Source organism: Nonomuraea sp. KM88, from assembly GCF_052245635.1.
Lineage (GTDB): Bacteria > Actinomycetota > Actinomycetes > Streptosporangiales > Streptosporangiaceae > Nonomuraea.
Genome location: NZ_JBQQCC010000001.1, coordinates 505,088 through 618,076 on the forward strand (window position 1 = coordinate 505,088; position 112,989 = coordinate 618,076).

General features: G+C 71.6%; 98 protein-coding genes, 1 tRNA gene and 2 pseudogenes (2 of these 101 only partly in view). 44 read left to right on the top strand and 57 right to left on the bottom strand.

What is annotated here, in order from left to right; all coding sequences use genetic code 11:
- A protein-coding gene (locus ACTWPV_RS02395; RefSeq protein ID WP_443150396.1) for a M48 family metalloprotease crosses the window boundary here: on the bottom strand, positions 1-653 show its 5' portion. 1,333 nt of this gene lie to the left of the window's left edge; only the first 653 of its 1,986 coding nucleotides appear in the window; its start codon is at positions 651-653; its stop codon lies beyond the left edge, outside the window.
- Positions 654-733: 80 nt separating this feature from the next.
- On the opposite strand from ACTWPV_RS02395, the gene ACTWPV_RS02400 reads away from it, so the two are divergent.
- Positions 734-1,954, top strand: coding sequence for a deoxyguanosinetriphosphate triphosphohydrolase (locus ACTWPV_RS02400; RefSeq protein WP_443150397.1), 1,221 nt, complete (start codon positions 734-736; stop codon positions 1,952-1,954).
- Between the two features lie 77 nt (positions 1,955-2,031).
- Positions 2,032-3,189 carry an NAD(P)/FAD-dependent oxidoreductase gene (locus ACTWPV_RS02405; protein ID WP_347641841.1) on the top strand — a complete coding sequence of 386 codons (1,158 nt, stop codon included), beginning with the start codon at positions 2,032-2,034 and terminating at the stop codon, positions 3,187-3,189.
- Here ACTWPV_RS02405 and ACTWPV_RS02410 read toward each other — a convergent pair.
- Positions 3,179-4,075 carry a M23 family metallopeptidase gene (locus ACTWPV_RS02410; RefSeq protein WP_443150886.1) on the bottom strand — a complete coding sequence of 299 codons (897 nt, stop codon included), beginning with the start codon at positions 4,073-4,075 and terminating at the stop codon, positions 3,179-3,181. The genes ACTWPV_RS02405 and ACTWPV_RS02410 overlap by 11 nt on opposite strands.
- 182 nt (positions 4,076-4,257) lie before the next feature.
- Between ACTWPV_RS02410 and dnaG the strand changes: the two genes are divergently transcribed.
- Together dnaG and rpoD are read left to right on the top strand one after the other, a co-directional pair.
- Complete coding sequence (gene dnaG / locus ACTWPV_RS02415) at positions 4,258-7,059, top strand: DNA primase (protein ID WP_443150398.1); 2,802 nt, start codon at positions 4,258-4,260, stop codon at positions 7,057-7,059.
- Between the two features lie 423 nt (positions 7,060-7,482).
- Positions 7,483-8,586: an RNA polymerase sigma factor RpoD gene (gene rpoD / locus ACTWPV_RS02420; RefSeq protein ID WP_425465103.1), complete on the top strand. Its 1,104-nt coding sequence runs from the start codon at positions 7,483-7,485 to the stop codon at positions 8,584-8,586.
- A gap of 64 nt (positions 8,587-8,650) precedes the next feature.
- On the opposite strand, the gene ACTWPV_RS02425 is transcribed toward rpoD, so the two are convergent.
- Genes ACTWPV_RS02425 through ACTWPV_RS02450 form a run of 6 tightly spaced genes read right to left on the bottom strand, consistent with a single transcriptional unit; the run spans position 8,651 to position 15,571 of the window.
- Positions 8,651-9,457, bottom strand: a complete 807-nt coding sequence (locus ACTWPV_RS02425; RefSeq protein WP_443150399.1) for a transporter substrate-binding domain-containing protein — start codon at positions 9,455-9,457, stop codon at positions 8,651-8,653.
- Positions 9,454-10,815 carry a hypothetical protein gene (locus ACTWPV_RS02430; protein WP_443150400.1) on the bottom strand — a complete coding sequence of 454 codons (1,362 nt, stop codon included), beginning with the start codon at positions 10,813-10,815 and terminating at the stop codon, positions 9,454-9,456. The genes ACTWPV_RS02425 and ACTWPV_RS02430 overlap by 4 nt, the downstream gene beginning before the upstream one ends.
- Entirely contained in the window at positions 10,812-11,495 is a 684-nt protein-coding gene (locus tag ACTWPV_RS02435) for an FHA domain-containing protein (RefSeq protein ID WP_443150401.1), read from the bottom strand. Before ACTWPV_RS02435 ends, ACTWPV_RS02430 begins: the two co-directional genes overlap by 4 nt.
- Positions 11,495-12,784, bottom strand: coding sequence for a vWA domain-containing protein (locus ACTWPV_RS02440; protein WP_347641847.1), 1,290 nt, complete (start codon positions 12,782-12,784; stop codon positions 11,495-11,497). Before ACTWPV_RS02440 ends, ACTWPV_RS02435 begins: the two co-directional genes overlap by 1 nt.
- On the bottom strand, positions 12,777-13,634 hold the full coding sequence (locus ACTWPV_RS02445) for a PP2C family serine/threonine-protein phosphatase (protein ID WP_443150402.1): 858 nt from the start codon (positions 13,632-13,634) through the stop codon (positions 12,777-12,779). Before ACTWPV_RS02445 ends, ACTWPV_RS02440 begins: the two co-directional genes overlap by 8 nt.
- Complete coding sequence (locus tag ACTWPV_RS02450; RefSeq protein ID WP_443150403.1) at positions 13,631-15,571, bottom strand: tetratricopeptide repeat protein; 1,941 nt, start codon at positions 15,569-15,571, stop codon at positions 13,631-13,633. Before ACTWPV_RS02450 ends, ACTWPV_RS02445 begins: the two co-directional genes overlap by 4 nt.
- On the opposite strand from ACTWPV_RS02450, the gene ACTWPV_RS02455 reads away from it, so the two are divergent.
- Complete coding sequence (locus tag ACTWPV_RS02455; RefSeq protein WP_347641850.1) at positions 15,558-15,755, top strand: hypothetical protein; 198 nt, start codon at positions 15,558-15,560, stop codon at positions 15,753-15,755. The two genes, ACTWPV_RS02450 and ACTWPV_RS02455, sit on opposite strands and share 14 nt — an antisense overlap.
- A 46-nt stretch (positions 15,756-15,801) precedes the next feature.
- On the opposite strand, the gene ACTWPV_RS02460 is transcribed toward ACTWPV_RS02455, so the two are convergent.
- Positions 15,802-16,965 carry a hypothetical protein gene (locus tag ACTWPV_RS02460; RefSeq protein WP_443150404.1) on the bottom strand — a complete coding sequence of 388 codons (1,164 nt, stop codon included), beginning with the start codon at positions 16,963-16,965 and terminating at the stop codon, positions 15,802-15,804.
- A gap of 180 nt (positions 16,966-17,145) precedes the next feature.
- On the opposite strand from ACTWPV_RS02460, the gene ACTWPV_RS02465 reads away from it, so the two are divergent.
- Genes ACTWPV_RS02465 through ACTWPV_RS02475 form a run of 3 tightly spaced genes read left to right on the top strand, consistent with a single transcriptional unit; the run spans position 17,146 to position 19,106 of the window.
- Positions 17,146-17,304, top strand: coding sequence for a hypothetical protein (locus ACTWPV_RS02465; protein WP_347620031.1), 159 nt, complete (start codon positions 17,146-17,148; stop codon positions 17,302-17,304).
- A gap of 57 nt (positions 17,305-17,361) precedes the next feature.
- A complete protein-coding gene (locus tag ACTWPV_RS02470) occupies positions 17,362-18,636 on the top strand; it encodes an amylo-alpha-1,6-glucosidase (RefSeq protein ID WP_443150405.1) in 1,275 nt (424 codons plus the stop codon).
- Positions 18,633-19,106, top strand: coding sequence for a hypothetical protein (locus ACTWPV_RS02475; protein ID WP_443150406.1), 474 nt, complete (start codon positions 18,633-18,635; stop codon positions 19,104-19,106). The genes ACTWPV_RS02470 and ACTWPV_RS02475 overlap by 4 nt, the downstream gene beginning before the upstream one ends.
- 27 nt (positions 19,107-19,133) lie before the next feature.
- On the opposite strand, the gene ACTWPV_RS02480 is transcribed toward ACTWPV_RS02475, so the two are convergent.
- A complete protein-coding gene (locus ACTWPV_RS02480) occupies positions 19,134-19,448 on the bottom strand; it encodes a YtxH domain-containing protein (protein WP_347641854.1) in 315 nt (104 codons plus the stop codon).
- Positions 19,449-19,574: 126 nt separating this feature from the next.
- Between ACTWPV_RS02480 and ACTWPV_RS02485 the strand changes: the two genes are divergently transcribed.
- Positions 19,575-19,646: transfer RNA gene (locus ACTWPV_RS02485), tRNA-Asn, on the top strand.
- A gap of 91 nt (positions 19,647-19,737) precedes the next feature.
- On the opposite strand, the gene ACTWPV_RS02490 is transcribed toward ACTWPV_RS02485, so the two are convergent.
- Positions 19,738-19,995 carry a tyrosine-type recombinase/integrase gene (locus ACTWPV_RS02490; protein WP_443150407.1) on the bottom strand — a complete coding sequence of 86 codons (258 nt, stop codon included), beginning with the start codon at positions 19,993-19,995 and terminating at the stop codon, positions 19,738-19,740.
- An 870-nt stretch (positions 19,996-20,865) separates the two neighbouring features.
- Here ACTWPV_RS02490 and ACTWPV_RS02495 point away from each other — a divergent pair.
- Positions 20,866-22,285: pseudogene (locus ACTWPV_RS02495) on the top strand (IS1380 family transposase).
- A 303-nt stretch (positions 22,286-22,588) separates the two neighbouring features.
- Here ACTWPV_RS02495 and ACTWPV_RS02500 read toward each other — a convergent pair.
- The 4 genes from ACTWPV_RS02500 to ACTWPV_RS02515 form a co-directional block, all read right to left on the bottom strand.
- Complete coding sequence (locus ACTWPV_RS02500) at positions 22,589-23,086, bottom strand: hypothetical protein (RefSeq protein WP_443150408.1); 498 nt, start codon at positions 23,084-23,086, stop codon at positions 22,589-22,591.
- A 461-nt stretch (positions 23,087-23,547) separates the two neighbouring features.
- Positions 23,548-23,898, bottom strand: a complete 351-nt coding sequence (locus ACTWPV_RS02505) for a toxin-antitoxin system YwqK family antitoxin (protein WP_443150409.1) — start codon at positions 23,896-23,898, stop codon at positions 23,548-23,550.
- Entirely contained in the window at positions 23,895-25,166 is a 1,272-nt protein-coding gene (locus ACTWPV_RS02510) for a hypothetical protein (RefSeq protein WP_443150410.1), read from the bottom strand. Before ACTWPV_RS02510 ends, ACTWPV_RS02505 begins: the two co-directional genes overlap by 4 nt.
- Positions 25,163-25,474 (bottom strand): hypothetical protein, encoded by a 312-nt coding sequence (locus ACTWPV_RS02515; protein ID WP_443150411.1) that lies wholly within the window; start codon positions 25,472-25,474, stop codon positions 25,163-25,165. Before ACTWPV_RS02515 ends, ACTWPV_RS02510 begins: the two co-directional genes overlap by 4 nt.
- A gap of 434 nt (positions 25,475-25,908) precedes the next feature.
- Here ACTWPV_RS02515 and ACTWPV_RS02520 point away from each other — a divergent pair, with 434 nt between their 5' ends.
- Positions 25,909-27,048, top strand: coding sequence for a nitric oxide synthase oxygenase (locus tag ACTWPV_RS02520; protein ID WP_347641859.1), 1,140 nt, complete (start codon positions 25,909-25,911; stop codon positions 27,046-27,048).
- A 39-nt stretch (positions 27,049-27,087) separates the two neighbouring features.
- Complete coding sequence (locus ACTWPV_RS02525) at positions 27,088-27,861, top strand: enoyl-CoA hydratase-related protein (protein WP_443150412.1); 774 nt, start codon at positions 27,088-27,090, stop codon at positions 27,859-27,861.
- A gap of 87 nt (positions 27,862-27,948) precedes the next feature.
- Here ACTWPV_RS02525 and galK read toward each other — a convergent pair whose 3' ends face one another.
- Complete coding sequence (gene galK / locus ACTWPV_RS02530; RefSeq protein ID WP_443150413.1) at positions 27,949-29,058, bottom strand: galactokinase; 1,110 nt, start codon at positions 29,056-29,058, stop codon at positions 27,949-27,951.
- A gap of 43 nt (positions 29,059-29,101) precedes the next feature.
- Here galK and ACTWPV_RS02535 point away from each other — a divergent pair, with 43 nt between their 5' ends.
- Positions 29,102-29,950: a 1-aminocyclopropane-1-carboxylate deaminase/D-cysteine desulfhydrase gene (locus ACTWPV_RS02535; protein WP_443150414.1), complete on the top strand. Its 849-nt coding sequence runs from the start codon at positions 29,102-29,104 to the stop codon at positions 29,948-29,950.
- On the opposite strand, the gene ACTWPV_RS02540 is transcribed toward ACTWPV_RS02535, so the two are convergent.
- The 3 genes from ACTWPV_RS02540 to ACTWPV_RS02550 all read right to left on the bottom strand — a co-directional run bounded on the left by ACTWPV_RS02540 (position 29,875) and on the right by ACTWPV_RS02550 (position 31,608).
- A complete protein-coding gene (locus ACTWPV_RS02540) occupies positions 29,875-30,546 on the bottom strand; it encodes a DUF6766 family protein (protein ID WP_443150415.1) in 672 nt (223 codons plus the stop codon). The genes ACTWPV_RS02535 and ACTWPV_RS02540 overlap by 76 nt on opposite strands.
- A 79-nt stretch (positions 30,547-30,625) precedes the next feature.
- Complete coding sequence (locus ACTWPV_RS02545) at positions 30,626-31,009, bottom strand: hypothetical protein (RefSeq protein WP_443150416.1); 384 nt, start codon at positions 31,007-31,009, stop codon at positions 30,626-30,628.
- Positions 31,010-31,062: 53 nt separating this feature from the next.
- On the bottom strand, positions 31,063-31,608 hold the full coding sequence (locus tag ACTWPV_RS02550) for a hypothetical protein (protein WP_443150417.1): 546 nt from the start codon (positions 31,606-31,608) through the stop codon (positions 31,063-31,065).
- Between the two features lie 122 nt (positions 31,609-31,730).
- On the opposite strand from ACTWPV_RS02550, the gene ACTWPV_RS02555 reads away from it, so the two are divergent.
- From ACTWPV_RS02555 to ACTWPV_RS02570, 4 genes are all read left to right on the top strand, one after another.
- Positions 31,731-36,665: a tetratricopeptide repeat protein gene (locus ACTWPV_RS02555; RefSeq protein WP_443150418.1), complete on the top strand. Its 4,935-nt coding sequence runs from the start codon at positions 31,731-31,733 to the stop codon at positions 36,663-36,665.
- A 71-nt stretch (positions 36,666-36,736) separates the two neighbouring features.
- Positions 36,737-37,465: a TetR/AcrR family transcriptional regulator gene (locus ACTWPV_RS02560; RefSeq protein WP_443150419.1), complete on the top strand. Its 729-nt coding sequence runs from the start codon at positions 36,737-36,739 to the stop codon at positions 37,463-37,465.
- Positions 37,462-39,993, top strand: coding sequence for a PEP/pyruvate-binding domain-containing protein (locus ACTWPV_RS02565; protein ID WP_443150420.1), 2,532 nt, complete (start codon positions 37,462-37,464; stop codon positions 39,991-39,993). The genes ACTWPV_RS02560 and ACTWPV_RS02565 overlap by 4 nt, the downstream gene beginning before the upstream one ends.
- 14 nt (positions 39,994-40,007) lie before the next feature.
- The gene (locus ACTWPV_RS02570) at positions 40,008-40,151 is read left to right on the top strand and encodes a hypothetical protein (RefSeq protein WP_347641869.1); all 144 of its coding nucleotides are present in this window, start codon (positions 40,008-40,010) and stop codon (positions 40,149-40,151) included.
- 63 nt (positions 40,152-40,214) lie between these two features.
- Here the strand turns inward: ACTWPV_RS02570 and ACTWPV_RS02575 are convergent, their stop codons facing one another.
- The 3 genes from ACTWPV_RS02575 to ACTWPV_RS02585 are packed head-to-tail and all read right to left on the bottom strand — an operon-like array spanning position 40,215 to position 41,670.
- Positions 40,215-40,931, bottom strand: a complete 717-nt coding sequence (locus tag ACTWPV_RS02575; RefSeq protein ID WP_443150421.1) for an FAD-dependent monooxygenase — start codon at positions 40,929-40,931, stop codon at positions 40,215-40,217.
- Between the two features lie 35 nt (positions 40,932-40,966).
- Positions 40,967-41,086 (bottom strand): FAD-dependent oxidoreductase, encoded by a 120-nt coding sequence (locus ACTWPV_RS02580; RefSeq protein WP_443150422.1) that lies wholly within the window; start codon positions 41,084-41,086, stop codon positions 40,967-40,969.
- Complete coding sequence (locus ACTWPV_RS02585) at positions 41,083-41,670, bottom strand: TetR/AcrR family transcriptional regulator (RefSeq protein ID WP_443150423.1); 588 nt, start codon at positions 41,668-41,670, stop codon at positions 41,083-41,085. The genes ACTWPV_RS02580 and ACTWPV_RS02585 overlap by 4 nt, the downstream gene beginning before the upstream one ends.
- Before the next feature lie 191 nt (positions 41,671-41,861).
- On the opposite strand from ACTWPV_RS02585, the gene ACTWPV_RS02590 reads away from it, so the two are divergent.
- A complete protein-coding gene (locus tag ACTWPV_RS02590; RefSeq protein ID WP_443150424.1) occupies positions 41,862-43,850 on the top strand; it encodes a GTP-binding protein in 1,989 nt (662 codons plus the stop codon).
- Here ACTWPV_RS02590 and ACTWPV_RS02595 read toward each other — a convergent pair.
- The 7 genes from ACTWPV_RS02595 to ACTWPV_RS02625 form a co-directional block, all read right to left on the bottom strand.
- Positions 43,847-44,599 (bottom strand): intradiol ring-cleavage dioxygenase, encoded by a 753-nt coding sequence (locus ACTWPV_RS02595; protein WP_443150425.1) that lies wholly within the window; start codon positions 44,597-44,599, stop codon positions 43,847-43,849. The genes ACTWPV_RS02590 and ACTWPV_RS02595 overlap by 4 nt on opposite strands.
- A gap of 217 nt (positions 44,600-44,816) precedes the next feature.
- Positions 44,817-45,113 carry a hypothetical protein gene (locus ACTWPV_RS02600; RefSeq protein WP_443150426.1) on the bottom strand — a complete coding sequence of 99 codons (297 nt, stop codon included), beginning with the start codon at positions 45,111-45,113 and terminating at the stop codon, positions 44,817-44,819.
- 406 nt (positions 45,114-45,519) lie between these two features.
- Positions 45,520-46,251: an SDR family oxidoreductase gene (locus ACTWPV_RS02605; RefSeq protein ID WP_443150427.1), complete on the bottom strand. Its 732-nt coding sequence runs from the start codon at positions 46,249-46,251 to the stop codon at positions 45,520-45,522.
- Between the two features lie 48 nt (positions 46,252-46,299).
- The gene (locus ACTWPV_RS02610; protein ID WP_347641876.1) at positions 46,300-47,145 is read right to left on the bottom strand and encodes an oxidoreductase; all 846 of its coding nucleotides are present in this window, start codon (positions 47,143-47,145) and stop codon (positions 46,300-46,302) included.
- A gap of 266 nt (positions 47,146-47,411) precedes the next feature.
- On the bottom strand, positions 47,412-48,287 hold the full coding sequence (locus tag ACTWPV_RS02615; RefSeq protein ID WP_443150428.1) for a helix-turn-helix domain-containing protein: 876 nt from the start codon (positions 48,285-48,287) through the stop codon (positions 47,412-47,414).
- Positions 48,288-48,379: 92 nt separating this feature from the next.
- Complete coding sequence (locus ACTWPV_RS02620; RefSeq protein ID WP_443150429.1) at positions 48,380-52,891, bottom strand: caspase, EACC1-associated type; 4,512 nt, start codon at positions 52,889-52,891, stop codon at positions 48,380-48,382.
- 178 nt (positions 52,892-53,069) lie between these two features.
- The gene (locus ACTWPV_RS02625; RefSeq protein ID WP_443150430.1) at positions 53,070-54,329 is read right to left on the bottom strand and encodes a C39 family peptidase; all 1,260 of its coding nucleotides are present in this window, start codon (positions 54,327-54,329) and stop codon (positions 53,070-53,072) included.
- Between the two features lie 185 nt (positions 54,330-54,514).
- On the opposite strand from ACTWPV_RS02625, the gene ACTWPV_RS02630 reads away from it, so the two are divergent.
- From ACTWPV_RS02630 to ACTWPV_RS02640, 3 genes are all read left to right on the top strand, one after another.
- Positions 54,515-55,183: an adenylate kinase family protein gene (locus tag ACTWPV_RS02630; RefSeq protein ID WP_443150431.1), complete on the top strand. Its 669-nt coding sequence runs from the start codon at positions 54,515-54,517 to the stop codon at positions 55,181-55,183.
- 82 nt (positions 55,184-55,265) lie between these two features.
- Positions 55,266-56,267 carry an ATP-binding cassette domain-containing protein gene (locus ACTWPV_RS02635; RefSeq protein WP_443150432.1) on the top strand — a complete coding sequence of 334 codons (1,002 nt, stop codon included), beginning with the start codon at positions 55,266-55,268 and terminating at the stop codon, positions 56,265-56,267.
- Positions 56,264-57,100, top strand: a complete 837-nt coding sequence (locus tag ACTWPV_RS02640; protein WP_347769720.1) for an ABC transporter permease — start codon at positions 56,264-56,266, stop codon at positions 57,098-57,100. Before ACTWPV_RS02635 ends, ACTWPV_RS02640 begins: the two co-directional genes overlap by 4 nt.
- Here the strand turns inward: ACTWPV_RS02640 and ACTWPV_RS02645 are convergent.
- Entirely contained in the window at positions 57,082-60,246 is a 3,165-nt protein-coding gene (locus ACTWPV_RS02645; RefSeq protein WP_443150433.1) for an ATP-binding protein, read from the bottom strand. The genes ACTWPV_RS02640 and ACTWPV_RS02645 overlap by 19 nt on opposite strands.
- A gap of 86 nt (positions 60,247-60,332) precedes the next feature.
- Here ACTWPV_RS02645 and asnB point away from each other — a divergent pair, with 86 nt between their 5' ends.
- Positions 60,333-61,865: an asparagine synthase (glutamine-hydrolyzing) gene (asnB, locus tag ACTWPV_RS02650; protein ID WP_443150434.1), complete on the top strand. Its 1,533-nt coding sequence runs from the start codon at positions 60,333-60,335 to the stop codon at positions 61,863-61,865.
- Between the two features lie 23 nt (positions 61,866-61,888).
- On the opposite strand, the gene ACTWPV_RS02655 is transcribed toward asnB, so the two are convergent.
- The 3 genes from ACTWPV_RS02655 to ACTWPV_RS02665 are packed head-to-tail and all read right to left on the bottom strand — an operon-like array spanning position 61,889 to position 64,678.
- Positions 61,889-62,239, bottom strand: coding sequence for a RidA family protein (locus tag ACTWPV_RS02655; protein WP_443150435.1), 351 nt, complete (start codon positions 62,237-62,239; stop codon positions 61,889-61,891).
- Positions 62,229-63,209 (bottom strand): threonine ammonia-lyase, encoded by a 981-nt coding sequence (locus ACTWPV_RS02660; protein ID WP_443150436.1) that lies wholly within the window; start codon positions 63,207-63,209, stop codon positions 62,229-62,231. Before ACTWPV_RS02660 ends, ACTWPV_RS02655 begins: the two co-directional genes overlap by 11 nt.
- Positions 63,206-64,678 carry an amidohydrolase family protein gene (locus tag ACTWPV_RS02665; RefSeq protein WP_443150437.1) on the bottom strand — a complete coding sequence of 491 codons (1,473 nt, stop codon included), beginning with the start codon at positions 64,676-64,678 and terminating at the stop codon, positions 63,206-63,208. The genes ACTWPV_RS02660 and ACTWPV_RS02665 overlap by 4 nt, the downstream gene beginning before the upstream one ends.
- A 73-nt stretch (positions 64,679-64,751) precedes the next feature.
- Here ACTWPV_RS02665 and ACTWPV_RS02670 point away from each other — a divergent pair, with 73 nt between their 5' ends.
- Together ACTWPV_RS02670 and ACTWPV_RS02675 are read left to right on the top strand one after the other, a co-directional pair.
- Positions 64,752-65,801 carry an Lrp/AsnC family transcriptional regulator gene (locus ACTWPV_RS02670; RefSeq protein WP_443150438.1) on the top strand — a complete coding sequence of 350 codons (1,050 nt, stop codon included), beginning with the start codon at positions 64,752-64,754 and terminating at the stop codon, positions 65,799-65,801.
- 131 nt (positions 65,802-65,932) lie between these two features.
- Positions 65,933-67,462 (top strand): AbgT family transporter, encoded by a 1,530-nt coding sequence (locus ACTWPV_RS02675; RefSeq protein ID WP_347641890.1) that lies wholly within the window; start codon positions 65,933-65,935, stop codon positions 67,460-67,462.
- A gap of 28 nt (positions 67,463-67,490) precedes the next feature.
- Here the strand turns inward: ACTWPV_RS02675 and ACTWPV_RS02680 are convergent, their stop codons facing one another.
- Complete coding sequence (locus ACTWPV_RS02680) at positions 67,491-68,228, bottom strand: aminoglycoside phosphotransferase family protein (protein ID WP_347641891.1); 738 nt, start codon at positions 68,226-68,228, stop codon at positions 67,491-67,493.
- Positions 68,229-68,314: 86 nt separating this feature from the next.
- Positions 68,315-69,457 carry an NADAR family protein gene (locus ACTWPV_RS02685; RefSeq protein WP_443150439.1) on the bottom strand — a complete coding sequence of 381 codons (1,143 nt, stop codon included), beginning with the start codon at positions 69,455-69,457 and terminating at the stop codon, positions 68,315-68,317.
- A 254-nt stretch (positions 69,458-69,711) separates the two neighbouring features.
- On the opposite strand from ACTWPV_RS02685, the gene ACTWPV_RS02690 reads away from it, so the two are divergent.
- Entirely contained in the window at positions 69,712-70,167 is a 456-nt protein-coding gene (locus tag ACTWPV_RS02690; protein WP_443150440.1) for a hypothetical protein, read from the top strand.
- 78 nt (positions 70,168-70,245) lie between these two features.
- Here ACTWPV_RS02690 and ACTWPV_RS02695 read toward each other — a convergent pair whose 3' ends face one another.
- The 5 genes from ACTWPV_RS02695 to ACTWPV_RS02715 all read right to left on the bottom strand — a co-directional run bounded on the left by ACTWPV_RS02695 (position 70,246) and on the right by ACTWPV_RS02715 (position 76,620).
- Positions 70,246-70,464, bottom strand: a complete 219-nt coding sequence (locus tag ACTWPV_RS02695) for a hypothetical protein (protein WP_443150441.1) — start codon at positions 70,462-70,464, stop codon at positions 70,246-70,248.
- Between the two features lie 99 nt (positions 70,465-70,563).
- Positions 70,564-71,055, bottom strand: coding sequence for a DUF6941 family protein (locus ACTWPV_RS02700; protein ID WP_443150442.1), 492 nt, complete (start codon positions 71,053-71,055; stop codon positions 70,564-70,566).
- The gene (locus ACTWPV_RS02705; protein ID WP_347641895.1) at positions 71,052-71,453 is read right to left on the bottom strand and encodes a helix-turn-helix domain-containing protein; all 402 of its coding nucleotides are present in this window, start codon (positions 71,451-71,453) and stop codon (positions 71,052-71,054) included. The genes ACTWPV_RS02700 and ACTWPV_RS02705 overlap by 4 nt, the downstream gene beginning before the upstream one ends.
- Positions 71,454-72,082: 629 nt before the next feature.
- Complete coding sequence (locus tag ACTWPV_RS02710) at positions 72,083-73,222, bottom strand: acyl-CoA dehydrogenase family protein (protein ID WP_347641896.1); 1,140 nt, start codon at positions 73,220-73,222, stop codon at positions 72,083-72,085.
- A gap of 2 nt (positions 73,223-73,224) precedes the next feature.
- Positions 73,225-76,620, bottom strand: coding sequence for an indolepyruvate ferredoxin oxidoreductase family protein (locus ACTWPV_RS02715; protein ID WP_443150443.1), 3,396 nt, complete (start codon positions 76,618-76,620; stop codon positions 73,225-73,227).
- 153 nt (positions 76,621-76,773) lie between these two features.
- On the opposite strand from ACTWPV_RS02715, the gene ACTWPV_RS02720 reads away from it, so the two are divergent.
- Positions 76,774-77,274, top strand: coding sequence for an Lrp/AsnC family transcriptional regulator (locus tag ACTWPV_RS02720; RefSeq protein ID WP_132508840.1), 501 nt, complete (start codon positions 76,774-76,776; stop codon positions 77,272-77,274).
- On the opposite strand, the gene ACTWPV_RS02725 is transcribed toward ACTWPV_RS02720, so the two are convergent.
- Positions 77,235-78,401 (bottom strand): hypothetical protein, encoded by a 1,167-nt coding sequence (locus ACTWPV_RS02725; RefSeq protein ID WP_443150444.1) that lies wholly within the window; start codon positions 78,399-78,401, stop codon positions 77,235-77,237. The genes ACTWPV_RS02720 and ACTWPV_RS02725 overlap by 40 nt on opposite strands.
- Before the next feature lie 193 nt (positions 78,402-78,594).
- On the opposite strand from ACTWPV_RS02725, the gene ACTWPV_RS02730 reads away from it, so the two are divergent.
- From ACTWPV_RS02730 to ACTWPV_RS02740, 3 genes are all read left to right on the top strand, one after another.
- Complete coding sequence (locus ACTWPV_RS02730; protein WP_443150445.1) at positions 78,595-79,347, top strand: class I SAM-dependent methyltransferase; 753 nt, start codon at positions 78,595-78,597, stop codon at positions 79,345-79,347.
- A gap of 135 nt (positions 79,348-79,482) precedes the next feature.
- Complete coding sequence (locus ACTWPV_RS02735; protein WP_443150446.1) at positions 79,483-79,656, top strand: hypothetical protein; 174 nt, start codon at positions 79,483-79,485, stop codon at positions 79,654-79,656.
- A 179-nt stretch (positions 79,657-79,835) separates the two neighbouring features.
- A complete protein-coding gene (locus ACTWPV_RS02740) occupies positions 79,836-80,732 on the top strand; it encodes a lysostaphin resistance A-like protein (RefSeq protein ID WP_443150447.1) in 897 nt (298 codons plus the stop codon).
- A 5-nt stretch (positions 80,733-80,737) separates the two neighbouring features.
- Here the strand turns inward: ACTWPV_RS02740 and ACTWPV_RS02745 are convergent, their stop codons facing one another.
- Positions 80,738-81,145: a hypothetical protein gene (locus ACTWPV_RS02745; RefSeq protein WP_443150448.1), complete on the bottom strand. Its 408-nt coding sequence runs from the start codon at positions 81,143-81,145 to the stop codon at positions 80,738-80,740.
- A gap of 160 nt (positions 81,146-81,305) precedes the next feature.
- Here ACTWPV_RS02745 and ACTWPV_RS02750 point away from each other — a divergent pair.
- A pseudogene (locus tag ACTWPV_RS02750) lies at positions 81,306-81,436 on the top strand (phosphorothioated DNA-binding restriction endonuclease); the annotation flags it as partial.
- 73 nt (positions 81,437-81,509) lie between these two features.
- Here ACTWPV_RS02750 and ACTWPV_RS02755 read toward each other — a convergent pair.
- The 8 genes from ACTWPV_RS02755 to ACTWPV_RS02790 all read right to left on the bottom strand — a co-directional run bounded on the left by ACTWPV_RS02755 (position 81,510) and on the right by ACTWPV_RS02790 (position 90,300).
- Positions 81,510-82,397: an alpha/beta hydrolase family protein gene (locus ACTWPV_RS02755; RefSeq protein ID WP_443150449.1), complete on the bottom strand. Its 888-nt coding sequence runs from the start codon at positions 82,395-82,397 to the stop codon at positions 81,510-81,512.
- Between the two features lie 98 nt (positions 82,398-82,495).
- Positions 82,496-85,255: an AAA family ATPase gene (locus ACTWPV_RS02760; protein WP_443150450.1), complete on the bottom strand. Its 2,760-nt coding sequence runs from the start codon at positions 85,253-85,255 to the stop codon at positions 82,496-82,498.
- 39 nt (positions 85,256-85,294) lie between these two features.
- Positions 85,295-85,735 carry a VOC family protein gene (locus ACTWPV_RS02765; RefSeq protein WP_443150451.1) on the bottom strand — a complete coding sequence of 147 codons (441 nt, stop codon included), beginning with the start codon at positions 85,733-85,735 and terminating at the stop codon, positions 85,295-85,297.
- Between the two features lie 58 nt (positions 85,736-85,793).
- Positions 85,794-86,783 carry a branched-chain amino acid ABC transporter permease gene (locus ACTWPV_RS02770; RefSeq protein WP_347641904.1) on the bottom strand — a complete coding sequence of 330 codons (990 nt, stop codon included), beginning with the start codon at positions 86,781-86,783 and terminating at the stop codon, positions 85,794-85,796.
- Complete coding sequence (locus tag ACTWPV_RS02775; RefSeq protein ID WP_347641905.1) at positions 86,780-87,640, bottom strand: branched-chain amino acid ABC transporter permease; 861 nt, start codon at positions 87,638-87,640, stop codon at positions 86,780-86,782. Before ACTWPV_RS02775 ends, ACTWPV_RS02770 begins: the two co-directional genes overlap by 4 nt.
- A 48-nt stretch (positions 87,641-87,688) precedes the next feature.
- Entirely contained in the window at positions 87,689-88,348 is a 660-nt protein-coding gene (locus ACTWPV_RS02780) for an ABC transporter ATP-binding protein (RefSeq protein WP_347641906.1), read from the bottom strand.
- Positions 88,345-89,100: an ABC transporter ATP-binding protein gene (locus ACTWPV_RS02785; protein WP_347641907.1), complete on the bottom strand. Its 756-nt coding sequence runs from the start codon at positions 89,098-89,100 to the stop codon at positions 88,345-88,347. Before ACTWPV_RS02785 ends, ACTWPV_RS02780 begins: the two co-directional genes overlap by 4 nt.
- A 3-nt stretch (positions 89,101-89,103) precedes the next feature.
- Positions 89,104-90,300, bottom strand: a complete 1,197-nt coding sequence (locus ACTWPV_RS02790; RefSeq protein ID WP_347641908.1) for an ABC transporter substrate-binding protein — start codon at positions 90,298-90,300, stop codon at positions 89,104-89,106.
- 122 nt (positions 90,301-90,422) lie between these two features.
- Here ACTWPV_RS02790 and ACTWPV_RS02795 point away from each other — a divergent pair, with 122 nt between their 5' ends.
- From ACTWPV_RS02795 to ACTWPV_RS02805, 3 genes are read left to right on the top strand one after another with little or no spacing between them, the layout of a single operon-like run.
- Positions 90,423-91,229: a PaaX family transcriptional regulator gene (locus ACTWPV_RS02795; RefSeq protein WP_347641909.1), complete on the top strand. Its 807-nt coding sequence runs from the start codon at positions 90,423-90,425 to the stop codon at positions 91,227-91,229.
- Positions 91,230-91,280: 51 nt separating this feature from the next.
- Positions 91,281-92,786, top strand: coding sequence for an acyl-CoA synthetase (locus tag ACTWPV_RS02800; RefSeq protein WP_443150452.1), 1,506 nt, complete (start codon positions 91,281-91,283; stop codon positions 92,784-92,786).
- Positions 92,787-92,792: 6 nt separating this feature from the next.
- Positions 92,793-93,905: a 5-methyltetrahydropteroyltriglutamate--homocysteine S-methyltransferase gene (locus ACTWPV_RS02805; protein ID WP_443150453.1), complete on the top strand. Its 1,113-nt coding sequence runs from the start codon at positions 92,793-92,795 to the stop codon at positions 93,903-93,905.
- A gap of 3 nt (positions 93,906-93,908) precedes the next feature.
- Here ACTWPV_RS02805 and ACTWPV_RS02810 read toward each other — a convergent pair whose 3' ends face one another.
- Complete coding sequence (locus ACTWPV_RS02810; protein WP_443150454.1) at positions 93,909-94,991, bottom strand: Gfo/Idh/MocA family protein; 1,083 nt, start codon at positions 94,989-94,991, stop codon at positions 93,909-93,911.
- A 70-nt stretch (positions 94,992-95,061) separates the two neighbouring features.
- Here ACTWPV_RS02810 and ACTWPV_RS02815 point away from each other — a divergent pair, with 70 nt between their 5' ends.
- Entirely contained in the window at positions 95,062-96,189 is a 1,128-nt protein-coding gene (locus ACTWPV_RS02815; protein WP_443150455.1) for an ROK family transcriptional regulator, read from the top strand.
- 32 nt (positions 96,190-96,221) lie between these two features.
- Here the strand turns inward: ACTWPV_RS02815 and ACTWPV_RS02820 are convergent, their stop codons facing one another.
- A complete protein-coding gene (locus tag ACTWPV_RS02820; protein WP_443150456.1) occupies positions 96,222-96,872 on the bottom strand; it encodes a hypothetical protein in 651 nt (216 codons plus the stop codon).
- A gap of 316 nt (positions 96,873-97,188) precedes the next feature.
- Here ACTWPV_RS02820 and ACTWPV_RS02825 point away from each other — a divergent pair, with 316 nt between their 5' ends.
- Positions 97,189-98,943, top strand: coding sequence for a hypothetical protein (locus ACTWPV_RS02825; protein ID WP_443150457.1), 1,755 nt, complete (start codon positions 97,189-97,191; stop codon positions 98,941-98,943).
- Positions 98,944-98,959: 16 nt separating this feature from the next.
- Entirely contained in the window at positions 98,960-99,304 is a 345-nt protein-coding gene (locus tag ACTWPV_RS02830; RefSeq protein WP_443150458.1) for a hypothetical protein, read from the top strand.
- A 6-nt stretch (positions 99,305-99,310) separates the two neighbouring features.
- Here ACTWPV_RS02830 and ACTWPV_RS02835 read toward each other — a convergent pair whose 3' ends face one another.
- The 3 genes from ACTWPV_RS02835 to ACTWPV_RS02845 all read right to left on the bottom strand — a co-directional run bounded on the left by ACTWPV_RS02835 (position 99,311) and on the right by ACTWPV_RS02845 (position 102,899).
- Entirely contained in the window at positions 99,311-99,949 is a 639-nt protein-coding gene (locus tag ACTWPV_RS02835) for a GOLPH3/VPS74 family protein (RefSeq protein ID WP_347641916.1), read from the bottom strand.
- The gene (locus ACTWPV_RS02840) at positions 99,946-101,352 is read right to left on the bottom strand and encodes an APC family permease (protein ID WP_443150459.1); all 1,407 of its coding nucleotides are present in this window, start codon (positions 101,350-101,352) and stop codon (positions 99,946-99,948) included. Before ACTWPV_RS02840 ends, ACTWPV_RS02835 begins: the two co-directional genes overlap by 4 nt.
- A 119-nt stretch (positions 101,353-101,471) precedes the next feature.
- Complete coding sequence (locus ACTWPV_RS02845) at positions 101,472-102,899, bottom strand: multicopper oxidase family protein (protein WP_443150460.1); 1,428 nt, start codon at positions 102,897-102,899, stop codon at positions 101,472-101,474.
- A gap of 328 nt (positions 102,900-103,227) precedes the next feature.
- On the opposite strand from ACTWPV_RS02845, the gene ACTWPV_RS02850 reads away from it, so the two are divergent.
- From ACTWPV_RS02850 to ACTWPV_RS02875, 6 genes are all read left to right on the top strand, one after another.
- Entirely contained in the window at positions 103,228-104,229 is a 1,002-nt protein-coding gene (locus ACTWPV_RS02850) for a LacI family DNA-binding transcriptional regulator (RefSeq protein ID WP_443150461.1), read from the top strand.
- A 13-nt stretch (positions 104,230-104,242) separates the two neighbouring features.
- Positions 104,243-105,517: a sugar ABC transporter substrate-binding protein gene (locus ACTWPV_RS02855; RefSeq protein ID WP_443150462.1), complete on the top strand. Its 1,275-nt coding sequence runs from the start codon at positions 104,243-104,245 to the stop codon at positions 105,515-105,517.
- A complete protein-coding gene (locus tag ACTWPV_RS02860) occupies positions 105,514-106,395 on the top strand; it encodes a carbohydrate ABC transporter permease (protein WP_347641921.1) in 882 nt (293 codons plus the stop codon). The genes ACTWPV_RS02855 and ACTWPV_RS02860 overlap by 4 nt, the downstream gene beginning before the upstream one ends.
- The gene (locus tag ACTWPV_RS02865; protein ID WP_443150463.1) at positions 106,395-107,201 is read left to right on the top strand and encodes a carbohydrate ABC transporter permease; all 807 of its coding nucleotides are present in this window, start codon (positions 106,395-106,397) and stop codon (positions 107,199-107,201) included. Before ACTWPV_RS02860 ends, ACTWPV_RS02865 begins: the two co-directional genes overlap by 1 nt.
- Before the next feature lie 23 nt (positions 107,202-107,224).
- Positions 107,225-108,610 (top strand): sulfatase-like hydrolase/transferase, encoded by a 1,386-nt coding sequence (locus tag ACTWPV_RS02870; protein ID WP_443150464.1) that lies wholly within the window; start codon positions 107,225-107,227, stop codon positions 108,608-108,610.
- A gap of 88 nt (positions 108,611-108,698) precedes the next feature.
- Entirely contained in the window at positions 108,699-109,535 is an 837-nt protein-coding gene (locus tag ACTWPV_RS02875; RefSeq protein WP_347641925.1) for an aldo/keto reductase, read from the top strand.
- Between the two features lie 46 nt (positions 109,536-109,581).
- Here the strand turns inward: ACTWPV_RS02875 and ACTWPV_RS02880 are convergent, their stop codons facing one another.
- A complete protein-coding gene (locus ACTWPV_RS02880; protein WP_443150465.1) occupies positions 109,582-111,285 on the bottom strand; it encodes a glycosyl hydrolase family 18 protein in 1,704 nt (567 codons plus the stop codon).
- Between the two features lie 268 nt (positions 111,286-111,553).
- Between ACTWPV_RS02880 and ACTWPV_RS02885 the strand changes: the two genes are divergently transcribed.
- Positions 111,554-111,901 (top strand): luciferase domain-containing protein, encoded by a 348-nt coding sequence (locus ACTWPV_RS02885; protein ID WP_347641927.1) that lies wholly within the window; start codon positions 111,554-111,556, stop codon positions 111,899-111,901.
- Positions 111,902-111,982: 81 nt separating this feature from the next.
- On the opposite strand, the gene ACTWPV_RS02890 is transcribed toward ACTWPV_RS02885, so the two are convergent.
- Positions 111,983-112,624, bottom strand: a complete 642-nt coding sequence (locus ACTWPV_RS02890) for a GntR family transcriptional regulator (protein ID WP_443150466.1) — start codon at positions 112,622-112,624, stop codon at positions 111,983-111,985.
- A 217-nt stretch (positions 112,625-112,841) separates the two neighbouring features.
- On the opposite strand from ACTWPV_RS02890, the gene ACTWPV_RS02895 reads away from it, so the two are divergent.
- Positions 112,842-112,989, top strand: the 5' end (the start) of a protein-coding gene (locus tag ACTWPV_RS02895) for a hypothetical protein (RefSeq protein WP_443150467.1). It continues 371 nt past the right edge of the window; 148 of the gene's 519 nt are visible here — the first part of the coding sequence; the start codon lies at positions 112,842-112,844; its stop codon lies beyond the right edge, outside the window.

Below are 112,989 nucleotides of genomic sequence, written 5' to 3' on the forward strand. Positions count from 1 at the left end.
ACGGCGAACTGGTCGGCCTCCAGCTCCTGCCTGCGCGAGACGGCCTGCGACACCCGCAGGTAGAGCTTGGCGTACCAGGTGAACAGGCGCTGGACGAACGGGTGGTTGCGCAGGCCCTGCACGGTGGCGATCAGCGAGACGCGCCCGCGGTAGACGGGCGCGCCCAGCCGCGTGTGGGCGCCGCTGTAGTGGCCGAGCTCGTGCCCGAGCACCGCGCGCAGCTCGTCCACGGTGAGCGTCTGCAGCAGCGGCAGCCCGACGAACATGCGCCGCCGCGTCGCCTTCATGCCCAGGAACCGCGTGTCCTCCGAGACTGCCGCGTTCACCTCGGCCACCAGCCGGATCTCGTCGGGGGGCGCGGTGCGTACGCGCTGGGCGAGCTCCTCGACCGTCTGCCACAACACCGGCTCGTCCTCGCGCGTGACCGGGACGCCGGGCTGCTCGCCGCTCCGGCGGCGGCTCACCATGATCAGGGCCCGGACCAGCGCGAGCGCGGCCAGGGTCAGCACGGCCGCGAACTTGATGAGGTTGACGTGGAAGTCGACCACTAAGAGGACGTCGAAGAAGACCGCCGCGGCGAGGATCAGACCGACCAGAACGTAGAAGCCGGCGAGCAGGGTGAAAGCCAGCACCGCTCGGAACGCTGTCGTCATGGGGGAGGGCTCCCGGGGAAGGGGTACTCGCGAGGCTCGACACTAGCGGAGACGGGAAACTGGATAAAATCGCTGCACCGATGTCGTACTACGACCAACTCGACCAGGACCGATGGGTTCCGGAACCTCCCGGCAATCCGGATCGCTCGGCGTTCGAGCGTGACAGGGCCCGCGTGCTGCACAGCGCGGCGCTGCGCAGGCTCGCCGCGAAGACGCAGGTCGTCGGGCCCGGCGAGACGTTCGGCGGCGGCCAGCACATCCCGCGCACCCGGCTGACCCACTCGCTCGAATGCGCCCAGGTGGGCAGGGAGATGGGCGCCACCCTCGGCGTCGACCCCGACCTCGTGGAGACCGCCTGCCTGGCGCACGACCTGGGGCATCCGCCGTTCGGGCACAACGGGGAGGTGGCGCTCAACGCGCTGGCGGAGTCGTGCGGCGGCTTCGAGGGCAACGCGCAGAGCCTGCGCCTGCTCACCAGGCTCGAGGCCAAGGTGCTCACCGAGGACGGCAGGAGCGCCGGTCTCAACCTGACCCGGGCGGCACTGGACGCCTCGATCAAGTACCCATGGACGTGTGACAAGTCTCCCAAATTCGGCGTCTACGACGACGACCTTCCCGTGTTCGAGTGGATCAGGGAGGGCGCGCCGGACGGGCGGGTGAGCTTCGAGGCGCAGATCATGGACTGGGCCGACGACGTCGCCTACTCCGTCCACGACCTCGAGGACGCCCTGCACCTCGGCCATGTCACGCCAGAAGCGCTCCTGTCCGCCGAGGAGCGCAGGCAGGTGTGCGAGATCACCCGCACCTGGTACGCCCCCGGCGCCGACCTGAACGAGCTGGAGGCCGTCTTCGCCAGGCTGATCACGGATCCGCTCTGGCCCCGCAGCTTCACGGGCACGCTCGCCGACCTGGCCGGCCTCAAAGCCCTCACCAGCGGTCTCATCGGCCGCTTCTGCCGCTCCGCGCAGGCCGCCACCAAGGAGGTGTACGGCAGCCGCCACCGCGCCGACCTCGTCGTGCCGCCCGCCACGCGGCTGGAGTGCGCGCTGCTCAAGGGCGTCGTCGCCCACTACGTCATGACCACGAAGGACCACCACGCCAACCAGGCCAGGCAGCGCGACCTCATCACCGAACTGGCCGCGCTGATCACCAGCGGCGCGCCCGGCACGCTGGAGCCCGCCTTCCGGCCCGCGTACCAGGAGGCCCCGGACGGCGCGGCCCGCGTCAGGGTCGTGATCGACCAGATCGCCTCGCTCACCGACACCTCGGCGGTGGCCTGGCACAGGAGGCTCGCCCGGTGACCGGGCTTCGCCGATGAGCCGGGCCACCTGACCCGACCCGCTTCCCCCGGCGACCCCGGCGGGCGGATACTGCGCTCATGGCCACATTTGTGATCGCCGGCGCCGGGCTGGCAGGAGCCAAGGCCGCGCAGGCCCTGCGCGAGGAGGGCTTCGACGGCGAGATCGTGCTGATCGGCGCGGAGGCCGAGCGGCCCTACGAGAGACCGCCCCTGTCCAAGGACTACCTGAGCGGCAGGAGCGAACGAGACCAGATCTACGTCCACCCGCCGGAGTGGTACGCCGACAACGACGTCGACCTGCGGCTGGGCCGGCGGGTCACCCGCATCGAGCCCGGCCACCACCTGGTCAGGCTCAGTGACGGGTCGCGGCAGCCGTACGACAAGCTGCTCCTCGCGACCGGCTCCGTGCCCAGGCGCCTGCCGGGACCCGGCTACTACCTGCGCACCGTCCAGGACAGCGACGCGCTCAGGGAACGTTTCGCCGCCGGCGCCAAGGTGCTCGTCGTCGGCGCGTCCTGGATCGGGCTCGAGACCGCGGCGGCGGCCCGCACGGCCGGCTGCGAGGTCACCGTCGTCGAGCCCGAGCCCACCGCTCTCAACCGGGCGCTCGGCCCCGAACTGGGTGACCTGTTCGCCCGCCTGCACGCCCGCAAGGGGGTGCACCTGCGCTTCGGCACCGCCGCCGCGGAGATCACCGACACCGGCGTGCGGCTCAGCTCGGGCGAGCGGCTCGCGGCCGACCTCGTCGTCGTCGGCATCGGCGCCGCCCCCGAGGTCTGGCTCGCCCGCGACGCCGGTCTCGAGGTCGGGCAGGGCATCCTCACGGACGCCGCCCTGCGCACCTCGCACCCGGACGTGTTCGCCGCCGGCGACGTGGCCGAGCACTTCCATCCCGTGTACGGCCGCCGCGTGCGCGTCGAACACTGGGCCAACGCCCTGCACGGCGGCCCCGCCGCCGCGCGGTCGATGCTCGGCCAGGACGTCACCTACGACCCGATCCCGTACTTCTACACCGACCAGTACGAGCTCGGCATGGAGTTCTCCGGCGACATCGAGGGCTACGACGAGATCGTCTACCGCGGCGACCCGGACAAGCTGGAGTTCATCGCCTACTGGTTGCGCGGCGGACGCGTGATCGCCGGGATGAACGTCAACGTCTGGGACGTCGTGGACGACATCCAGGCCCTCATCAGGTCGGGCGCCGTCGTCGACCAGAAGGAACTGCCTACGGGGTGACGCTGACCACGCCGCCGTCACCGTCGTCATCGGCGGACGGCGGCTCGCTCCTGGCCGCCTGCGGCGTCGTCTTCGGCTTCTTCGGCTGCTTCGACGCGCACAACACGGTGCAGCGCGGCGTCTCCCCGAGCTTCGCGCGCAGTTTCAGCGTCTCCTCCCTGGGGGAGAGCGTGCGGTTGCCCGTACGCCAGGCGTCGAGGTAGTCCCACGGCTTGACCATGCCCCTGCGCACCCACCAGAACGTCGAGCCGGTCTTCCACGAGATCGCGAAATAGAGGTTGGTGGCGGTGTCCCGGGCGTTGCCCGACCTGCCCACCCGGCCGAGCAGCCGGCCGGCCTTGACGCGGACGCCCGGCCTGATGCCGTCGGCCACCGTGTCGAGGTGCCCGCCGAGGTAGCGCACGCCGTCGTCGCCGATGATCGTGACGAACCTGCCCTCGCGGTCGGCGCCCGCGTCCGTGGACGGGCGCCACCGGTTCCTGGTGTTGACCTCGTCCACGACGCCGGCGACGGGCGCCACGAACGCGCACCCCTCCTGCGCCCAGATCGTCGTCTTGGGCAGCACGAGCAGCTTGCGCGAGTAGGTGACCTCGCAGCCCTTGACAGGGAACGTGTAGGTGTATTTCGACAACTTCGGCGGCGGCACCCTGACCGGGTCGTCGCCCTCGGGCGGCTCCACGCCGGCCTGCTTGCCGCCCTGCTTCCCGGCGGTCGGCGTCGGGTCCGCCGGTGAGGCGGCCGTGCCCGCTCCGGTCGCCGGGCCGGAGGGTACGGCGGAGCGCAGGGTGGCGCCGACGCCGGCCAGCCCGGTCGCCTGGCTGCAGGCGCCGGTCAGCAGCACGGCGCCCATGACGGCCGCCCATCGCGCGATATGACCCGATTGCATGGTCTCCACCCGTGTCACCGTTTCCCTACGACCTTTACCTTTGTAGCCGACCAGGGGTCCGCGTACAGCGGCTTTCCTGCTTTAGCAACCCACAGGTAATGCCCCTCTTCCCCCAGCCGCACGCGCCAGGGTGCGCACCGCGGGGGCGGGAACCGTCGGCGGGGCGGAATAGACTCACGGGCGTGGCTGGCCGGATCCGTGATGTCGACATCGCGCTCGTTCGCGAGCGCTCCCCCATCGCCGACGTGATCGGCGAGCACATCCAGTTGCGCAACGCCGGAGGCGGCAACCTCAAGGGGCTGTGCCCGTTCCACGACGAGAAGAGCCCGTCGTTCAACGTCACCCCCGAGCGCGGGATGTTCTACTGTCTGGCGGCGGAGACCAGGGTCATGACCTGGGAGGGTGTGCGTCCGATCGCTGAGCTCGCGGGCGGGACGCATCGGGTGCTCGCGTCCGACGGCACGTGGGTGGACGCGCCCTTCATGTCATTCGGCGTCCAGCCGCTCATGAAGATCGTCTTGAGCCGCAACGGGCAGCGAAAGGAGATCTTCGCCACCCCCGAGCACCGTTGGTTCGTACGATCTGGACGACATCAGGACAAACGCGCCGAGGTCATCACCAAAGACTTGAAGCGGCGTCATCGGCTGGTCTCGGTGTTCCCGGGCACCCGCATCAAGCGCACGACGCCGTCGCCCTTCGGCATAGCGCACGGGATCACCTTCGGTGACGGTACACGAGCGGCCACGGGGAGCAGAGCAACGCTCGACGCCGTCAAGGATGCCCAACTGCTCAAGTGGTTCCCGCTCAGCTACGTGACGGAAAGCGTGGGAGGGTTGTCGGGAAAGAGCAGGCAGCTCCTGGTCCATCACCTGCCGAAGTTCTTCAAGGAGCTTCCCTCGCTCGACGAGTCCGTGCCCTATCTGTACGGCTGGCTCGCGGGCTACGTGGCCGCTGACGGACATGTCGCCAAAGACGGCACGGTCATGTTGCACTGCGCGGACAAGGCGACCCTGGAGTTCGTCCGAGCTGCGTGCACCAAGCTCGGGATCGGCACGTACGGCGTCACCGAGCAGGTCAGAGAGGGCTTCCCGGGAAGGGAGCCCAGTTCGATCTTCCGTGTGCACTTCATCAATGATGATCTCACCGAAGACTTTTTCCTGGTCGACGAGCACCGGTTGCGGTTCACCGGCACAACGAAGGCGTTTGCGCGGCGCGGTTGGGTGGTGCAGTCCGTCGAGGAGACCGATCGGGTTGAGGAAGTCTTCTGCGCCACTGTCGACCATGGGCATGCGTTTGTCCTGGAAGACAATATTTTGACCGGGAACTGCTTCGGTTGCAGCGAGGGCGGCGACGTGATCACGTTCGTCGAGAAGATCGAGCACCTGCCCTTCAGCGAGGCGGTCGAGCGGCTGGCACAGCGGGCCGGCATCCAGCTGCAGTACGAGCAGGGCGGCTACGTCCCGAGGCGCGACCACGGCGAGCGGGCCAGGCTGGTCGAGGCGCACCGGGCGGCGGCCGAGTTCTACGCCGACAAGCTGCTGAGCCCCGACGCGGCGGCCGGGCGGCGGTTCCTGTCGGAGCGGGGGTTCGAGCGGGCCGACGCCGAGACCTTCGGGGTGGGATACGCGCCGGCCGAGTGGGAGGCGCTCGTCCGCCATCTCATGGGGCGCGGGTTCTCGGCCGACGAGCTGGTCAAGGGCGGGCTGGCCAAGGAGGGGCGGCGGGGGCCGATCGACCGGTTCCGCGGGCGGCTGATCTGGCCCATCAGGGACGCCACGGGCGACGTGATCGGTTTCGGCGCGCGGAAGCTGCTCGATTCCGACGATGGCCCGAAATATCTGAATACGCCTGACTCGCCGCTTTACAAGAAGAGCCAGGTGCTTTACGGCATCGATCTCGCGAAACGGGAGATCTCCAAGCGGTCCCAAGCGGTGATCGTCGAGGGCTACACCGACGTGATGGCCTGCCATCTGGCCGGCGTGCCGACCGCCGTGGCCACCTGCGGCACCTCGTTCGGCGAGGAGCACATCAAGATCCTGCGCCGGTTCCTGCTCGACCAGGCCGAGTTCCGGGGTGAGGTTATCTTCACCTTCGACGGTGACGCGGCGGGGCAGAAGGCGGCGCTGCGGGCGTTCGCCGACGAGCAGAAGTTCGTCACCCAGACCTACGTGGCGGTGCAGGCCGACGGGCTCGACCCGTGCGACCTGCGGGTCAAGCAGGGCGACGCGGCCGTGCGCGATCTGATCGCGAGCAGGGAGCCGCTGTTCCAGTTCGCGATCAGGAGCACGATCTCGCGCTATGACCTGCGCAGCAACGAGGGCAAGATCGCCGCTCTCGACGCGGCCGCCCCGATCGTGGCCGGCATCAAGGACGTGGGGCTGCGCAAGCGCTACGCCATCGACCTCGACCGGTGGCTGGGTTTCATGGACGAGCGGTTCGTCATGCAGCGCATCTCCGAGGTGTCGGGCGCGCAGCAGGGCCGCGGCCGGCGGATGCCCAGGGCGGCGCCCGCCGATCCCAGCGTGCGGGTCGAGGGCGAGCTGCTCAAGCTGGCCGTGCAGCGGCCGGCGTTGCTGGGGCCGCGCTTCGACGCGCTCGACGCGCGGGCGTTCACCACTCCCGACCACGCGATGGTGCACAAGGTGATCGCCGCCGCCGGAGGCGTCGCCGCGGCGGGGCACGGCGGGCGGGAGTGGGTCGACCTGCTGCTCGAGCACGCTCACGAGGAGGGCGCCAGGGCGCTCGTGACCCGGTTCGCGGTGGAGGCGATCCAGACGGACGCGCACACCGAGGAGCGCTATGCCGGCGACATCATGGCGGCGGTCGAGGCCATGCCGGTCGATCGGGCCATCGCGCAGGTGAAGTCCCGGATCCAGCGGCTCAACCCGGTGGAGGAGCAGCAGGAGTACAACAAGCTGTTCGGGGAGCTGGTGGCGCTGGAGCAGCAGCGCAGGGTCCTGCGCGACCGGCTCGCGGGCAGCTGACCAGGCCACCTGAACGGCGGCGGCCTGTTGAGCGCGCGGGAGAGCGGGGAACGCCTCGCTCCCGTCACGGGACGGCTGGGGTAGATAACGGTTCGGCTGCGATCGCCGGCTGGAATACCGGGCGGTTGACAGGGGAATGTGGCGCGGTCCAATCCGCGGCGGGGCGCGGCGGGCGGCGTTTCGGGGCAGCGGAAGAGGTGCGTCCGGCTGGCGGCGTCGCCGGGCGCGTGAATCCAGAGCGCGTAATTGACTTTACTTTCCTGATCAAACTCGGCCTAAACCTTTAGGCGATCTCAATTCGGTAAGGACGGCGGCCTTACCTTCGGTGACAAAAATGGGTCTGCCATTTGATGGAACCAATACTGCAGACTGTCTCCCGTGGGTGCATCGGTGCTGCCAAGCGGACCGCCATCGGTAGATCAGGTGGCGGACCTCGTCGCGAAAGGAAGGGAGCGCGGGAGCGTAACCGTCGATGACGTCGCAGCCGCGCTTGACCGATCCGAGTTGCCGTCCGACGCGCTGGAACGCGTCGTGCGGATGCTCGCCGAGAATGGCGTGGAGGTCCTCGAGCCCCAGGGCGACGAGGAGCCTGCCCGCGCCGATGAGGAAGACGTAGGCAAGCGGGCGCCGACCAGCGATCTCGTCCGTATCTATCTACGGGAGATCGGCCGCGTCCCGTTGCTGACCGCCGAGGAGGAGGTGGAGCTCGCCAAGTCGATCGAAGCCGGTCTGTTCGCCGAGGACAGGCTGGCCAACGGGGTCTCGCGTCTGGCCTTCCCGGAGCTCAGGGAGCTCGTCTGGCAGGGCACCCGGGCCAAACAGCGGCTCATCGAAGCCAACCTCAGGCTCGTGGTGTCGATCGCCAAGCGGTACGTGGGCCGCGGCATGTTGTTCCTGGACCTGATCCAGGAGGGCAACCTCGGGCTCATTCGAGCGGTCGAGAAGTTCGACTACACGAAGGGTTACAAGTTCTCCACCTACGCGACCTGGTGGATCCGGCAGGCGATCACGCGGGCCATCGCCGACCAGGCACGCACCATCCGCATTCCGGTGCACATGGTGGAGACGATCAACAAGCTCGTCCGCGTGCAGCGCCAGCTCCACCAGGACCTCGGCCGCGAGCCGATCCCCGAGGAGATCGCCAAGGAGATGGACCTCCCTGTCGATCGTGTGGTGGAGATCCAGCGCATCGCCCAGGAGCCCGTGTCGCTGCAGTCGCCGATCGGCGAGGAGGATTCCGACCTCGGTGACTTCATCGAGGACGCCGACGCGGTCGTGCCGATGGAGGCCGCGGCCTTCATCATGCTGCAGGACCAGCTCGACGACATCCTGGCCACGTTGTCCGACCGCGAGCAGCGCATCATCCAGCTCCGGTTCGGCCTGGCCGACGGGCATCCGCGCACGCTGGAGGAGGTGGGCAGGGAGTTCGGCGTCACGCGGGAGCGCATCCGGCAGATCGAGTCGAAGACCCTGGCCAAGCTCCGTCATCCGACGCGGGCCCAGATGTTGCGCGACTACCTGGACTGATCCAAGGGAACGGGCCCGGGCGAGCGCGCCCGGGCCCGGCCCATGTCCAGGAGCAGCCCTCTGGTCAGGAGCAGCCCTCGAACTGCGGCACGGCGATCGTGTCGAGGTCCAGCCCCGACGTGGCGAACCACTTCTTCAGCAGCTTCGCGGCGGTGCCGTCCTGGTACATGTCGGTGATCGCCCGGTTGACCGCCTCGCAGGCGGGCACGTCGCCCTTGGGCAGGCCGATGCCCGAGCGCTGCTCGTTGAACTGCGCGTTGGCCAGCCGCAGCCCCGAGCCGTCCTGTGCGGCCAGCCCCGCCAGGATGACGTCGTTGGTGGTGACCGCGTCCACCTGGTTGCTCTTCAGCGCCGCCAGGCACTGCCGGTAGTCGGGGAACGGCACGACCCGCGCCGCCACCTTCCGCTCCTCCACGACGCGCTGGGCCGCGTTCGCGCCCGTGACCTCGCAGATCCGGCGGCCCTCCAGGTCGCGCACGTTCTTGATCGTCTCGTCGGCCCGGGTCAGGATGTCCTGGTACGAGATGTGGTACGGCCCGGCGAACGACACCTTCGCCTTGCGGTCCTGGCTGATCGTGTACGTCGCCACCACCATGTCGGCCCGCCCGTCGACCAGCACGTCGTCGCGGGCGGCCGCCAGCGTGGGCAGGAAGGTGTACTCCTTGTCCAGCTTGCCGGCGACGTAGCGGGCCACGTCGACGTCGAAGCCGTCGAACCGGCCGTCGGGCCCGCGGAACCCGACCAGCGGCAAGTCGGGGCGTACCCCGATGACGATCTCGTCCTTGTCCAGGATCGACTCCTGGTCGCTCATGCCGCAGCCGGTCACGAGGACCGCGGCCACGGCGAGCACCACTGCCAGCGCCCGTTTCACCGGTACTCCTTGAGTCGGGGCCACACTCCGGCGATCACCAGCAGGCCGATCGCGCCGATGGCAAAGGGAAGCAGCAACCACAGGGTGTTCAGCGCGCCCTCGCCCCTGTCGATCGCGCGTTTGAAGACGCCCTGGTGCGTCTCGGCGAGTTCGAGCAGCGCCTCGTCGTAGGCGGTGAACGTGGTGGTGACCGGCCCGAGCCGTTCGGCGACCGCCTCGTTGGCCTGGCCGCCCAGCACCAGCCGGCGGAACTTCACGTCGGCGGCCTGGAAGTCGCGGTAGGCCTCCAGCGCGTCATTGCCCTGCTTGCCGACGAGTTCGGGGCCGAGCAGCCCGAGGAAGTCCTTCGCGCCGGTGGTCACCTTGCGGTGGTAGGTGTCCAGGTTGCCCGCCTCGAAGTAGATGACCGACATCGACTTGTCGAGGTAGGTGTGCTCGTAGGTGTCGGCCCGCTCCTCGTCGAGCAGGTAGCGGCTCTGGTCGCCCTGCATGCTGTTGCTGATCGCGCGCGCCTTGGCCAGGGTCAGCACCGAGTCGAAACCGTCCGACTTGGCGGTGCGCAGCGCCCGCAGGTCCTGGCCGAGCACGCTCACCCCGGACACCAGCACGACAGCCGTGATGACCGTGGCGGCCATCAGCGCGGGCCCGAAGATCCGGCGGAACCGCCGGGCCAGGAAGATCTGCAGCCAGATCAGGCAGCCGATCGCGATCACCCCCGCGACCACCACCGCGTCGCGCACCAGAGGCACCGTGAACGCCTTCTCGTCATAGGTGCGCCGGACGATCGTGCCGTTCTCCAGGGTCAGGTTGTACGCCTGCGGCAGCAGCACCTGGCGCATCAGGTCGGTGGCGTCGCGGTAGGCCCGCACCACCTCGCCCGGCGGCGGTCCTGGCGCGTGCCCGGACCGCTCGTCGAGCAGCAGCGCCTGCCCGGCGAGCCGCTCGTAGCGGCCGAGCGCGTCGAGCACCGACTGCACGGTCCGCCGCTCCGCCGGGTTGTCGCCGGACAGCTCGAACGCCTTCAGCAGCGCCTGGTTGGCGACGGAACGTTGCTGCTCGTAGCGGGTGACCGCGGCCTCGCGCTCCCGGGGATAGCCGTCGCCCATCACCAGGACGTTGGCCACCTGCGCGTCCATGTCGCTCAGCGCCAGGTAGAGCCCGGCGGTGGCGACGACCTGCGGGCCGGCGTCGCGGCCGATGACCTGCAGCCCGTCGCGGGCCGCCGAGCTGCCGACGGCGAGCGCCGCGAACAGCAGCGCCAGCGAGGCGACGGTGATGCCGGAGATGACCCGGATGCGGCCGGGTACGCCGCGCTCCACGGGTAACGGGGTGCCCGGCCGGGCCTGCGCCAGGGTCACGGCGTGCCCTCCCTGAGGGTGATCACGGTCCAGGCGCCCAGGTGGACGCGGTCGCCCGGGCCGATCCTGACCGGCACGTTGACCTGGAGCGGCCTGCCGTTCACCTGCGTGCCGTTGGACGAGCCCGGATCGACCAGCATCCAGGAGCCGTCCGGCTGGGCCAGCAGCACGGCGTGCAGGTGCGAGACGCCCGGGTCCTCCGGCGGGCCGGTGAGGTCGATCTCGGGCGCCAGGTTCCTGGCCTTGCTGCGCCGCCCGATGCGGACCTGCTCGCCGTGCAGCCCGAACGAGCGTTCAGGACAGTACGGCGGGAACGCCACCGCGTCGGCGTCGGGGCCGCCCTCGGCGATGACCTTCTCGTAGTAGGTGCGGTCGGCCGCGGTGACGGCCTCCCAGCGGGTCCCGGTCATGGGGAGCGGGAGGGCGCCGGAGGCGCCGCTGTAGTCGTGGCCGCACACCTCGCAGAACTGTCCGGCCCGCGGCGTCCGGCAGATCGGGCAGGTCTCGGCGCCTGCGCTCCCCTGGGCAGGCGGCTGTGCGGACGGCTGTGCGGACGGCTGTGCGGACGGCTGGGGCGCGGCGGGGGCGGGGGAAGCCGAGGAGGCTCCCGCCATCTGCGTGCCGCACACGTCGCAGTAGTCGTCGGCGCCCGACGGGTGCCCTTGCGGACAGGTCGCCATCAGCTTCCTTCCCTGCGCAGGCGGCTGGTGCGGACGGAGCCGGTGTCCAGCTCGATCGTGTCCTCCTTGTCCACGTTCTTACGCAGCCGGGCCGTACCGGTGGCCGGATCGACCTCGACCACCCGGTCGAGCAGCTTGGCGGTGTCCTCGCGTCCGGACGCGCCGGCCAGGTCTCTGGCCTTGGCCAGGCGGGCCGTCGCGGTTTCGATGTCGCCCATCGCACGGGCGCTGAGCCCGTCCTGGATGAGGTCGTGCAGCTCGGCCTGGCCGGTGTAGTGGGCGACGTTGCCGTTGATCTGGGTGGACAGGGCCAGGTCGTCGGTCCACTGGGCGAGCACGTTGCCGCTGGCCAGGACGTCCTGGGTGTCGGGGTGCACGAGCTTGACCCAGCCCGCCCTGATCTCCTGGCCGATCCGCCCGGGGGGCACCTCGACGCAGATATGGTATTTGCGCTCCTCAGCGCCCCAGGAGCCCGTCGGGTAGTCGCCGGTCAGGGGGTTGACGTCGGCGCGCTTGCCGGTGAGGTCGAGCAGCACCGGGTCGACCTGCTTGACGAACATCAGCCGGGCGGCCTGCGGCACCCACACGCGCAGCGACAGGTCGGCCACGGTCTTGCTCATCGACGCCTGCGTGAGCCGGCGGAAATACTCCGGCAGGTCCGCCTGGTCGCGCACGTAGTCGAACGTGCCGAGCATCGCCTCGGCCACCTTGCGCAGCTCGGCGGGCGCCCAGTCGGCGCCGATCCCGAGGCAGTCGCACACGAACGTGCCGCTCCACGCCGACAACACCGAGGCGAACACGTCGGCGCGCTCGTTGTTCTGGCCGTCGGTCATGAGCAGCGCGTGTTTGATCGCCTGGGGGCGGGTGGACAGCAGGTGCCCGGCCAGCTTCAGCCACTCGCCCATGGCGGTGCCGCCGTACGAGAGCAACCTGTCGACGGCCTTGGCCGCCTCGGCCCTGGTGGCCGGGTTCGCCTGGACCAGGCTCGGCGTTCCGCCACTCGGATAGACGACCTTGGCGCTCCCCGTGCCGGAGACCACCGCGAAGTGGACGCCGTCGCGCAGGGTCTGCACGGCCGTGGCGGCGGCCTGCCTGGCCTCGCGGATCTTGGAGCCGCTCATCGAGCCCGACGTGTCCACGATGATCACTTCGGCGGCCTCCGCGGGGACGGCCTGCGTGGTCAGGCCGCCGGTCGAGCTCACCGTGAGGATGGCGTGCACCTCGCGCCCGTCAAGCGGAAGGTACTTGTTCTGGTCGATGGTCAACGTGAAAGCGGCCTGATCACTCATGTGCTTCTCCTAAGGGGATCACGACAATGGTCACGTTGTCCTGGCCGCCGGAGTCCAGCGCGTGGCGCAACATCTCGCGTGCCAGGTCACGCGGGGTGCCCCCGCGAGGGAAGGCGTAGCCGTCCAGATAGCGCCAGAGGCCGTCGCTGCAGACGAGCAGGTGTCCTGGCCGGCGCGAGGCGAGCGTTCGCACGTTGAGCCGGACGCCGACGGCGTCGGCGCCCAGCCAGGCGGTGATCTCGCCGGTCGGCACGGCGTCGTCCGTGGTCAGCGGGGTCCCGTCGGGGATCCAGTACGCGCGGCTGTCGCCCGCCCAGCCGAGCGTCACGCGGCCCGGCTCGACCACGGCGGAGACGTACGTGCAGGCGGGGGCGTCGTGCACGGAGGTGGCGAGCTTGCTCACCGCCCGCCCGGCCAGGTCGAACGCCTCCTCCGACGACAAGCCCCTGGCCAGCGCGGCCGCCGCGGTCTCGACGGCGACCGCGGACGCCTCGTCGGCCCTGGGCGAGCTGCCCACGCCGTCGCAGACCACGGTCACGGTCGAGCGGCCGGCGGTCAGCAGGGCCATCGCGTCCTCGTTGCGGCTGCGGCGCAGTCCCCTGTCGGTGACGCCCGCGGCGCCGCCGACGAGCACGATCTCGGCGTGGTCCCGCTCGGTGGGCTGGCGAAGGCCGCACCGCTCGCAGTATCCGTCGGAGTCGACCGCCGCGGCGTCGCAGAACGCGCACACCGGGGAGCCGAGCGCGTGGCCGCACGCCTCGCAGTAGACGTCGCCTTCGACCACGGAGGCCTGGCACACCGGGCAGGCGGCGCCCGGCGTGTCGTGCTGGATGGCCTGGGGATCCGTCACACCCACGTCCTCGGTCGTACGGCGTTGGCCTGGTCGATGAGCGCGTGGCGCTCCTGGCGGGAGTCGGCGGCCGCGGCGAGCCTGCGGAAGATGGACTCGATGCGCCTGCGCAACCCCGGCCCGGTGAACGGCGCGCCCGCGAGCTGCCCGTTCGCCGGCGGCTTGTTCGTCTCCAGCCAGGTCAGCGCCGCGCCGAGCAGCTCGGCGGTGAGCAGGTCGCGGCGGCGCGGATCGAGGTCGGCCTGGGCGGCCACCCGCTCGACCGCGCCCGTCAGGTCGGCGGCCGTGAGCCCGCTCAGGTCGGCCCGCCGCACCACCGACGCGGCCAGCGCCACCTGCGCGGGGACCCGGTAGAACGACGTGGGGGGCACCTCGTCCAGCACGCTCATCCGGCCCGTCCTGGCCAGCCCGAACGCCGCGCTCACGTAGGCGTGGTCGGTCCGCCAGACGCACTCGTACCAGGTGGCGGCCGGCTTGCCCGCGTATTCCAGCGCGAAGGCCAGCGCCAGCTTCGGCGCCGGCTCTCCCGGGAGCGCCGACAGGCAGGCGTCGAACATGGACACGGCCACCTGCTCCTGGCGCAGGGCCAGCGCCAGCACTCCGCGGTACCAGATGGGCCGCCAGTCGCCTGGCAGCTCCGCGGCCAGCTCGTCGAGCACGTCGCGCGCCTCGTCCGCCCCGCGCTCGGCCAGCAGCCTGGCGCGCATCAGCTTCGTCTCGGGCGTCTGCGGCATCGCGGCGAGCTGGTCGATCAGCGTCCCGCCGTCGCGGCCGAGCAGCCCGGCCAGCGCTCCGGCGGCCGGGTCGGCCGGATCGACCAGCGGCACGGGTAAGGCCGTCGCGACCGCCGCGGGATCGAGCGGCTCGAACACCTCGTCGTACGTGTCCGACAGCGCCGTCCCCACCGCCGTACGCTCCGGCCCGAACAACGTCGAGAGCGCCGGGTACGGCGTCCCCTCCTCCATGGCGCTGATCTCCCGCAGCACCCCGACGAGCTGCTCCTCCATCTCCCACGCGCTCCGGAACCGGTCGGCGGGATCGGCGGCGGTCGCCTTGCGCAGCAGCCGGGTGAACGACGGATGCCCGCAGTCCACCGGCAGCGGGACCTCCATGTCGTCCCTGGCCGGGCTGAACCCGGGAATCGCCAGGACGGCCAGGGTCCTGGCCACGGTGTAGAGGTCGGAGGCGACCGACGTCGGCCGGGTCTCCAGCTCGGGGGCGTGGTAGCCGACCGTGGCCCACGACGAGCCGGGCGGCGAGCCGATGGGCTGCACCGCGCCCAGGTCGATGAGCTTGAGCCGCTTGCCGACCCTGATCACGTTGGCCGGCTTGAGATCGCAGTAGGCCAGGCCGTGCTCGTGCAGGTAGCCGAACGCGTGCAGGATCTCCCTGCCGTACATGAGGGTCTCGCGCAGCGGCAGGGGGCCCTGGCGGCGCAGCTCGTGCAGGGACTGGCCGCCCACGTACTCCATGACGATGTAGCCGAGGCCGGCCGAGCGCTGGAAGTTGAAGATCTTGACGATGTTGGGGTGGTCGACCGTGGTGAGGAACTTCCGCTCGGCCTCGGCCGCCGCCAGCGCCTCGGCGTCGTTGCTGTTGAGCAGGCCCTTGAGCACGACCCACCGGCCGTCGAGGTTCTCGTCGGAGGCGAGGTAGATCCAGCCGAGCCCGCCGTGCGCCAGGCAGCCGAGCACGCGGTACTGGCCGGCCACCAGGTCGTCCTTGCCCAGCTTGGGGGTGAACGAGAACGCCGTGCGGCAGTGCGGGCAGAACCCGTCCGTCAGGCCCGGCCGGCCGTTCCTGGAGCGGCCCACGGGTTTCCCGCACGCCGTGTTGGCGCAGCGCCTCTTGTTCTCCGGCACCTCGGGGTCGGCCATCACGGCCGTGGCCGGGTCGCGGTAGGGCACCGACGGCAGGTCCGCGATGGTGGCCAGCACGCCGGCCCGCGACCTGCCGCTGCTGCCCGTCGGCCCGCTCATCGACCTGCTCACCGGCTGGGTCACCACCGGAGCGGACGCGGGCCCGGAAGCCGATCCCGGCGCCGGCCCGGCAGGGGACGCCGAAGCCGGCGCCGGCGCGGCCCGCGGCGGGCTCTCGGCGGTGCCGCACAGGTCGCAGTAGCCCTCATCGATCGTTCCCGTGCAGCCGGGCTGCGCGCAGCGGGTCATCATTTGCCTCCGTGGATCGCGCGCTGGTAGTTCTCGACGGCCGCAGCCGCCTTCGTCAGGTCGCAGGGGGCGTTCCACAACAATCTGTGGGCGCGCGCGAACGACTCGAACACCGCCTGGTCCTCCGCCAGGCCCTTGCGGGCGGCCATCGCCTCGCAGGCGCCGAGGCGCCCGCGCAACTCGTCGCGCCTGCTGATCAGGCCGTAGAGCGCCTTCGCCGTGGTCCGCGCCTGCTCGGCGGCCTCACGGGTGTCGTCTTCGAGACGGGCGAGGCGCTTGGCCCTCACCACCCAGGGGTCGGCCGAGACGTCGAGCGCGTCGAGCTCGCCGGCCAGCGCGCCGACGCGGCTGCGCGGCTGGGCCTGCGGCGGCAGGGCGATCTTGACGACGACCGCGCCGTGGGCCAGCCGGGCCTCGCTCTCGGCCGCGCGTACCAGGTCGAGGGCGGCCACCAGGTTCTCGCGCCGCGCGGCGAACTCCCGTTTCACGGTGATCGCCAGGTCGAGCTCCGCGCGGGAGGAGGCGAGCAGGCGCGCCAGCCGGTCGAGGTGCGGCTCGACGGTCGCGCCGAGCGGGTCCTCCAGCACCGCGGTCCTCAACCGCGCCAGCTCGCCCGCCTCGACGGTCAGGCCGGCGCTCTCGCCCAGCTCGTTCTCGAGATCGTGGATCTCGCGCAGGTCCGCGTCGGCGCCGTCGAGCCGAGGCAGCACGCCGTTCCACACGGCGTCGACGTCGTTGAGCGCGGAGGTGACCTCGCGGAAGGCGGCGTCCATCCGGGTCACGGCCTCGTCGAGGGTGAGCCGCAGGTCCGCCTGGGGGATGAGGGAACGCTGCTCGACCGGCCTGGCGGCGGCCCGCAGCACGACGGAGGAGCCCGCGAGCAGCTCGGTGAGCGCGGCGAGCTGCTCGGCGCCGGGCCGGGCGCGCGAGGCCCTGATCTGCTCGGCGCGGCGCAGCACGGCGCGGTAGGCGTCGTTGAGCCGCCACAGGGTGGTCAGGGAGTCCTGCGTCGCCGTCCATCGTTGTTCGGTGGTCCCACGTAAGGAGGCGCCTCTGAGCACCTGGTAGGTGGTGTGGGATTCGAGATCGAGCAGGTCGCCGGAGATCCGGTCGCGTTCGTCCGCGCGGGCACGCAGCGCGTATTCCGCGGCTTCCCTGCTCATGGGCGGTCCCAGGCTCATCACGCTCCCCGTGAAGCGGGCCCCCGATGCCCCGGTGCTCCTTACCGACTCAACGCGAAGGTCGTGCCGGTTGGTTCCGGGGTGGGGGGAACCCCTGACTTGCCCCTGATTCAACCCTGTGTCGCCTGCAAACGACTTAAAAGATCTCGTACCGTTTCGAACATGGGACGTATTCTTCTGATCATCGCGGCGGTCGTCGCCGCGCTCGTGCTCCTCGGCCCCCTCGTGAGCTTCGCCCTCACGCTGCTCAAGTGGGGCCTGATCATCGGTGGCGTGGCGCTGGGCGTCATGTTCCTGGCGAAGTGGGCGAAGAGGGCCTGACGAGCGGCGGGTTCCCGCGCAGTAGCTTCCCGCGGGATCCCCAGGCATAGTTGGGTGATGGAGGCGCGGCCGGCGGTCGACGACGCCGCGCTCGGGCGCGAGGCAATGGCCGTGCTCGAGGCGAACTGGACAGGCACGGGCACCGTGCCCGCGCCTGGCCTCTACCCGCACCAATGGAGCTGGGACTCCGCGTTCGTCGTCATCGGCCTGGCCAGGCACCGGCCCGACCGGGCCCGCGAAGAGCTGCTCAGCCTGCTGCGCGGGCAGTGGGCGACCGGGATGGTGCCGCACATCGTCTTCCACACGCGGGAGGCGTACTTCCCAGGACCCTCCGTCTGGCGCTCCCAGGAGCACGACGCCGCGCCGCGCGTGCTCACCTCCGGGCTCACCTCGCCGCCGCTGCAGGGACTCGCCCTGTGGTGGCTCTACCGGCACACCGGCGACGTCGCCTTCGTCAGGAAGGCGTTTCCCGCGCTGGTGGCCCAGCACGACTACCTCGCCTCGGCCCGCGACCTGGGCGGGGCCGGGCTGGCCGCGATCGTGCATCCGTGGGAGTCGGGCATGGACGACAGCCCGGCCTGGGACGACGCGCTCGCCGCCCTCCCCGTGATCAGGTACGGCTACCGCAACGTCGACATGGAGGAGCGCCACCCCGACAGCGCCCACGACCGCTACGTCTGGCTGGCCATGCGCTACCGCGACGCCGGATACAGCGCCGGTTACCTGCGCGACGAGCATCCGTTCGCGATCGAGGACCCGATGTTCAACGGGATCTGGCTGGCCTCCTGCCAGGCGCTGGCGGAGCTGGCGCCGCTGGCCCGAGCCGATCCCGCGCCCCACGCCGAGCAGGCCGAGCGCATCCGGCGGGCCATGATCGAGCGCCTCTGGGACGGCTGCTTCTACGCCAGGGACCTGCGTACCGACCGGCTGATCAAGGTGTGCACGGTGGGCGGGTTCGGGCCGCTGCTCGACCCGTGGCTGCCCGGCGAGCACGTGCGCGCCACCGTCGAGGTGCTGGAGTCGGCCAGGTTCATGGGCGCCACCGGCTACCCGGTGCCGAGTTGCGAGATCCGCGCCGCCCAGTTCGACCGCACCCGCTACTGGCGCGGCCCTTCCTGGGTGAACACCAACTGGCTGCTGCGCAGGGCCGCCGCCGTGCACTCGCTCGACCCGCTCGCCCGGCAGCTCACCCACGGCACCCTGCGCCTGGTGCGGCAGGCCGGCTTCCGCGAGTGCTTCGACCCCTTCGACGGCAGCGGGCGCGGGTGCCGGGACTTCTCCTGGAGCGCGGCGCTCACCCTGGATCTGCTCGCCGATACCGTTATGGAATGAGCATTTTCCGCCGGTTGCCCGCCGACGTGCGCAGGTCCCTGACGATGGAGCCGGGAGAGCGGGTGCTGACCTTCACCCCCTCCGAGGACGGCCACGTGGTGGCCACGAACCTCGCCCTGCACCTGGCCGACGGCACGCGCCTGCCGTACGAGGAGATCGACAGGGCGTCGTGGGACGACGAAGGGGTGCGGGTGCTCACCACCGACGGCCGATGGCACGCCGGGCGGATCGCCGAGCCGCGCATGGTGCCCGAGACGCTGCGCGAGCGCGTCAACGCGACGATCGTGGTGAACAAGCACGTCAACCTGCCGGGCAGGGGCGGCGTGCGGCTCGTGGCCCGGCGCCGGCCGGGAGGCGAGGTGCTGGGCTGGACCTTCGTCTTCGACGACGGCCTCGACCCCGAGGACCCCGGCCTGCGCGCGCAGGCCGAGCAGGCCCTGGAGGGGGTGCGGCGCAGCATGGGCGTGTGAGCCGTGGCCCCCACGCCCACGCGCCGCTCAGTAGGGGATGCCGGTCTCCTTCGCGTTCCTGCCCTCGACGCCGTCGTCCGGCCAGCCGGTGCCCGTGTCGGGTCTGTGGTTGTCGTGCAGGAACGGGATCCGCTGCTGCAGCGTGTCACCCACCCTCGTCCTGGCCATCCCGGCGAACTTCGACGCCTGCGCGCCGACCACTCCGGCGGCCTCCTGGAACCTGGGGTTGTCCGCGACACGCTGCGCCGTCCGCTTGATCTGCTCGTACCGCTCGCGTCCTGCCCGGCTGCCCAGCACGTAGCCGACCGCCAGTCCAACAGCGAATGTCATTCGATAACGCATTTCGCACCTCCGCTGCCTCCGGGCCTACCCTGCTTATGATGCGACACGCACTCCCAGAGTGCGCTAATCTAGTCGTGCGCACGGCGGAGGGGCCCGAAAGCCCCGGTGACGTGGGCAGAAGCCCGATCCCGCGTAGCTCAACGGCAGAGCAGCCGGCTGTTAACCGGCAGGTTATTGGTTCGAGTCCAATCGCGGGAGCTTCGGTAGCGTCGAAGACGCAAAGCTCAGGCCCTCATCCTTGATCAAGGACTGGGGGCTTGAGTCGTTCCGAGAGCCTACAAGGGCGCCACTATCCAGGTTGGTCGCCGTTCCCGAAGACGGCATCCATGGCCTCGGCGCCATGGACGATGACCGGCCTGATCTGGTGCCGGCAGACGGTCTGCGCGGTGCTGGGTGTCGAGTGCCCGACGAGGTCGGCGATGCGCTCCACCGAGACATCCCCGTCGCTCAGGATCGAGACGGAGGAGTGCCGGAGCTCCCGTACCTTCCGGCGGTTCCCGACGCCCGCCTTTCTGGTGATCACTCGTAGGCCGCGCAGGACGCGCATGGGGGTCGAGCATGGTCCCGTCATCGCGGGTGAAGACGAGGCCGTGGTCGCATGCCTCGCGGCCGCCAGTCGTCGAGCGTGCTGCCGGGCTCGATGTCGCTTGAGTTCCTCAACCACGAGGGCCGGCAGAGCGAGCACTCGACGTGACTTCTTGGTTTGGTGTCCCCGCCGACTCGATCGGCGCGAAGGACCGAGATGGACGGCGGGTTTCCCTTCAGATCCACGGCTTCCCAGAGGAGCTTGCGTGCTTCCTCGGGCCGGATGCCGGTGAGGAGCGAGGTGATGACGTATGAGCCGAACGTCTCCCCCTCGCATGCCTTGAGGAGCGTGACGGCCTGGTCCAGCGTGAGGGACCTGCTTGGCCGCACGCGCCGCCGACGCGACGCGGGCCAGGCACTCCACTCGGGCTCCATGCCTGACCCGCAAAACGCCGGTCGGCTGGCGCGGACGAGGACAGGGCCGCTTTCGCAGGGCGCACGGTTCTGCTCACGGGTCGAGCTGGTCAGCGCACACAGAGGCAGTCACGGGGCTGCCTTACTGCGTGCCTCCGGCGGGGGCGCTTCGGCTCCGGGATGGCGTCGCATGTCCGTGCCAGTGGAGGTGGCTGGTATGGAAGGCCATCTTGTCTGGTTCGTGTCCTATCACGAAGCGAGTGACGAACATGGGCTCCACCAGGCAAACGCCCTCTGACAAAATCGGTATGTCTGCTTCACACCAAAGAGGTCATTACCCGACGCGACGCGCGCTGAGCCTGGATCCACGGTGTGAATCTTGAGGCGAGGCTCGGGAAATAGCGCGAGGTGCCCGTTGAGCTGGGAGGATGGGAGTTCTTCACGCTTCCAGCCGCCCGTTTCAAAGGACACCTCGTAAGTGCGATTCTCTCACGCCCCCGCCCGTACGCAGGCGATCTTCGATGATGAGCATGTGATCTCCTACGGCGGGCTGGCTCCGGCGATGCGACTGGCCGAGCGGTGCGGTCTGGAGCGGCTGGTCGACGCGCACGTGAGGCTGGGCGCCGCGGACGGCGTCAACGCGGAGGCGAAGGTGGGCTCGATCGTGGCCGGGATGGCCTGCGGCGCCGACAGCATCGACGACCTGGACCTGCTGCGGCACGGCGGCATGGACAAGATCTTCGACGGTATCCGCGCCCTGTCCACACTGGGCTCGTTCCTGCGCGCGTTCACCTGGGGCAACGTCCGTCAGCTCGACAGGGTCGCGCGCGAGTTACTGGTGAGGCTGGCCGCGCACGCCCGGCTGCTGCCGGGTGCCGACGTGCTGGCCTTCCTCGACATCGACTCGATGCAGCGCCGCACCTACGGCTACGCCAAGCAGGGTTCCGGGTTCGGCCACACGAAGATCCAGGGCAAGAGCGTGCTGGTTTGCGGGCTGAATGCGCTGACCGTCACCTTGTCCACCCCGCTGGCCGCGCCCGTGGTGGCCGCCACCCGGCTGCGCGGCGGCGCCACCGGCTCCGCACGCGGTGCGAAGTCGCTGGTGGCCGAGTCCATCCCCACCGCCCGGCAAGCAGGCTGCACCGGCACCCTGATCCTGCGCGGTGACTCGGCGTTCTACAGCGCGGAGGTCGTCGCCGCCTGCCGCGCCCAGGACACCCGGTTTTCGATCACGGCCAAGCTGGACCCCAAGGTCAAAGCAGCGATCGCCGCCATCGATCCTGGCGCCTGGACACCGATCAAATACCCGCGAGCCGTCTTTGATGAGCAGGCACGGCGGCTGGGTGTCCGACGCCGAGGTCGCCGAGACCTCCTACACCGCCTTCACCAGAAAGAAAGGCAAGCGGGTGACAGCCCGGCTCATCGTGCGGAGAGTCAAGAAGCTCCAGCAGCCCGCCGTCGACGGCCAGGGCGAACTGTTTCCCGCCCACCGCTATTATCCGATCTTCACCGACAGCCCCTATACCCTGCTCCAGGCCGAGGCGCAGCACCGTGATCACGCGGTGCAGGAGCAGATCAACGCCGACCTCACCGATGGTCCGCTCGCCCATCTGCCCTCGGGTGTCTTCGCCGCCAATGCCGCGTGGCTGACCTGCGCCGCGATCACTCACAATGTCCTGCGCGCGCTGGGCTGCCTGGCCTCGGCCTTCCACGCCCGAGCGCGGGGCGCCACCCTGCGCCGCCACCTCATCAGCGTGCCCGCCCGCATCGCCCGGCACGGACGAGCCGGCCACCAAGGCCATCTCACCCTCCACCTGCCCATCCGCTGGCGCTGGCAGACGGCCTGGACGAACGCCTTCACCGCGACCCACGACCCACCCGCCACACGCCCAGACTGACCCGCCGAAACCCCTGGCCACCGCCCCCCTGACGACCACGACGGTCACCCGGCGCTGCCGCCACATCCACCCAGCCCCCGGCCTCGGAAGGACACCGGACAAGCCGCGACCCGCGCGCGGCGGTCCCTTCACGCCCGAGAACTGGGATCTGACCTGCGGGATCCACCCTCGTCGAGGAATCGGACCGGAAAACAATCACACGGAATCACGCCGTGGATTCAGGCTGAGCGTGCGTTCTGAGCAAGCAACTCCGAGTGGCGCGGCCTATGCCTACCCATGCGCCACCCTGCGAATTCGGCCTGTTCACTCGTAAGCTGTCATAATCGCCGCTGCCGCCGTCACGACGCTCATCACAATGCCGTATAGCAGAGCCGCCCTCAACGGAACAAGGTCGTCGGCCGCCAAGGTGCCGTCAGGGTCAGTTCGGCGGTATGTGACCACGATCAATAAGGGATACAGGATGGAGAACGCCACGCCGCCGGCGATCAGGGCGATAGCCCGGCCACGGCTGTCCGATTCTTCCCGGATGGCAGAGTCGACCTCGGCCCTGACCTGGGCAGCCTGCATGGCGAGGTTCGCGGCCTCGACCGTATCGGTCTTACCCAGTTGACGGCTCTTGCCTTCAAGAGCGTCCGCATAGGCGATCTTCTTCTCATACAGCCGGGCCGCTAACGGCGGAGGGTTCAACTCGAACAACGCATGCTGATCCAGCGCGAAGCCGGTGATCAAGAAGTAGACGACAGTGCCCCAGCCGAGCACCCTCAGGACAAGTTCCTGCCTGGTTTTCCGATGCTCGTCCACATACCGTCCCTCAGCGTGATCGCCCGATGCGGTCGACTCGGGTAGCTGTCCGAGCAAGATTGTTCCTGCAGCCACCCGCGCGGTCAATGGATGCCGCACGCGCCCGCGACAACAAGTCCACAAGCCTTCAGTGACCGCTGGCGACAATCCGGGCAAGGTTGAGGAGGGGCGTTTCCAGGAGCGTGATTGGCTGGGCGTCTAAAGGGGAGCCAAGTCGGGAGCCACACGCGGTGGACCAGTATGAACGGGTCTGAACTCAGTTCACTGGCCGGACCCAGCATCCGAATCAGCGTGAACTGATCGACACCGGGAGTCTGGTTCGAGTCCAATCGCGGGAGCTTCGGCAGTCACGTCAGGCCCTCTTCCTGGATCAGGACAGAGGACTTGAGTCGTCCCTGGAGGCGGCACCACCCGCGGGCCACCGGTAGCCCGCATCCAGCGCGCGAGCTCATCGCCCGGCCCTACAGGGTGTCCGGGGTCCCGTCCGGGTGCCAGACCTGGCTCGAGATGAGCTTCCCATGATCGTAGTTCTGATCCTCGGCCAGCTGTCCGTTCGGGTGCCACCGCAGATGCGAGCCGTGCCGGCGGCCGTGGTCGAGCCGCCACTCCGACTCGATGCTGCCGTCCGGGTAGAAGGCGCGCGAGATGCCGTGCGGGATGCCCAGCTCGAAGGTCTGCTCGGTCATGACCGTGCCGTCGGCGTAGAACTCGCACGCGGTGCCGCTGTAGAGCGTGCCTTGATGGCGGACCCGCTGGTCCAGGTCGTATTCCAGATCGTTCATCGTGATGCGCATGGTGTTCCCGACCGTCATATTGCCCAGGGTGGTGTGAACTCGGCCAGCGGGCTGTCGCCCAGGGAGGGATATCGGGTGAAGTAACCGGCGGAGTTCGGCGTGTCGTACAAGAAGTTCGTGCAGTTGGCGCAGCACGGTATTCGTTGCCGGGCGGCGATGCCCTGATAATGGTCGGACAGTAACCGGTTGTCGAAATAGAGTTCGCGCAGCGTCTCGGGCGTCACCGTCTCGCCGTTGCGCGTGCGATCCCAGAGGGCCCGGCTGGTCGCGGTGACCTCCGAATGCGTGCCCGGCTCGCTCCAGTGCGGAAATCCGCCCGCCGGCCAGCCCTCGTCATGCTTGAAAGGGCCGTTGGCGCGGGCCCAGCGGGCGAAGTTCTCGTAACGCTCGCGAAGGAGAGGGTGCAGGTCGTCGGGCACGTGCCGCAACATGTCGTTCAGGCCTTCGTACAACTTGCCCGTGCGCCGATCCATGAGCAGCGTGTACACCGGACCGGCCTTGGCGCGGGAGTAGGCGAGGTCGGTCGCCTGCTCGCGACGGGCCAGATATTCCGATGACCTGACCGACGTCATCTCCTCCACGAATTCCCGTGCGGGTTTGCCGTTCACGGCGGTGATGAGGCCTTCGTCGTTGCGTTCGAAACGCAGGTCCGCGGGCCTGGGCAGCGGCATGTCACGTTCGAGCGGCCCGGACGGCTGCGGGCGGTGGACGGCCTGACGTTCTCGAGCGGAGATCGCGGTCGTACGCCCGGTTCCGGCGCCAACCACCCCGGGGTTGGCGCCGCTGGGGACCCGGCTCGTTCTCGACGCGATCCTGGCGAGGAGCTTGCGGTAGATCTCTCCGAACTTGGCCAGGATGCTGCGGAACTGTCGATACAGGCGCTGGGCTCTGGCTCTGACCCAGGCGCGGACTTGGGGGACGGCCAGGGCGAGCGCCGCGGCGGCGGCCGCGTATGCCGCGATCCTGGCCTTCCCGTGCTGGACGAACCGCGCGGCGCTGTTGTGGATGCCGGCGGCGAGGCTGAAGTGGCCGGCGAGGCTGCTGGTCTGGGGCAGGGTGCCACCGGGGCCGCTGATGTGCTGGTCCGCGGCGTTCGCGGCGGGGCCCTGGTTGTGGGCGGCGCGGCGGGAGGCCAGAGCGCCGTCGCCGGCGAGCCGGGTGTGGTGGTCCGCGAAGGCCCGCAGGGTGTCGGCTCGCCAGTAGGCCGGGGAGGGGTCGGGAATGGAAGGGAGGCCCAGGATGCCGAAGTCGGCGGCGACCGCGGGGTCGTCGGTGACGGTGGTCACAGCCTGGCCTGGACGTTGGCGGTGTTGAGCTGCTCGACGGCGAGATTCCGGTCGGCCATGACGACCTGTCCGTCCCCGGCGACGCGCAGGCCGTCGCCGGCCGCGACGTGGTGGTGCAGCAGGTGTTCGGCCAGCTGGTTGAACGGCCCCTCGATCTCCTCGAAGGGCAGGCCGCTGCCGGCCCGCAGGCTGCCGCGCAGTGCGGCCGTCAGTTGCTCGTGCTGATCGGCCAGTGCCTGGAACTCTCGTCCGGAGGTGCGCCGGCCGTCGGCGTCGATGGCCAGGACATCAGGGTCCGGTGCGGTCACGTCTGCTCCACTCGCCGCGGGATGGGCGTGAGCGGCAGAGCCGGCCGGCAACAGCGCTGACCGGCCCCGCTGCCGCTGCTCCGGGACCTCGCAGGGCGTCCGGGGCGCGTCGGGGAGTCACCCATCACCTCCCACATCAGGTGGACACTGTACTACCCGCAAGATCCAGTTCGTGAAGAGCTTGCCGCCGGGCACACCTCATGTGGCCCGAGCCGCTCGCTACGGTGTTGTTTCACGCCTTGTAGCGAGATCATTACGTATTTTCAGGTTGGCCGGACAAAGCGGGGCCCGGCGGGGAAAGATGGTGCATCCGGTCCGGTGGACCGGAGCCGCGGGACATCATGCCGGGGGCGAGGAGAGGGCGCCCGCCACCAGGACGTGCCGCCGACCCGGAATCGGCGGGGCGATCCGACGACGGAGGAACAGGTTGCCGCGTGCCCACCTGGATCAAGTCATTGCGCACCTTCGACACGCCCGCCGTGCAGGCCATGAACGCCGTGCTCGCGCGAACCGCCGACCTGCGCGCGGCGGAGCGTTTCCTCAGGCTCTTCCATGCTGAGAACCCCGCCGCGGGCGGACTCAACGCACGGCTGCGGGACGTCACCAGGGAGGTGGCCCGCACCGGGACCTACACGCACACGTACGAGGAGCTCGAGTTCGGCGCCCGGGTGGCCTGGCGCAACAGCAACCGGTGCATCGGCCGCCTCTACTGGCGGTCCTTGCGGGTACGCGACCGCAGGCAGGTGACCACGGCCGAGGGGGTGGCCCTCGAATGCGTCGCCCACCTGCGCGAGGCGACCGGCAACGGCAAGATCAGGCCCACGATCACCGTGCTGCCCCCCGACACCCCGGCGATGCGCGGGCCGCGCGTGCTCAACGACCAGCTCATCCGGTACGCCGGATACCGCACGCCCGGCGGCGTCGTCGGCGATCCGCGCAACGCCGGCCTGACCGAGCGGGCCCAGGCCATGGGGTGGCGTGGCGGCTCCGGCCGGTTCGACGTGCTCCCGCTGATCGTCCAGCCGGGCCTGGGCGAGGCGCTGCTGTGCCACCTGCCCGGGGACGCCGTTCTGGAGGTGCCGCTGACGCACCCCGAATATCCGTGGTTCGCCGACCTCGGCCTGCGCTGGCACGCCGTTCCGGCTATTTCGGATATGTGCCTGGAGATCGGCGGCATCTGCTACCCGTGCGCGCCCTTCAACGGCTGGTACATGGGCACCGAGATCGGCGCCCGAAACCTGGCCGACGAGGACAGGTACGACCTGCTCGGGATGACCGCCGAGCGACTCGGCCTGGACACCTCCACCGAGCGGACGCTGTGGCGCGACCACGCGCTGGTGGAGCTGAACGTGGCGGTGCTGCACTCGTTCGAGCGGGCCGGAGTCACGATGACCGACCACCACACGGAGTCGCGCCGCTTCCTGACGCACCTGTCGAAGGAGGAGAAGGCGGGGCGCGCCTGCCCGGCCGACTGGTCGTGGATCGTGCCACCGCTCTCGGGCGCCGCCACCCCCGTCTTCCACCGCTACTACGACACCCGTGTCCTCACCCCGGCCTTCGTCCACCACCGCTAGCCTTGCCACCCGGGGCTAGAACATGGTTCGGTTGGGGTCATGGCGGAACTCGTGCTCTCAACGGTCGACCAAGGCGTGCTCACCCTGACCTTCAACCGTCCCGACACCCTCAACGCGTGGACGGACGCCATGGGGCGGCGCTACTTCGACCTGCTGGCGGAGGCGGAGAAGGACCCCGCGGTCCGGGCCGTCGTGGTCACCGGCGCGGGCAAGGGGTTCTGCTCGGGCGCCGACTTCAAGACGCTCGACGCGCTCAGGACCGGCACCTACGACGAGCGGCCCGACCCCCGGCCCCACACCTTCCCCACGACCATCGGCAAGCCGATCATCGCCGCGGTCAACGGGGCGTGCGCGGGGCTGGGCATGGTCCACGCGCTCGTCTGCGACCTCGTCATGACGGCCGAGGAGGCCAAGTGGACGACGGCCTTCGCGCGGCGCGGGCTCATCGCCGAGTACGGGCTGTCCTGGGTGCTGCCGCGCCTCGTGGGACAGCAGCGGGCCATGGACCTGCTGCTGTCGGGCCGGGTGTTCACGGGGCGGGAGGCGTACGAGCTGGGGCTGGTCAACCGGGCGGTGCCGGGGGAGGAACTGGTGGCGCGGGCACGGGCGTACGCGCTCGAGCTGGCGGCGCACAGCTCGCCCGCGTCGATGGCGGTGATCAAACGGCAGGTCTGGCACGACTGGGAGGCGACGCTGGGGGAGTCCGCGCAAACGGCCGTCCGGGAGATGCTGGCCTCCTTCGAGCGGCCGGACTTCGCGGAGGGCGTCGCCAGTTTCCTCGAACGCCGCCCGCCGGACTTCCCCGCCCTCTGACCGCCGCCACCCGGCGCGGGCAGGTCAGCGGGCGGACCGCAGGGGCAGGTCCAGCGGGCGGAACGGCACGCGCGGGTCAGCGGCCCTTCAGATGCGGTGGGCGCCGCGGGCCGGGGTGGCGGGCAGGAACCGGGGGGCCTGGAAGCCGCGCTCGGCGTACGCGGCGGCCACCGACTCCTGGACGCGGTCGAGCCGATCGACCGGCACCAGGGCGATGGCCGAGCCGCCGAAGCCCCCGCCCGTCATGCGCGCGCCCCTGGCCCCGCCCCTGACCGCCGCCTCCACGGCGACGTCCAGCTCGGGTGACGACACTTCGTACTGGTCCCTGAGCGAGAGGTGCGAGGCGTTCAGCAGCGCGCCGATCTCCGTGACCGCGCCCGCGCGCAGCAGCCCGATCAGCGCCTCCACGCGGTGGTTCTCCGTGACGACGTGCATCGTGCGCCTGCGCTCGTCACCCTGGAGGAGCTCGAGCGCCGCGGGCAGGTCGGTGACGTCGCGCAGCGCGGGGACGCCGAGCTTGCGGGCCGCCGACTCGCACTCGGCGCGGCGCTTGGCGTATTCGCCGCCCGCGTGCTCGTGGTGCACCTGGGTGTCGATGATGAGCATGGCGAGGCCGTGGGAGGCCAGGTCGAGCGGGATGGTCCTGGAGGCGAGGGAGCGGCAGTCGAGGAACAGCGCGTGCCCCTCCTCGCACAGCGCCGAGGCCGCCTGGTCCATGATGCCGCACGGCATGCCGACGAAGTCGTTCTCGGCCTTCTGCCCGAGCAGGGCGATCTCCATGGGGGTCAGGCCGAGGCCGTGCAGGTCGTTGAGCGCGGAGGCGACGGCCACCTCGAGGGCGGCGCTGGAGCTCAGCCCCGCGCCCTGGGGGACGTCGCCGTCGATCGCGATGTCCGCGCCGGAGACGCGGTCGCCGAGCATGGCGAGGACGCCCACGACGTAGCGGGTCCAGCCCGTCGACTCCTCGTGGCCGACCAGGGTGAGGGGGCCGCCGTCGGCCTGGAGTGACAGCAGGCGGATGGTCGCGTCGGCGCGCGGTGTGATCGCCGCGGTGACGCCCCACGGCACCGCGAAGGGCAGGACGAAGCCGTCGTTGTAGTCGGTGTGCTCGCCGATCAGGTTGACCCGCCCGGGCGCGTGCCAGACGGTTTCGGGGGACGCGCCGTAGGCGGCACGAAAAGCTTCAACAACGCGCATTTTCGAACACTCCTCAACATAGGCCCGACCGTAGACTAGCGCCATGGAGGAACTCCTGGACCCAGGGCTCGGCCAGGTCCGGGTGTTCCTGGCGCACGACGACAACAAACCGCGCAAGCTGAAGTACAACCTGGGGCACTCCCGGCTGCTGACGTTCGGCGGCGCCTACTCCAACCACATCAGGGCCGTCGCCGAGGCCGGCCGGCGGCACGGGATCGAGACGATCGGCGTCATCAGGGGCGAGGAGCACCGGCCGCTCAACCCGGCACTCGCGCACGCCGCCGCCTGCGGCATGACGCTCGCCTACCTCGACCGGGCCTCCTACCGGCTCAAGCACACCGACGAGGTGCAGGCCCGGCTGCGGGAGCGGTGGGGTGACGACGTGGTGATCCTGCCGGAGGGCGGGAGCAACGCCGCGGCCGTGCGCGGGTGCGCGGAGCTGCCGGGGGAGATCGCCGGCGACTACGACGTCATCTGCTGCCCGGTCGGCACCGGGGGCACCCTGGCCGGGATCTCGGCGGGGCTGCCCGAGGGGAAGCGGGCGATCGGGTTCGCGGTGCTCAAGGGGGCGGGGTTCCTCGCCGGCGAGGTGGCCAGGTTGCAGCGGGAGGCGTACGGCCGTACGTGGCCGAACTGGGAGATCAACCTGGACTACCACTTCGGCGGATACGCCAAGTCGACCCCGGCCCTAGAGCGATTCATCACGAAATATCGTGTCGAACGGATCTACGTGGCGAAAATGCTCTACGGCATCTTCGACCTCGCCCGCCAGGGCGCCTTCGAGCCCCGCACCCGCGTCGTCGCCGTGGTCACCGGTCAGCCCTCCACCCCGGTCGAGGCGTGCGGCGCCCCGACCGGCTTCGACTCGGGCGAGCCGCGCTGCCGCAGATAGATCGAGAGCACCACCATCGACAGCACGGCGAGCAGTTCCGACTGCCAGTTCTGCAGGCTCCGGTTCCAGAACTCCGGCGAGCTGACGTACGCGCTCCACGAGACCGGATCGCGCAGGTCGGTCAGCCGGTCGGCGTTGTAGGCCGCCTGCCCGGCCACCGACTGGGCCAGCCACGACAGCAGGAAGACGGCGCCCATCACCAGCCCCAGCGAGTTGCTGAACAGCCACAACCGCAGCCCTCTGGCCCGCGCCCAGGCGGGCGAGTCGGCCTCGGCGTAGCGGCCGATCCGCTGCTGCTCGTCGGACTCCGCCCCCTCCTCGCCCGGCTCCTTCGACTCGGGCGAGCCGCGCTGGACGAGCCAGACGGTCACCACGATGAACAGGAAGAACTGCAGGTACTCCGACTGCCAGTTCTCGGCCACGTCGACCGCGAAGGACGACGAGGCCACGTAGTCCGGCAGCGAGACCGGCTCCGCGCCCGCGGCCATCTGCCGGTCGTTGTAGTCGAGCAGCCCCGCCACGGCCTGCCCGCACACCGCCAGCACGAACAGGACGAGGAACGTCACGGAGAGGGCGTTGTCCCTGAACCGCCTCACAGCCGCGACCATCCGATCGCGAAGAACCACGCCAGCCCCGCGACGATGACGAGCGTGGTGAGCGCGAACATCACTCGCATCAGTCCTCCACCTCGCACTCGTAGGGAAGGTCGCGAACCGGCTGGCAGCCCGCGGCCCTCACCCGCCAGCCGTCGCTGAACCGGTGCAGGAAGACCGTGTCGCCGGTCAGGCGCACCTGGGCCTCCTCGCCCCACACGCTCACCGCGGTGGGCCGGCCGCCGGGGCCCAGCCGCACCTCGCGCAGCGCGTCGGCGCAGGTCTGGCCGGGGCCGGGCAGCTTCTCGGCCGTCCTGCGGGCGAGCATGGAGCACGCGCTCGCCTCCTGCCGCCCGGCGATCGCGGCGTGGAAACGCTCCGCGGCACGCGCGGGGGAGGCGGTGTCCACGGAGCAGCCGGCGGCGGCGAAGAGGGCCAGCGCCGGCACGGCGAACGGGAACCTCATGCGCCTCCTGCTACCCGGCCGTACGCCGGGCATGCCGGACGGCTGGGCGCCCGTCAGCCCAGCTGGTCGAGCACCGGCGCCACCAGAGCGTTGAGCTCGCGGACCAGCACCACCACCGCCCGGTGGGCGCTCTGCTCGACCTCGTCGTGCGGGCCCTCGGGCTCCGGCGGCAGGTCGTCGAGCGGCACCGGCGCCTCGACCAGCAGCGTGGCCCGCAGGAACGGGATCCTGGCGAGATCCTGCTGGGTCGGCTCGACGTACTGGCCGAAGGTCTCCTGCCAGCCCAGCCATCCCCGGTCGCGCCACCAGGCCCGCGACCGGGTCAGCTCCTCCGGCAGCGGCGAGACGACCCTGACGCGGGCGTAGAGGGTGCCGTCCCAGGTGTTGCGGTGGCAGGTCGCCTCGAGGACGCGGCGGTCCCACCGTACGTAGCCGGGGGTCAGCGACGGCGGCGTGGCCAGCCGCCAGGCCGCGCACGCGAACCTGACGGGCGCGATGTCACCCCATTCGAACTCCTCGAGGTTCTTGCGCACGTGTACGGCATAGCGCCCGTCACGGTCCCTGTCGAACTCCTGGTCGATCCAGAACGCGTTGCCCATGGGCACCACGCTACGGTGCGGCTCCACATCTCGGTGCGTCGGCTCCGAGATCCCGGAATGGCTGTGACCAAGCGTGGCGTATGTGTAGCTTTTTCACATTATTGGATGACCTTGGAGAGACGATGGCGTCAGAACAGCTCGACGCGGCCATGAAGCACTGGGAGGCGGGAGATCTCGACGAGGCCGCCGCGCTGTTCAGGCAGGTCGCGGCCACGGGTGACCCGGAGGCGTCCCACCTGCTGGCGGGGGTGCTGCAGGAGCAGGGAGACCTGGACGGCGCCGAGGCGGCGCACCGATCGGTGATCCAGTCGGGGGATCCGGTGTTCGGGCAGCGCTCGGCCATGGCCATGGGCATGATGCTGGTCAACGCCAAGGAGTGGCCGGCGGCCCACCGCGTGCTGACGATCGCCTCCGACGGCGCCGACTTCGAGGTGGCCGCGCTCGCCGAGACGGCCATGGTCCTGGTGTGCACCCAGCTGGGCGACGCCCAGGGCGCCCAGGAGGCGCTCGAACGTGCCCGCAGGTGTGACAGCCCCGCCGTGGCCGAGCTGGCCGCGCGGCTCGAACTGCCGGAGTTCGAGCAGGATCCCGCCTCGGCCCACGACCTGTACGAGGCGGCCGACGGCGAGGACGACTACCAGGCGCTGCTGACCTGCGGCGACCCCGAGGTCGTGTCGCTGTCGGCGTTCCGGCTCTACCAGCTGTACGCCGAGGCGGAGGAGTTCGACGCGGCCCGCGAGGTGTGCGAGCACGCCATCGCCGTCGGCCACCCCGACCACCTGGCCATGGCGCACAAGCTGCTCGGAGCCGTCCTGGTGGACCTCGGCGAGTACGCCGACTCCGCGGCCGCCTACCGGGTGGCCGCCGAGGACCCCAGGCCCGACATCCGGTTGCCGTCGCTGATCGAGCTGGCCAAGGTGACCGCGCAGCTCGGCGACGAGGACGAGACCAAGGCGATCTTCCACAGGGTGATCGCCAGCGGGCAGCGCGAGCACGCCGTCGAGGCCCAGGCGTGCCTGGCCCAGATGCACACCGAGGCGGGCGAGGTGCCCGAGGCGCTGGCCGCGCTGCGGGCGGTGCTGGAGGCCGGCGAGAGCGAGTGGGCCTCGGTCAGCGTCACCCTGCTCGGCATCCTGCTCGAACAGCACCCCGGCGCCCACGACGAGATCATGGAGCTGACGGCGTTCGCGGCCGGGCACGCCGACGCCGACGCCGCGTACAAGGCCGGGCTGCTGCTCGACCACGACGCCATGCAGCAGCCGCTGCCCGACCCCGTCGAGGAGCAGGCGCTCCAGGACACCGACAACGGTCTCGCCCGGCTGCGCGACGGCGACCTGGCCGAGGCCAGACGGCTGCTGCGCAGGGCCGCCGACTCGGAGGCGCCGGCGCAGTCGCTGCGGGCCATGGTGGCGCTGGCCGAGCTGGAGCTGGGCGAGGGCGACCGGGAGCAGGCCGACGAGCTGCTGGCGTACGTGGCCGAGAGCTATGACCTGCTCCAGGGGTTCAGCGCGACGTTCCTGCTGCACCTGCTGAGGGAGCCGGGCGAGGAGCCGCACCCCGTGCTCGCGGCGATGCTCGACCACCAGCGGCTGGGCAGGGAGGAGGGGCTGGCCCGCTACCGCGCGACCATGGACCACCCGGACCCCGCCGTGGCCGCGATCGGGACCGCCGTGTTCGCCCAGGTGCTGGTCTCCATCGGGTTCGACCTGTCCCGCGCGGCCGAGCTGTTCGAGCGGGCGGTGGGCTTCGGCGACCCGCTGGCGTTGTCGTACACCGCCCTGATCAGCAAGGACGTGCTGCCGGACACGGACGAGGCGGCCGCGCTGCTGCGCCGGGCCTGGTCGGACGGCCATCCCGCGCTGGCGGCCTGGGTGGCGTACGCGCTGGGCGGGCTCGTCGCCGGGGACGACCCGCTCCTGGCGCGGGCCGCGTACGAGCGGGCCACGGCGGCGGAGCACCGGGGCCTGCGCCTGGAGGCCGCCGCCGACCTGGCGGGCCTGTACGAGAAGCAGGGCGACCTGCTGGCCGCCTGCCGCCTGCACGAGCGGTTGATCGCCCAGGGGGAGGGGGAGCGCAGCGCGCTGCTGCTGGGGTACACCAGGATCAGGCTCGACGACCTCGACGCCGCCCGCGCGGCCTTCGCGCTGGGCTCCGACGAGGTCAGCAGGTTCGGGCACGCGCTGCTCGGCCAGGACTTCGAGGCCGCCGCGGCGGCGTTCCCCTCGGGAGACGCGCAGGGGATGGCCGGCGCGCTCGCGATGGAGTGCGCGCACGCCTGGCAGCGCACCCGCCAGGCCGGCGCCGCCGACCGGGCGCTCTCCCTGCTGGTCGCGGCGGGGGATCCGGACCTGCGGCAGCGGGCCGGCTGCTACCTGGGCGCCCTGCGTGGCGACTCCGGTGACAAGCGCGGCGCCGTCGACGCGTGGCGGCAGGCCGCCGCCGGCGGCGACGACCACCTGACCGCGGTGGCGCTGCACTCCGCGGGACGGACGCTGATGGAGCTCGGCGAGCACGCCGAGGCCGCCGAGGCCTTCGCCGGGGTGCCGGAGACCGGCGACGAGGGCCTGCGGGCCCCGGTGGCCCTGGGGCTCGGCGAGGCGCTGGTGGCCTGCGGGCGCGTGGACGAGGCCGGCGAGCGGCTGGCCGCGGCGCTGGGCGGGGACGCGTCGCTGCGCCTCGCCCGGTTCCTGCTCGACCACGGCGACGCGGAGGGCGCGCTCGCGGCCATGACGGCCGCGCCGCCCGAGGTGACCGGGGAGTCGGAACGGCTGCGCGGCACGCTGCTGGCCAGGACCGGCGACCTGGAGTCCGCGCGGGCGGCGTTCGAGCGGGCGGCGGCCATGGACCCGGCCTCGGAGCCGCGGACCATGCTGGAGGCGGGCCGCTGCCTCATGGCGGCCGGTGACAGCGAGTCCGCGCGCTTCGCCCTGGAGCGGGCCGCCGCACAGGAGGACGACGCGTACGCCGCCGCCGTCTCCCGCCACCTCCTCGGCCGGGCCACCCCCGAGGAGCTGCCCTGGGTGCTGGCGGCGGAGGGCGACCGGCAGGGCGCGCTGGCGGCGCTGGCGGAGCAGACCGGCTCGGAGCCGGCGGCCGGGTTGCTGCTCGCGCTTGACGCCGAGGACCTGCCCGGCGTCCGCGACCTGCTGGCCGGCACGGACCCGGCCGGCCTGCAGGAGGCCCTGCGGGAGGTCATGTCCAGCGCGCGGGGCATGGACGACGGCGTGGCGGGCCCGTTCTACGAGCTGGTGGCCGAGCTGGGCGAGCCGGCGCTCGCGGCGGAGGCCAGGATCGACCTCGGCGCCGTCCTCGCGAACGAGGGCCATCACTGCCGGGCCGAGCTGAGCTTACTGCCGGCCACCGAGCGGGCGGAAACGGCCGCGACGGCCTGGCGCGACATCGCGGTCGTACGCCGGCGCCGCGGCGACCTCGATGGAGCCGTGGAGGCGGCCAGGGCCGCGCTGCCCGCCACCGCCCTGGTCCTGGCCGACCTGCTGGGCGAGCAGGGCGACGCCGGCGGCGTGCGCGCGGCGCTGGCCGAGGGGGCGGCGGCGGGCGATCTCGAATGCCGCCGCCACCTGCTCGTCCATCTGCTCCAGGAGCAGGACCACGACGCCCTGGAGCGGGAGGCCGAGCAGGCCGTGGCCACCGGCGACCCGGAGACCGTCGCCATGGCCTACTGGACGCGTGGAGACGCCTGCAAGGCCAGGGGCGACATGGAGGCCGCGGCGCGCGCCTACGGCATGGGCGTCGACGCCGGCTTCCCCGCCACCACGTCGAGCATGCGGGTGGACCTGGCCAGGGCGCTGCGCGAGCTGGGCGACGCGGAAGGGGCGGCCCGCGAGGTCCGGCTGGCCGTCGAGTCCGGCGACCCGGACGCGATGGCCAGGGGCGGCGTGCAGCTCGGCGTCTGGCTGCACGAGGAGGGCGACGATCTCGCCGCCGCGCGGGCGTTCGAGGTGGCCGCGGGCACCGGCACCGACCTGGCCGGGACCGCCATGAACAACCTCGAAACCCTCGCCCATCAGGCCTGCGGGAGCGGCGATCACCCGCTGGCCATGCAGGTGCTCGCGCTCATGGGGGAGAGCGCCGCCGAGGCGGCCCGCGGGCTGGGCGACCGCTGCGAGGACCCGGAGGCCGTACGCGGGTACTACGAGCTGGACGGCGCCGGGCCCTTCACCGACCTGCGGGTGGCCGAGCGGCTGGCCGAGCTCGGGTGTACGGACGAGGCCCGCGCGATCTACGAGCGGTTGCACGAGCACGACAACCCCGACGTGCGCTTCGTGGCCGGCGGCAGGCTGCTCGAGCTGCTCGACGCGGAGGGTGACTCCGAGGCCCTCTACGACCTGACCGAGCGCCAGGCGGGCGACGCCGACAGCCCGGCGAGAGGCGTGTTCGCCAGCCTGCTCGGCATGCTGCAGAGCGACCAGGGCGACACCGAGCAGTCGCTGCACACGCTGCGGGAGGCGGCGGAGGGCGGAGACCTGACCGTGCTCACCGCGTTCGCCCAGGCGCTGGTCGAGGCGGGCGAGGTCGACGAGGGCCGCGAGGTCTACCGCCGGGTGGTCGACGCCGGCGACGCCGACCGGGCCGTGCGAGCCATGATCGGGATCGGGCGGACCTACCACGACGAGGACGGGACGCGGGCGCGCGAGTGGTACCGCAGGGCCGTCGACGCCGGAGACGGGCACCACGGCGCCGTGGCGGCCATGTACCTGGGCGCGCTGGCCAAGCGCGAGCGGGACTTCGGCGAGGCGCTCACCTGGTACCAGCGGGTCATCGACGCGGGCGACTCCGAGTCGGGGCTGGCCGCCGCGCATCTCGGCGAGCTCTGCTACTGGCTGGGGGACCGCGACGGGGCGCTGCGGTACTACGAGCAGACCCTGGGCCTGACCGAGCAGCCGGACCTGGTGGCCGAGGCGGCCTGCCGGCTGGGCGAGATCCGGTACGAGCGGGGCGACCTGGAGCAGGCCAGGCGGATGTTGCGCAGGGCGGTGGACACCGGCGACGCGTCGTTCGCCACCGAGGCCGAGGCGCTGCTCGCGAAGATCGGCTGACTGCGGCACGAGCTTGCGCATAATTTAATGACCGTTTAATCTCATCTAGTCAAACAAACGGGGTGAGATGCATGGTCAAGCCAGGACGACCGCCACAGGATCCGGCGCGCCAGCGCGAGCGGGCGCACCGGATCCTCGACGCCGCAACTGAGCTGGTTTTGCGGTGGGGCTACGACAAGACCACGATCGACGACGTGGCCAAGCACGCCGGCGTCGCCAAGGGCACCATCTACCTGCACTGGAAGACCCGCGACGAGCTGTTCACGGCGCTGCTGCGCCGCGAGCGGGTGCTCATGCTGGACGGCGTGCGCCGCGGCGGGCCCGCCACGCTCAGCGCGCTCTACGGCGCGTTCGCCCGCGAGCTGCTGCGCCGGCCCCTGCTCCACGCGCTGCTGGGCGACGACTCCGAGATGCTCGGCAAGCTGACCCGCCAGAAGTTGCGCGGGACGAGCGCTCCGGAACTGCTCCCGGCCTTCGACTCCTACCTGGCCGAGCTGATCAAGCGCGGCGCCGTGCGAGAGGAGCCGGGAGACCACGCGATGGTGGCCGGCGCCATCCTTTACGGGTTCCTGTGCATGCCGGAAGGCATGCAAGGGATCACCCGGCCCTCCGACGACCAGGTCGCCGACCTCGCGGCCGACACCATCGAGCGCACGATGAGCACCGGCCGCCCGCTCTCCGGAGACGATGCGGACGCCGTGGCCCGGGCCACGCTCGGCTACCTCGACGCCGTCACGGAGATCGCGCAGGCGAAGCTGGCGGCCTCGATGAACGGCAGCACCGCGGGGAGCGCGCGATGAAGGCCGTGATCCCCCTCGACGACGCCGCCGCCGACCTGGCGACCGCGGGCGGCAAGGGCGCCTCACTCGCCCGGCTGGCCAGGGCGGGGCTGCCCGTCCCCGGCGGGTTCCACGTCACGACCGACGCCTACCGCGCGTTCGTGGCGGACTTCCGCGACGAGATCCTCAGGGCGTCCTCGGCCGACCCCGCCGTGATCGCCCGCATGTTCGCCGAGCACGACATGCCCGCCGGGATCGCCGAGGAGATCCGCCACGCGTACGCGGCGCTCGGCGGCGACGTGCCCGTCGCCGTACGCTCCTCGGCCACGGCCGAGGACCTGCCCGGCATGTCGTTCGCCGGGCAGCAGGACACCTACCTCAACATCAGGGGCGACGCCCTGCTCGACGCGGTCAAGCGCTGCTGGGCCTCGCTGTGGAACCCGCGAGCCATCGCCTACCGCGACCAGAACGGCGTCCCCCACGACGACGTGGCACTGGCCGTGGTGGTGCAGGAGCTGGTCGACGCGGAGGCGGCCGGCGTCATGTTCACCGCCAACCCGGTCACCGGCGCCCGCGACGAGATCGTGATCAACGCCTCGTGGGGGCTGGGCGAGGCGGTCGTCGGCGGGCAGGTCACCCCCGACACGGTCGTGGTGTCCGGCGGGGCGGTCGTCCAGTCGCGCACCGCCGACAAGACGGTGATGACCGTCCGCACCACCACGGGCACCGAGGAGCGGCCCGTGCCCGGCGACCTGCGCGGCGCTGCCGTGCTCGACGACGCGCGGGCCGTGGAGCTGGCCGGGATCGGCGCGCGGATCCAGGCGCTCTACGGCACGCCGATGGACGTCGAGTGGGCCTCGCGCGACGGCGCGTTCGCCATCGTGCAGGCCCGCCCGATCACCGGCATCGCCCCCGAGGTCGAGGAGTGGAACGACAGCCTCAAGGGCGACTACCTGTGGACCGGCGGCAACCTGGGCGAGGCCATCCCCGACGTGATGACGCCGCTGACGTGGTCGTTCGTGCGGCTGTTCATCGCCGAGGCGATGTCCGCCTCGACCCTGCCCGGCTTCGACCTGGTCGGCAACATCGGCGGCCGCTTCTACATGAACCTGAGCGTCGTCCACTCCATCGCCACGGCTCTCGGCATGAAGAGCCGGCTCAGCGCGGTCGAGCAGGTCTTCGGCAAGGTCCCGCCCGGCCTCGACGTGCCGCTGGTGGAGGTCTCCCGGTGGGAGATCCTCAAGCGCGTGCTGCCCATGGCCGTGCGCATCCGCCGCCGCGTGCGGAAGAACCTCAAGGGCATGCACGCGTTCCTGGCCACCTCCCAGCAGCGCTGCGAGGACCTGCGGGAGAGGATCGCCGCCACCGGCTCCGCCGCCGAGCTGGCCGCCCTGTGGGACGCGGAGATCCGCGAGCACACGGTCACCGCCTGCAGCATGCTGGAGGCGGCCGGCCGCCAGGGCGGCACGACCCTGGTCTTCACCCGCGACCGCTTGCGCCGGCTGATGGGCGAGCTCGACGCGGAAGCCATGCTGACCGGGGTCAACAGCGACGGCGAGCTGGCCAGCCTGGGCCCGGTGATGGGGTTGTCCAGACTGGCCAGAGGAGAGATCACCAGAGCCGAGTTCGCCCGCACGTACGGCCACCGCGGAGCCCACGAGTTCGAGGTGTCGATTCCGCGCCCCGGCGAGGACCCCGGCTGGATCGACGCCCAGCTCGCGGGACTGGGCGACCTGCGGGACGACACGGAGGCGCTGCTCACCCGGCAGGCCAGGGCCAGGGAGGAGGCGTGGGCGCGGTTCGCCGAGCGTTATCCCCGCAAGGAGGCCGGGATGCGCGCCCGGGTCCAGCGGTGGAGCGCCGTGGTGCGCGACCGCGAGTCGACCCGTTCCGAGAACATCAGGGCCTTCTGGGTGCTGCGGGCCTTCGCCGTACGCGCGGGGGAGTTGACCGGACACGGCGACGACGTGTTCTTCCTGTACCTGGAGGAGCTGCTCGCCCTCCTGCGCGGCGACCAGGCGGCGCTGGAGCGGGTGCCCGTGCGGCGGGCCACCTACGAGCGGTACGCCGCGCTGCCGCCCTACCCGGCGCTGATCGTCGGCCACTTCGACCCGGTGCGCTGGGCCGCGGACCCCGGCCGCCGGGCCGACCTCCACGACGCGCGCGGGTCCTCCGTCACGGTGAGCGACACCGTGACCGGCTTCCCCGGCGCGCCCGGCGTGGTCGAGGGCGTCGCCCGCGTGCTCTCGGGTCCCGAGGAGAGCGAGCGGCTCAAGCCGGGCGAGATCCTGGTCACGACGCTGACGAACGTCGGCTGGACGCCGATGTTCCCGCGGGCCGCCGCCGTGGTGACCGACCTGGGGGCGCCGCTGTCGCACGCCTCGATCGTCGCCCGCGAGCTCGGCATCCCGGCCGTGGTCGGCACCGGCAACGCCACCATGCGGCTGCGCGACGGCGACCGCATCAGGGTCGACGGCGAGCGGGGCACGGTCGAGTCGCTGGAGTCACAAGACTCCGCCAAGGCGGGCGCTTCCGCGGGTGAGGTGTGATCACGTCGTTCGACATGATCGACCAACCGAACGCAGACGACGAACGCGAGCTGGAAGCGCGCTGCGCCCGCTTCAGGATCGCCAAGCAGGAACTCGACCGGGCCGGGCGGCGGCACGGCGACAGGGGCGAGGAGGACGAGGCCGGCTCCGCGGCGTGAAGGTGTCCCGAGCGCGGCGGTCGGCGTCGCGTGCGGCAGAAGCACGTCGTGCGTGAGGACGGGTCAGTCCTCACGCACGCTTTCGAGGACGTGCGAGCGGCCGCTGATCAGGCGGTGGCCGCCCGGGCTGAGCGAGTTGACGAACAGGCGACCGGCTCCCGGCAGGGCGGCCAGCCGGAGCATCAGGTCGCGTACGGCGATCCGCCACCGGTGCGACGGGGCCATCCACGCGATGAACCGCCGCCCTAAGTCCTGGACCTCGGCGATGCCCGGCGCCATGCGCTCCTGGTAGCGGCCGAGCGCGCCGGGCAGGTCGCCGCCCGCGGTGAGCTCGTCGGCCAGGACCCACGCCCCGGCCATGGCCATCGACGCCCCCTGCCCGGCGAACAGCGACACCGCCTGGCAGGCGTCGCCCACGAGCACGACCCGCCCCTCGTGCCAGCGCTCCATCTCGACCTGCGTCACCAGGTCGTAGTAGAGCTCGGGCGGGCCGGGACAGCGGGCCAGCACGTCCGGCGGGATCCAGCCGCGTTCACCGAAACCGCGGCGCAGCGCCGCCGCGGGGTCCTCCGGCAGCGCCGGGTCGGGGTCGCGGCGCAGGAACAGCAGGGACAGCCGGTCGTCGCCCAGCGCGTACGCGCCGGCCATCACACCGGGCTCGGTGAGCATCTGGTAGCGCGTGCCGATCTGCGCGCTGAGCCGCGCGTCCCGGAGGGTGAAGGCGGCCACGTGGTGACCGAGGAAACGCGGCGCCACGTCGCCGAAGGCGAGCTCGCGCACCCGTGAACGGGCGCCGTCGGCCCCCACGAGCAGGTCTAGCCGCCGTCGCGGAACGCCGCCGCGCGCTCGACCAGCTCCACCTCCCAGCCGACGCGTTCGAGGTGCCAGGCCAGCGTCACCCCGGCGATGCCGGCCCCGCAGATGAGGGCTTTCACGTCGTCTCCTCCCCGGGCGGGATGCCCAGCATGGTCCGCAGCGGCACTGCCATCGCCGCCACGTCGAGGTCCGGGTCGAGCGAACGGTGGAGGACGACGCCGTCGAGCGCCGCGGCCAGCATCGCGGCCGCGGTCGTCGCGTCGCCCTGGTAGCCCGACTCCGCCAGCCACGCCGCGACGCGGGAGCGGAACACGGCCATCTGCCCGCCCAGCCGCCCGCGCAGCTCGGGCAGCCGTGTCGAGGCCAGGAACATCTCCACGACCAGCAGGGAGGCGGGATCCGTGCCGCCGTAGCGCGACAGCTCACCCAGCAGCCAGTCGACGCCCTCGCCGATGCGGGGGCGGGCGCAGAGCTCGTCGGCGAGGCTGTCGAGCAGCCCTCCGGTGAAGGCGATCCCGGCCTCGACGAGCAGGTCGGTCACGGAGGCGAAGTGGTAGTGGACGACGCCGGGCGCCACCCCGGCCCGCTCGGCGACCAGCCGGGTGGTGACGCCGCCCCACCCCACCTCGGGCACGAGGCTGACGGCCGCGTCGAGCAGCCGCTGCCGGGTGGCTCTGCCGCGTACCGCGGAGGTTGAGGGCATCTTCCGTGCTTTCTGGACGTTTGACTTGGGCATGTGCCCAAATCATAGCGTGCGAAAAATTCGTTTGCCCGGCCGGTCGCGGCTCTGGTGTGCTGACCTCAGCCCAACGATCAGAAGGAGCACCACCATGCGAGCACCTGTCATGTCCACCCAGGAAGGAAGCCCCATCTCAGTGAAGGACATGACGTTCGGTGCCCATCCTCAATCTCGGGATCCTCGCGCACGTAGACGCCGGTAAGACCAGCCTGACCGAGCGGCTGCTGCACGCCGCCGGCGTCATCGACGAGCCCGGCCGCGTCGATGACGGAAACACCCAGACCGACTCCCTGGCCCTGGAGCGGCAGCGCGGCATCACGATCAAGTCCGCGGTGGTCTCGTTCGTCGTCGGAGACACCACGGTCAACCTCATCGACACGCCCGGCCACCCCGACTTCATCGCCGAGGTGGAGCGCGTGCTGAGCGTGCTCGACGGCGCGGTCCTGGTCGTCTCGGCCGTGGAGGGCGTGCAGCCGCAGACCCGCGTGCTCATGCGCACGCTGCGCCGGCTCGGCATCCCCACGCTGATCTTCATCAACAAGATCGACCGCCGGGGCGCGGACCCCGGCCGGGTGCTGGGCGAGCTCGCCGAGAAGCTCTGCCCGGCCGTCGTCTCCATGGGTTCGGCCGCCGGTCACGGCACGGCCGGCGCGTCCTTCACGCCGTTCGGCGACGAGCCCGCCTTCGCCGGCCGTCTGCTCGACGTGCTCGCGGACCAGAGCGAGGCGCTGCTGGCCGCGTACGTGCACGACGAGAGCTCCGTCTCGTACGCAAGGCTCCGCGCCGAGCTCGCCGCCCAGACAGGGGAGGCGCTGGCGCACCCGGTGTTCTCGGGCTCGGCGATCACCGGCGCCGGCGTCGACGCGCTGATCGCCGGCATCGAGGAGCTGCTCCCGGCCGCCGAGGGCGATCCCGGGGGCCCGCTGTCCGGTACGGTCTTCAAGGTCGAACGCGGCCCGGCGGGGGAGAAGATCGCCTACGTGCGCATGTTCTCCGGCACGATCCGCACCCGCGACCGGCTGAGCTTCGCCCGTGAGGGGGAGCCCGGCGCGCCCCGCGAGGGGAAGGTCACCGCGATCAGCGTCTTCGACCGGGGCGGCGCGGCGCCGGGCCCCGGGGTGGGCGCGGGCCGCATCGCCCGGTTGTGGGGCCTGGCCGACGTCCGCATCGGCGACACGATCGGCCTGCCGCGCAAGGCCGAGGCGCAGGGCCATTTCCCGCCGCCGGCGCTGGAGTCGGTGGTGACGCCGGTCCGGCCCGGCGACCGTGGCGCGCTCCACGTGGCCCTCGCCCAGCTCGCCGAGCAGGACCCGCTGATCTCCCTGCGCCAGGACGACGTGCGCCAGGAGGTGTCGGTCTCCCTCTACGGTGAGGTGCAGAAGGAGGTCATCGAGGCCACGCTGCGCGACGACTACGGCATCGACGTCGCCTTCCGCGAGACGACCACGATCTGCGTCGAGCGGCCGATCGGCACGGGAGCCGCGGTCGAGGTGATCGCCAAGGATCCCAACCCGTTCCTCGCCACCGTCGGGCTGCGCGTCGAGCGGGGCCCGCGCGGCGGCGGGGTGGAGTTCCGGCTGGAGGTGGAGCTGGGCTCGCTGCCGTACGCGTTCATGAAGACGATCGAGGAGACCGTGCACGAGACGCTCCGGGAGGGCCTGCACGGCTGGCAGGTCGTCGACTGCGTGGTCACGCTGACCCACACCGGCTACTGGGCCAGGCAGAGCCACATGGGAGGAGGGTTCGACAAGAGCATGTCGAGCACCGCGGGAGACTTCCGCAACCTGACGCCGCTGGTCCTGATGAGCGCGCTGGCGCAGGCCGGCACCATGGTGGAGGAGCCGATGCAGAGCTTCCGCATCGACCTGCCCGCGGACACCGCCGGTCAGGTGCTGCCCGTGCTGGCCCGGCTGGGCGCCGTGCCGCGCGCCCAGTTCCCCGGCATGCTGGCGGGCGACATCCCGGTGGCCGGGGTGCACGCCCTGGAGCAGCAGCTGCCAGGGCTGACGCGGGGCGAGGGCGTGCTGGAGTGCGACTTCGACCGCTACCAGCCCGTACGCGGGCCGGTTCCCGAGCGCCCGCGCACCGATCACAACCCGCTCAACAGGAGGGAATACCTGCTGCGCGTCGTCCGGCGGGTCTAGCGGCCGTCCCGGCCGGGGTCGGCCGACAGGGCGATCGCGCCCAGGTAGCCGTCGCCGTCCTCCACGACCGTCATGAGCATGCCGTCGCGGTAGTCCTCGTCCTTCTCGTTGACCGTGTCGCGCCCGGGGTTCGCGGAGTACGGGGGCCTCGCCAGGACCGCGGCGTTGAGCGACTCGTCGAACATCAGCTGCGTGCACAAAACGCGCCGGTCGCTGACGTGGACCATGACGTGGATGTGCACGGTGCGGCCGGGGTACCAGCCCGGCCAGATCGTGGTGAACTGCACGATGCCGTCGGAGTTGGTGACCTGGGCGCCCCGCAGGTAACGCTTGTCGTCCGTGGGCGTCATATCGGTCATGAGCGGCATGCCGAGGCTGCCACTCTTCGACTCGTGCTCGGCCCCCGAGTACAGACCGGCGGCGTCGCAGTGCCAGATCTCCACCACGGCGTCGCGCACCGGCCGGCACGTCGCGCTGTCCTGGATCCTGATGCCCAGCCGCAGCCGCACGCCCTGCTTGCCCTCGCGGATGTCGCTGCGGATCTTTCCGGCGTCGAAGTAGAAGGGTCCCTGCGTCGCGCTGGGCGTCAGCGTGCACGTGCCGGCGTCGGCGAGCAGCGAGGAGAGATCCGTGTTGACCGTGCCGGCCCTGGCACCGGAGGCCGACAGCAGGCCGCCGAGCCCGAGCGAGCTGACACCGGCGATCAGCCGCCGCCGGCTGACCCGCCGGCCCTCATGATCGTGTCGCATTTGAGTTCCTTCTGGGCGTTCCATCCCCTCGCACGAACTTCTCACGGAACGACGGAAATCCCCCGAAGGCGCGGCGGTGACCAGGCGTTCTCGCCTGCACGCCGACCGATCCTTTACGGCGCCTCCTTTACGGCGCCTCCTTTACGGCGCCTCCTTTACGGCGCCGCATCGCGTACGCGCCCCAACCGCACAACGGCGGCCCGCCCGCTCGGAACGATCAGAACCCCGGCGGCGGCGAGCCGTAGATCGCCGGGATCGCCCGCTTGATCACCGCCACCGTCTGCTCGGGCGTCAACCCCGTGTTGTCGACTCCGAGGTAACGGTAGCCGTCCTGATCGGCGGCGATGGTCGCGTCTCCGGTGTCGGCCAGGTCCACCCGGTCACGCCACTCCTGCGTGGTCTGCTTGGCGCGGGTGAGCCTGCGGCGCTGCCGCTCGTCCCGCTCGACCAGCAACTGGACCATGTACACCTCGTCCGCCTCGGGGACGAGGTCGCGGGAAGCGCAGGTAGTCATCGCGGGTGCGGAAGAAGCTGCCCGCGATGACGTTCACGTAGCCGGCGGCCCAGTAGTTGCGGACGAGGACCGCGACGTTGGACCGGAGCAGGTGCCAGAACGCCTCGTCGTAGTGGCATGGATTGACCTGGCCCAGGTCCTCGCCGTCGACCCGAGCCCCGTACGGCGTGTGCGGCAGCAGCGCGCGGATGATCGTGGTCTTGCCCGCGCCCTCCTGCCCCGCGACGAGGACCAGGCGGCGGGCGGCGGGCTGGTGCGCAGACGCCTCGGAAGTGAACACGATCCACCAGCCTCCCACGCGGGCCGCGCCGCCGGGCCGCGCCGCCGGTCAGCGCCGCCGGTCAGCGCCGCCGGTCAGCGCCGCCGGTCAGCGCCGCCGGTCAGCGCCGCCGGTCAGCGCCGCCGGTCAGCGCTGCCGTGCCGGGCGGATGATCAGCTCGTTGACGTCCACCTCCGGCGGCTGGCCGACCGCGTACGCGATGGCGTCGGCGATCGCGGAGGGCGGGATGGAGTCCGCCCGGTAGGTGCGCATCGCCTCCCGGGCGCCGGCCTCGGTGATGGTGTCCGCGAGCTCGGACTCCACCACGCCCGGCGAGACGGTGGTGACGCGGATGCTCGGGTCGAGCTCCAGGCGCAGGCCCTCGGTGATCGCCCAGGCGGCGTACTTCGTGGCGCAGTAGACCGCGCCCGTCGGCACCACCTGGTGGGCGCCGATGGAGGCGACGGTGACGAAATGGCCGCCGCCCTGGCGCTGGAAGTGCGGGAGCGCGGCGGCGATGCCGTGCAGCAGGCCGCGCACGTTCACGTCGATCATCCGGTTCCACTCCTCCACCAGCAGGGAGTCGAGCCGGGACAGCGGCATCACGCCCGCGTTGTTCACGATCACGTCGATCCGGCCGTGCCGTTCGGCGGCGGCGTCGGCGAACGCGGCGACGTCCTCGCGGTCGGTCACGTCGAGGCGCCGCACGTCGACCGTGCCGCCGGCCTCCTCGATCCGGCCGGCGAGCTCATCGAGACGGTCCGTGCGGCGGGCGCCGATGACGACGTGGTTCCCGTCGGCTGCCAGCCGCAGCGCGGTGGCCTGGCCGATGCCGCTGCTGGCACCGGTGATCAGGACGATCTTCTCAGTGGTGGTCATGTCATCGTTCCTTCGTTTCGGTACGCCGGCTGGTTCCGGGCTGCCGCCCTACGCCGGGAAGTCGGCGCTGAGCGTGAGGTCACGCCAGGTGTCGAAGCCGGTTCTGAGGGTGTCCAGCCGGGCCGAGGCGACGTCGTACGCCGCCCTGCCCAGCAACAGGCGGAGCGGCGGCGCATCGGCTCCGACCGCGGCGATGATCGCCTGAGCCGCCCGCTCGGGGTCGCCGGGCTGTTTGCCGTAGGTCGCCAGCGTGGCGGCGCGGCGCGCGCCCGCCGTCTGCGCGTAGTCGTCGATCCGCACGGGGGACTGGCGCATGGAAGGGCCGGACCAGTTGGTACGGAAGGCGCCGGGCTCCACGATCGTGACCTTGATGCCCAGCGGAGCCACCTCCGCTGCCAGCGACTCCGACACTCCCTCCACGGCGAACTTGGTGGCGTGGTAGTAGCCGGTCGCGCCGAAGGCCGCCAGACCGCCGAGCGAGGAGACGTTCACGACATGGCCGGCGCGGCGGGCGCGCATGCCGGGGAGCACGGCCTTGGTGACGTCGAGCAGGCCGAAGACGTTCGTGTCGAACAGCGCGCGGACCTCGTCGTCCTCGCCCTCCTCGACGGCGGCCAGATAGCCGTACCCGGCGTTGTTGACCAGGACGTCGATGCGGCCGAAGACGGACTCCGCCCGGGTGACGGCCTCCTTGATCTGGTCCTGGTCGGTGACGTCGAGCGGCAGGGCCAGGGCCCGGTCTCCGTGGCGCGCGGCCAGGTCCGCGACCTGCGCCGGGTCGCGGGCGGTGACTGCCGCGCGCCCGCCGCCCGCCAGGACGGCGTCGGCCAGCGCCCGGCCGAGACCGGTGGAGCAGCCGGTGATGAACCAGACGGGCGTGTCATTGGTGGTCATACGAGGTGTCACTCCAGAGTGGTGTTCCACGTGTTCACGTGGTGGTCGTCATGCGTGGTCGTCGTGCGTGTGAGCGGGCGTGTCAGTGGGCGTGGTCGTCGTGCGTGTGAGCGGGCGTGTCAGTGGGCGTGGTCGTGGCCGTTGGCCGGTAGCCGGTGCTTGTCGGTCGTGTGCGGGCGTGGTCGGTGTGGGTGTTGTCGGGCGTTTTCTGGCATGGCAAATCGGCGCGCCGGCCATCGGGGCGGGCGCGTGGCTGGTGTGGGGGATCAGTCTTCGGTGGCGGGCGGTCGTTCGGCGGCGTGCGCCGGGCGCCGTACCTCCTGCTCGGCCGTCAGGCTGCCCAGCAGGGCCAGCGCCTCCTCGGAAGGGCTGCCCGGGTCGGCCTGGTAGACGACCAGTTGCTGGCCGGGGGCGCCGTTCACGGTCAGCGACTCGTAGTGGAGCGTCAGCTCGCCCACCAGCGGGTGCCGGAACCGCTTGGTCTCGTGGGTCTTCTGGCGGATGTCGTGGCGGGCCCACAACGTGCGGAAGGCCTCGCTCCTGAGCGACAGCTCGCCCACCACCTCGATCAGCCGCGGGTCGTCGGGGTCGGTGCCGGCCGTCGCGCGCAGCCCGGCGACGGTGTTGACGGCCACCCGGTCCCAGTCGGGATAGAAGTCCCGCGCGTCCTCGTCGAGGAACACCAGCCGCACCAGGTCGTCGCTGTGGGCGTGGCCGGCGAACAGGGCCTTGCCCAGGGCGTTGCCCGCCAGCACGGTCAGGCGGGGGCCGAGCACGACCGCCGGCGTGTGCGGCCAGGCCCGCATCATGCGCAGCAGGTACGGGCTGACCTGCTCGCGTCCGGGAGCCGGCCGCCGCCGCCCGGTGGACGCACCGGCCAGCCGGAGCAGGTGGGCGGCCGCGTCCTCCTCCAGGGCGAGGGCGCGGGCCAGCGCGAAGACCACCTGCGCGGACGGGTGGCGCTCGCGGCCCTGCTCCAGCCGTACATAATAGTCGGTGCTCACGCCCGCCAGCTGGGCCACCTCGTCGCGGCGCAGCCCCGCCACCCGGCGGCGCGTGCCCGGCGGCAGGCCCAGATCCTCCGGCTGGAGCAGCTCGCGGCGGGCTCGCAGGAACTGGCCGAGCAGGTTGTCCCTGTTCATACCTTCGAGGCTAGGACAGGAACCGCCTGAGCAGGAGCCCGGAGGGTGGGTGGGCTACTCCCACGATCCCTTCAGGGGTGAGCGGCAGCGGGTCAGGCCGCGCAGGGCGCTTTGTACGGGATGCCGGGAAGGTAGTGGGCCCACTCGGCCTTGGTGATCGTCATCCCCGAGGTCTCGCAGACGTTCGCCCGCGCCTGCTCCACGTCCAGCCCCCACAGCTGGGCCGCGACGCCGGAGGTGCCCGCCAGAACCGTGCCCTCCGGGCCGAACTCGATGTCGTTGACCGAGCCCGACCCCGTGAGCACCGCCCACAACACCGGCCGGGCGCGGTCGGCGACGTTCCACACCCGGATGGTGTCGTCGCGTGACGCCGTGGCGAGCGTCCTGCCGTTCGCGGCGAACGCGGCGGCGGTCACGTCGGCGGAGTGCCCGGGCAGGATCGACAACCGTCGCGGCCGTTCAGGCTGGGCGACGTCCCAGAGACGGGTCGTGCCGTCGGTGGCGGTCGTCGCGAGCGTCTTGCCGTCCGGGCTGAACCGCACGTCGAGCACGCCGCCGGTGTGGGCGGGGACGTCGGCCAGCCGGCGCGGCTCGGCGGGCGTGGACACGTCCCACAGCCGCAGGTGGGAGGAGCGCGAGCCGGTCGCGATGACGCGGCTGTCCGGCCGGAACGCCACCGTGTCGAGCATCTCGTCGGCCACGCCCGGCGCCGCCACCCGCTTGGGGGCGGCGGGCGTGGACACGTCCCACAGGTAGAGCTTGCCGTCCTTGCCCGCCGTCACGACCTTCTTGCCGTCAGGGCTGTACGCCGCAGACCGCACGCCGTCCGTGTGCCCCTTGAGCGTGGCCACGAGCTTGGGCGTGGCGGGCTCGGAGACGTCCCACAACCGCGCGGTCCTGTCGAGCGAGGCCGTGAGCAGGTGCTTGCCGTCAGGGGCGAACGAGGCCGCGACGACGGCGGCGGTGTGACCCGACAGCGTCGACAGCGGCGTGGACACCGCGGGGTCGGAGACGTTCCACAACTTCACGCTCTCGTCGTCGGAGACGGTGGCGAGGGTGTCGCCGTCCTTCGACATGGCCAGCCCGCCGACGGTGGACGTGTGGCCGGTGAGCCTGGCGCGCGGCGAGACACGGGCGGCGTTGGCGACGTTCCACAGGCGGGTCGTGCCGTCCACGCCGGAGGTGGCGAGGTTCTGGCCGTTCGGGCTGAACGCCACGCCGGTGACCGTGCCGCCGGCGCCCGCCAGCGTGGCGACGGCCTGCGGCGAGCTCGGGCTGGACAGATCCCACACGCGGGCGGTGCCGTCGGTGGAGGAGCTGGCCAGGATCTTGCCGTCGGGGCTGAACGCCACGTCACCGACCGCCGAGCCGTGCCCGCTCGCCGTGCCGACGAGCTTGGTGGCGGTGACGTTCCACACGTGCACCTTGCCGGTGTCGGAGCCGGTGGCGAGGTAGACGCCGTCGGAGGAGAACGCCACGCTCCTGACCGCGCCGTCCTGCGCGGGCAGGGTCGCCAGGCTGGTCGGCTTGGCGGGGGTGCGCACGTCGAGCAGCGCGACGCCGCCGGTGGACGACGTCACGGCGATCAGGCTGCCGTCGGGGCTGAAGGCCACCTCGGAGATGTCGGAGCTCTGCTGCAGCACGGCGACCCGCTTGGGCTTGCGCGGGTCGGCGAGATCCCACAGCAGGACGGTCCGGTCGGCGGACGCGGTGGCCATGATGCTGCCCTTGGGGCTGAACGCCACGGAGAGCACGCGCTCCTTGTGCCCCTTGAGCGTGGCCATGGCTCCGGGCCTGGCGGTGTCGGAGACGTCCCACAGCCGGGCGGTCTTGTCGGCGGACCCGGTGGCGAGGATCTTCCCGTCCGTGCTGAACGCCACCGCCTCCACGCCGCCCGTGTGGCCCTGCACAACGCCCAGAGCCTTCGGGCGGAGGGGGTCGGCGACGTTCCACAGCCGGGCGGTCTGGTCGCTGGACGCGGTCGCGGCCACCCGGCCGTCGGGGCGGTAGACCACCCGCTCGACGGGCGCGGTGTGCCCGACGAGCCGCGCGCCGATCGGGCGCGAGAGCGTGCTCAGCAGCGCCCCGCGGGCCTCCGCCGTGGGCGAGACCTGGAAGGCGCTGAGCGCGAGCTGTGCCGCGAGCGACGTGTCGGGCATGCGGCCGGCGGTCGCGGCGACCTGGCGCGACAGGGCCTGGTCGCGCTGCGTGGCCGCCGTCGTGGCCCGGCTGCTCGCCTGGCCTCGCTGTACCAGCGCCACCACGGCGCCGCCCGCGGCCACGAGCAGGAGCACAGAGAGGGCGGCGATCACCCCGCGGGCGATCTGCACGCGGCGGTTCTGCCGCCGCTCCGACGCGTCGAGGAACTCCCGCTCCGTCCGGGAGATCACGTCCTCGACGGGCGCCGGGCCGGGGGGCGCGGCGCCGCCGGTGCCCGCAGGACCTGGCACGTCGCCGTGGGAGGCGGGGCGGCCGCCCACCGCCGCCAGCGCGGCCGCGAGACGGCCCGCGTCGTACAGGTAGGCGGGGTCCTGCTCCTGCTGCTGCCAGAGCCGGGCGTCCTCGGTCAGGCGGCGCTGGACGAGCAGCCCGGCGCGGCCGGCGTCGATCCAGCCGCCGAGCCTGGGCCAGGCTCGGATGAGCGCCTCGTGGGTGATCTCCGCCTCGTCGTTCTGCACGGTGACGAGCCGGGTGCGGACGAACTCGGCCAGCACCTGCCCGGCCACCGACGGGTTGCCCGGCAGCAGTTCGGCGAGCGCGACCCGGCGTTTCGTACCGCCGATCTGGTCGTCCACCTGGACCAGCCGGATCAGCAGGTCGCGCGCCATCGGCTCGAACTCCGCGCCGAGCCCTCGCAGGGTGTCCTCGGCGCTCGACGCCAGCGCCCCCGTGACGCCGCCGGCCGACCGGTAGCCGGCCATGGTGAGCGTGCCGCCGGAACGCCGCTGCCAGGTGGCCAGCAGGGCGTGGGAGAGCAGCGGCAGCGGCCCGCCCGACCGTTCGAGCGAGTCGGCGTTCGCCTGGAGATCCTCCAGCAGCAGGTCGGTGAGCCCGGGCTCGAGCGAGAGGCCGGAGCGCAGGGCGGGCTGTTCGATCACCGCGCGCAGTTCGGCCCTGGTCATGGGCGAGACGATCTCGGGCCGCTTCATGGCCTCCAGGAGGCCGGGGTAGGCCGCGCAGCGCCCGAAGAAGTCGGCGCGGACGGCGAGCACGACGGCCACGTTCCTGGACAGCCCGGAGAGCGCCTCGACGAACCGGCGCCGGGCCCGCTCGTCGGTGCAGGCGATGAACATCTCCTCGAACTGGTCGACCACCAGCAGCGTGCGTCCCCTGACGCCCGTGAGCGCCCGCCGCGCCGCGCCCGGATCGGAATCGATGGCCGCGCGCAGCCGGTCGGGCGCGCTGCCGCCCAGCGCCGCCAGCTCGCGCGCCAGCGCCGCCGTCGGCTCCGCGCCGGGGGTCAGCACGAGGCACGACAGCTCGTCACCGAGGTCGCGCCGCATGGCGGGAACCAGCCCGGCCCGCAGCAGCGACGACTTCCCGCAGCCCGAGGCGCCGGTGACGATGAGCGGCCCGCCGGCCTCGAACGCCTGCGAGCCGACGACGACGGGCGGAGGGTCCTCCCGCAGGGCCTGCCGCACCCGCGTGGCCAGGGACCTCGTCGCGCTCTCCCGGCCGAAGAACAGCTCGGCCTGCTCGGCCGTGTAGGGGACCAGGCCGCGGTAGGGGCTGGACAGGTCGCCCGGCGAGGCGATCGGCGGGCCCGCCTGGGGGCGGCGGCTCGTCTGGGCGGGGTTGGGCGCGAGCGGCGGGTGTTCGGCCAGGGTGGCCGGCCGGCCGGCGGCCTGGCTGCGCGGGCGGGGGAAACCTCCTTCGGGGAGCACGCGGGCCAGGTGGTGATGGACGTGGTCGAGGGTTAAGTCGTGGGGTCCCGCGGGGTCGCCCTCGTTCAGCAGCCGCAGCAGCGCCCCGCTGAGCGCCGTGTGGCGGACGCCGGGCAGCGCCCACGAGTTCTCGTCCTTCGCGGACGACGCGAGCACGTGAGCGCCCGGCCAGGACGCGTCGATCACCTTCTCCATCGCCGTGGCCGGCACGGGCCGGCCGGCGCCGGTGAAGCAGCAGTCGAGGACCACGACGGTCAGCCCGGCCCGCGAGGACGCCAGGATGTCGCGCACCGCGGACCAGGGGAGCGCCTGGTAGCCGGGCACCCCGTCGCCGAGGTCGACGGTGGCCTGCGTCGCCAGGTGCGGCTCGTCGTCAGGCCCGGACACGACGTGGCCGACGTAGTGGAACATCAGCACGGACGTGGCCTCGCGCGCCGCCCGCTCGAGCGCCTCGCCCAGCGCGGCCGGCGTCGCCGGGTCGAGCAGCACGTTCAGGCCGGACGCGGCCAGGCCCGCCCGCTCCACCAGGCACCGGGCGACGTCGTTGACGGTCGGCGGCACGGCGGGCACCTGCGGCAGCCGCGACGGCGCGCGGTGCGCGCCCGTGCCCGCGACCAGCACGCGGGCGCCTTCGTCCGACAGCAGCAGGGAAGGCCCGCTTCGCCGTGGAGGCCACACCAGCCGGGTCTTCTCGAGCGTCGCAGCATCGTCCTCGGTCATCCGGCGCTCCACGGCATGGGGAGATGGGTCGGGCACGGGCGTCGAGGGCGCCGTGCGCAGCGACATCAGCTCACCGGACGACCCCCCGATCGGCGTTGTACGCGGGGAATCGAGCGGGCTGGCCCGCCTTCCCCGGGTGACAGGGTACGCAGGTCTCCGCCCGTCGTCGAGTCGGTCGTCACCAGTTGGCGGGCAGCCCGGGAGTCGTGGCGGGCAGGGTGTGGCCGGGCGGGTGGATGACGTACGCCACGCCGCCGCTGCTCGAACCGCGGAGCCACACGTTCTCGAAGTTCGCGCGCGGATAGACGCGGCGTACGGCGGAGTTGGAGGAGGAGGCCGGGTCGTTGGCGATCACGTCGCCGCCGGAGGTGAAGCCGACGATCGCCATGAGGTGACCGTCGGTGCCGTAGCCGGCACCGGGCAGCTCGCTCGCCTTGAACGACTGCGAGGTGACGACCGGGATGCCCGCCTTGATCAGGAGTTCCAGCTCGGTCAGCGAGCGCAGCCGGGTGACGAACCCGTCCATCCCGTACCGCCCCGCGTAGGCGGTGTTGAACGGCCAGTTGCCCGCGCCCTCGTACGCGTGGTCGTAGGTGTGGCGGGCGGCGTAGTCGACCTCGGGGTCGGGATCGGAGGGGTCGACCCAGGAGGTGTCCTGGGCGCTGGGCCACTTGTCCCAGTAGCCGAGGACCATGGTGGTCGAGGTCGGGCTGCACCATGCCTCGCCGCCTCCGTCCCACTCCGGGTAGTGGCCCTGGTGCACGTTCTGGGAGCGGCGCGGCACGTCCAGCTCGGTGCCCCACGCGCCGCCGCCGGGGCTGACCGGCACCGTCGCGCGGTCGGGCACGTTGGAGGCCATGACGCCGGACGTGCGCACCCGCGGCGTCGCCGAGGAGCCGGGCGCGCGGTAGAGGGTCAGCCGCAGCTGATAGGCGGTCACGGGTTTGCCCGCGGCCGCGACCAGGGTGTCCACGGCCACCGACGCGTCGTCGTCGCCCTGCCCGGGCACCGACGTGCGGCGGATGTCGCCGTCCGCGTACGCCCACCTGCCCAGCGAATACCACTTCGTGAGGCCCTCGGCGTTCCTGGCGCGGGTCTCGACCTGCATCCACGAGCCCGCCGGGACGACCGCCGTCCAGGAGGCGATCAGTTCGGTGGCGGGGAACCCGACGGCCCGCTCGGGGCCCGTCCAGCGCGTGTACTCCCAGGTCCTGGTGCCGAGCGCGTCGGTGTAGGAGACGGTGCCCGCGGCCGAGCCGAACGTCAGCCCGTCGCCCGCCGCGGTGCCCTCGGGCGTGCCGGTGGCGAAGTCGGCCCGCTGGAAGACGACGTCGGGGACGACCTTCCCCGGCCTCGCCGCCGCGCCTGCCGGAGCGGCGGACGTCGCGGTCATGAGCAGGCCTGACAACAACGACAGGAACACGGGCAGCGTACGCATGGACCCACCTTCTCCGAAGGCGCTCGATCTTGCTGACAATAGGCGCAACCGGTCCGTAAAGCATCGGGAAATCTACGTATCGCCATCCCTCGTTCATGACGGGAATTCCCGGCCCGGTCCGCATGAATACAGTTGGGATGGTGACGATGCGCAAGAGATAAGAAATAATCCCCGGGAAGTGTGACATGCGGAAATATGTGATCATGGGCGTGCAGGGGAGCGGCAAGGGCACTCAGAGCGCCCTGCTCGCCGGCGACCTCGATCTGGTGCACATCAGCGTGGGCGACATCTTCCGCTGGCACGTCAAGAACCACACCAAGCTCGGCGCCCAGGTGCGCCGCCTCGTCGCGGCGGGGGAACTGGTGGGGGACGACCTGGTGGAGGACGTCGTCAGCGACCGGCTCCATCTGCACGACTGGAATTACGGGTTCATCATCGACGGATTCCCGCGAAACCGCCGCCAGGCGGAGTTCTTCCTGGAGAGCTACGACATCGACGGTGTGATCCATCTCGACCTGCCGGACGAGGAGGTACGCCGGCGCGTCCTCGCCCGGCGGCTGTGCTCGCGCTGCGGGATGGACTACAACCTGATCGCGCACCGGCCCTCGACCGAGGGGCGGTGCGACGTGTGCGGCGGGGAACTCGTCACCCGGACCGACGACACCCCCGACGCCCTGGCCAGACGGCTGCGCGACTACCACACCAAGATCGATCCGGTGCTGGAGCTGTTCCGGCGCAAGGAGTACGTCATGACGGTCGACGCCCGCGCCGGCAAGACCACGGTCCAGCAGGCCATCCGCGCCAGCCTCGGCCTCCCGCCCCACACACCGTCCCACCCCGGTGAGACCGCCTGACCGCACCTCCCGGCGGGTCCTCCCGCAACCGGTGAAACCCGGTCGAGGGCGCCGTGAAACCGCCGCCGCCCAGAGTGAGGCCATGAGCATCACAGAACTCGGCCGCACCGGCGGCGGCCCGGCCCCCCGCGGGTCCACGGAACCGGCCGTACGCACGGAAGGGCTGGTCAAGGCGTTTGGCGAGCACCGTGCCGTCGACGGGATCGACCTGCACGTGCGCGCCGGTGAGATCTTCGGCGTCCTCGGCCCGAACGGCGCCGGCAAGACCACCATGCTCCGGATGCTGGCCACCCTGCTGACGATCGACGCGGGCCGCGCCGAGATCTTCGGCGTCGACGTGGGCGGCAACCCGCACGTGATCCGCCAGCTGATCGGCGTCACCGGACAGTACGCGTCGGTCGACGAGAACCTGACGGCCCGCGAGAATCTCTGGCTGTTCAGCCGCCTGCAGGGCGTCGCGGCGCCGCGCGCCCGGCGCGTCGCCGCCGAACTGCTGGAACGCTTCGGCTTGGAGGAGGCCGCCGACAAGGCCATCGCGCAGTTCTCCGGCGGCATGCGCCGGCGCCTCGACCTGGCGGCCAGCCTGATCACCAGGCCACCGCTGATCTTCCTCGACGAGCCGACCACGGGGCTGGATCCGCGTACGCGCGGCCAGATGTGGGACACCATCCGCGGCCTGGTCGCCCAAGGGTGCACGGTGCTGCTGACCACGCAGTATCTGGACGAGGCCGACCAGCTGGCCGATCGCGTCGCCGTCATCGACCACGGCCGCAAGGTCGCCGAGGGCACTCCCGACGAGTTGAAGAGCGCGGTGGGCGACTCCGCACTCCAGCTGCTGCTCGCCGAGCCGGACGAGGTGCCCGCCGCCGTGGAGGTGGTGCGGCGCGTCCTCGGCTCCGATCCGGTGCTCAGCCCGGAGCGGGACCGCCTCAACGTCGCACTCGGCCAGGCCGACCTGGCCGGCGACGTGCTGATCGCGCTGCGTACCGCAGGGGTGTCGATCTCCTCGGTGAGCGTGGCCAAGCCCAGCCTGGACGAGGTGTTCCTCGCCCTCACCGGCCACGGAACGGAGGAGACCCGATGACCACCACGCTGGCTCCCGCCCACGAGACGGTCCGCGCCGCCGACCGCGTGGCGGCCGCCCGGCGGCGCGTCACCATGGGGGAGACGATCGGCCAGACCATGACGATGGCGTGGCGGGCGCTCAAGAAGATGGTGCGCAACCCGGAGCAGTTCTTCGACGTGGCGCTGCAGCCCATCCTGTTCACCGCGATGTTCGCCTACATCTTCGGCGGCGCCATCTCCGGCGACGTGGGAAGCTACCTCCCCCTCATGATCCCCGGCATCCTCGCCCAGACCGTGCTGACGACGTGCATGGCCACCGGCACGCAACTGCGCGAGGACATGGAGAAGGGCGTCTTCGACCGGTTCAAGTCGCTGCCGATCGCCCGGATCGCGCCGCTCGCCGGGCCGATGGTGGCCGACCTCCTGCGCTACACGATCGCGGCCACGCTGACCTTCGGCATGGGCCTGGTGATGGGCTACCGTCCGGGCGGCGGCGCGGGCGGCGTGCTCGCCGCGATCCTGCTGGCGATCTTCACGGGCTGGTCGCTGGCGTGGGTGTTCACGTGGATCGGCACGATCGCGAGGAGCGCCCAGGCCGTGCAGGGCATCTCCATGATGATCTTGTTCCCGCTGACGTTCCTGTCGAACGCGTTCGTCCCCGTCGAGACCCTGCCCGGCTGGCTGGCCGCGTTCGTCCGGGTCAACCCGGTCTCCCACCTGGTCACGGCCGCCCGCGACCTCGCCAACAGCGCCCTGGTCAGCGGAGAGGTGGCCTGGACGCTCCTGGCCTGCCTGATCGTCATCGCGATCTTCGCGCCGTTGTCGGTGCGGAGCTACAAGCGGCACATGTGACCGCCGCCGTCGCGGCCGGACACCTGCTCGACCTGCCTGCGGGCCTCGTCGAGCAGGTCGGAGCCGCGCCGGCCGCCGTATCCGGCCCGCACGGCGGCGATCACGCCCGGCGCGGCCCGCTCCGCGTGCGGCTCGATCCGCTCGAAGGCCATGGTCGGCATGCCGCTGTTGAACGAGAAACGCTCGGCCAGCACCAGCAGCCTGATCGCGTCGCGGGGGGACGTCACCTCCCGCAGCAGCCCCCACGCGCCGAGCGCGAAGAGCATCGAGCCGCACAGCGGGAAGTCGAGCACGGGGGAGGACCCGGCCAGCAGGTCGTGGCCCCGCACGGCGGCGAACAGCTCCTCGCCGTAGCGGACGTCGTCCGGCCCGGCGTGGTACGCGTACGCCGTCAGGGCGACCGATTCCGCGACGATCGTCCAAGGAGTGGTGTCCGTGCGCGGCACCCCGGGCGGCCGCAGGTCGCGCGCCCGCTGGACGGCCCGGCGGTATTCCGCGAGCGCGGCGGCCGTCTCGCCCCGGGCGAGGGCGAGCTCGGCCGCGCACAGCGACACGAGCGCGACCCCGCCCAGCACCGCCTCGTTGTCGTTGATCCGGACGATCCTGGCGAGCTCGGCCTCCGCGGCGCCGACCTCGCCGTCGGCCAGCGCCGAGGTCAGCAGCACCGCGCGGAGCTGGGTCTCGTCGTCAACGGCGCCCAGCCGGCTCAGCGCAGGGATGGCGGTGCGCGCGTGCCCGACAGCCCGCCGGTGGTCGCCGAGGTGCGTGGCCAGGTGAGCCAGCACGGCATGCATGGTCGCGGCGATCCACGGGCCTTCGTCGTCGTGAAGCATCGCCAGGGTCTGTTCCGCGGCCTCGGTCGCCCCGGTCAGGTCCCCCGCGTTCTCCAGGACGTGCACGCTCGCCTGCGCCGCCGCCAGGGCCACGTCACGGTCGGCGCTCCCGCGCAGCTCCTCCAGCCGGGGGCGTACGTCGTCGCCGTCGGCGCTCGCCAGCACCACCGCTGCCATCGCCGCCACGCGGGGATCGGTCGCGTCGCTGGCGGGCAGCCTGCGCAGGAGGTCGCGCAGCGGGTCGCCGCGGCGGTCGGTGATGATCATGGTGTTCATCAGCGTGATCAGAACGGCGACCCTGGTCGCCTCGACGAGGTCCGGCGGCGGCGCCCAGCCGCCGACCACGTCGGTGATCGCGTCCAGGTGCACGAGGATCCTGACGTGATCGCCGCGGATCGACCACAGCGCGCCGGCGCCGACCAGCAACCGGACCGCCGTGGCGGGATCGGGCTCGCCGAGGGCCCTCCTGAGCAGATCGGCGAGGTTGCTCTCCTCGGCCCGCAACGCGTCCGCCGCCGCGAACTGCGCCGGGCCGAACAGGGCGGAGGCGTGTTCCTCGGAGTATGCCGTCGCCCAGGCCAGTTGCGCCGCCCGTGCGGACGCCTCCTCGCCGGCCTCCTTGAGCCGCATCCGCCCGAACTCCCTGACGGTCTCCAGCATCCGGTAGCGCAGGCCGTACGCCGTCTCGCGGACGCTCAGCATCGACTGCTGGGTCAGCGCGTCCACGGCGCCCAGGGCGTCCTGGCCGAGGACGTGCTCCGCCGCGGCCAGCGTGAAGCCGTCGCCGAAGAGCGACAACCACCGCAACGCCCGCCGTTCCTGCTCACCCAGCAGGTTCCACGACCAGTCGATGACCGCGAGCAGCGTCCGGTGCCGGTCGGGGGCCGTACGGTTCCCGCCACGCAGCAGGGCGAACCGGTCCGCCAGGCGGCGCTCGATCTCCTCCACCGACATCACCCGCACCTTGGCCGCGGCCAGCTCGATCGCGAGCGGCAGCCCGTCGAGGCGGGCGACGACCTTCTCGACCGCGCCCGCCTCGATCCGCACGTCCGGGCGGGCGGCCGTGGCGCGCTGGCGGAACAGCGCGACCGCGTCGCCCGGGGGCAGCTCGCCGAGGAGGTAGACGTGTTCGGCGGGGATCGACAAGGGGGCCCGCGAGGTGACGAGCACCCGCAGGTCGCGGGTCGTCACGGCCAGGAAGGCCACCAGGTCGGCGACGGCCTCGATCACGTGCTCGCAGTTGTCCATGATGAGCAGCGCGGGAGCCTGGTCGAGATGCTGGGCGATCCGGGCGCGTACGTCTGAGCGCTGCTCGGCGGTCAGGGCACGCCGGCCGCTGACCGAGTCGCGGACCCCGAGCGCCGAGCCCACCTCGCCCACCACGCCCTCCGGCGAGGAGACGCCGACGAGCTCGACGAAGTGAGCGACGGGCTGCGCGGCGTTCCTGCCCACGACGTGGGCGAGCCGCGTCTTGCCCAGCCCGCCGGGGCCGACGATGGAGACCACCCGATTGGCCTGCACCAGCGCGCGCACCGCGCTGATGTCGCCGCCACGGCCGAGCAGCGAGGAACCGTCGAACTGGATGCCCGTGCGCACCGGCCGGTCCGCGGCGAGAAGCTCGGCGTGCACGCGGGTGAGCCCGGGCCCCGGCCCGGTGCCGAGCCGGGCGGCCAGGCGCGCGCGATAGCGCTCGTAGCGCTCCAGAGCGGCGGCGGCGCCGCGTACGGAGGCCTCGCTGCGCAGGAGGCAGGCGAGCAGCTCCTCGTCGTGCGGACGGTCGGCCGCGGCCTCCTCCAGCAGCGGCAGCGCGCTCTCGTGAGCGCCGCTCCTGCCCCGCGCGATCGCCGCCACCCGCCGCGCCTCGGCCGCCCGCGCCGCCGCGGCGTCCTTCAGCTCTGCCACCGCGCCCGTGGCGCCGTCCACGCCGCCGGCCGCCAGACTCATGGCCTCCTCCGCGCGGCGGACCGCGAGCGCCATGTCGTCCTGGGCCAGCGCGGCCCGTGCCTGCTCCACCAGCGTGCCGAGCAGCAGCGCGTCCACCTGGTCGGCGGCCAGCCCGAGCCGGTAACCGCGCCGGACCCGCACCACGACGTCGGCGCGGGTCGCCGCCCTGGTCCGCGAGACGACCACCTGCAGCGCCTTCGTCGGGTTGGCCGGCGCCTCGTCGGGCCACAACTCCTCGACCAGGCGATCGTCACTGGCCCCTGCCCGCCCGTGCAGGGCGAGCACGGCCAGCAGGGTGTGCGCGCGATCACCGACCACGCGGGCACCCCGCCAGCGGACGCCGTCGAGCAGGATCAGTGCGGGGGACACACCCTCAGCTTACGGAAGCCGGGCCGGGGGAGCTCCTCGCGCGAGGGTTTGTCGATGACGGCCGGCCGGGACTACGTTCGAATGCCATGTGTGGCATCGCGGCTCTCTACAGCGAACAGACCGGAACCGACCCCCTCCATACCCGCGCCGCGGGCGAGTGGATGCTCTCCCGCATCACGCACCGCGGCCCGGACGACATCGACGACCGGCTCGTCGGCGAGCGGGCGTGGCTCGGGCACACCCGGCTGTCCATCGTCGACCTCGCAGGGGGAAGGCAGCCGATGGCCGCGCCGGACGGCTGGTCGCTGGTCTGCAACGGGGAGATCTACAACCACACCGACCTCCGCAAGAGCCTCGGGCAGGAGTGGTTCGCCACCGCCTCCGACAGCGAGCCGGCGCTCGTGCTGCTGCGGATGCACGGGCCGGACGCGCTGGAGCGGCTCCAGGGGATGTGGGCCTTGTGCGCCGCCGCGCCCGACGGCCGGTTCGTCGCCGCCCGGGACCCGCTCGGCATCAAGCCGTTGTACTGGGCGCGTACCGCCGGCCGCGTGCACTTCGCCTCCGAGCTGCGGGCCATCCCGCCCGAGGCGCAGGCCGCCGCCGAGGCGTTCCCGCCCGGGTGTTACTGGACGCCGGAGACCGGGCTGGTGCGCTTCGCCGAGGCCGTGCCACGGGGCCGCACGCGCCGGTGGGACGGCGTCCCCGCCGCCGACGCCGAGTCGGCCACCCGCGAGGTGCTGGCCGACTCGGTCGTCCGGCACCTGATGGCGGACGTGGACGTCGGCGTGTTCCTCTCGGGCGGCCTCGACTCCAGCATCGTCGCGGCCGTCGCCGCCGCCGAGTACGGCTCGAAGGGCGAACGGCTGAAGACGTTCGCCGTCGGGACCCCTGGCTCGCCCGACCTGCTGGCGGCCCGCGAGGTGGCGGAGTTCCTCGGCACCGAGCACCACGAGACCCTTCTCGACGCCGACCGGGCCGTCTCCGTCGTGGACCGGGTGGTGACCTCGGTGGAGTCGTTCGACGCCAGCCTGATCCGCAGCGCCGTACCCAACTGGTTCCTGTCCGAGCTGGCCTCCCGGCACGTCAAGGCGGTGCTGACCGGGGAAGGGGCCGACGAGCTGTTCGCCGGCTACGACTACTACCACCGCGGCCACGCGGCGCCCGGCCGGCTGGAGGCCGAGCTGGAGCGCACCCTCGGCCAGTTGCACGGGCTCAACCTCCAGCGCTGCGACCGCGTCACGATGGCGCACGGCCTGGAGGCCCGTGTCCCCTTCCTCGACGCGGACGTCATCGCGCACGCCATGTCCCTGCCGCCCGAGCTCAAGTCGCTGGAGCCCGGCGGCATGGAGAAGGGACACCTGCGCCGCGCGTTCACCGGTTGGCTGCCCGAACGGCTGCTGTGGCGGCGCAAGGTGCAGTTCGGCACCGGCAGCGGCGCCCAGGACCTGCTGACGCCGCACTTCGAGGCGCGCGTGGGCGACGGCGAGCTGGCCGCGGCGGTCCAGGAGTCCGGCATCGAGCTGCGGACCAAGGAGGAACTGGCCTACTACCGGGTGTTCCGGCGGGCGCTGCCCCTCGTCCGTCCCGAGGCGGTGCTCACCCGCTTCGCCACCGCCTGAACCGGCCATGGCGTGAGCGCCGGTCAGGGCGCCTTCGCCACCGCGTCGATCTCCACCTGGCTGCCGTAGGGCAGTTCGGACACCCCGACGACGGTGCGGGCGGGCCTCGGCTCGGGCCAGAGGTCGAGGAACTGCTGGTTGGCCACGTCGCGCAGGGCCATGTCGGTGACGAAATAGGTCAGCTTCACCACGTCCTCCACCCGTGCCCCCACCGTGGCCATCCGCCGCCGCATGGTGTCCACGGCCGCGTCCAGCGCCGCCCGGCCGCCGGCCACCACGGTGCCGTCCTCCCGCAGCGGCAGCGAGCCGGAGACGAAGACCAGTCCGCAGGCGACCGTGGCCGGGCTGTACGGGTGGTTCGGATCAGCGGTCATGAGGAGCCTCCTGGCGGTCGGGCCTGGTCAGTACGTGCGCGAGCAGCTCGGGATTCACCGAACCGCCGCTGAGGATGGCCACGTGCCTGCCGGTCGTGTGCCCGGCGAGGTAAGCGGCGAAGGTCACCGCGCCGCTGGGTTCGGCGACGAGCCTGGCGTCCACCGCCAGGCGTCGTACGGCGTCCAGGATCTGCTCCTCGCTGACGGTCACGATCTCGTCCAGATGGCGGCGGATCTGCTCCCACGGCACCACGCCGAGGCCGGTGGTACGCAGGCCGTCGGCCACGGTCCGGTACGTCCGCTCGGGTTCCCACGCGACGCGCCGGCCCTCGCGCAGGCTCTGCGCCGCATCCGAGGCCAGGTCCGGTTCCACGCCGACCACCAGGGTTTCCGGCCGCAGCGCCTTGACGGCGGTCGCCACCCCGGCGGCCAGCCCGCCCCCGCTGACCGGCACCAGCACCACGTCAGCGCCGGGAAGGTCCTCCATGATCTCCAGGCCCACCGTGCCCTGGCCGGCCACGACCGCCGGATCGTCGAACGGCGGCACCGGCAGGTAACCGTACTTCTCGGCGAGCACGAACCCATGGGTGTCGCGCTCGCTCGGCGGCACCAGCACGACCTCGGCGCCCAGCGCCCGTACCGCGTCGACCTTGTTCGGGGGCGCGGTGTCCGGCATCACGATCACCGCGCGCAGTTCGAGCCGCTGTGCCAGCCAGGCCACGGAGCGCGCGTGGTTGCCGCTGGAGTGCGCCACCACGCCCCGCTCGCGGGCCTCGGACAGCGACTGCTTGATCTTGTTGTAGGCGCCGCGCAGCTTGAAGGCCGCCGTCGGCTGCAACGACTCCGGCTTGATCCACAGCGGCCGTCCTGGAACCGCCGGGGCGAACGGCACCAGCGGGGTGCGCACCGCCGTGTCGGAGATCCGTTCGGCGGCGGCGCGGATGTCCGCCAGCGTCACCGGCCCTGTCATGCCAGCCTTCCCTTCACAGCCTTGCCGGGCATCGCGTCCGGCAGCAGCTCGCCGTCGCGCACGACGAACTCGCCGCCGACGAGCAGATGGTCGACACCGGTCGAGGGGCGCCCGGGCTCGGCGTAGGTCGACCGGTCGGACACCCCGTCGAGGTCGAACACCACGAGGTCGGCATCCGCGCCCGCCTGCACCCGGCCCTTGCGCCGGAACTGCGGCGCCACCGAGGACAGCACCGCGGCGGGCTGCAGGGTGCAGCGCCGTACCGCCTCGATCAGCGACAGGTGGCCGGTGCCCCGCACCATCGTCGCGAGGAACCGGGAGAACGTCCCGCTCGTGCGGGGGTGCCCGGCCGCTCCGGGTGGCAACGGCCACGTGTCGGTGATCAGCCGGCCGTCGGGGGCGGCGAACGGGATCGCGTCGGAGGCGACCGCGGTGTCGGGCAGCAGCAGCGCGCGCTCCAGCACCGACCAGTCCGCCGGGTCGTCTTCGTTCAGGTAGTGGATGACGGCCATCGCGCCCGGGTCGGTGCGCTGGATCTCGCGCAGGCGCTCGGCGTCCCTCGGCCGCTCGCCGGTGGCGGCGACGACGAGGTCGCTCGGCCTGATGCCGAGCCTGGGCAGATTCTCCGGATACAGGAACGGCACGCCGATGGTGGTCATCCCCGCGCCGTAGGGGTATGCCTCGGTGGACACCTTCAGCCCGTGCCGGCGCGCCCCCGCGACCACCGCGCCGATCTCGTCGATCGCGCGCAGCGAGGTGCTGTTGATGTGGCACAGATGCATGTGCGCACCCGTGCCCGCCGCCGCGGCGACCACCTCGGCGATCCCCTCCAGCGCGGTTCCCGGGTCGTCCGGGTTCTTGAACCGGGCGTGGGTGAACGTCGGCACGTCGTAGCGCTCGGCCAGGCGCGCGACGCGAACGTACTCCATCCGCCCGGTCTGAGGGGCGTAGCCCAGCAGCACCCCGATGCCCAGCGCGCCTTCGTGCAACTGCGCTTCCAGCTCGGCCAGCGTCAGGTCGAGCTGGGCGGCGGTGGCCCGGTCGCGCCAGTGCGGGCCCGCGCACAGGGCGGCGAAGCTCTCCCACCCGCCGTCCGGCTCGGCGCCGTCGAACACCTTCATCCTCGCCATGGCCCAGGAGGCGGAGTAGCCGAAGTTGACGGGGCGGCCCTCGTCGCTCGCCCGCCGGTACGCCGTCCGTACCGGTGCCGCGCCCGACTCCAGCTCCAGGGCCGTGGTCACCCCGTCCAGGGCCTGCATCCGCAGCGAGCCCACGGTCTGCGCATGGCTGTGCAGGTCGATGAAGCCGGGCGCGAGCACGCGGCCGGACACGTTGAGTTCGCGCCGGGCGGGCACCGGCACCTCGGACACTGACGTGATCTTGTCGCCCGTTATGGCGACGTGGCGGACCGCGTCCAGCCCTGTCTCTGGATCCACCACGCGGGCGCCGCGCAACAGTAGGTCATTCACCCAGCAATCTTCGCGATCCGGCTTGACCTAGACCTACACTGCATGAATCCGACATTCAGGGAGCATTATCATCATGCAATCCGCCATGTTGCGGGAGAACGATCTGGAGTTGATCGACTCGCTCCAGGTCAATCCCCGAGCGCCCTGGGCCGAGGTCGGCGCCGTGCTGGGCATGGACCCGGCCACCGCGGCCCGGCGCTGGAAACGGCTGGTGGACGATCGGCTCGCGTGGTGCACGGTCGCCCTCGGCCAGCGCCAGCTGCACACCATGAGCGTGGCCTTCCTGGAGCTGACCTGCGAGGCGGGCGCCGCCGGCGAGGTCGCCGCGGAGCTGGCGCGGCAACCCCACATGATCACCGTTCAGCACATCGCCGGTTCCTACGACCTGTGGACGATCGCGATCGCCCCCGACCTGGTCAGCCTGTCCGAATACCTCCTGCGCCGGCTGCCCCAGCAGCCCGGGGTGACGAGGGTGCGCACCCACATCGCGACCCGTGCGTTCGACCTGAGCAGGCGATGGCGGCTGCGCGTGCTGAACCAGCACCAGGCCGGCCGGCTGCGACCGGCGAAGACCACGCCCGCGGTGACGCGGCCGATGGACGAGATCGACCGCCGCCTGTTCGTCGCGCTCAGCGTGGACGGGCGGCGCAGTTTCGCCGAGCTGGAAGCCGAACTCGGGCTGTCCGCCCGCACGGTGCAACGCCGGGTCAACCGGCTGGTCGCGGTCGGCGACATCACCTTCCGCTGCGACCTGGCCAGGCGGCTGGCGGGCTGGCACAACTCGGCGGTGTTGTGGCTCTCGATGCCGGACGACCACCTCGAACGCACCGGCGAGCAGCTCCTGCGCTGGCCGGAGACGCGCACCTGCGCGGCGATCGCCGGGCCCAACAACCTCATGCTCACCGTGGGCCTGCACAGCGTGGCCGACCTGCACGGGCTGGTCACCCGGCTGCGCCACGACTTCCCGCACGCCACGATCGTGGACCGGCAGATGGTGCTCCGCCAGGTCAAGTTGTACGGGCGCGTCCTCGACCCGGTCGGCCGCTGGTCGTCGACGACTCCGCTGGACCTGTGGGCGCTGGCCGAGCACGCTCCCCGCGGGGGCGCGTTCACCGGGACCTGACCGATACCTGCAGATAAGCCGCACCCCATGACGGTTTCCGGCCATCAACCGGTCTCCATGACTGTGCTGGCCATACTTTCGCAAATCGCACTGCGAAGAGAGCCACCCCCTGGCCGACGAAGGATCCCCTCATGCTGAAGACCGGGCAACCCACGACCCTTGACCGGATACTGGGCGGAGTCGAACGGCTCGGCAACAGGCTGCCCAACCCGTTCGTCATGTTCCTCGGGCTGTTCGTCCTGATCGCGCTCGCCTCGTCGATCGCGGCCGCCCTCGGCGCCACGGTGCGGCTGCCCGGCGCGGCCGAGGTGACGCCGGTCAAGAGCGTGCTGTCCGGCGAGGGCCTGGTGCAGCTGCTCGACTCGGCGGTGGACAACTTCGTCGAGTTCCCGGCGCTCGGCCCCGTGCTGACCGTGGTGCTCGGAGTGGGCGTGGCGCAGGGCACCGGCGCGCTGGAAGCCGCCGTGCGCCTGGCCTTCTACCGGGTGCCCCGCTCGATGGTGCCCTACGTGGTGGCCTTCGTCGCCTGCCAGGGACACGTGATGTCGGACGCTTCGTTCCTGGTCATCCCGCCGCTCGCGGCACTGGTGTTCCGCGCCGTCGGACGGCATCCGCTCGCCGGCCTCATCGGCGCCTACGCCTGCCTCGGCACCGGGTACGCCGGCGGCCTCCTGATGGGCACGCTGGACGCGAGCCTGGCGGGCATCACCGAGAAGGCCGCCGCCCTGCTGCCGGGAGCCGGCGGCTACACCACCAACATCGCCATGAACTACTACTTCGGCGCCGCGGCCGGGCTGATCCTGCCGATCGTCGGCGGGCTGCTGATCTCCCGGGTGCTCGAACCGCGGCTGCCGGCGACCACCACCGACGCGGGCCAGGACGGCGCGAGCGTCGAGGTGACGCCGCGGGAACGGCGGGCACTGCTGGCCAGCGGGCTCGCGGTGGCCGGCTTCCTGGCGCTGGTCGTGCTGGCCTGGCTCATCCCGGGCAGCCCGCTGCGCGGCCCCGGCGGCTCGCTGATCCCCTCGCCGCTGCTGAGCAACCTGGTGCCGATCATCGCGCTGGTGTTCTTCCTGTTCGGCTACACGTACGGCCGGGCGGTCGGGCTGGCCAAGGAAGACCGCAACCTGTACACGATGATGACCACGGCGATCAAGGAGATGGGCGGGTTCATCACGCTCATCTTCATCGTGGCCCAGACGCTGAGCGTGCTCTCCTGGAGCGGGCTGGCCACCTTCCTCGCGGTGGAGCTGGCGAACACCGCGCAGGCCGTCGGGCTCGTCGGATTCCCCGCGCTGGTCTTCCTCATGCTGCTGTCCACCGTGCTGAACCTGGTGATCACCTCGGGCTCCGGCCTGTGGTCGCTGGAGTCGACGGTGATGGTGCCGGCGTTGATGCTGCTCGGGCTGTCACCGGCGATCATCCAGGCCACCCACCGCATCGGCGACTCGATCACCCAGGCGATCTCCCCGATGCACATCTTCCTGTACTTCATCCTCGCCGCGTCGCAGAAGTACGAGCCCGACCTCAAACTCGGCACGCTGGTGTCCCGGCTCCTGCCGTTCGTGCCCGCGTTCGGCCTGGTGTGGGCCGGCGTGCTGGCCATCTTCTACTTCGCCGGCCTGCCGGTGGGCCCGGGCGCACCGATCCACCTCCCCTGATCGGCCACCCGCCGCCGGGCGTGCGGCCTCACATCCGGGCTTTCAGCACGTCGACCTCGCAGCCGGGTGCGGCAGGGTCGAAGCCGTGCTCGAACAGCCAGCGGATCGCCAGCAGGCTTCGCAACGACCACCACGCGCGGATCACGTCGACGTCGACGGGGGCGCCGTAGCCGGCGATGACGTCGCCCAGGCGCTCCTCGTGCCCGAGGGTCAGGACGGCGAGGTCGTACAGGGCGTCCCCGGGGGCCGCCTCGGTCCAGTCGATCACGCCGGTGATCTCGTCACCGTCGACGAACACGTGGGTGATCTGCAGGTCACCGTGCGCGAACACCGGGGTCCGCGGCCGGAGCGCGGCCTCGGCGATCTCACGGTTGCGCGTGACCAGGTCGGCGGGAAGGACACCGTTCGTGACGAGCAACTCGCATTCGCCGTCGAGGCGCGAGGCGATCTCGTCGAGGCTCCGGCCGGGCCACGGCGGCAGCGGCGCGTCGTGCAACGTCCGTGCGGCGGCGCCCGCCGCACGCCACGCCGCACGCGACGCGGTCGACGGCTCGCCGAGACGGCCGAGCGCCGTCCCCCGGAGCGCGGCGAGCGCGAGCACGGGCGGCCTGCGCCACAGGACCTCCGGAGTCGGGATCGGCGCCCTGGCCATCGCCTCGACCTCGACGTCGCTACGCCGCTGATCGGAGTCGATCTTCAAGAACACGTCGCCGACGCGCAGGGTCGCGCACTGGCGATGGGCGACGACGACCTCGACCTCATCCATGCCGGTCATTCTCACGGAATGATCACCGACGTCGCCACGGGTTTGATTCGCGCTACCGGGGCCTTCCGCACTGCTGAGGGGAGAGGTCAGAGCCGCAAGCCGATCCGCCCGGCCACGAGCTCGGCACGAACCAGTTCGAGAAGCCGGCCCATCCAGTTGCGCCCGGCAGAGTCGCGGATGTCCCAGAACTGCGAACTGGCGGAGCCGTAATGGAGACGCCCGTCACCCGTGGCCAGGAGCACCTCGCCCAGGTCCGGATGCTGGACGAACTTCGCGCGCAGCAGATCGGCCATGACCGCGAGACGCACGTCCGCCCAACGCGGCCGCCGCTCGGCCCCGACCGCGATGGCACGCGCCGCCTGGGAGTCCGGCGCCGTACGGATGCGCTCGCGCAGGGATTCGTCGTCGGTGGACAGAGCCCAGTAGGCGTGCTCGACCGTCGGATAGAGAACATCGGCGACCTCGATCACGGCCGGGAACTCGTTGCGCAGCCCGTGCGCACGCGGATCCATAGGACGGCCGTAGTTGAGGTGCACGGTCGGCGATCCGGCCTCGGCGGGCCCGTCGGCCTCCCGCAGCGCCTCCGCGGCCGGATGCGGCGCCCGCCAGTCCGCGAAGTACCGGAACGCCCCGCGCCGGCCGTCCTCGGTGACGACGCCGCCCTCGTCCAACGCCTCACTGCCGTCCTCGAACTCGAAGAACACGTACTCGTCCCAGGTCTCGCCCGCCTCCGAGATGAGCAGGCGCAGCGGAATGTCGCGGGCGTCCATGTCGCCGAGCGCGTAGATCCGGTGATGCGCCGGGATCGCCAGGTAGGCATCGCGCAGCACGATCCGGTCGGTCTCCGAGCGCGAGCCGACATAGCGCAGCGCCGCCGCGACGCACCGGTCCGTGGAATCCGGACGCCCGTTCAGGCGGTCGATCGCGTCGACGACCTCCCCGAGCAGTTCCTCGGCCGTGGTCCAGGAGACGACCTCGCCGAACCGCCAGCGTGCCAGATCATGCGCGCTCGCCCAGGCGCCCTCCTCGGGAGCCGTCGCCACCCAGCCGGCCTCGAGCTTCGCACGGAGCCCGTCGAGGTCGCCCCACTCCCAGTAGAAGGTCGCACCGTCCGCGAAGACCTTCAGATCGGTCAGGTAGTAGTCGCCGCCGTTCCGAATGAAGATCGGCCGCAAGTATCCCTCGATCCGCTCCCCGTCGACGACGCGGTAGGTCCGATTCCTCATCATCCGAGCCAGCGTAGGCCCTGCGCCCGAACAGGGCTCAACGCGCGGTCCCGTGATCATCTCAGAGGCCACCTGGCCAGGTGACGGCTGATCACCAGGCGCTGGATCTGCTCGGGAAGTCTTTTCCGGGCACCGCTGAAGCGCTCCCACCTGTGGATGGCGAGCAGCGCGTACGCTTGCGGGCGAGTCACATCAGTTCTCGCTGATTCCGGTGCTCCCACGAAACAGCGACGGAACAAGCCGAGCAGGAGGCGCACGTGGCGATGCCGAAGAAGGGCTCGCGGCTCATCACCGTCGATGGCACCGTCTTCCGCTGGCGGGTCCGCCACAAGCCGACCTACTGCCAGGGCAACGGCTGGACCCCGCTCCGCTTCGCCGTCGAGCAAGCCGACGATCCGGGAGGCGTTCTCGTAGTGTCACTTCCCTGCGCCCGGCCGGACAACTGGCTGGGGGAGCGAACCATCGCGATCCGTCCCGTCCTCGTCGCCGGATGCATCAGGAGGGCCCGCGACCAGGGATGGAACCCGGCGCAACCGGGCTCACCCTTCACCCTCACCGTCGCCGAGGACGACCTGGCCGCGCTCCTGGGCGAAGCCCCTCACTACCTGGTCCCGTTCCTCTGGGGCATGATCCCGGAAGGCGGCGGCATCGAAGACCTCCCTCGATGCACTCAGATTCGGGGTCAACAGGAACCGAGCACCAACAGTCTCTGATCCTGTCGGGGTCTTTGCCCTGATCGCGCCACAGGGCAGGGGTAAGAGCGGTCCGCGCTCGACACGTGAGCCGTCCGATCATTTGGAGCGCATGACCCGTTCGATCACGAGGACCCCGACCAGCCAGAAGGCCGCGTATGCCAGGGGGCGCATCGTCAGGTAGATCACCGTGATCTGTCCTGGATCCTCGAAGAAGTAGTCGATGGCGAGATTGACCAGAAAGGAACCCGCGACGACGCAGGTCCAGGCCAGCCAGGCCACCCGTGCCTCACGACTCCATCCCTTGGGGCCGATCATCTCGACAAGCAGATCTTGTCGACTACGCAGTCAAGCGGCACGTCTCCGCCGCTCGTACACCTTGATCGGCTTCCAATGGCGTATGTCGGCAGAGGCCCGTTACCCGACGTTAGAACCTGAGATGCAAGCCTCATCTGTCTTTCCCTGCCGTGCACCATTCGTAGGTGCTTCGGCTCTGACGACGAAGCTCACGGAAGCGACCTCGACATCGTTCGCCGCCAGGATCCACTCATAGACATGGCCAGCGGTTAGAGGCAACGGTGGAATGGGGATGGCGAAGCTAACGTTCAACGGGACTCGCCTCGCCATGGGTTCCGCCTGATCGATGTCAGGTGCGAACTCTCCGCTGAAAGAAAGCGCCCCGTCTCCGTCGGTGAAGGGGCGGACGGGCTGTCCCTCCTCGTCTTGAAGGCGAACAACGAAGCGGATTTTCTGTCGCACTTCCTCCCATGGAGCTCGCAAGAAGCCGACAACGGCTGCCATCGGCACCGTAGGCCCTGTTACAGACCAACCCGCTCCGAGTACGTTGATCTTCCCGGTCGCCGCATCAGTACTCGCGGCGTCACTCAGGACAAGAAAACCTTCTATCACGAGGCAGCCCTTTTCAGCTCCAGCGCTCCCGCCCCACAGGTGAGGGCTCCATCAATGACCCCTGCGGGCCCATGCATAACGACGCGGGCAGCGGCCGATGTGGTGTCAGGGACTACGTCGGGTGTCTTCACGACGTGACACACTTCGGCGCCGATCGCGAATGCGTAGCGGCGGATCGTGGACATGCGAGGATCTCCGCCAACCCGTTCGAAGTCTGACACGGCGGGCTGACTGCGCCCCATCTTCGCGGCCACGTCAGCCTGCGTCAGACCGAGTTGCTTGCGCACTCCGACCAGGGTCTCGATGAGACGCATGTCTCGCTCGACTGCTGCGCTTTCACGCTGAACCTCGGGGTCGTCTGAATCGATGCCGAGCAGTGCGGCAATGTCGCGGTCCACGCCTACCTCCCCTTATCGGGTCTACCTTATATTCTGCTTCGCCATTCGGCTGGCCGATCCCGAGCGGTCTCGATGGCCCGTTGCTGGGCTCCGTTGCTGCCCTTCTTGTGAAACTTGAGGCCGAGCAGTAGGTGCTCACCATCTGTAAGCACGGCGTAGTACAGGCGGTACTCGCTGCCCCCCTAGCTGAGGCGAGCTTCACTGAGACCCTTACCCAGGGCCCTCACATCCCGATCCATCACCCTGTCGTGCTCGATCCGCCACATCAGGTGGCCCAACTCGATGAGAGGGGGCTTGCCTTGTAGAACCTCATGGATCTCTTTGCTGGCGACTTCAGCGCCGGAGGGGGTGGTGTACCACTGCCACGTAGCTTTGGACCGTTCCTCCACGGGCACCTCTCTACCCCTCGCCGCAGCGCCTCGCTGGCTCTCGACTGTACAGGTGGCAACTGACAGAAACGCCTGTGCAGAAGGAGATGTAGCTTCGACGCAGTTCACCAAGCTCGACGACTTCCCACAGCCGATCGTCGTGCTGGCATCAGACAAGGTCTGGTCAGGGGCCGCAGTGCGGTTGGTGGCTGGCGAGTCCCGCCTCCCTTCACAAGGAAGCGGGTCTCCGCATTTCGGACGCTACTTGGCCAAGTGTCTGCTGATCACCATTCGCTGGATCTGGTTGGTGCCCTCGAAGATCTGCATGATCTTGGCCTCGCGCATGTACCGCTCGACCCGGAACTCCCGCGTGTACCCGTACCCGCCGAACACCTGCACCGCGTCCGTCGTCACCTTCATCGCCGCGTCCGTGGCGACCAGCTTGGCGACGCTCGCCTGCCGGCCGTACGGCAGCCCCGCGTCGCGGCGGCGGGCCGCGTCGAGGTACGTCGCCCGCGCGCTGTCCACCCCGGCCGCCATGTCGGCGAGCAGGAACCCGAGCCCCTGGTGGTCGATGATGCGCTTGCCGAACGTCTGCCGCTCCTTGGCGTAGGCGACGGCCTCGTCGAGCGCGGCCTGGGCGAGGCCGGTGGCGCAGGCGGCGATGCCGAGCCGGCCGGAGTCGAGGGCGCTGAAGGCGATCTGCAGCCCCTGCCCCTCCTCGCCGATGAGCCGGTCGGCGTCCAGGACGGCGCCGTCCCAGTGGGCGCTGGTCGTGGGGACGGCGTGCAGGCCCATCTTCTCCTCGGGGCGCCCGAACGAGAGCCCTTCGGCGGTCCCGGGGGCGAGGAAGCAGGAGATGCCGCGCGACCCCTCACCGGTGCGGGCGAACAGGGCGTAGAAGTCGGCGATGCCGCCGTGGGTGATCCACGCCTTGTTGCCGGTGATCCGGTAGCCGGTCTCGACCCGCTCCGCCTTGCAGGTGAGGGCGCCGGCGTCGGATCCGGCCTGCGGCTCCGACAGGCTGTAGCCGCCGACGACGCGTCCCGCCAGCATGTCGGGCAGCCACCGCTCGCGCTGCTCGGGCGTGCCGTAGGCGTGGACGGGGAAGCAGGCGAGGGTGTGCACGCTGGTCGCGACCGCGACGGCCGCCCACCGCATCGCCAGCTCCTCGATGACCTGCAGGTAGACCTCGTACGGTTGCCCGCCGCCGCCCAGTTCCTCCGGGTACGGCAGCCCGAGCAGCCCCGCGCCGCCCAGCGTGGCGAACAGCCCGTCGGGGTAGGTCTCGGCGCGTTCGTGCTCGTCCACGCGGCGCGCGAGCTCCTTGTCGGCGATCTCGCGCGTCAGGTCGATGAGGTCCTTGGCGTCCTGGTCGGGAAGCAGGCGGTCGACGGTCACGGTCACTCCTGGGTCGGGGCGGGCTCGTCCAGCCGCGCCAGGGCGGTCCTGGCGCGCTCGCGGAAGTCGGCGACCCGGGCGAGCTTGATGTCCTCGTACCCGCGGATCAGGTCGGGCAGGCCCGCGATCTCGGTGACGGCGGCGGCCGTGCCGGGGGTGAGCCGGGACAGGGCGGCGCGCACCAGATCACGATATTCGGTGACGAGCGCGCGTTCGACGCGGCGTACCTCGGCCTGGCCGAACACGTCGAGCGCCGTCCCGCGCAGCACCCGCGCGGCCCGCAGCCCGCGGAACAGCACGGGGGCCGAGCGGCGCAGCCTGATCTTGCGCTTCATGCCCATCGCGCGCAGCAGCGGCGGGTGCAGCAGCACGGACACGGCCGCGTCGGCGCCGAACTCGCGCTCGCGCCGCTCCTGCTCGGCCGGGTCGAGGTGGAGGCGGGCGACCTCGTACTCGTCCTTGTAGGCCATGAGCTTGTGCAGGCCGCGGGCGTAGGCGAGGGCGATCTCGGTGCCCGCCTGCTTGCCGGCGCGCTGGACCGCGGCGGCGCGCACCCGGCGCACGTCCTGGGCGTACGTGCGGGCGTACGTCGCGTTCTGGTAGCCGGTCAGGTCGGCGGCGCGCGCGGCCACCACCTCGTCGAATCCTTCCGGCACGGGCGCGGGCGCCGTGATCTCGCGCACCGCGGCGGGGTCGGACACGGCGGTGCGGCCCCAGCGGAAGGCGGCGAGGTTCTGCTCGACGGAGGCCCTGTTGAGGGTGATGGCCCGCTCGATGGACGCGGCCGAGACCGGCAGGCAGCCGAGCTGGTAGGCGGCGCCGAGCAGCAGCAGGTTGGCCGGCATGTGGTCGCCGAACAGGACGTCGGCCAGCTCGTGGGCGGCCACGCACTCGACGGCCTTGACGGCAGGCTCGACGCGGGCGACCGCGCCGGCGTGTCCAGGCACCGGCGCGCGGCCGGTCACCATGGCGGCGGTGGGCACGACGGAGGTGTTCAGCACGGCGATGGTGCGTTCGGGCGCGGCCACGGCGAGGTTGGCGTCGGCCGCCGCGCCGAGCAGGTCGAACCCGATGAGCACGTCGGCCATGCGGTGCGAGGCGCGTACGGAGCCCGCGAGCGGGCGCGGCGAGATCCGCACGTCGCTGACCACGGGCCCGCCCTTCTGCGCCAGCCCGGTCTGCTCGAGCCCGGCCGTGTGCAGGCCGTCGAGGTGCGCCGCCATCTGCAGGATCTGCGAGACGGTGACGACGCCGGTGCCGCCGATGCCGGGCATCCTGATGAGCACGTCGTCGCCCACCCGGACGGCGGGCTCCGGCGGTTCTGCGGGCGGCGGCGGAGCCTGGTGCGGCCGCCTGGTGCCCGGCTCGACCAGCAGGAACGACGGGCAGTCGCCCTTGAGGCAGCTCAGGTCGGTGTTGCAGGACGCCTGGTGGATGCGGGTCTTGCGGCCGTACTCGGTCTCGACCGGCTGCACGGACAGGCAGGTCGAGACGTCGCCGCAGTCGCCGCAGCCCTCGCAGACCCGTTCGTTGATCACGACCTTCTCGGTGGGCGTGGGCAGCTTGCCGCGCTTGCGCAGCCGCCGCTCCTCGGCGGCGCACCGGTCGTCGTGGATGAGCACGGTCACGCCGTCGAGCGCGGCCAGCTCCTTCTCGACCTCGGGCAGGTCGTCGCGGTGCCGTACGGATGCGATGGGCGCCAGCCGCACCCCGCGGTACGTCTCCGGCTCCGGCGTGGTGACCACGACGCGGCGTACGCCCTCCAGCGCCAGCTCCCGCGTGAGCGTGGGCACGTCGAGCCGGCCCTCCGCGCGCTGCCCGCCGGTCATGGCGACGGCGTCGTTGTAGAGCAGCTTGTACGTCATCGTCACCCCGGCGGCCACCGCCGCCCTGATCGCCAGCGAGCCGGAGTGGTGGAAGGTGCCGTCGCCGATGTTCTGCACGAAGTGCCGGTCCTCGGTGAACGGCGCAAGCCCGATCCACTGGGCGCCCTCGCCGCCCATCTGGGTGATGCCGACCTGGGTGCCGCGCCCGTGCCCGTCCAGCGCGATCATGGCGTGGCAGCCGATGCCGACGCCGACGAGCGTCCCGTCGGAGGTTCGGGTGGAGGTGTTGTGCGGGCAGCCCGAGCAGAAGTACGGCGTGCGCGCGGCGACCAGGGGGAGCAGGGGGCGCGGTTTCTTCGCAGCCGGGCCGGTGGTGACGGAGGCCCGGGGCAGCCGGCCGGGGTCCAGGCAGGCGACCAGGGCCTTGGCGACGTCCTCGGCGCTCAGGGTGCCGCGGGCGCTCAGCAGCTCCCTGCCCAGCACGGCCGGCACCCGGTCGCGGCCGTACAGGGCCTGCTTGAGCTGCCCCTCCAGGAACGGCACCTTGTCCTCGACCACGAGCACCCGGTCGAGGTCGGACGTCATCGCGGCCAGCTCGGCGTGGTCGAGCGGGAACGGCATCGCGAGCCGGATCAGCCGCAGCCCGGCGTCGTCCAGGGCGGACCGGTCGAGGCCCAGGTCGGCCAGCGCCCGCAGGACCACCGCGTACGTCGTGCCGGACGCGACGATCCCAAGCGCGGTGTTGCCCTCGCCGGCCATCACTCGGTTCAGGCGGTGCGTACGGGCGTAGGCGCGGGCCAGGTCGAGGCGGCGGGTCAGCAGGTCGTGCTCGGCGTCCAGCGCCGCCGCGCCCAGCAGGATCGGGGACGACGCGCGGGCGGCGCGGTCCGGGAACGGGATGTGCTCGCGCAGCGGGCCGAGGTCGACCGTGGCGGACGCGTCGGCGATGTCGGCCACGATCTTCAGCCCGGCCCAGAGCCCGGTCGCGCGCGACAGGGCCACCGCGTGCAGCCCGAACTCGATGATCTCGGCGATCGAGCCGGGCGCGAGCAGCGGCATGGCCAGGCTCTGGCACATCGGCTCGCACGTGCTGGGCAGCGTGGACGACTTGCAGCCGGGGTCGTCGCCGATCCAGGCCACCGCGCCGCCGAGCGGGGCCGTGCCCGCCGTGTTGGCGTGCCTGATGGCGTCGGCGGCCCGGTCGAGGCCGGGGTTCTTGCCGTACCAGAAGCCCGTCACGCCCTCGTGGCGGCGGCCCGGCACCTGGTCCAGCAACTGCGTGCCGGCCACCGCCGTGGCCGCCAGCTCCTCGTTCAGGCCCGGCTTGAACACCACGCCCATGTCGTCCAGGAACCGCGACGCCCGTCCCATCTCCAGGTCCACACCGCCCAGCGGGGACCCTTGGTAACCGGACACGAACGCCCGCGTGTCCAGCCCGCGCGCCCGGTCGAGCCTGCGCTGCTCCAGCGTCAGGCGGACCAGCGCCTGAACGCCGGAGATGAGCACCCGGCCGTCGAGCGCCGCGTACTTGTCGTCGAGTGACACGGGGGCGGGAGTCTCGCTGGGGCTCATGCGGACCTCCTGGCTTCGTACGTGGGATCCCCAGCACAGCAATGCGGCACACGATGCGCAAGTATGAGATGAGAAAGCACGCGTAAGACGCAAACAATGTACGTCAGCATGCCTCATGTCCGAAGATGTTTGCGCCCAGGGGAAGGTTCTCGCATGCCCGACGTCGACGACATCGACCACCAGGTGCTGCGCCTGCTACGGGAGGACGGGCGCAGGACGTTCTCCGAGATGGCCGAGCGGGTCGGCCTGTCCGTCGCCGCCGTCAAGCGGCGCGTCGACCGGCTCAGGGACCTGGGCGTGATCACCGGGTTCACCGTGCAGATCGACTACGCCAAGCTCGGATGGGGCATCGAGGCGTTCACCGAGCTGCGCTACCCCGGCACCACCCCGGTCAGCGAGATCGTCCGCACGGCCACCGACGTGCCCGAGGTGCAGGAGGTCTTCACGATCGCCGGCGACCCCGACGCGCTGATCCACGTACGGGTGCGGGACCTCGGGCACCTCCAGCAGGTCATCGACCGGCTGCGCAGGGCCGGCGACGTGACGGGCACGAAGACGCTGCTCGTGCTCGGGACGTGGACGCGCGACGCGCTGGCGCCGCGCAGCGGCTGGAATCAGGGCATCCCGCTGGCCCGGTCGCGGCGGGAGAAATAGCGTACGAGCAGGCCGATCGCCAGCAGCACCGCCGTCCCGAGACCGAGCACCCAGATCGACACGCCGGTCATGGGGAGCGGTCGCGGGTCTTCGAGCCCTTCCGCGCGCGGCGCCCGGCCGTGCGCCGCGGATCGGTGCTCGTGCCGGCCCGCCCGCTCGCCGGGGGCGGCCGCGCGCGGCTCGGGCCTCGGCTCCGCGTCCTCGACCTTCGACGGCTGAGCGGCAGGGGCCGGCTCGTCGGGGGCGGGCCCGTCCGTGGTGGCCGCCCGTACGGGTTCCACGGCGGTGGAGGTGCAGGAACGGTTGTTCGCGGTGTTCGCCTCGTCGCCGTCGGCGCTGACCGTGGCGCAGTTCCTGACCAGACCGGGCTCGCCGGGCGCGAGGGTGAACATGAACGTCCTGCGCTCCGACGGCGCGAGCGTGCCGAGGGGGCAGACGAGGGCGGGCCCGCCTCCAGGGCACTCCGGCGGGCGGTCGGCGATCGTCGCGCCGCCGCCCGGATGGCGCACCGTCACGCCGGTCGCCGGCGTGAGCCCCTCGTTGACGACCGTCACCGCGTAGGCGATGGCGCCGCCGGCGGTGAGCGTCGCCGCCTTGGTGATCGTGACGTCGGCCCTGGCGGCCCTGGCCTCGGTGACCAACTGCGCGGAGTCGCCCTGCGCGCCCGACGCGGAGACCTCGGCCCGGCTGGACAGCGCCGTGCCGTCGGAGAGTTCGGGGTCGATCACGACGGGGAACGCACGCGTCACGCTCCGGCCCGCCGGGATCATCAGGGCCGGCCCGCCGCAGGTGATGGTCCGGCCGTTGAGGACGCAGCCGTCGGGGAGAGGGCCGGGGGCCACGTGCTCGTCGAGGGTGCCGGTGATGGTCACGGCCTCGGCGGCTGTGTCGCCCGCGTTCGTGACGGTCACCGTGTAGACGGCCTGACCGCCGATGACCAGCGGGTCGGGAACGGCGGCCTGCCCGATGCGCAGGCTCGCTGACGGTGGTTCGCTCGCCCAGGGCGGTCCGCCCACCCCTGATCCGCCCGCCGCTGATCCGCCCGCCGCTGATCCGCCCGCCACGGCCGGAGCGGCTGCGCCGCCGCCCAGCGCGGCCAGCGCGATGACCGCCGCCACCCGGGCCATGCCCATCTCCTACCCCCGCGTTGACCGCCGTGCCTGCTCGACCCCGGAGCCGATCTTTCTATCGGCCGCAGAGGCGGCGGGGGGCTGCACACCGGAATCATGCGCTGCCGTGGCACATTCTTTGCCGGGACACCGTTCCGCGCTCGACGAACATCTCTCGGCCCGCCCCGCGGCGGCGCGTAGGGTCGGCGTCATGCCGAAGGCCGCCCGCTATGACGACGTCGCCGGCTTCTACGCGGCCGGCTGGCCCGACGACGTCGACGACCCCGCGTCCGTGCGCCTGCTCGACCTGCTGGGGCCGCTCGCGGGCCGCCGGGTGCTGGACGTCGCCTGCGGTCACGGCCGGACCAGCCGCGCACTCGCCCGCCGCGGGGCCGCTGTCGTGGGCGTCGACCTCTCGTCGGCGCTGGTCGAGAGGGCGCGGGAGGCCGAGCGCGAAAGCCCGCTCGGCATCCGCTACGTCCACGCCGACGCGACCGAGCCCGGCACGCTCGACGCGATCGAGCCCTCCGGGGTGGGAGCGTTCGACGCCGTGGTGTGCGCGTTCGGCCTGTCCGACATCGACGACCTCGAGGGCGCGGCCGCGACCGCCGCCCGCGGGCTCCGGCCCGGAGGTGTGTTCGCCTGCTCCCTCCTGCACCCATGCTTCCCCGGTGGGCAGGGCGTCTCCGGCTCCTGGCCGGGCGACGCCGGCTATCACGCGGAGGGCTGGTGGCGGGCCGACGGCGAGCGCTCGACCCTGCGCCGCCAGGTGGGCGCCAACCACCGCACGCTGTCGACGTACCTCAACACGTTGCGCCGCCACGGCCTGTGGTTGGACGAGATGGACGAGCCCGAGCCCGCCCGGGAGTGGGCGGCGACCCGCCCGGACGCCGCCAGGTTCCCCGTGTTCCTCGTCATGAGGTGTGTACGCCGTAGCCGGGCCCAGCCGGCGATATCGGCGTAGAGGGCCGCCTGCTGTCCGGCGTTCCCCGTCACCGAGGAGGAGGGCTTCAACGGGGCCTCCGCCATTCACGTCCACCGGCTGGCCTGCGACGCCCTGGGCCCTCTTTCGATCACGAAGTCCGACCTCATCCTGCGGGTGAACCAGCGCGTCCGCGTGCACTATGACCCCGAGGGAGGGGTGGACGCGCGGTTGGCCGGTGACGAAGAGCCCGTGAGCGGTGTGGACACCTCCGTGCTCGCCGGAGCCGAACTCGGCCTGCTCACCCTCGCGTCCCTCGGCCTGATCGTGTTCGGCCGGCCCGACCCATGAGGCCGCGCCGCCCTTCATCGAGCGCCGGCAGCGGTCCTGGCCGTGGCAGCGAGATCGCCATCCCTCGTGAGAGCTACCGCGATTGTTCGTCCCAGGGGGATGGAACGCCCCGCGCAGATCCCTAACCTCCGTGGGACCGCGGAAAACGCCGCGGGAACCTGATCGAGAGGATCGCGGTCGTGGCATCCACGGAGCACCAGGAGAACCCCCCTTCGCAAGCCGGCCTCTCCACGGGCCGGCGCCGGTTGCGCACGTTCCGCTTTCCCGTCCTGCTGGTCGCGTTGTTCGGCGTGATGGTGGCGACCGCCGGGATCAACCAGCTCGTCGCGCCCGTACCGGTGCTCGCCCTGCCGGTGGGGGTCGGCCTGGCCGTCGCCGCTCTGGCCTGCTACCGCCGGCTCTGCCGGATCGTCGAGCTCCGCCCGACCGTCCCCGAACTCGAGAAGGCGGGCAGAGGGTCGCAGCTGCTGCGCGGGACGCTGCTCGGGTCCGGCCTGTTCACCGTGCTGATGGCGCTGATCGCGGTGTTCGGCGGCTGGCAGGGCGTGTCCTGGGGTTCCTTCGGCGGCTTCCTCGGCGGCGCGGGCATGATGGCGAGCGTCGCCGTCGCCGAGGAACTCCTGTTCCGCGGGGTCCTGTTCCGCATCATGGAGGAACGTGTCGGCAGCGTGATCGCCCTGGTCGTATCCACGCTGCTGTTCGGTGCGACACACCTGGTCAACGTCAACGCCACGCTGTGGGGCGCGCTCGCGATCGCCCTGACGGGCGGGGCCATGACGGCAGCCGCCTACATCGCCACCCGCTCGCTGTGGCTGCCCATCGGCCTGCACTTCGCCTGGAACTTCACCCACGCCGGGGTCTTCGGTGTCATGATCTCCGGATCGGACATGCCACCCCACGGCCTGCTGAACGTCACGCTCTCCGGCCCGTCCGCGCTGACCGGCGGCGCCTTCGGGCCCGAGGCCAGCCTGCTCGCCCTGCTGGTCTGCCTGGCGCCCACGATCGTGCTGCTGCGGCGGGCGGCCCGTACCGGCCGGATCCGGCGGCGCCCCCGCCGCGCCAAGCTCCCCGCCTGACCGCTTCAGCAGTCGGCCCCCGCCGTCTCGAAGGTCCTCCCGTCGTTGATCTGGAGTGCCCCGATCCATTTACGGTCGCACGGATAACTGACGTTCCAGGTCCTGGTCATACTCTGCCCCGCGAACACGGTGTACCACGTGGAGTCCCATTTGACGGTGCTTGTTTGATTGCTCCTGTATCCGACGCGTGCGGTGACGGGCGATCCGCCCGTCTTGTTGTAGGTGACCCTGATGCGCTGCGGGCTTTGGAGCAAAGTGATGCAGACAGTTCCGTTCTTCAGGGGCTCGCACTGCCTGGGCGGGGCGGCCAGGGCGCCCGCGCCGGCTTGCGCGGATGCCGCCGCCGGGGCGCAGGCGATCACCGAGCCGGCAACGGCTACGGCGGCCCCCAGAGAGGTGAGTCGGTATCGCATTCATGGTCCTTTCGATCGGGTGGTCCCGCTGAAATTCGAGGAGAATCGGTCGGCTCCCGCGCGTCCCCCTCAATGGCGACATGTTTGGCCTTGAGCTGTTTCCTCGGTGTTTCCAGGCGAGCCCAGGGGGCAAGGAAGGACATGGCCCGACCTGGCCGGGTCTTCCCGGGACATGGTGCTCGCTCTTGCCGGCCGCCCTGCCAGAGATCCCAGCCCGGCCTGGACGCGGTCGAACAGGACCAGATCAGCTGGCACAGCCGTCAGGTCTTTCGCATACCAGCCCGCGGCTGAAACCCCCACGGACGGGGTCCAACCACGCCGGTGGCGGCCGCCCAGATGAAGGCGGCCGCCACCGGGCGAGGGGTCAGGAGCTGGGGCAGGTGTCGCGGTACTCCTCGATGGCGGGCCCGCTGGGCGGCGGGCACAGGAACTGCTCGTAGCGGGTGTCGTCGTCGACGAACCGCTTGAGCCAGGCCACCATCGACTTGGCCATCGTGGTGTCGGGAATCTGCGGGAAGAAGTGGCTCGCGCCGTTGAGCTCCAGGTACGCCTTCTCCGACGAGGACGGGATGCTCTCGTAGAAGCGCTCGGAGTGGCTGGAGACGGGGGCGATGCTGTCGCTCTCCCCGCCGATGATCATGGTGGGGACACGCACGCCCGACCAGCTCTTCGTCAGGTTCCACGGCGCGATCGGCACGGCCGCCTGGAGCGAGGACCGGTCGTCGGCGGCCTCCAGCGAGCCGCCGCCGCCCATCGAGTGGCCGGCCACGGCCAGCCTGGACGGGTCGATGCGGCCGCGGACCGTCGACGGGCTGTCCTCCACCAGGTAGTCGAGGGCCGCGAGGAGCTGGCGGCCCCGACTGGCGGGCTGGTCGTAGATGGTGTTGGTCTCGATGCCGATCACCACGAAGCCGTGCGAGGCGATCCTCGGGCCGAGCCAGTCGAGGCTCGACCACCTGGCGGTGTAGCCGGGCGAGATGGCGATCGCCCCGAACGTGCCCTGGCTGGTGTCGTCCGGGTAGTAGATCTCTCCGCCGCCGAAGCCGCCGACCAGCGAGGAGACGCTCCGCTGGGACGTCGAGAACGGGCCGCGGCTCGCCTCGAGCAAGGCGTCCGTGGGGTCCGGGCCGCGCTCGTACGGGCTGGCCGCCTGGGCGGCGGGAGCGGCGGCGAGGCCGCCGGCGAGGAGTGCGAGGGTGAGGGCGAGCTTGGTCAACGTTCGCGCGCCGCGGTGGGGGGTGGTGAGCTGCACGTCGTCTTACTCCCTGCTCGAAGTGGGGGTGACTGCTGTCTGTCGCCATTGTTCGGATGCGGAGTCAGCCGTGCATCGGTGAAATCACCGGTCTCCGATCAGGACATGAGGCGTACCAGTTCGACGCGGGAGCGGACGCCGAGCCGGTCGAAGATGTTCCTGAGGTGGTGCTCGACGGTGCGCCTGCTCAGGAAGAGCCGCTCGGCCACCTCCTTGTTGGTGGCGCCCTCGGCGACCATGCGCGCGATCCGCAACTGCTGCGCCGTGAGCTGCCGCGTGGTGTCCGGCCGGGTGAGGCGTACCGGGTCGCCGGACGCGCGCAGCTCGGTCCTGGCCTGTTCCGTCCACAGGCGGGCGCCGTGGCGTTCGAACGTCTCCAGCGCCGCGTGCAGGTGGTTCCTGGCGGCGCCCGGGCGGCGGTCGCGGCGCAGCGCGCTGCCGTACAGCAGGCGGGTGCGTGCCGACTCGAACTCGCACACTCCCTGCCCGTGCAGGTCGAGCGCCTCGCGGAACAGCTCGTCCGCCTCGCCGGGCGCGGCGAGCAGCGCCCGGCAGCGGGCCACGAGCGCGCGCAGGTCGGGGCTGCGGGTGCTGCCGACCCAGCGTTCGAGTACGCGCAGCGCGGCGGCGGCCCGTTCGCGGTCGCCGGTGCGCGCGGACGCCTCGATGAAGTGCGGCGTGGCCATGACGCGGATCACGACGTGGTTGTTACGCCGATCGGCGCGCAGCCGGGCGGCGGCGCCGGCGGGGCGGCCGGCGGCCAGATCGAGGCAGGCCAGCGCCCAGGTGCCGATGGCGCCCGCGATGCCCAGCTCGTGGGCGTCGGCCAGCTCGATCGCGGCGTCGGCACGCACCCGGCAGGTCTCCCTGTCGCCTTCGACGGCCGCCGTCATCGCCAGCCAGGCCAGGTGCTGGGCCGCCGTGTTGAGCTGGCCGGTGTCCTGGGCGAGACGCAGCCCCTCGGCCGCGGTCGTCGCGACGGAGGCGTACCTGCCCATCCAGATCTCCGGATAGATCATGTACTCGAGCAGCTGCGGCACGGCGGAGGCGGCGCCGCGCACCCGGGCGGCCTCGACCGCGCGGGCCGACAGGCGGTGCGCGGTGGCGTCCTCGCCGAGCAGCAGGCTCGCCACGCACGCCCACACGAGCACCGCCGGATCGCGGACGGAGCCGGCCAGCTCGACCACCCGCCGCAGCGGCCCTGCGGCCTCCTGGTGCGAGCCGCTGAACGTGGAGGCCATGCCCGCCAGATACTCGAACATGAGCTGGGCCGGGGCGGCGTCGTCGGGGCGGCGCAGCGCGGCGGCCTGGCGGGCGATCGCGATGAACGCCCGGTTGTCGCCCGCCCGGTAGCTGGCGTCGGCGGCCCTGACGAGCGCGCGCACGCCCAGCGTGCGGTGGCTGGTCAGCAGGCGGGCCGCGGCGGCCAGCAGTTCCTCGCGGGCGCTTCCGGTCTCGCCGCGCAGCAGTTCCAGGCTGCCGTGCAGGAGCTGTACGCGGCCGCGTACCTCGTCGGGCGCGGTGAGCGAGCGGAGCCTGGCCAGCAGCGCGCGGGCGACCTGGGGCCGTCCCGCGATCCACGCGTGCCTGGCGGCGGCGGCCAGCCGCTCGGCCTTGGCCGGACCGTGCCCGGTGAGCTCGGCGGCGCGTTCGAGCGCGAGGTACGGCTCCGGCCCGCAGGGACGGCCGTCACCTGGTGGCCGGGCCTCCAGCGCCGCCGCGGCCAACTCGCCGGCCAGCCGTTCCGTGTCCCGTCCTGCCGGTTCGTCGAGCGTGCAGGCCCGGTGCCAGGTCCCCCGCAGCCGGACTTCGGGAGTCTCCGCGTGCTGCTCCTCCAGCAGCGTCGCCAGTACGCGGTGGGCGTGGCGGCGGCGGGCGAGCGGAGCACTGTGGTAGGCGACCGCGCGTACCGCCGGATCGTCGAAGTCGTAACGGTCACCTGCCGTGTGCAGGAGGCCCGCGCGTTCGGCAGGTTCCAGCGAGGTGAGCGCGCAGCCGGGGCGGGCGGCGCGGATCAGGGTCGCCACGTCCAGGCCGGGATCGGCGGCGATCAGCAGCAGGAGCCGCCGGGTGTCCTCGGGCAGGGCGGCGAGCCGGCCCGCGTGCTCGTGCCACAGCCGCCCGCCACGGGGGAGCGCGGTGGGCGGGACGGCCAGGCCCGCGCAGTGGTCCGGGGTGAGGCCGCCGATCAGCTCAGCCAGCGCGAGGGGGTTGCCGCGGGCGATCTGGTCGAGCGCCGCCAGCAGGTCGCCGGCGATCCTGCCGGGCGCCAGGTCGTCGGCCAGCTCCCGCACGGCCACCTCGTCCAGCCCGCCCAGCACGCGGACCGGCACGCCGTCCATCCCCTCCGCTCTCGTGGTGAACAGCAGCGCCACCGGCTCGTGCGACACCCGCCTCGCCACGAAGGCGAGCACCTCCCGGCTGGCCGGGTCCACCAGATGCGCGTCGTCCACGCAGGCCAGGACCGGCCGCCGGGTCGCCACCGCCGACAGCAGGCCGAGGACGGCGGCGGGCAGGGCGAGCCCGGCCTGCGTCCCGGACTCCATGGCCTCCGCCAGGGCTCGCCCTTGCGCCTGCGGCAGCGCCGCGGCGTGCGCGGCGACCGGGCGCAACAGACCGTGCAGCCCCGCGTACGGGAGGCGCGACTCCGGCTCGACGCCCGCGACCCGCAGCACGCGGAAGTCGCGGGCGGCGTGCGCGGCGGCCAGGTCGAGCAGCGCCGTCTTGCCCATTCCCGGCGCTCCCACCAGCAGCAACGCCCCGCCGGAACCCGAGCGGGCGCCGTCCAGTAACCGGAGCAGGGCACGTTCCTCCTCGCCGCGACCGCGCAACACGGGAACGGGTGCGATATTGGACATGTCGTCCAGTGTCGCCCGGGGGCGACGGGAGAGAAAGCCTCAGGCGATGGTGGGCACGGGGTCCTGGCCGAAGATCCATGGCGCGAACACGACCATCCACCCGTCAGGGTCGGCGTACGCGACGGCGCCCCGCTCGGCCCAGTAGGGGTTGTCCAGCGGCGCGGGCCGGTGCCCCAGGCCGGCCAGCCGCTCGACGACGGCCGCCACCGCCTCGTGGCCGGACAGGTAGAGCACCAGCTGGTTCTCCGTGGACGGGGCCGGGATCTCGGGTGTCTCGCCGTGCTGCGTGAGCTCGAGGTGGACGGGTGTCCCGGGCAGTCCGAAGACGGCTCCGTCGTAACCGGTGTGCCCCCGCCACGAGGCGATCACCGGGAGCTGGAGCACGTCCCGGTAGAAGACCAGGCAGTCCTCGAAGCGGGCTGTCGGCCGGGCGAAGCGGACCGCCCCCACCGGCAGGCACTCCGGCCACTCGTGCGGCATGTCACACCCTTCCTCGACGTGTCGCGGGCCACCCTACCGACGGCCGGCCCGGCGCGCGTCAGCGGCTCTCCACGGGAGTGCTTCGCCGCTTCCCCTGCAGCCGGCCGGCGACGGCGGGCAGGAGGCCCTGGGGGAGGAACAGGACGACCACGATGAGGACGAGGGCGTAGACAGCGTACGAGAGCACGCTCGGCGCGTACGTCGGCATGCCGGGCAGCGCGCCCAGGGTGTTCAGCACCTGCAGGAGCAGCGTGATCGCGCTCGCTCCGACGACGGCGCCCCAGATCGTGCCGAGCCCGCCGACGACGGCCATGACGATGTACTGGATGGAGATGAGCACGGGGAACGATCCCGGCGCCACGTAGCCGGTGTAGAAGCAGTAGATGCCGCCCGCCAGCCCGGCGAAGGCCGCCGACAGCGCGAACACGACCAGCTTGTAGCGCCCGACCGGGATCCCCGAGGAGGCGGCCGCGGTCTCGCTGGTGGCCAGGGCGCGCAGGGCGCGGCCCGGCCGCGAGGTGATGACGTTGTGCGTCACGAGCATCACCAGGGCCACCCCCGCCCAGGTCAGGTACGCGTACGTGGCCGCGTCCGCCGCCTCGAACGACCCGACGGAGAACGGCGGGATGGCCTGCAACCCGATGTCGCCGCCGGTGAACTCGAGCTGGCCGGCCAGCGAGAGCAGGATGAGCTGCATGGCCAGCGTCGCGAAGGCCAGATGGTGTCCGCGCAGCCGCAGCAGCGGCGTGCCGATCACGAGCGCCGACAGCGCGGCGACCACGGGTGCGGCGACGAGCCCCGCGAGGGGTGGCACGCCGTTCAGGGCGAGCAGGGCGGCGGTGTAGGCGCCGATGGCGTAGAAGGCGCCCTGGCCGAGCGAGACCTGCCCGGCGTACCCCATGAGCAGCGACACCCCGACCGTGACCATGGCGGCCAGGCCGAGCAGGATGTACACGGCCAGCGCGCTGTCGTCGAGCACCGCGGGGAGGGCGAGCGTGACGGCGGCGATCAGGAGCCCGGCACCGGTTCTCAGCGGCAGCCTGATCATGTGGACTCCAGGGAGATGGCCGAGCGGCGGCTGGCTTGGACGATCATGACGACGAGCATGAGCCCCAGCGCCACCTCCAGCTGGTGGGAGCCGTAGCCGTAGCCGGCGGCCATGGTCTCGGCCACGCCGAGCACCAGCGCGCCGATGAGCGTGATGACGGGCCGGGTGAGCGCGCCGAAGACGGCGGCGGCGAAGCCGTTCACGATGAGCGTGACGTCGGTGTCGAACGAGATGGGCCGCAGCGGCGTCACCAGCACCCCGGCGATGCCGCCGAGCAGCCCGCCGAGCGCGAAGGCCAGCAGCCCCATCTTCCTGACGTCGATGCCGACCACGCGGGCCGCGTACGGGTTGGAGGCGCAGGCCGTCAGCGCCTTGCCCAGGTAGGTGCGGCCAAAGAAGAGCGCGAGCAGCACGAACGTGGCGGCGGTCACGCCGATGACGAGCAGGTGCTGGGTCTGGATGCGCGCGCCCGCCAGGGTCACGGAGCCGGCCAGGCCGGGCGCCGAGCGGGGCTGGTCGCCCCACAGGATGATCTCGACGGCGTAGGCGAGCACGCCGACGCCCAGCGTGACGATGAGCGCCGACAGCGGCGTGGTGCCGCGCTTGCCGATGGCGGCCAGCCCGGTCAGCAGGCCCGCGACCGCCGCGGCCAGCACGGCGGCCAGCTCGCTCAGTCCGTGCGGGAACCCGAGCCCGAGCAGCGAGGACGTGCACAGCCCCGCGACGACGGCGAACGTGCCCTGCGCGAAGTTGACCACACCGGTGACCCGGTGGATGGCGACCAGGCCGCTGCCGATGAGCGCGATCGCGCACCCGACCGCCAGGCCGTTCAGGAGATAGGTGAGGAAGGCGCTCATGCGGCCGCCTCCCGGCGCGTTCTCATGTGACCGCCTTTCCGGGTGCGCTCATGTGATGGCCCCTCCCAGGTACGCGCTGGCCACGCGCGGGTCGTCGGCCAGCACCGCGCACTCGCCCTCGGTCACCAGCCGCCCCGACTCCAGCACGTACGCCCGCCGGCACAGCTCGAACGCCAGCCGCGCGTTCTGCTCGATGAGCAGCACGGTCAGCCCCTGCTCGGTGTTGAGCGCGGCGAGGTGCGCGGCCAGGTCGGCGGTCACGTTGGGGGCCAGGCCCAGGGAGAGCTCGTCCACGACGAGCACGTCGGGCCGCGACATCATGGCCCGCCCGAAGGCCACCATCTGCTGCTCTCCGCCGGACAGCACGCCCGCCCGCCGGCCGGCGAGCTCGGCGAGCCGGGGCAGCAGGCCGTAGACGAGGGACGGGTCGCGCTGCCCGGAGCGCCAGCCGCCGAGCGCGAGGTTGTCGGCCACGGTCAGGTCGGGGAAGAGCTGGCGGCCCTCGGGGATGAGCGCGACCCGGCCGCCGGCCTCCACGGTGCCGGAGGAGGGTTTGAGCAGGCCGGCGAGGGTGTTGGCGAGCGTCGACTTGCCGGCGCCGTTCGGGCCGAGCAGGGCGACCATCTCGCCGCGCCGCACGGTGAGGGTGAGGTGTTCGAGCGCGGTCGCGGTGCCGTACGAGACCACCAGGTCCTTGACGTCGATCATGAGGCCTGTCCGAGGTAGGCGGCGAGCACCAGCGGGTCGGCCCGCACCTCGGCGGGGGTGCCTTCGGCGATGACCTGCCCGAGGTCGAGCACCACGACGCGGTCGGCGAGCCGGGTCACGAAGGCCACGTCGTGCTCGATGAGCAGGATGGTCAGGCCGCTCGCCCGCAGTTCCTCGATCAGCGCCGCGAGGCGTTCGCGCTCGTTGCCGCGCAGGCCGGACGCGGGCTCGTCGAGCAGCAGCAGCTTCGGTTCGGCGCACAGGGCGCGGGCGAGTTGCAGCGCCCGCTGCTGGCCGATGGGCAGCAGGTCGGCGGGGCGGTCGGCCCATTCGGCCAGGCCCACGCGTTCGAGGGCGTGCGAGGCCTCGGCGGCGATCTCCAGCTCGTCGCGCCGGTGCCGCGGCAGCCGCAGCGCGGCCGAGACGAACCCCGCCCGGGTGCGCCCGTGCAGCCCCACCATGACGTTCTCCCTGACCGTCATGCCGCGGAAGACCCGGGCGGCCTGGAAGACGATGGACATGCCGAGCCTGGCCCGCCGGTGCGCCGCGAGCCGGTCGACGCGGTGCCCGAGGAACGAGATGCGGCCGTGCTCGGCCGCCAGATGGCCGGTGATCAGGTTGAACAGCGTGGACTTGCCGGCTCCGTTCGGGCCGATGACGCCGCAGACTTCGCCGTCCGCGACGCTCAGCGAGACGTCGCGGACGGCGTAGACGCCCCCGAAGGATCGGGACACCCCGGTGACCTCCAGCACGCGCTACCCCGCCGCGGCGACGGTCTTGGCGAGCTCGTCCTTGGCCCATTCGGTGGGGACGAACTGGCCGTTCTTCACCGTGTTGACCGAGATGAAGTCGGGGGAGAGCCCGGAGTGATCGGTGGGGGAGTACTGGAAACGGCCGTTCGGCGTGATCAGGTCCATGGTCTCCAAAGCCTGCTGGATCTTGGTCTTGTCGGTGCTGTTCGCCTTCCTCACCGCCTCGAACAGCAGCAGGCTCGCGCTGTATCCGTCCTGCGCGAACTGCGGCGGCGGGTAACCGTGCTTCTGCTCGTACGGCGTGGCCATCTGCTCGATGACCTGTTTCTGCTTGCCGTCGGGCAGGTGCTCGCCGACCACGCCGATGGCGCTCTGCACGGTCATGCCCTCCGCGGCGTCGCCCATCGGCTCCAGCCACAGCTTGCTGGCCTGCGAAGCGGTGAGGAACAGCGGCGTCTTGAGCCCGGAGGCCACGTACTGCTTGGCGGCGGTCACGCCGGGCGCGCCCGAGCCCCAGAAGACGAGCGCCTCGGCCTTCGAGTCGCGCACGTGCTGGAACAGCGGACTGAAGTCGGAGGTCGTGGTCTCGTACGACTCGTCGACGGCGATCGTCACGCCGTACTTGGGGGCGAGCTCGACCATCGCCTCGTGTCCCGAGACCGAATAGGCGCTCTTGGAGTCCCAGGCGACGGCTACCGTCTTGATGCCCTCGGCCTGGATGTACTGCAGGTAGCGCTCGGCGTACATGCTGGACAGGGCCGGGGTGACGAAGATGTACGGCTTGATCGGCTCGACCTGCTCCTGGGTGGGCGCCAGCGACAGGTACGGCATCTTGTCGCGCTGCGCGAGCGGCTCGATCGCGAGCGCCGAGTTGGAGAACACCGGGCCGATCAGGGCGTCGATCTCGCCCTTGATCTGGTTGTAGGCCACGATGCCCTGGTCGGGCGCGGTCTTGTCGTCCCGGGTGACCAGCTCGACGGTGCGGCCGAGCAGCCCGCCCTGCGCGTTGACCTGCTCGACCGCCAGCTCGACGGCCTTCTTGTCCTCGCTGCCGAGCGGGGTGTAGTTGCCGGTCAGGGAGACGATGAGGCCCACCTTGATCGGATCTTGCGCGCCTGGTCCGTCACCGCCGCCGCCGCTGCCGCCGCACGCGGCGACGGCGAGCACGAGGACGGCCAGGGACGGGAGCAACCTGCGCATCAGGACCTCCGTGCCAACTGCGTGAGGCGGCTCGGTCTCTAGGGAGCCGTCGCGTGTGGCCTGAATGTAGGCAGGTACATTACGGCTGTCAATAGATTGCCGAATATCTGAGGAGGGCTGCCATGCGGCCTCAATCGGTGATTCTCACCTTTCTTGGAGATCACGTATACGGTCGCGGGGTCTGCGTCGCGTCGAGAAGTTTCATCGAGGCGTTCGCCAGGGTGGGGATCTCGGAGGAGGCCACGCGCTCGACGCTGACCCGGATGGTCCGCCGCGGCCTGCTGCGCCGGCGCCGCGCGGGCCGCCGCATGTACTTCGGCCTCACCCCGACCAGCGCCGAGGTGCTCAGGGACGGCGAGCGGCGCATCTGGCACAGCGGCGTGGTCAACGACGCGGGCGACGACCGCTGGACGCTGATCGGCTTCTCGCTGCCCGAGTCGTGGCAGCGGCAGCGGCACGAGCTGCGCTCGCGGCTGATCTGGGCCGGGTTCGGGCCGCTGCAGAACGGGCTCTGGATCGCGCCCGGCGAGGTGGATCCCGCCCAGGTGGTCGAGGATCTCGGCGCGAACGTGAAGGTCTTCCGCGCCGAGCCGAGGCGCCCGACCGACATGCACACCCTGGTACGCGAGGCGTACGACCTGGAGGGCCTGGGCGATCGTTACCGGGAGTTCCTGAGCCGCTGGGACCGGGCCGATCCCGCGCCGGAGGCGCCCGACGACCTCGCCCGCTCCCTGATGCTGCTCACCGGCTGGCTGCAGATCATCAGGGCCGATCCGCGGCTACCGCTGCGCTACCTGCCGACCGACTGGCCCGCGGAGAAGGCCCAGCGGGTCTGCCACTCGCTGCACGAGCGGTTCAGGCCCGAGGCGGTGGCGGTCGCGGACGGGCTCCTCGACACGGTCGCCGACGAAAGTTGGGCAGAACGGTGACAGCGATCGCGATCTGGCCTAGCTTGAGGGCTTGAGCGTCAAGGAGTGCCGATGCGGAATCAGGGGACAGGCTCGTGGCCGGCACGCAGGGCGCGCATGACGCCCGAGCGGGTGGCGCTGAGCTACCGCGGGCGCGACCACACCTATCGTGACCTGCGCGATCGTTCGTACCGGCTGGCTTCGGCACTGGCCGGTCTCGACGTGGGGCGCGGCGACCGGGTGGCCTTCCTGGGGGCCAACCAGCCCTCGATGGTGGAGACGTTCTTCGCCGCCGGGCTGCTCGGCGCGGTGTTCGTCCCGCTCAACACCCGGCTGGCCACGCCGGAGCTGCGCTACATCATCGAGGACGCCGGCGCCCGGATCGTCGTGCTGGGCGAGGGGCAGGACGGCGCGGACCTCCCCGGCGGGCACGTCCGGCCGGACACGTACGAGGAGTTCCTGCGGAGCGGGTCGGCCGAACCCGTCGACGAGCCCGTGGGACAGGACGACGTGTGCCTGATCATGTACACGTCGGGCACGACCGGCCGCCCCAAGGGCGCCATGCTCACCCACGGCAACCTCACGTGGAACACCGTCAACCTGCTCGTCGACGTGCCGCTCGCGCACGACGAGGTGACGCTGGTCAGCGCCCCCATGTTCCACATCGCGGCGCTGGCGCAGACGCTGATCCCGACCCTGCTCAAGGGCGGCAGGGCGATCCTGGAGCCGTCGTTCGACGTGGAGCGCACGTTCAACCTGATCGAGTCGGAGCGGGTCACGGTGATGTTCGGGGTGCCGTCGATGTTCGGCTTCCTCGCGAGCTCGCCGCGCTGGGCGAGGGCCGACCTGTCGAGCCTGCGCCACCTGCTGTGCGGCGGCGCGCCGGTGCCCGAGCCGCTGATCAGGACCTACCAGGAGCGGGGGCTGACGTTCCTGCAGGGTTACGGGATGACCGAGACGGCGCCCGGCGCCCTCTTCCTGGGGACCGAGCACTCGATCGCCAAGGCGGGCACGGCCGGGGTGCCGTGTTTCTTCTCGGACGTCCGCCTGGTCGCGCCCGACGGCTCCACGGCGGCGCCGGGCGAGCCGGGCGAGGTGTACGTCCAGGGCCCGAACGTGATGCCCGGCTACTGGGGGCGGCCGGAGGAGAGCGCGAAGGTGCTCTCGCCCGACGGCTGGTTCCGCTCAGGAGACGTCGGCGTCGCCGACGAGGACGGCTACGTACGCATCTCCGACCGGCTCAAGGACGTCATCATCTCCGGCGGCGAGAACGTCTACCCCGCCGAGGTGGAGAGCGTCCTTCACGGTCACGAGGCGGTCGCCGAGTGCGCGGTGATCGGCGTGCCCGACGACAGGTGGGGGGAGGTCGGCAAGGCCCTGGTCGTGACGCGGCCGGGCGCGAAGGCGGACCCCGCCGAGCTGCTGGCGCACCTGGACGGGCGGCTGGCCCGCTTCAAGATCCCGAAATATCTGGAAATCGTTGCCGAACTGCCCAAGAACGCGGCGGGCAAGCTGCTCAAAGCACCGCTCCGCACGCTCTACGGGGGCCCCGACCACGGCCTCCATCCGAGGAGATGATCAGCAGTGCGCACCACACCCCCGTTCCGCGCCGACCACGTCGGCAGCCTCCTGCGCCCGCCCGCGCTGCTCCGCGCCCGCGAGAGCCTCACCGGCGACGCGCTGCGCGAGGCCGAGGACGAGGCCATCAGAGAGGTGGTACGCCGCCAGGAGGAGACCGGGCTGCGGAGCGCGACCGACGGTGAGTTCAGGCGGGCCTCCTGGCACATGGACTTCATCTACCAGCTCGGCGGCATCGGCCAGGCCTCCGACGAGCACATCACGGTTCGCTTCCACAACGAGCAGGGCGACATCGAGTTCACCCCGGCGGCGCTGCGCGTCCACGACCGGATCAAGCTGAACGAGCCCGTCTTCGCCGACGACTTCGCCTTCCTGCGCGACACGCTCGCCGTCCGCGGCGCCGGCGTCGTGCCCAAGCTGACCATCCCCTCGCCCAGCATGGTCCACTACCGGGGCGGGCCCGCGGCCATCGACCCCGCGGTCTATCCCGACGTGGAGGAGTTCTGGCGGGACCTCAGCGCCGCCTACGCCGAGCAGGTGCGCAGGATCGGCGCTCTGGGCTGCACCTACCTGCAGTTCGACGACACCAGCCTGGCCTACCTCAACGACCCGGCCCAGCGGGCGGAGCTGGCCTCGCGCGGCGACGACGCCGACCACATGCACCTGCGCTACATCCGGCAGATCAACGCCGCGCTCGCCGGCAAGCCCGACGGCATGACGATCACGACGCACATGTGCCGCGGCAACTTCCGTTCCTCCTGGGCGGCGGAAGGAGGATACGACTTCGTCGCCGAGGCGCTGTTCGGCGAGCTGAAGGTGGACGGGTTCTTCCTGGAGTACGACGACGAGCGGTCGGGCGGGTTCGAGCCGCTGCGGTTCGTGCCGCCGGGCAAGATGGTGGTGCTCGGGCTCGTCACCACCAAGTCGGGCGAGCTGGAGTCGAAGGACACGCTCAAGCGGCGCATCGACGAGGCCGCGAAGTTCGTCGACCTCGACCAGCTCTGCCTGTCGCCGCAGTGCGGGTTCTCCTCCACCGTCGAGGGCAACCAGCTCACGGCCGACCAGCAGTTCGCCAAGCTCGCCCTGATCGTGGAGACCGCCCAGGAGATCTGGGGCTGAGCGTCAGGATCCCTGGAGGGTCACGACCGTGCCCGTGAGGCGGGCCTGCTCCGCGGTCCACACCACGCGGTGCGTCATCAGGCTCTCGGCCGCGTCCGACCGGAGCAGGGTGGCGTCACCCGTGGCCACGGCGGCGAGGAAGGCGTCGGTGAGCCCCTCGTCGCCGCCCCCGTGCCCGTCGCCCGCCGACGGCCCCTCCGCGCCGCCGGCGGCGACGAGCTCCTCGGCGCCCGTACGGAAGTCGACCACGCGCAGCACGCCGCCGTCGCCGTCGACGTATCCGTGGGTGCCGAACAGCCGCGTGCGCCGGTGCTCCATGGGGGTGAACGCGCTCATCGTGAACGAGCACGTCGCCCCGTCGCCGAACTCCATCACGACCTCCTGGTGGTCCACGACGTCGTTGTCGCACGCGTACACGCAGCGTCCGTACGGGCCGGTGCGCAGCGCCTCCAGCACGTCCTCCTCGGTGCGGCCTGGGGTGACGGCCGACAGCGGCCAGAACTCGCTCGACGGATCGCCAAGGCAGCCCAGGTAGAGCCGGGGCGCCGAGTACGGGCACGACGGCTCCACCGGGCAGTCGAGGCACCGGTCGGCAGCCCCTGCGGGCCGGTCGCCGGCGTGGAAGTGCGACAGGGAGCCGAACGACGAGACCCGCGCGGGCTGCCTTTCGAAGAGGTGCACCAGCCAGTCGATGTCGTGGCACGCCTTGGCCAGCAACATCGGCGCCGAGGTGTCCTGCCGCCGCCAGTGACCGCGGACGAACGAGTGCGCCTGGTGCCACCAGCCCACGGGCTCCAGGTGCTGGACGCTGACGAGTCGCCCGATCCTGCCCTCGTCCACCAGCTCCTTCACCAGGCGCGTGTACGGCGTGTACCGCAGCACGTGGCAGACGGCGAGCAGGATGCCGTTGCGCCGGGCCGCGTCGGCGATCCTGGCCGCCTCCGGCTCGCTCGTGGCCATCGGCTTCTCCAGGAGAATGTGGTAACCGAGGTCCGCCAGCGTCACCACCCGCCCGGCGCCCGTGACGTGCGAGCGGCGCGCGTAGGTCAGCCCTCGCAGGCCGCCGCCGACGACGGCTAGAGTCACCTCAGCATGGGAGAAATATCATGGAAAGCATCATTATTCGGTCTGGGAAAGCTGACAGCAAGGGGGACCGATGGCCGGCGAACTGAGCGGTGGTGACCTGTCGCGGCTCAGGCAGCTCAACGCGCTCGCCGTGATCAAGACGCTGCAGGGCGGGCCGTCGCTCACGCTCACCGAGGTCGCCAAGCGCACGGGCCTGTCGCGCGCGTCCACCGAGGACGTCGTCCGCGAGCTGCTGAACAAGGGCTGGGTCGCCGAGGCGGGCGCCACCGCGGGGGGTGTGGGCCGCCCGGCCAGGCGCTACCGCTTCCGGGCCGAGGCGGGGCGGGCGCTCGGCCTCGACATCGGCGGCCACAAGATCCGCGCGGTCGTCGCCGACCTGGACGGCGCCGTGCTGCACAGCGCCCGCGTGCCCGTCACGCCCGAGATGGGACGGGTCGAGCGGCTGGAGGCGGTTGACCGGGCCGCGGCGGAATGCCTGGAAGGGGCGGGCCTGGCCGGTGGCGACGTGTGGGCCTCGGGCGTCGGCACGACCGGCCTGGTCGACGGCGCGGGCCGGGTGCTGCTCTCGGAGGCGCTGCCCGAGTGGACCGGCGTCGACCTGGCCGCGCACGTGCGCGGGCTGGCCCCCGGCCCCGTGCTGGTGGAGAACGACAGCAAGCTCGCCGCGCTCGCCGAGTGCTGGCGCGGCGTGGCCCGCTACGCCAAGGACATGGTGTTCCTGCTGGCCGGGCTCCGCACCGGCACGGGCCTGGTCATCGACGGGAAGCTGCACAGGGGCTTCGCCAACGCCTCGGGCGAGATCGGCGCGCTGCCGGTGCTCGGGTGGATCCGGGCGCAGGAACATCTGAGCGCCGCGAGCGGCGAGGCGGGCGACGTGTTCGCCGCCGCGCGGGCCGGCGACAAGGCCGCCGCCGCGGCCGTCCGCCGCTACGTCAAGGACCTGGCGCTCGGCGCCTCCGCGCTGGTGCTGGCGCTCGATCCGCAGATGGTCGTGGTCGGCGGTGGCTTCTCGCGCTCGGCCGACGTGCTCATCGAGCCGCTCAGGCGCGAGCTCGACCGCTGGTGCATCCGCACGCCCGAGGTGCGTATGTCGGCGCTCGGCGACGAGGGAGTGGTGCTCGGCGCCGTACGCCTGGCGCTCGACGACGTCGAGGACCGCGTGCTCGACGGCCGCACCGCGCTCGTGAGCCAGCTGTAACACAGCGGCACCGCGCTGCGAATATCGATATGTCAGATGTGGTCCGGCTTCCAGGCGGTCAAATCGTATTTCGTCGCTATTGAGCGCCACATTTCGGAAAAGCGGACTTTCGCCGCCTGTGCGTCTTCGGATCTGTCGATGCCGCGGCGGAAGTCGCGGTCGCCGGCGGTGGAGCCCGTACAATTTCCGCCGCTCTGCCGCCGCGCCCAGGCGAGGAACGCCGCGTCGGCTTCGTACGAGGCGCTGAGCGCGTCGACGAGGGCGTCCTTGAGCTCCGTGCCGCCCTCGAGCGCCGTCACATCCAGCGCGCGGGCGTCGGTGAGCTGCCCGCGCCGGCGGTCGGTGATGTCCTGGATGGTGTCGCGCCCGCGCCGCTCGCACCTCCGCGCGCGCTCGATCGCCTCGGAGAGGCTGGTACGTGCGGAGCTGCTGCTGGACAGCAGGTCGTTCACGGCTCCGGCCTGCTGCTCCGCCGCCGCGCCCGGCGAGGGGGTGAGGTCGGGCGGCGGCCAGGCGGAGGGAGTCTCGCCGGCGGCCGGCGGGAGCGCGTCGCCCGCGGGCTCGGACGCCCCGGTCTGTCCCGCGCCGGCGGTCTCGGCGGGCGCCGGGGCGCGGCCGGCGACGGCCCACCAGCTCACGGCGGCCACCAGACCTGCGGCGGCCAGGCCGGTGAGCAGGGGCATCCGCCGCCAGAGCGGTGCCCGCCGCCGCGGACGGTAAGGCCCGGGGCGGTGCGTGCCCGGCGAGGGTGTAGCGGGGGAGGAGAGCCGGGCCCGGCAGCGCGGGCACTGGAGCAGGCCGCCGACGTCGGACCCGCATCGTCCGCACAGGCGGCTGGAGCCGGGGTCGTGGGTCAACGCGTCCTCCCGCATATTTCATCAATTCCGGCGAAATGCTGCATTTGTCCTACACCTTTTTGCGCGCGCTTTGCTGACGCCGAGACTATTTGAACAAGCTCCCCTAGGGTCGGTTCCGAACGTAAAAGGAAGGGCGGAACACATGGCAGTAGACAGCTCGTCCGCGCAATTCCGGCGCACCGCGGATTCGTCATCGGGCCCGCCGCCCGTCAGCAACGCCACGCGCTATCTCTGCGCCGCCGCCTATCTCGACAACGGCTTCCGCGACCGGGTGCTCGACGAGTTGCTGTTCGACCCCTATCGTGCGATCCCGCCCTCCTACGGCGGGTTCGACCTCATGCCGGTGCTCCACCACTGCCGCCGCGCCCGCGCGATCCTCACCGTCCGCGACGGGATGATCACCCTGCTGTTCGCCGCCGGCCTCCTGCTCACCCCGTTCACCACGATCATGTGGATGCTCGTCCTCGTCCCCTTCGTCCTGCTCACCGTCGACGGCGTCCGCCGAGCGCCGCTGCGCGTGCGCGTGACGATCCTGCTCACGGGGGCGCTCCTCATCCTGTGGCCCTTCATGTACGGCCTGACCCCGATGCTGGACGACCTGACCGGTTCCGGCTCGACCTACTCCAGCGCGTACGAGCCGGAGTCCTCATCCGGCGGAGGCGGGAGCACGCTGGTCGAGATCCTGTTCATCCCGGCCGCCACGCTCGCCATCGTCGTGGTCTACCGCGTGGCGATCTACCTCACGCTCGCCGGCACGCTCAGGCCGGGCACGCCCGAGCCGGTCACCGGGGTCACCCACCCCAAGACGGCCCGCCGCCTCGACTACATCCGCAGGGCCCAGTGGGGCAACGTGACGATGTACGCCAACGAGGACGCGTTCATGGGCGCCGGGTCCATCGAGCGCAGCTGGTCGATCGCCGTCGAGCTCGACCGCGTCCGCCACGACCACGTGAGCAGGCGGCGCAACGACCCCGTCGACATCGACCCGGTGGAGCTGCACGCGTTCGTCCGCGAGCGCCTCAAGGACATGCGCGACCGCGTCCTGCGGCCCAACGAGGGCATCCAGCGCCTCGACATCGGCGACCACGTGGTGACCAGGGGCATCTTCACGGTCAGCGACTGGCACGGTGACCGCACCAGGACGGCGCATCCGATGATCGGCCAGCACGGCCTGCCGAAATGCGAGGTCACGCCCGAGGAGATCGAGGCCATCATCCGCCACCCCCAGGGCGGCGTGCGCTACTACCAGCGGCTCACCATCAACAACGACGGCCAGGAGATCCGCGACCCCAGCGGCAACCTCGTCGCCCCGGCGGAAGACCAGGAGGCGCTGACGTCCGCCTTCATCTACCTCGCGGTCGAGGGGCGGATGCTCTACACCCAGTTCGTCGTCACCGTGCTGCCGCCGGCCCTCGGCGCCTACCACGTGGTCGACCAGCTGCCGACGATGACCGGCGTGCGGATCGCGTGGGAGGCGGTCAAGATGTTCAAGCTCCGGCTGCTGCGCGACGTGCTGGCCGCCCCCGCGCGGGTCGCCCGCACCGCGGTGCAGGCCGTGCGCCAGAGCCTGATGACGCCCGACCCGCACAAACACATCGTCTATCCCTACGGCGCCCGCTTCAGCGTCCGCGAGCTCGGGGCGAGCGAAGACCTGCAGACCTACATCCAGGTGCTCGACGTCGCGAAATACACCCGGATGATCGAGCAGCGGCTCACCGAGGCCGTCCTCGACTTCCTGGAGGATCACGAGGTCGACACGGGGGCCTACCGGTTGCAGGCGGCCAGCGTGACCATGAACACCGTGTCCGTGGGCGCGGGCGGCTCGGTCAGCGGCCCCATCGCCTTCGGCCGGCACGCGTCGGCGACCGTCCACACCAGTGCCCGGCCGGGCGCGTGACGAGCGAGGAGATCCCATGGGCGACGAATACGGCGTGCACGTCAGCGGCGACGGCCGGATCAGCGGGCCGATCGCGATGGGCGCCCACGCCCGCGCGGTCGTCGTCAACGGCGGCGATCCGGCGGGCGGCGAGGCGGGAGCGCTCCTGGAACGGCTGGAGCGCCTGCTCGCGGCGCACGAGGCCGACCTCGCCGAGCCGGCGCGGGCGCGCAGGGACGCGGGTGACATCCGGCAGGAGCTGGCGGAGACCGAGCCTGACCGGTCGCGCATCCTCGACGCGCTCAGCCGGCTCTCGGCCCGCGCCGCAGAGGTGGCGCCCGTCGTCGAGGTCGTCTCGCAACTCCGCGCCCTCTTCCCCTGAGGCCGGTCAGCGGTAGACGGCGACGGCGGCCTCGCCGACGAGCGCGTCGACCACCGTGACCACCTCGCCGACCACGGGGGAACTCTCGCGGGCGATCTCGCGCAGGCGGGCGACCAGCCGGGCGCCCGGCTGGTCCAGATAGAGCTCCTGCTCGACCCGCAGCACGGCCACCAGCCCGCACAGCGCGGCGCACCGCGCGTCCGGCTGTTTCCAGCCCTCGACCGCCGAGCGCGCCCCGGCGGAGGCCCGCACGATCGAGGCGATGTCGGCGGGCTCGTAGCGCGTGTACGGCAGCACGCCCAGCCGGCGCCCGCTCACCTGGACCAGCACGCCCGAGGCGAGCAGCGCCTCCCGGGTGCGGTCGTGGATGCCGTCCGCCGTCTTCTTGAGCAGATACCTGAGCTCCCTGCCGGCGTGGTGGCGCAGGAGGAGGGAGACCAGGCCGTCGGCGATCGCGTCGCCGGTGGGAGCGCGCCGGGTGGCGGCGGCATGGCCCTTGGCGACGGCGACGCGCCCGCCGAGCGCGAGGTCGAGCAGCACGGCGCCGGCCAGCCCGAGCGACATCGACGACTGATGGATCAGGGGCCTGCCCGACTGGTCGTGGGCGATGAGGTAGAGGTCCTGGTGGAGGGGCAGCGCGCTCATGGAGCGGAGGTCCTCGTCGGCTCCCGTCCAGCCTGGGAGGGCATGCCGTCCAGGGCCGGCCGGCGGCCCAGGGCATAGAGGACGACCAGCGCCACGACGCCGGCGCCCAGCCAGGCGAGGCCCACCACCTGGGCGAGGACGTTGGCGTTGATCACCACGAAGACCAGGATGCCCATGCCGATCAGCGGCGCGACGAGGTGCGACCACAGCTTGTCGGAGCCGCGGCGCAGCGCGTAGTGCACGATCACCGACACGTGCAGGACGATGAAGGCGGCCATGGCGCCCATGTTGATCAGGCTGGTGAGGAGGTCGACGCCGTCGGAGCGGCTGGACATCCACAGGCCGATGCCCACGGACAGCAGGGAGACGAAGACGATGGCGTTGGCCGGGACCGAGTGCCTGACCGACACCTTGGCGAGGAACGACGGGAGCTGCCGGTCGCGCGCCATCGCGTAGAGCAGGCGCGACACCGCGACCTGGGCGACCATGGTGTTGGCCACGCCCCAGGAGAGCGCGGTGGCCGTCAGGGTGACGTCCTTGAGCCATGCGCCGCCCGCCACGGCGGCGGCGTCGTAGAACGCGGTGCCGCTGTCCTCGACCAGCAGCCCGCCGGGGTCGGGCACCAGCAGGGAGGCGACCCAGACCTGGGTGACGAAGAGCAGACCGGCGAGCAGCAGCGCCACCCGCATCGCCCTGCCCACCTGGGCCGAGCCGCCGGTGGACTCCTCGACGAGCATGCTGATGCCGTCGAAGCCGATGAACGACAGAACCGCCACGGAGACCGCGGCGAACATCACCGGCCACGAGAAGGTCTCCAGGTTGAACAGCGGTGAGAGGCTGAACCCGTGGCCCTTGCCCTGGAGCAGCGCCCAGAGGCCCACGGCGAGGAACAGCCCCAGGACGAGCAGCTCGAAGCCGATCATCAGGCGGGTGAGCCGGACCGTCATGCGGATGCCGCGCAGGTTGATCCCGGTGTTCACCGCCACGAAGACGATCAGCCAGGCCCAGACGGGGACGTCCGGCACGAGGTCGTTCATGGCGAGCGAGGCCACCAGATAGAGCAGGCAGGGCACGAGGATGTAGTCGAGCAGGACCATCCATCCGGTCATGAACCCGATCGGCGGGGCGATGCCGCGACCGGCGTAGTTGTAGACGGAGCCCGACAGAGGGAACGCCTTGACCATCTGCGCGTACGAGGCGGCGGTGAAGAGGAGCGCGATCATCCCGACGAGGTACGCCAGTACCGGCATGCCGCCGGAGCGGGCATAGACCAGGCCGAAGATCGCGAAGGGTGCGATCGGCACCATGAAGGCCAGGCCGTAGGACACGAGGTCGGTCAACCCGACCCCGCGGCGTAACTCCTGCCGGTAACCGAACTGCTCGATGTTCTCTGAAGCGCGCACGACAAGCCTCTCCGTGTCGTCATGCAGGGCGGGGATCCAGTCCGGCGATCCTCGCGTAGCCCGGTGCCGGGTCGCAAGAGTGATCACGGTGATGTGCCACATGGCAGTGCCGGCGCGCGTCAGCGGCCGCCCTGGCGGCCCTTCCTGCCAGGAGAGTGGCTCTCCTCGCCGGAGGAGTGTCCGCCGTGGATCATGCCGGGGCGCAGCGGCGGGGCCTGGCCGTAGCCGATGGCGCCCATCATGCCCTGCTCCTGGTGGTACAGGTTGTGGCAGTGGAACATCCACTCGCCGGGGTTGTCGGCGTGCACGTCGATGTGCAGGCGCTCGCGTGGCTTGATGTTCACGGTGTCCTTGCGCGGCCCTGACCGCCCGCGGGCGCGCAGTTGGAAGGTGTGGCCGTGCAGGTGCATCGGGTGCCACATGGGCGACTGGTTGTCCAGGACGATCCTGAGGGTCTCGCCCGGTTCGACGCGCAGCCGCAGCGGGTCGCTCGCGAGCCGGTCGTTGAGCGTCCACTCGTTGCCCGACTCGCGCATGCCGAGTGTCACGGCGACGGCTCTGGTCGGGAGGGGGAGGTGGTCGGTGGGCCGCGCGTCCATGTCCTGATATTTCAGCATCCGTCGTTTGAGCTCCGGCACCTTGACCCGCGGCGGCGGCGTGTCGGCCCCGCGCGAGGTCCGCACCACCGCGTACGCCCGCCCGCCCTTGCCCTCGGCCTGCGCCACCAGCGGGAACGCGCCCGATTTGAGCGTGACGACGAAGTCGTACCGCTCGCCCATGCCGATGACGAACGTGTCCACGGTGACGGGCGAGCACGGGAATCCGTCGGTGTGGGTGACGGTCATGCGGTGCTCGCCGAGCGCGACCCGGAAGGCGGTGTCGGCGGCCGCGTTGACGACCCGGAACCTGACGCGCCGCCCGGGAGAGCCGGCGAGCGTCTTGGGGGCGGCCGGCGGGCGGCCGTTGATCAGGTAGAGCGGGTGGCGCATCTCCGCGGCCACGCCGCCCAGCGCCTCGCTGCGCAGCGTGTCGTCGTGCTCGGTGGAGGAGTTCAGCCGGCGCAGGGCGTCGTCGGGGGTGCCGTCGATGCCGTCGAGCCAGTCGTCGAGCACGATCGTGAACTCTTCGTCGTACCGGAGCGGCTCGTGCGGGTCGGCCACGACCAGCGGGCCGTACAGCCCGCGGTCGAGTTGGGTGCCGACGTGCGAGTGGTAGAAGTACGTGCCGGGGTCGGGCACCCGGAAGACGTAGTCGAAGGTGCCGCCGGGCCGGGTGGGGTCCTGGGAGAAGCCGGGTGCGCCGTCCATGGGGAAGTCGATCCTGATGCCGTGCCAGTGCACGGTGGTGGGCGCGGGCAGGTCGTTGACCAGCCGGACGGCGACCGTCTCGCCGGCCGTGGCCCTGACGAGCGGGCCGGGGAGCAGGCCGTTGTAGGCCCAGGTGGAGACGGTGCGCTTGCCCAGCCTCACCTTGGCGGGCCCGGCCCGCAGCACCGTCCCGCGCGGCGCCGCGACGCCGGCCGCCGGCGCCTCCAGGGCCGCGCCCAACCCCAGAGCCGCGAACGTGCCGGTAACGAACGTCCGGCGTGATACTCGCCCAATTGCTCGGTTCTTCACAGATCCTCCCCCGTTCACCTGGAAAGGTAACGGAGAGTGACAGAAAACGCCTTTCGCCACGCTGGGAATCGGGCAGAGGGCTGGAACTCCGGGCGCGCCCGCCTATTGATCGGGCGAGGTGGTGAAAACTATGGTGTTAATCGATTCACACGCCTGAGACGCCGAGGCGTGCAGCTCCCTCGACTCCGACCATGATCGCGATGTTTGCCCAGAAAGATTCCCCGTATTCCAGTCGGAAATGCTAGGTTATTCGACTAACATGAGACCCACCGCACGACAGGTGGCCGAGCTGGCGAACGTGTCCGTGGCGACCGTCTCCTACGTGCTCAGCGGCCGGGACCGCCCCGTGGCCGCCGAGACGAGGAAGCGGGTGCTCGAGGCCGCCAGGCAGCTCGGCTACACCCCCAACCAGGCCGCCAGGAGCCTGCGCAAGCGCCGCACGCAGCGCGTCTGCCTGGTGCTGAGCTCGCTCGGCGGCGTTCCCAGCGACGAGCGGCTGGCCACCGACCTGCACGAGATGGCCGACGCCCGCGGCTATTCCGTGGTCACGCTCACGGTCTACTCAGAGGCGCGCGCGACCGCGGCCGTCGACGTGCTGCGCGGCGGCATCGCCGACGGCGCGCTGGTCAACGTCGTCGGCGACCACTTCACCCACGACCTGCTCACCGGGCTCGCCGCCACCGGCCTGCCGATGGTGGTGCTGAGCAACGAGAGCGGGCTCGAGGGCTGCGACGTCGTCCGCGCCCCCGAGACCGAGGCGTGCGCGCAGGCGGTCGAGCACCTGCTGGCGGAGGGCAGGCGGCGCATCGCTTTCATGGCGCACCGCTTCGAGCTCTACCGCGACAAACCCGCGGGACGGCTGCTCGGCTACACCACCGCCCTCGAACGACACGGTGTCGACCAGCGGATCGTCACCTCCGGCGCGGACGACCGCGTCTCGGCCTACCAGACGGCCGCCGAGCTCCTGAGCTCCCCCGACCGCCCCGACGCGATCTTCGCCGCCTCCGACCGGGCCGCGATCAGCGTGATCTGGGCCGCCAGGGACGCCGGGCTGCGCGTGCCCGACGACGTGGCCGTCGTCGGCGTCGGCAACATCGACGAGGGTCTCATCAGCAATCCGCAGCTCAGCACCGTCGGCCCGCTCCGCCACGACTACACCGACGTCGCACGCCTGCTCTTCGACCGCCTCCAGGCCGAGGAGCCGCCGCCCGCCCGCGAGATCGTCCGCTCCTGGACCTTCCTGCGGCGGGGCTCCTCCTAGAAGGGAATCCGAGATGTCTTCCCACGCCCCCCACATGACCCGCCGCGACCTGCTCCGCCTGGCCGGCGCCGCCGCCGCGGTGCCGGTGCTGTCGTCCTGCGCGGGAGCGCCGCCCGAGCAGACCGCCGCCCCCGGCACCTTCACCGTCTACTGGAACGCCGGCCACGACTACCAGGCCTACCGCAAGGTGATCGCCGAGTTCGAGCAGGCCAACAAGGTCAAGGTCAACCTGCAGAAATACCAGTGGCCCGACCTGCGCACGAGGCTGCTGGCCGACTTCGCCTCCGGCACGGTGCCCGACGTGGTCGAGGAGCCCGGCGGGTGGGTGCAGGAGTTCGCCATCTCCGGCAACGCCCGCTCGCTGCAGGACTACGTCGACCGCGACGGCGAGGCGATGGGCTTCCCCTCCGACTGGCAGCCGGTCGCCGTCGAGCGCAACTCCTACCAGGGCAAGGTGTACGGCGTGCAGCTCCACCTGACCTGCAACACGCTGCTCTACAACAAGGGCATGCTCAGCGAGGCCGGGGTGGAGGCGCCGACCACCTGGGAGGAGTTCCTCGCCGCGGCGAAGAAGCTGACCAAGGACGGCGTGCACGGTGTCGCGCTCAACCAGGACCACGGCTACATCTGGCCGTGGATGATGCAGGCCGGCGTCACCCCCTTCGACCCGGAGACCGGCAAGGTCATGACGCCGATCGAGGACGCGATCGCCGCCCTGCAGTTCCAGGCCGACCTGATCCACAAGCACAAGGTGGCCCCGGTGCCGGTGTCCAGCACCGACTACTCCGGCCCGCAGAAGTTGTTCTCCGCCAAGCGCGCCGCGATGATCCTCACCGGGCCCTGGGACCTCGAACCGATCAGGAAGACCAGCGCCGACATCGACCTCGGCGTCGCGCCGCCGCTGAAGAACAAGGAGCAGGTCACCCAGGCGGCGGGCACCAGCATGCTGGTGCCCGCCAAGGCCACCAGGCCCGACCTGTCGTGGGACTTCATCAAGCGCATCACCGCGCTCGAGGTCGAGCAGGCCGCCACGAAGGAGACCGGCATGCTGATGCCGCGCGTCTCCTGGGCCAAGCTGCCCGAGGTGCAGCAGGACGCCGCCATCAAGGTGTTCGCCGATGCCCTGCCGACCGCCCGGGACTCCACCCAGCAGGTGCGGCTGACCGGCCAGCTCGGCAAGTGGGACGAGCAGCTCAAGGTCGTCTACCAGCAGGTCATCATCCAGAACGAGCCGGCCGCCGACGCCCTGCGCGCGTTCGCCGAGGCCGCGGAGGGCTTCCTGCGATGACGATGTTGCGGCCACGCACCCTCTCCGGCCGCTACGCCAGGACCGCCTACCTGTTCCTGATCCCGGCGATCCTGTTCTTCGCGGCCTTCTTCTACCTGCCGATCGGCAACGTGATGGCCACCAGCCTGCGCACGGGGCCGCAGGCCGACCAGTGGGCCGGGCTGGGCAACTACACGCAGGCCCTGGCCGACCCGGCGGTGCGGCACTCGTTCCTCGTCACGGTGATCTTCTCGGTGATCGTGGTGGCCGGCTCGATCGTGCTAGGGCTCGGGCTGGCGCTGGCGCTCGACCAGCCGCTCAGGGGCCGGGTGGTGTTCCGGGTGCTGCTGCTGGTGCCGTACCTGACCTCGGTGGCGATCGTCGGGCTGCTGTGGCGCAACATCCTCGACCCCGAGCTCGGGGTGCTCAACCGGGTGCTGGGCGCGGCCGGGCTGCCCGAGCAGACGTGGCTCAACACCTCACCGCTGCTCACGATCGCCGCCGTCACGCTCTGGCAGAGCGTCGGCTACACGATGGTGTTGTTCCTGGCCGGGCTGCAGGGCATTCCGGAGACCTACCACGAGGCCGCGAAGATCGACGGGGCGGACGCGTGGCGCCGCTTCTGGCGGATCACCCTGCCGCTGCTCGCGCCGACGACGTTGTTCGTCTCGGTGATGGCGGTCATCTCGGGGCTGCAGGCGTTCGGGCAGGCGTACATCATCACCAACGGAGGTCCTGGCGACGCCACCGACCTGTCCGTCTTCCACATCTTCAACGTCGCCTTCCGCGCCAGGGACTTCGGCTACTCCTCGGCGCAGTCGGTGCTGCTGCTCGTCGTCATCGTGGCGTTCACGCTGGTGCAACTGCGGGCCGGGCGGCGCGGGGAGGTCACGTACTGATGCGCAAGCCGCTGCTCTACATCCTGCTCGGGCTGGCCGCGCTCGCGACCGTGGTGCCGCTGCTGTACATGGTGTCGCTGTCGTTGCAGACCGAGGTGGAGACGCTGTCGGCGAACGCGGTCATCGTGCCGGACTCGCCCCAGTGGGGCAACTACGCGGAGCTGTTCACCCGCGCGCCGTTCGGCAACTTCATCATCAACAGCCTCGTCGTGGCGGGCGCGATCACGCTCGCGCACCTGCTGTTCGACCCGCTCGTCGGGTACGTCTTCGCCAAGTTCCGCTTCCCCCTGCGCAACACGCTGTTCGTGGCGCTGCTGGCCACGCTCATGGTGCCGTTCTTCGTGCGGATGATCCCGTTGTACGTGCTGATGGCCACCATGGGGTGGCTCGACACGTACCAGGGGTTGATCACGCCGTTCCTGATGGACGCCTTCGGGATCTTCCTCATGCGGCAGTTCATCCAGCCCATCCCCGACGACCTGATCAGCGCGGCGCGCATCGACGGCGCCTCCGAGCTGCGGATCTACCGGAGCGTCATCCTGCCGCAGACGCGGCCCGCGCTGGCCGTGCTCGGGCTGTTCACGTTCGTCTTCCAGTGGAACGAGTTCCTCTGGCCGCTGGTGGCCACGACGACGCCCGAGATGCGTACCATCCCGGTCGGGCTCACCCTGTTCAACCAGGAGTACTTCACGTTGTGGCATCTCACGGCCGCGGGCTCGGTGATCCTCTTCGTGCCCACCGCCGTCCTGTTCATCTTCACGCAGCGATACTTCGTGCGTGGCATCGCGCTGACCGGCATCAAATAGTCAGTCCGTTAGGAGAGTTCCTTTTGCGCCCGAACGTGGCCCCGAACGTGCCCCCGAACGTGATCGTCGTCTTCACCGACCAGCAGCGGTGGGACACCGTCGGACCCTTCACCCCCAACCTCGACAGAATGGCCAGGCACGGTACGCAGGCCACGGTCGCGCTCACCCCGCAGCCCGTGTGCGCGCCCGCCCGTTCGGCGTTGCAGACGGGGCGCTACCCGACCACGACGGGCGTCTACCGCAACGGCCGCGTCCTGCCGGCCGGGGAGCGCACGCTGGCGCACCACTTCGGCGAGGCCGGCTACGCCACCGGCTACATCGGCAAGTGGCACCTGTCCGGCAGCGAGCCGGTGCCGGAGGGGGAGCGCGGCGGCTACCGGTCGTGGCTGGCGGCGAACGCGCTGGAGCACACCTCCGACGCCTACCGCACGATCATGTACGACGAGGCGAACGAGCCGGTCCTGCTGCCCGGCTACCGCTCGGACGCCCTCGTGGACGCGGCCGTGCGCTTCGCCGCCGACCACCACGACGAGCCGTTCTACCTGTTCCTGTCGTTCCTGGAGCCGCACCACCAGAACGAGGTGGACAACTATCCCGCCCCCGACGGCTACGAGGAGCGCTATCAGGGCCGCTGGATGCCGCAGGACCTGGCCGCGCTCGGCGGCACGGCCCACCAGCACATGGGCGGCTATCTCGGCCAGGTCAAGCGCCTGGACGAAGGGCTCGGCCGGCTGCTCGACGCGCTGCGCAGCATGGACCTGCTGGACAACACGATCGTGGCGTACACCTCCGACCACGGCAACCACTTCAAGACCCGCAACGGCGAGTACAAACGTTCCTGCCACGACGCGTCGCTGCGGGTGCCGCTCGCGCTGCGCGGGCCGGGCTTCGACGGGGGCGGGGCGATCTCCCGTCCCGTCAGCACCGTCGACCTGCCGCCGACGCTGCTGGAGGCCGCCGGGCTGCCGGTGCCCGCGTCCATGCAGGGCCGCTCGTTCCTGCCGCTGGTGCGCGATCCGCGCACGCCGTGGCCCGACGAGGTGTTCTTCCAGGTGAGCGAGTCGGAGGTGGGGCGTGGCATCCGTACGTCGCGCTGGAAGTACTACGCCGTCGCCGAGGACGCCGACCCCTGGGACGTCCCGGCCGCCGCCCGCTACCGCGAGCAGGCCCTGTACGACCTGGACAACGACCCGCACGAGCTGGTCAACCTGGCGGGGCGCGCGTCGCACGCGGAGGTCGCCGCGGGGTTGCGGCAGCGGCTGGCACGGCGGATCGTGGCGGCGGGGGAGGCGGAGCCGGTCATCGAGCCGGCCGCCGAGCTGACCGGGCCCCACCAGGGCATGACCGACCCCGCCGTCCGCCTCCACGGCCCCAAGCCTGCCCGTTTCGGCCACCAGCCCCGCCCCTGACGGTCCTTCGGCCGGGACCGGGTCATAGGAAGATGGGCCTGGTATCCGTTGAACCACGGACTTGGAACGTCGCACCTAGGGGGTCCTGATGTCCTATTCGCCCGGCACGTTCACCATCGGCGGCAAGGCCGTCCGCCGGCTCGGCTTCGGCGCCATGAGCCTGACGGGTCCGGGAGTGTGGGGGCCGCCGCGCGACCACGACGAGGCCGTCCGGGTGTTGCGCAGGGCCGTCGATCTGGGCGTCGAGCTCATCGACACCGCCGACTCCTACGGGCCGTACGTCAACGAGGAGCTCATCCGGGAGGCGCTGCACCCGTACCCCGAGCGGCTGCTGATCGCCACCAAGGCCGGGTTCGTCCGGCCGCGGCCGGGCCAGTGGGAGGCCGTGGGGCGGCCCGCGTACCTGCGGCAGGAGGTCGAGATGAGCCTGCGCAGGCTCGGGCTGGACCGCATCGACCTGCTCCAGCTGCACCGCATCGACCCGGACGTGCCGCTGGAGGACCAGGTGGGCGAGCTCGGGGCGCTGCGGGACGAAGGCAAGATCGGCAGCATCGGCCTGTCCGAGGTGAGCGTCGAGGAGCTGGAGCGGGCGCGGCGCGTCGTCGAGATCGCCACCGTGCAGAACCGCTACAACCTCACCCTCAGGGTCTCCGAGGGGGTGCTGGAGCACTGCGAGAAGGAGGGCATCGGGTTCATCCCCTACAGCCCCATCGCCAAGGGCCGGCTGGCGGAGCCCGGCGGCCCGGTGGACCACGTCGCCCAGGCCGTCGGCGCCACGCCCGCGCAGGTCAGCCTGGCCTGGCTGCTGGCCCGCTCCCCGGTGACGATGCCGATCCCCGGCACGTCGACGGTCGCCCACCTGGAGGAGAACCTCGCCGCCTCGGCCGTCTCGCTGACGGCCGAGCAGGTGCGCGGGCTGGGCTGAACCCGGGAGGGCCGGCCCATGGCGGGGCCGGCCCTCGACGGTCAGGTCAGCCCAGGCCGTTCCGCATGGCCGTGAGCAGCTCGGCGTTGGAGGTGTCGCCGCTGAGCTCCCAGAAGAACGCGCCGCCGAGGCCCTGGTTCTTCGAGTAGCTCATCTTGCCGCCGATCGTGGCCGGCGTGTCGTAGCTCCACCACTGGTTGCCGCAGTGGGCGTACGCGGTGCCCGCGACGGTCCCCGTGGCCGGGCAGCGGGTCTTGAGCACCTTGTAGTCCTCGATGCCCGCCTCGTACGTGCCGGGTGCCGCTCCGCTCGCGGTGCCGCCCGGCGCGGCCTGCGTGACGCCGGTCCAGCCGCGGCCGTAGAAGCCGATGCCGAGCAGCAGCTTGCTCGCCGGGATGCCCTTGGACTTGAGCTTCTGGATCGCGGCGTCGGAGTGGAACCCGGGCGTCGGAATGCCGTTGTAGGAGGTGAGCGGGGAGTGCGGGGCGGTCGGGCCCTGCGGGGCGAAGGCGCCGAAATAGTCGTAGGTCATGACGTTGTACCAGTCGACGTACTGCGCGGCGCCGGCGTAGTCGGCCGCGTCGATCTTGCCGCCGTTGGTGCCGTCGGCCGTGATGGCGGAGGTCACCAGGTTGCCTGAGCCGAACCGGGCGCGCAGCGCCTGCATGAGGTTCCTGTACGCGGCCGGGCCGCTGCTGTCGCAGGACAGGCCGCAGGCGTTCGGATATTCCCAGTCGATGTCGATGCCGTCGAACACGTCCGCCCAGCGCGGGTCCTCGACCAGGCGGTAGCAGGACTCGGCGAACGCGGCCGGGTTCCGAGCGGCCTGGGTGAAGCCGCCGGACCAGGTCCAGCCGCCGAACGAGAACAGCACCTTCAGGTGCGGGTGCTTCTGCTTGAGCTTGCGCAGCTGGTTGAAGCTGCCGCGCAGCGCGCCGGCGTCCCAGGTGTCGGCGACGCCGTCCACGCTCTCGTTCGCCTGGTAGAAGCGGTCGTAGTCGGCGTAGCTGTCGCCGATCGTGCACTGGCCGTTCTGCACGTTGCCGAAGGCGTAGTTGATGTGCGTCAGCTTGGCCGCCGAGCCGCTGGTGTCGATGTTCTTGACGTGGTATCCGCGCTGGTATACGCCCCACTGCACGAAGTAGCCGAGCACCTTGTTCCCGCCGTCGCCCGGGCCGCCGGGGTCGCCGCCGTCGTCACCCTTGGCGGTGGTGGCGTTGACGGCGCCGCTGGCGGCCGAGCGGTTGCCCGCGGCGTCGCGGGCCCTGACGGTGTAGGCGTAGCGGGTCTCGGGGCTGAGACCGGTGTCGGTGTGGGTGGTGCCGGTGACCGTGGCGACCAGGGTGCCGCCCCGGTAGACCTCGTAGCCGGTGACGCCGACGTTGTCGGTGGAGGAGTTCCAGGCGAGGGAGACGCTGCGGTCGGTGACGCCGGTCGAGCGGAGGTTGCCCGGGACGCTCGGGGCGCTGGTGTCGCCCCCGCCGCCACTGACGGGCTTCCACAGTGCGGGGACGTTCGGCGGCTCCCAGCCGGGCTGGGAGGTGTGGCTCTGGACGCATTCGTACGTGACGCCGTTGTAGGTGACGCGCGTGCCCGCCGTGTAGGCCGTCCACGCGGACCAGTCGGCCATGGCGGCGGCGCCGGCGGAGGAGGAGGCGGCGGCCCAGGAGGGGGCGGCGACGAGGACGGTGAGCGGCAGCAGTAACGCCGCCAGCCCGGCGAGGGCCTTGCGCAGGATGGTGTGTCTCATGATGCTCCGACATCCGGTTGGGGGGTGTACGGGATGGGATGCCACAGGAAACTATTAGTAAAGTTTCCTTATAAAATGGACGGTAACCGCAGGCTGGGAAGGCGTCAATACGCGCCGCACAGATGGTGAAATCTCATCAGAATGCGGAGCGGATTCCGCGCGGCTCACCGGGCCGGTCGTGCGCGCCGTGCGATCTCACCCCGGAGGGTAGATAACGGTTGCGGAACGGTCGCTGACGTGGAGGTGTACCGTGCCTCAGCATTGAGGCGTGGCAGGGATCACCGCCTGGCGGCGGACCGCTCAACGCCACGGACCCTACGTGGTCCGTGCGGTGGCCGAATTCCGATCGTGGCCGGCGCTGGCGGTGAGCGACACCCGGCGCGGCCCCAGGTTCACCGTACACGGGGTCGAGATCCTGCGACTGGCCGGCGCGGACGAGGTCCAGGTGCGCCTGACGGCGCCGGCGATCGACCGGCTGGCCCCCTACCTGCGCGAGTGCGGCCAGGTGCAGGCGTGCCCCGATCGGGACTGGGTGGCCGTGCAGGTCGACGCGGAGCCCGACCTCGACCTGCTGTTCGCCCTGACCAGCGTGGCGATCAAGGAGCACGTGGCGTAGCCGGCCGGCCGATTGTCGACACTTTCATCGCCAATCACCGCGAGGCGTGCGATGACGATCGCCTCGGCGGTGCCGTCGCGGTCAGGCGTCGGAGGCCTCCAGGGCCTTGGCGACGCTGCGCAGGTGTTGCTGCATCGCCGTCTGGGCGGCCTCGGGATCGCCGGCGACGATGGCCGCCACGATCAGCTCGTGCTGCGGCAGCGACACCGAGGCCCGCCCCGGCTGCCGGGCGAGACGGAACTTGTGCCGCACCACCTGCGCGCCCAGCCGTTCGATGATCACCGCCGAGGTGCGGTGGCCGGCGATCTCGCGGATCTCGGCGTGCAGGGTCGCGTTCAGCTCGGAATAGCGGTCGAGGTCGTGGGACTCCACGGCCGCGCGCATCGCGGCGACGATCTCCCGCAGCCGCGCACCCTGCTCGGGGGTGACCCGTTCCGCGGCCTTGGCGGCCGACAGGCCCTCGAGCACCATCCGCACCTCGGTGATCTCGACGGCCTCCGCCTTGGAGACCGCCCGCACGCGGGCGCCCTTGTTCTTGAGGATCTCGACCAGGCCCTCGGCGGCCAGCTCTTTGAAGGTCTCGCGCACCGCGGCCCGGGTGGCGCCGAACTGGTCGCACACGTCGGCCTCGATGAGCCGCTGGTTGGGCACGAAGTCCCCGCTGAGCACGGCCGCCCTGACCCGGCCGGTCAGCGTCTCCTCCTGCGGGGACCCTGGGGCCATGCGATCCTCCCGATGCCGTACGAACCCATCCTGGTCAGCAATATTATCGACAACCCGCCCCGCGCGTGGGTGTGCCGCGGGATCGAAGCCTGTGATCGTTCAGCCCCGTTCTGTCGGTCGTGTGGGGTAAGTTCCCGGACCATGATCAGCCGTTCGCGGCGGCGTGGGCACTCCCGCCCGCGCCCGCGCACCGGCTGGGGCGGGAGGTTCTGAGGTCGTGGACCCGGACGACGTGAACGCGGACGAAACCGCGTGGGAGCGGCGCAGCGTGGTGCGTGTGGTGCCGCCTGTCGCGCCGCGCAAACTGGCGAAGGTGCCCTTCGTCGAGCTGGCCGACGGGCGGCTGCAGGGGGTCGTGTCGAGCG

What these genes read in the sequence shown, in the direction of transcription:
- ACTWPV_RS02400 (WP_443150397.1), top strand. Translation starts at nt 734, where the DNA reads ATGTCGTACTACGACCAACTCGACCAGGACCGATGGGTTCCGGAACCT.
- ACTWPV_RS02405 (WP_347641841.1), top strand. Translation starts at nt 2,032, where the DNA reads ATGGCCACATTTGTGATCGCCGGCGCCGGGCTGGCAGGAGCCAAGGCC.
- ACTWPV_RS02410 (WP_443150886.1), bottom strand. Translation starts at nt 4,075, where the DNA reads ATGCAATCGGGTCATATCGCGCGATGGGCGGCCGTCATGGGCGCCGTG.
- ACTWPV_RS02435 (WP_443150401.1), bottom strand. Translation starts at nt 11,495, where the DNA reads ATGGCGACCTGTCCGCAAGGGCACCCGTCGGGCGCCGACGACTACTGC.
- ACTWPV_RS02440 (WP_347641847.1), bottom strand. Translation starts at nt 12,784, where the DNA reads ATGAGTGATCAGGCCGCTTTCACGTTGACCATCGACCAGAACAAGTAC.
- ACTWPV_RS02455 (WP_347641850.1), top strand. Translation starts at nt 15,558, where the DNA reads ATGGTGGCCAGCACGCCGGCCCGCGACCTGCCGCTGCTGCCCGTCGGC.
- ACTWPV_RS02460 (WP_443150404.1), bottom strand. Translation starts at nt 16,965, where the DNA reads ATGAGCAGGGAAGCCGCGGAATACGCGCTGCGTGCCCGCGCGGACGAA.
- ACTWPV_RS02465 (WP_347620031.1), top strand. Translation starts at nt 17,146, where the DNA reads ATGGGACGTATTCTTCTGATCATCGCGGCGGTCGTCGCCGCGCTCGTG.
- ACTWPV_RS02470 (WP_443150405.1), top strand. Translation starts at nt 17,362, where the DNA reads ATGGAGGCGCGGCCGGCGGTCGACGACGCCGCGCTCGGGCGCGAGGCA.
- ACTWPV_RS02475 (WP_443150406.1), top strand. Translation starts at nt 18,633, where the DNA reads ATGAGCATTTTCCGCCGGTTGCCCGCCGACGTGCGCAGGTCCCTGACG.
- ACTWPV_RS02480 (WP_347641854.1), bottom strand. Translation starts at nt 19,448, where the DNA reads ATGCGTTATCGAATGACATTCGCTGTTGGACTGGCGGTCGGCTACGTG.
- ACTWPV_RS02490 (WP_443150407.1), bottom strand. Translation starts at nt 19,995, where the DNA reads ATGCGCGTCCTGCGCGGCCTACGAGTGATCACCAGAAAGGCGGGCGTC.
- ACTWPV_RS02505 (WP_443150409.1), bottom strand. Translation starts at nt 23,898, where the DNA reads ATGACGGTCGGGAACACCATGCGCATCACGATGAACGATCTGGAATAC.
- ACTWPV_RS02525 (WP_443150412.1), top strand. Translation starts at nt 27,088, where the DNA reads ATGGCGGAACTCGTGCTCTCAACGGTCGACCAAGGCGTGCTCACCCTG.
- galK (WP_443150413.1), bottom strand. Translation starts at nt 29,058, where the DNA reads ATGCGCGTTGTTGAAGCTTTTCGTGCCGCCTACGGCGCGTCCCCCGAA.
- ACTWPV_RS02535 (WP_443150414.1), top strand. Translation starts at nt 29,102, where the DNA reads ATGGAGGAACTCCTGGACCCAGGGCTCGGCCAGGTCCGGGTGTTCCTG.
- ACTWPV_RS02545 (WP_443150416.1), bottom strand. Translation starts at nt 31,009, where the DNA reads ATGAGGTTCCCGTTCGCCGTGCCGGCGCTGGCCCTCTTCGCCGCCGCC.
- ACTWPV_RS02550 (WP_443150417.1), bottom strand. Translation starts at nt 31,608, where the DNA reads ATGGGCAACGCGTTCTGGATCGACCAGGAGTTCGACAGGGACCGTGAC.
- ACTWPV_RS02555 (WP_443150418.1), top strand. Translation starts at nt 31,731, where the DNA reads ATGGCGTCAGAACAGCTCGACGCGGCCATGAAGCACTGGGAGGCGGGA.
- ACTWPV_RS02560 (WP_443150419.1), top strand. Translation starts at nt 36,737, where the DNA reads ATGGTCAAGCCAGGACGACCGCCACAGGATCCGGCGCGCCAGCGCGAG.
- ACTWPV_RS02565 (WP_443150420.1), top strand. Translation starts at nt 37,462, where the DNA reads ATGAAGGCCGTGATCCCCCTCGACGACGCCGCCGCCGACCTGGCGACC.
- ACTWPV_RS02570 (WP_347641869.1), top strand. Translation starts at nt 40,008, where the DNA reads ATGATCGACCAACCGAACGCAGACGACGAACGCGAGCTGGAAGCGCGC.
- ACTWPV_RS02585 (WP_443150423.1), bottom strand. Translation starts at nt 41,670, where the DNA reads ATGCCCTCAACCTCCGCGGTACGCGGCAGAGCCACCCGGCAGCGGCTG.
- ACTWPV_RS02595 (WP_443150425.1), bottom strand. Translation starts at nt 44,599, where the DNA reads ATGCGACACGATCATGAGGGCCGGCGGGTCAGCCGGCGGCGGCTGATC.
- ACTWPV_RS02600 (WP_443150426.1), bottom strand. Translation starts at nt 45,113, where the DNA reads ATGACTACCTGCGCTTCCCGCGACCTCGTCCCCGAGGCGGACGAGGTG.
- ACTWPV_RS02605 (WP_443150427.1), bottom strand. Translation starts at nt 46,251, where the DNA reads ATGACCACCACTGAGAAGATCGTCCTGATCACCGGTGCCAGCAGCGGC.
- ACTWPV_RS02610 (WP_347641876.1), bottom strand. Translation starts at nt 47,145, where the DNA reads ATGACCACCAATGACACGCCCGTCTGGTTCATCACCGGCTGCTCCACC.
- ACTWPV_RS02615 (WP_443150428.1), bottom strand. Translation starts at nt 48,287, where the DNA reads ATGAACAGGGACAACCTGCTCGGCCAGTTCCTGCGAGCCCGCCGCGAG.
- ACTWPV_RS02620 (WP_443150429.1), bottom strand. Translation starts at nt 52,891, where the DNA reads ATGACCGAGGACGATGCTGCGACGCTCGAGAAGACCCGGCTGGTGTGG.
- ACTWPV_RS02625 (WP_443150430.1), bottom strand. Translation starts at nt 54,329, where the DNA reads ATGCGTACGCTGCCCGTGTTCCTGTCGTTGTTGTCAGGCCTGCTCATG.
- ACTWPV_RS02630 (WP_443150431.1), top strand. Translation starts at nt 54,515, where the DNA reads ATGCGGAAATATGTGATCATGGGCGTGCAGGGGAGCGGCAAGGGCACT.
- ACTWPV_RS02635 (WP_443150432.1), top strand. Translation starts at nt 55,266, where the DNA reads ATGAGCATCACAGAACTCGGCCGCACCGGCGGCGGCCCGGCCCCCCGC.
- ACTWPV_RS02640 (WP_347769720.1), top strand. Translation starts at nt 56,264, where the DNA reads ATGACCACCACGCTGGCTCCCGCCCACGAGACGGTCCGCGCCGCCGAC.
- asnB (WP_443150434.1), top strand. Translation starts at nt 60,333, where the DNA reads ATGTGTGGCATCGCGGCTCTCTACAGCGAACAGACCGGAACCGACCCC.
- ACTWPV_RS02655 (WP_443150435.1), bottom strand. Translation starts at nt 62,239, where the DNA reads ATGACCGCTGATCCGAACCACCCGTACAGCCCGGCCACGGTCGCCTGC.
- ACTWPV_RS02660 (WP_443150436.1), bottom strand. Translation starts at nt 63,209, where the DNA reads ATGACAGGGCCGGTGACGCTGGCGGACATCCGCGCCGCCGCCGAACGG.
- ACTWPV_RS02670 (WP_443150438.1), top strand. Translation starts at nt 64,752, where the DNA reads ATGCAATCCGCCATGTTGCGGGAGAACGATCTGGAGTTGATCGACTCG.
- ACTWPV_RS02675 (WP_347641890.1), top strand. Translation starts at nt 65,933, where the DNA reads ATGCTGAAGACCGGGCAACCCACGACCCTTGACCGGATACTGGGCGGA.
- ACTWPV_RS02680 (WP_347641891.1), bottom strand. Translation starts at nt 68,228, where the DNA reads ATGGATGAGGTCGAGGTCGTCGTCGCCCATCGCCAGTGCGCGACCCTG.
- ACTWPV_RS02685 (WP_443150439.1), bottom strand. Translation starts at nt 69,457, where the DNA reads ATGATGAGGAATCGGACCTACCGCGTCGTCGACGGGGAGCGGATCGAG.
- ACTWPV_RS02695 (WP_443150441.1), bottom strand. Translation starts at nt 70,464, where the DNA reads ATGATCGGCCCCAAGGGATGGAGTCGTGAGGCACGGGTGGCCTGGCTG.
- ACTWPV_RS02715 (WP_443150443.1), bottom strand. Translation starts at nt 76,620, where the DNA reads ATGAGCCCCAGCGAGACTCCCGCCCCCGTGTCACTCGACGACAAGTAC.
- ACTWPV_RS02720 (WP_132508840.1), top strand. Translation starts at nt 76,774, where the DNA reads ATGCCCGACGTCGACGACATCGACCACCAGGTGCTGCGCCTGCTACGG.
- ACTWPV_RS02725 (WP_443150444.1), bottom strand. Translation starts at nt 78,401, where the DNA reads ATGGCCCGGGTGGCGGCGGTCATCGCGCTGGCCGCGCTGGGCGGCGGC.
- ACTWPV_RS02730 (WP_443150445.1), top strand. Translation starts at nt 78,595, where the DNA reads ATGCCGAAGGCCGCCCGCTATGACGACGTCGCCGGCTTCTACGCGGCC.
- ACTWPV_RS02745 (WP_443150448.1), bottom strand. Translation starts at nt 81,145, where the DNA reads ATGCGATACCGACTCACCTCTCTGGGGGCCGCCGTAGCCGTTGCCGGC.
- ACTWPV_RS02760 (WP_443150450.1), bottom strand. Translation starts at nt 85,255, where the DNA reads ATGTCCAATATCGCACCCGTTCCCGTGTTGCGCGGTCGCGGCGAGGAG.
- ACTWPV_RS02765 (WP_443150451.1), bottom strand. Translation starts at nt 85,735, where the DNA reads ATGCCGCACGAGTGGCCGGAGTGCCTGCCGGTGGGGGCGGTCCGCTTC.
- ACTWPV_RS02770 (WP_347641904.1), bottom strand. Translation starts at nt 86,783, where the DNA reads ATGATCAGGCTGCCGCTGAGAACCGGTGCCGGGCTCCTGATCGCCGCC.
- ACTWPV_RS02775 (WP_347641905.1), bottom strand. Translation starts at nt 87,640, where the DNA reads ATGAGCGCCTTCCTCACCTATCTCCTGAACGGCCTGGCGGTCGGGTGC.
- ACTWPV_RS02780 (WP_347641906.1), bottom strand. Translation starts at nt 88,348, where the DNA reads ATGATCGACGTCAAGGACCTGGTGGTCTCGTACGGCACCGCGACCGCG.
- ACTWPV_RS02790 (WP_347641908.1), bottom strand. Translation starts at nt 90,300, where the DNA reads ATGCGCAGGTTGCTCCCGTCCCTGGCCGTCCTCGTGCTCGCCGTCGCC.
- ACTWPV_RS02795 (WP_347641909.1), top strand. Translation starts at nt 90,423, where the DNA reads ATGCGGCCTCAATCGGTGATTCTCACCTTTCTTGGAGATCACGTATAC.
- ACTWPV_RS02800 (WP_443150452.1), top strand. Translation starts at nt 91,281, where the DNA reads ATGCGGAATCAGGGGACAGGCTCGTGGCCGGCACGCAGGGCGCGCATG.
- ACTWPV_RS02815 (WP_443150455.1), top strand. Translation starts at nt 95,062, where the DNA reads ATGGCCGGCGAACTGAGCGGTGGTGACCTGTCGCGGCTCAGGCAGCTC.
- ACTWPV_RS02820 (WP_443150456.1), bottom strand. Translation starts at nt 96,872, where the DNA reads ATGCCCCTGCTCACCGGCCTGGCCGCCGCAGGTCTGGTGGCCGCCGTG.
- ACTWPV_RS02825 (WP_443150457.1), top strand. Translation starts at nt 97,189, where the DNA reads ATGGCAGTAGACAGCTCGTCCGCGCAATTCCGGCGCACCGCGGATTCG.
- ACTWPV_RS02830 (WP_443150458.1), top strand. Translation starts at nt 98,960, where the DNA reads ATGGGCGACGAATACGGCGTGCACGTCAGCGGCGACGGCCGGATCAGC.
- ACTWPV_RS02835 (WP_347641916.1), bottom strand. Translation starts at nt 99,949, where the DNA reads ATGAGCGCGCTGCCCCTCCACCAGGACCTCTACCTCATCGCCCACGAC.
- ACTWPV_RS02850 (WP_443150461.1), top strand. Translation starts at nt 103,228, where the DNA reads ATGAGACCCACCGCACGACAGGTGGCCGAGCTGGCGAACGTGTCCGTG.
- ACTWPV_RS02855 (WP_443150462.1), top strand. Translation starts at nt 104,243, where the DNA reads ATGTCTTCCCACGCCCCCCACATGACCCGCCGCGACCTGCTCCGCCTG.
- ACTWPV_RS02860 (WP_347641921.1), top strand. Translation starts at nt 105,514, where the DNA reads ATGACGATGTTGCGGCCACGCACCCTCTCCGGCCGCTACGCCAGGACC.
- ACTWPV_RS02865 (WP_443150463.1), top strand. Translation starts at nt 106,395, where the DNA reads ATGCGCAAGCCGCTGCTCTACATCCTGCTCGGGCTGGCCGCGCTCGCG.
- ACTWPV_RS02875 (WP_347641925.1), top strand. Translation starts at nt 108,699, where the DNA reads ATGTCCTATTCGCCCGGCACGTTCACCATCGGCGGCAAGGCCGTCCGC.
- ACTWPV_RS02880 (WP_443150465.1), bottom strand. Translation starts at nt 111,285, where the DNA reads ATGAGACACACCATCCTGCGCAAGGCCCTCGCCGGGCTGGCGGCGTTA.
- ACTWPV_RS02890 (WP_443150466.1), bottom strand. Translation starts at nt 112,624, where the DNA reads ATGGCCCCAGGGTCCCCGCAGGAGGAGACGCTGACCGGCCGGGTCAGG.